Annotated in this window: 104 protein-coding genes, 1 tRNA gene and 3 pseudogenes (2 of these 108 running past the window's edge); 38 read left to right on the plus strand and 70 right to left on the minus strand. The window is 35.9% G+C overall.

All coding sequences use genetic code 11. The annotated features are described in order from the left end of the window. Positions 1–165, minus strand: the 5' portion of a protein-coding gene (locus F935_RS09400) for a mechanosensitive ion channel family protein (RefSeq protein WP_016138712.1). 1,083 nt of this gene lie to the left of the window's left edge; only the first 165 of its 1,248 coding nucleotides appear in the window; the start codon lies at positions 163–165; its stop codon lies off the left edge, out of view. Between the two features lie 245 nt (positions 166–410). On the opposite strand from F935_RS09400, the gene F935_RS09405 reads away from it, so the two are divergent. Beyond that, positions 411–773 (plus strand): DUF3592 domain-containing protein, encoded by a 363-nt coding sequence (locus tag F935_RS09405; protein ID WP_051110041.1) that lies wholly within the window; start codon positions 411–413, stop codon positions 771–773. 4 nt (positions 774–777) lie between these two features. On the opposite strand, the gene F935_RS09410 is transcribed toward F935_RS09405, so the two are convergent. The 4 genes from F935_RS09410 to F935_RS09425 are packed head-to-tail and all read right to left on the minus strand — an operon-like array spanning position 778 to position 3,788. Continuing rightward, positions 778–1,422 carry a glycosyltransferase family 2 protein gene (locus tag F935_RS09410; protein ID WP_016138713.1) on the minus strand — a complete coding sequence of 215 codons (645 nt, stop codon included), beginning with the start codon at positions 1,420–1,422 and terminating at the stop codon, positions 778–780. After that, complete coding sequence (locus tag F935_RS09415) at positions 1,419–2,018, minus strand: class I SAM-dependent methyltransferase (protein ID WP_016138714.1); 600 nt, start codon at positions 2,016–2,018, stop codon at positions 1,419–1,421. The genes F935_RS09410 and F935_RS09415 overlap by 4 nt, the downstream gene beginning before the upstream one ends. Then, a complete protein-coding gene (locus F935_RS09420) occupies positions 1,993–2,787 on the minus strand; it encodes a PIG-L deacetylase family protein (RefSeq protein ID WP_016138715.1) in 795 nt (264 codons plus the stop codon). Before F935_RS09420 ends, F935_RS09415 begins: the two co-directional genes overlap by 26 nt. Next, positions 2,775–3,788, minus strand: coding sequence for a hypothetical protein (locus tag F935_RS09425; protein WP_016138716.1), 1,014 nt, complete (start codon positions 3,786–3,788; stop codon positions 2,775–2,777). Before F935_RS09425 ends, F935_RS09420 begins: the two co-directional genes overlap by 13 nt. A 249-nt stretch (positions 3,789–4,037) precedes the next feature. Between F935_RS09425 and F935_RS09430 the strand changes: the two genes are divergently transcribed. Both F935_RS09430 and F935_RS09435 read left to right on the plus strand, forming a co-directional pair. Next, positions 4,038–4,271: a DUF2171 domain-containing protein gene (locus tag F935_RS09430; protein ID WP_004793546.1), complete on the plus strand. Its 234-nt coding sequence runs from the start codon at positions 4,038–4,040 to the stop codon at positions 4,269–4,271. Positions 4,272–4,553: 282 nt separating this feature from the next. Continuing rightward, positions 4,554–5,498 (plus strand): metal-dependent hydrolase, encoded by a 945-nt coding sequence (locus tag F935_RS09435; RefSeq protein WP_016138717.1) that lies wholly within the window; start codon positions 4,554–4,556, stop codon positions 5,496–5,498. 68 nt (positions 5,499–5,566) lie between these two features. On the opposite strand, the gene F935_RS09440 is transcribed toward F935_RS09435, so the two are convergent. The 3 genes from F935_RS09440 to F935_RS09450 form a co-directional block, all read right to left on the minus strand. Next, entirely contained in the window at positions 5,567–6,121 is a 555-nt protein-coding gene (locus F935_RS09440; protein ID WP_016138718.1) for a TetR/AcrR family transcriptional regulator, read from the minus strand. Between the two features lie 854 nt (positions 6,122–6,975). Further along, positions 6,976–7,314 (minus strand): hypothetical protein, encoded by a 339-nt coding sequence (locus tag F935_RS09445; RefSeq protein WP_016138719.1) that lies wholly within the window; start codon positions 7,312–7,314, stop codon positions 6,976–6,978. Between the two features lie 282 nt (positions 7,315–7,596). Beyond that, on the minus strand, positions 7,597–8,364 hold the full coding sequence (locus F935_RS09450) for a class I SAM-dependent methyltransferase (protein WP_013198447.1): 768 nt from the start codon (positions 8,362–8,364) through the stop codon (positions 7,597–7,599). Between the two features lie 364 nt (positions 8,365–8,728). Here F935_RS09450 and F935_RS09455 point away from each other — a divergent pair, with 364 nt between their 5' ends. Beyond that, positions 8,729–9,214, plus strand: coding sequence for an Lrp/AsnC family transcriptional regulator (locus tag F935_RS09455; RefSeq protein ID WP_034677787.1), 486 nt, complete (start codon positions 8,729–8,731; stop codon positions 9,212–9,214). A gap of 178 nt (positions 9,215–9,392) precedes the next feature. Next, complete coding sequence (locus F935_RS18430) at positions 9,393–9,509, plus strand: hypothetical protein (RefSeq protein WP_016138721.1); 117 nt, start codon at positions 9,393–9,395, stop codon at positions 9,507–9,509. Between the two features lie 15 nt (positions 9,510–9,524). On the opposite strand, the gene F935_RS09460 is transcribed toward F935_RS18430, so the two are convergent. The 4 genes from F935_RS09460 to F935_RS09475 all read right to left on the minus strand — a co-directional run bounded on the left by F935_RS09460 (position 9,525) and on the right by F935_RS09475 (position 12,654). Continuing rightward, entirely contained in the window at positions 9,525–10,334 is an 810-nt protein-coding gene (locus tag F935_RS09460) for a pyrroline-5-carboxylate reductase family protein (RefSeq protein WP_016138722.1), read from the minus strand. A 398-nt stretch (positions 10,335–10,732) separates the two neighbouring features. Beyond that, positions 10,733–10,957 carry a hypothetical protein gene (locus tag F935_RS09465; protein ID WP_016138723.1) on the minus strand — a complete coding sequence of 75 codons (225 nt, stop codon included), beginning with the start codon at positions 10,955–10,957 and terminating at the stop codon, positions 10,733–10,735. A gap of 209 nt (positions 10,958–11,166) precedes the next feature. Then, positions 11,167–11,379: a cold-shock protein gene (locus F935_RS09470; RefSeq protein ID WP_016138724.1), complete on the minus strand. Its 213-nt coding sequence runs from the start codon at positions 11,377–11,379 to the stop codon at positions 11,167–11,169. Positions 11,380–11,721: 342 nt separating this feature from the next. Then, positions 11,722–12,654: an LpxL/LpxP family acyltransferase gene (locus F935_RS09475; protein ID WP_035366199.1), complete on the minus strand. Its 933-nt coding sequence runs from the start codon at positions 12,652–12,654 to the stop codon at positions 11,722–11,724. 240 nt (positions 12,655–12,894) lie between these two features. On the opposite strand from F935_RS09475, the gene F935_RS09480 reads away from it, so the two are divergent. Continuing rightward, the gene (locus tag F935_RS09480; protein ID WP_016138726.1) at positions 12,895–13,512 is read left to right on the plus strand and encodes a LysE family translocator; all 618 of its coding nucleotides are present in this window, start codon (positions 12,895–12,897) and stop codon (positions 13,510–13,512) included. Positions 13,513–13,610: 98 nt separating this feature from the next. Here F935_RS09480 and F935_RS09485 read toward each other — a convergent pair whose 3' ends face one another. From F935_RS09485 to F935_RS09495, 3 genes are all read right to left on the minus strand, one after another. Further along, complete coding sequence (locus tag F935_RS09485) at positions 13,611–14,156, minus strand: glycoside hydrolase family 108 protein (protein ID WP_016138727.1); 546 nt, start codon at positions 14,154–14,156, stop codon at positions 13,611–13,613. A 28-nt stretch (positions 14,157–14,184) separates the two neighbouring features. Beyond that, entirely contained in the window at positions 14,185–14,574 is a 390-nt protein-coding gene (locus F935_RS09490) for a hypothetical protein (RefSeq protein ID WP_016138728.1), read from the minus strand. Between the two features lie 210 nt (positions 14,575–14,784). Further along, entirely contained in the window at positions 14,785–15,039 is a 255-nt protein-coding gene (locus F935_RS09495) for a hypothetical protein (RefSeq protein ID WP_016138729.1), read from the minus strand. A gap of 669 nt (positions 15,040–15,708) precedes the next feature. On the opposite strand from F935_RS09495, the gene F935_RS09500 reads away from it, so the two are divergent. Next, positions 15,709–16,380, plus strand: coding sequence for an XRE family transcriptional regulator (locus F935_RS09500; protein WP_016138730.1), 672 nt, complete (start codon positions 15,709–15,711; stop codon positions 16,378–16,380). Positions 16,381–16,530: 150 nt separating this feature from the next. Here the strand turns inward: F935_RS09500 and F935_RS09505 are convergent, their stop codons facing one another. Together F935_RS09505 and F935_RS09510 are read right to left on the minus strand one after the other, a co-directional pair. Further along, positions 16,531–16,764 carry a hypothetical protein gene (locus tag F935_RS09505; protein ID WP_016138731.1) on the minus strand — a complete coding sequence of 78 codons (234 nt, stop codon included), beginning with the start codon at positions 16,762–16,764 and terminating at the stop codon, positions 16,531–16,533. Between the two features lie 173 nt (positions 16,765–16,937). After that, positions 16,938–17,014, minus strand: a tRNA-Met gene (locus F935_RS09510). 255 nt (positions 17,015–17,269) lie between these two features. Here F935_RS09510 and xseA point away from each other — a divergent pair. Beyond that, the gene (gene xseA / locus F935_RS09515; RefSeq protein WP_016138732.1) at positions 17,270–18,535 is read left to right on the plus strand and encodes an exodeoxyribonuclease VII large subunit; all 1,266 of its coding nucleotides are present in this window, start codon (positions 17,270–17,272) and stop codon (positions 18,533–18,535) included. Further along, complete coding sequence (gene xseB / locus F935_RS09520; RefSeq protein WP_016138733.1) at positions 18,525–18,719, plus strand: exodeoxyribonuclease VII small subunit; 195 nt, start codon at positions 18,525–18,527, stop codon at positions 18,717–18,719. Before xseA ends, xseB begins: the two co-directional genes overlap by 11 nt. A gap of 265 nt (positions 18,720–18,984) precedes the next feature. On the opposite strand, the gene F935_RS09525 is transcribed toward xseB, so the two are convergent. From F935_RS09525 to F935_RS09590, 15 genes and pseudogenes are all read right to left on the minus strand, one after another. Then, positions 18,985–19,203, minus strand: coding sequence for a hypothetical protein (locus tag F935_RS09525; RefSeq protein WP_004793583.1), 219 nt, complete (start codon positions 19,201–19,203; stop codon positions 18,985–18,987). A 48-nt stretch (positions 19,204–19,251) separates the two neighbouring features. Further along, positions 19,252–19,326: pseudogene (locus F935_RS18750) on the minus strand (LysE family translocator); the annotation flags it as partial. A gap of 73 nt (positions 19,327–19,399) precedes the next feature. After that, the gene (locus tag F935_RS19230; RefSeq protein ID WP_080645579.1) at positions 19,400–19,780 is read right to left on the minus strand and encodes a 4'-phosphopantetheinyl transferase family protein; all 381 of its coding nucleotides are present in this window, start codon (positions 19,778–19,780) and stop codon (positions 19,400–19,402) included. Continuing rightward, positions 19,729–20,043, minus strand: a complete 315-nt coding sequence (locus tag F935_RS19235; protein ID WP_016138734.1) for a hypothetical protein — start codon at positions 20,041–20,043, stop codon at positions 19,729–19,731. Before F935_RS19235 ends, F935_RS19230 begins: the two co-directional genes overlap by 52 nt. 23 nt (positions 20,044–20,066) lie before the next feature. Further along, a complete protein-coding gene (locus F935_RS09540) occupies positions 20,067–20,714 on the minus strand; it encodes a DUF2306 domain-containing protein (protein WP_016138735.1) in 648 nt (215 codons plus the stop codon). 12 nt (positions 20,715–20,726) lie between these two features. Continuing rightward, complete coding sequence (locus tag F935_RS09545; RefSeq protein ID WP_016138736.1) at positions 20,727–21,722, minus strand: 3-oxoacyl-[acyl-carrier-protein] synthase III C-terminal domain-containing protein; 996 nt, start codon at positions 21,720–21,722, stop codon at positions 20,727–20,729. A 15-nt stretch (positions 21,723–21,737) separates the two neighbouring features. Further along, the gene (locus F935_RS09550; protein ID WP_016138737.1) at positions 21,738–22,799 is read right to left on the minus strand and encodes a thioesterase domain-containing protein; all 1,062 of its coding nucleotides are present in this window, start codon (positions 22,797–22,799) and stop codon (positions 21,738–21,740) included. 19 nt (positions 22,800–22,818) lie between these two features. Then, a complete protein-coding gene (locus F935_RS09555) occupies positions 22,819–23,562 on the minus strand; it encodes a thioesterase II family protein (RefSeq protein WP_016138738.1) in 744 nt (247 codons plus the stop codon). Between the two features lie 11 nt (positions 23,563–23,573). Then, the gene (locus F935_RS09560) at positions 23,574–27,962 is read right to left on the minus strand and encodes an AMP-binding protein (protein WP_016138739.1); all 4,389 of its coding nucleotides are present in this window, start codon (positions 27,960–27,962) and stop codon (positions 23,574–23,576) included. Continuing rightward, on the minus strand, positions 27,962–33,010 hold the full coding sequence (locus tag F935_RS09565) for a type I polyketide synthase (RefSeq protein WP_016138740.1): 5,049 nt from the start codon (positions 33,008–33,010) through the stop codon (positions 27,962–27,964). Before F935_RS09565 ends, F935_RS09560 begins: the two co-directional genes overlap by 1 nt. Before the next feature lie 15 nt (positions 33,011–33,025). Then, positions 33,026–33,772: a diacylglycerol/polyprenol kinase family protein gene (locus F935_RS09570; protein ID WP_016138741.1), complete on the minus strand. Its 747-nt coding sequence runs from the start codon at positions 33,770–33,772 to the stop codon at positions 33,026–33,028. A 14-nt stretch (positions 33,773–33,786) separates the two neighbouring features. Continuing rightward, a complete protein-coding gene (locus tag F935_RS09575; RefSeq protein WP_016138742.1) occupies positions 33,787–34,440 on the minus strand; it encodes an HAD family hydrolase in 654 nt (217 codons plus the stop codon). 8 nt (positions 34,441–34,448) lie between these two features. Continuing rightward, the gene (locus F935_RS09580) at positions 34,449–37,973 is read right to left on the minus strand and encodes an AMP-binding protein (protein ID WP_016138743.1); all 3,525 of its coding nucleotides are present in this window, start codon (positions 37,971–37,973) and stop codon (positions 34,449–34,451) included. 878 nt (positions 37,974–38,851) lie between these two features. Beyond that, entirely contained in the window at positions 38,852–39,070 is a 219-nt protein-coding gene (locus F935_RS09585) for a hypothetical protein (RefSeq protein WP_016138744.1), read from the minus strand. Between the two features lie 48 nt (positions 39,071–39,118). Further along, positions 39,119–39,712, minus strand: coding sequence for a LysE family translocator (locus F935_RS09590; protein ID WP_004793584.1), 594 nt, complete (start codon positions 39,710–39,712; stop codon positions 39,119–39,121). 442 nt (positions 39,713–40,154) lie between these two features. Here F935_RS09590 and F935_RS09595 point away from each other — a divergent pair, with 442 nt between their 5' ends. Continuing rightward, positions 40,155–40,484: a hypothetical protein gene (locus F935_RS09595; RefSeq protein WP_016138745.1), complete on the plus strand. Its 330-nt coding sequence runs from the start codon at positions 40,155–40,157 to the stop codon at positions 40,482–40,484. A gap of 477 nt (positions 40,485–40,961) precedes the next feature. After that, complete coding sequence (locus tag F935_RS09600) at positions 40,962–41,312, plus strand: four-helix bundle copper-binding protein (protein ID WP_016138746.1); 351 nt, start codon at positions 40,962–40,964, stop codon at positions 41,310–41,312. A gap of 665 nt (positions 41,313–41,977) precedes the next feature. Here F935_RS09600 and F935_RS09605 read toward each other — a convergent pair. The 3 genes from F935_RS09605 to F935_RS09615 all read right to left on the minus strand — a co-directional run bounded on the left by F935_RS09605 (position 41,978) and on the right by F935_RS09615 (position 45,363). Beyond that, complete coding sequence (locus tag F935_RS09605; RefSeq protein WP_016138747.1) at positions 41,978–42,385, minus strand: GFA family protein; 408 nt, start codon at positions 42,383–42,385, stop codon at positions 41,978–41,980. 29 nt (positions 42,386–42,414) lie between these two features. Further along, positions 42,415–42,816, minus strand: a complete 402-nt coding sequence (cueR, locus tag F935_RS09610; RefSeq protein WP_016138748.1) for a Cu(I)-responsive transcriptional regulator — start codon at positions 42,814–42,816, stop codon at positions 42,415–42,417. A 75-nt stretch (positions 42,817–42,891) separates the two neighbouring features. Continuing rightward, the gene (locus tag F935_RS09615; protein WP_016138749.1) at positions 42,892–45,363 is read right to left on the minus strand and encodes a heavy metal translocating P-type ATPase; all 2,472 of its coding nucleotides are present in this window, start codon (positions 45,361–45,363) and stop codon (positions 42,892–42,894) included. Between the two features lie 166 nt (positions 45,364–45,529). On the opposite strand from F935_RS09615, the gene F935_RS09620 reads away from it, so the two are divergent. Next, entirely contained in the window at positions 45,530–45,730 is a 201-nt protein-coding gene (locus F935_RS09620) for a heavy-metal-associated domain-containing protein (protein WP_080645582.1), read from the plus strand. A 51-nt stretch (positions 45,731–45,781) separates the two neighbouring features. Here the strand turns inward: F935_RS09620 and F935_RS09625 are convergent, their stop codons facing one another. Together F935_RS09625 and F935_RS18435 are read right to left on the minus strand one after the other, a co-directional pair. Then, entirely contained in the window at positions 45,782–46,741 is a 960-nt protein-coding gene (locus F935_RS09625; RefSeq protein WP_003652630.1) for a LysR family transcriptional regulator, read from the minus strand. Positions 46,742–46,785: 44 nt separating this feature from the next. After that, positions 46,786–46,915 (minus strand): annotated as a pseudogene (locus F935_RS18435) (hypothetical protein). 106 nt (positions 46,916–47,021) lie between these two features. Here F935_RS18435 and benA point away from each other — a divergent pair. The 7 genes from benA to F935_RS09660 all read left to right on the plus strand — a co-directional run bounded on the left by benA (position 47,022) and on the right by F935_RS09660 (position 55,185). Next, a complete protein-coding gene (benA, locus tag F935_RS09630; protein ID WP_016138751.1) occupies positions 47,022–48,404 on the plus strand; it encodes a benzoate 1,2-dioxygenase large subunit in 1,383 nt (460 codons plus the stop codon). After that, complete coding sequence (gene benB, locus F935_RS09635; protein WP_004702723.1) at positions 48,401–48,901, plus strand: benzoate 1,2-dioxygenase small subunit; 501 nt, start codon at positions 48,401–48,403, stop codon at positions 48,899–48,901. The genes benA and benB overlap by 4 nt, the downstream gene beginning before the upstream one ends. A 72-nt stretch (positions 48,902–48,973) precedes the next feature. Continuing rightward, positions 48,974–49,990 (plus strand): benzoate 1,2-dioxygenase electron transfer component BenC, encoded by a 1,017-nt coding sequence (benC, locus tag F935_RS09640; RefSeq protein ID WP_016138752.1) that lies wholly within the window; start codon positions 48,974–48,976, stop codon positions 49,988–49,990. 21 nt (positions 49,991–50,011) lie between these two features. After that, positions 50,012–50,797: a 1,6-dihydroxycyclohexa-2,4-diene-1-carboxylate dehydrogenase gene (locus F935_RS09645; protein ID WP_016138753.1), complete on the plus strand. Its 786-nt coding sequence runs from the start codon at positions 50,012–50,014 to the stop codon at positions 50,795–50,797. 57 nt (positions 50,798–50,854) lie between these two features. After that, the gene (gene benE / locus F935_RS09650) at positions 50,855–52,048 is read left to right on the plus strand and encodes a benzoate/H(+) symporter BenE (RefSeq protein ID WP_016138754.1); all 1,194 of its coding nucleotides are present in this window, start codon (positions 50,855–50,857) and stop codon (positions 52,046–52,048) included. Positions 52,049–52,525: 477 nt separating this feature from the next. Then, on the plus strand, positions 52,526–53,884 hold the full coding sequence (locus tag F935_RS09655) for an aromatic acid/H+ symport family MFS transporter (protein ID WP_016138755.1): 1,359 nt from the start codon (positions 52,526–52,528) through the stop codon (positions 53,882–53,884). A 44-nt stretch (positions 53,885–53,928) separates the two neighbouring features. Next, positions 53,929–55,185, plus strand: coding sequence for an OprD family outer membrane porin (locus F935_RS09660; protein WP_016138756.1), 1,257 nt, complete (start codon positions 53,929–53,931; stop codon positions 55,183–55,185). Positions 55,186–55,286: 101 nt separating this feature from the next. On the opposite strand, the gene F935_RS09665 is transcribed toward F935_RS09660, so the two are convergent. Together F935_RS09665 and hrpA are read right to left on the minus strand one after the other, a co-directional pair. After that, positions 55,287–56,393: a beta-ketoacyl-ACP synthase III gene (locus tag F935_RS09665; RefSeq protein ID WP_016138757.1), complete on the minus strand. Its 1,107-nt coding sequence runs from the start codon at positions 56,391–56,393 to the stop codon at positions 55,287–55,289. 95 nt (positions 56,394–56,488) lie between these two features. Beyond that, positions 56,489–60,346 carry an ATP-dependent RNA helicase HrpA gene (gene hrpA / locus F935_RS09670; protein WP_016138758.1) on the minus strand — a complete coding sequence of 1,286 codons (3,858 nt, stop codon included), beginning with the start codon at positions 60,344–60,346 and terminating at the stop codon, positions 56,489–56,491. Between the two features lie 353 nt (positions 60,347–60,699). Here hrpA and ahpC point away from each other — a divergent pair, with 353 nt between their 5' ends. Beyond that, positions 60,700–61,263 (plus strand): alkyl hydroperoxide reductase subunit C, encoded by a 564-nt coding sequence (gene ahpC / locus F935_RS09675; protein ID WP_016138759.1) that lies wholly within the window; start codon positions 60,700–60,702, stop codon positions 61,261–61,263. A gap of 193 nt (positions 61,264–61,456) precedes the next feature. Next, positions 61,457–61,672 (plus strand): KTSC domain-containing protein, encoded by a 216-nt coding sequence (locus F935_RS09680; RefSeq protein WP_016138760.1) that lies wholly within the window; start codon positions 61,457–61,459, stop codon positions 61,670–61,672. 64 nt (positions 61,673–61,736) lie between these two features. On the opposite strand, the gene F935_RS09685 is transcribed toward F935_RS09680, so the two are convergent. Beyond that, positions 61,737–62,324 carry an O-methyltransferase gene (locus F935_RS09685; RefSeq protein ID WP_016138761.1) on the minus strand — a complete coding sequence of 196 codons (588 nt, stop codon included), beginning with the start codon at positions 62,322–62,324 and terminating at the stop codon, positions 61,737–61,739. Positions 62,325–62,369: 45 nt separating this feature from the next. After that, on the minus strand, positions 62,370–62,588 hold the full coding sequence (locus F935_RS09690) for a DUF1653 domain-containing protein (RefSeq protein WP_016138762.1): 219 nt from the start codon (positions 62,586–62,588) through the stop codon (positions 62,370–62,372). A gap of 267 nt (positions 62,589–62,855) precedes the next feature. Here F935_RS09690 and ahpF point away from each other — a divergent pair, with 267 nt between their 5' ends. Further along, positions 62,856–64,421, plus strand: a complete 1,566-nt coding sequence (gene ahpF, locus F935_RS09695) for an alkyl hydroperoxide reductase subunit F (RefSeq protein ID WP_016138763.1) — start codon at positions 62,856–62,858, stop codon at positions 64,419–64,421. Between the two features lie 174 nt (positions 64,422–64,595). Then, the gene (locus tag F935_RS09700; RefSeq protein ID WP_016138764.1) at positions 64,596–64,940 is read left to right on the plus strand and encodes a hypothetical protein; all 345 of its coding nucleotides are present in this window, start codon (positions 64,596–64,598) and stop codon (positions 64,938–64,940) included. Positions 64,941–64,997: 57 nt separating this feature from the next. Here F935_RS09700 and F935_RS09705 read toward each other — a convergent pair whose 3' ends face one another. Then, positions 64,998–65,609 (minus strand): glutathione binding-like protein, encoded by a 612-nt coding sequence (locus F935_RS09705; protein WP_016138765.1) that lies wholly within the window; start codon positions 65,607–65,609, stop codon positions 64,998–65,000. A gap of 207 nt (positions 65,610–65,816) precedes the next feature. Continuing rightward, positions 65,817–68,255 (minus strand): ExeM/NucH family extracellular endonuclease, encoded by a 2,439-nt coding sequence (locus tag F935_RS09710; RefSeq protein ID WP_016138766.1) that lies wholly within the window; start codon positions 68,253–68,255, stop codon positions 65,817–65,819. Between the two features lie 145 nt (positions 68,256–68,400). Between F935_RS09710 and trmB the strand changes: the two genes are divergently transcribed. After that, positions 68,401–69,117, plus strand: a complete 717-nt coding sequence (trmB, locus tag F935_RS09715) for a tRNA (guanosine(46)-N7)-methyltransferase TrmB (protein WP_004642023.1) — start codon at positions 68,401–68,403, stop codon at positions 69,115–69,117. A 139-nt stretch (positions 69,118–69,256) separates the two neighbouring features. Here the strand turns inward: trmB and F935_RS09720 are convergent, their stop codons facing one another. From F935_RS09720 to F935_RS09730, 4 genes are all read right to left on the minus strand, one after another. After that, on the minus strand, positions 69,257–70,012 hold the full coding sequence (locus F935_RS09720; RefSeq protein ID WP_035366202.1) for a hypothetical protein: 756 nt from the start codon (positions 70,010–70,012) through the stop codon (positions 69,257–69,259). A gap of 123 nt (positions 70,013–70,135) precedes the next feature. Next, the gene (locus tag F935_RS19065) at positions 70,136–70,399 is read right to left on the minus strand and encodes a hypothetical protein (protein WP_016138768.1); all 264 of its coding nucleotides are present in this window, start codon (positions 70,397–70,399) and stop codon (positions 70,136–70,138) included. Positions 70,400–70,401: 2 nt separating this feature from the next. Further along, positions 70,402–71,112, minus strand: coding sequence for a hypothetical protein (locus tag F935_RS09725; RefSeq protein ID WP_228253326.1), 711 nt, complete (start codon positions 71,110–71,112; stop codon positions 70,402–70,404). Positions 71,113–71,319: 207 nt separating this feature from the next. Then, complete coding sequence (locus F935_RS09730; RefSeq protein ID WP_016138770.1) at positions 71,320–72,237, minus strand: hypothetical protein; 918 nt, start codon at positions 72,235–72,237, stop codon at positions 71,320–71,322. 360 nt (positions 72,238–72,597) lie between these two features. Between F935_RS09730 and F935_RS09735 the strand changes: the two genes are divergently transcribed. Beyond that, positions 72,598–73,224 (plus strand): glutathione S-transferase family protein, encoded by a 627-nt coding sequence (locus F935_RS09735; protein ID WP_016138771.1) that lies wholly within the window; start codon positions 72,598–72,600, stop codon positions 73,222–73,224. Positions 73,225–73,238: 14 nt separating this feature from the next. Here F935_RS09735 and F935_RS09740 read toward each other — a convergent pair whose 3' ends face one another. The 5 genes from F935_RS09740 to F935_RS09760 form a co-directional block, all read right to left on the minus strand. After that, positions 73,239–74,018: a Rossmann-like and DUF2520 domain-containing protein gene (locus F935_RS09740; protein ID WP_016138772.1), complete on the minus strand. Its 780-nt coding sequence runs from the start codon at positions 74,016–74,018 to the stop codon at positions 73,239–73,241. Between the two features lie 93 nt (positions 74,019–74,111). After that, complete coding sequence (locus F935_RS09745; protein WP_016138773.1) at positions 74,112–75,527, minus strand: OmpA family protein; 1,416 nt, start codon at positions 75,525–75,527, stop codon at positions 74,112–74,114. 213 nt (positions 75,528–75,740) lie between these two features. Beyond that, positions 75,741–76,976 carry a dihydroorotase gene (locus F935_RS09750; protein ID WP_016138774.1) on the minus strand — a complete coding sequence of 412 codons (1,236 nt, stop codon included), beginning with the start codon at positions 76,974–76,976 and terminating at the stop codon, positions 75,741–75,743. A 12-nt stretch (positions 76,977–76,988) separates the two neighbouring features. Then, entirely contained in the window at positions 76,989–78,005 is a 1,017-nt protein-coding gene (locus F935_RS09755; protein ID WP_016138775.1) for an aspartate carbamoyltransferase catalytic subunit, read from the minus strand. A 123-nt stretch (positions 78,006–78,128) separates the two neighbouring features. After that, positions 78,129–78,473 carry a hypothetical protein gene (locus F935_RS09760; protein WP_016138776.1) on the minus strand — a complete coding sequence of 115 codons (345 nt, stop codon included), beginning with the start codon at positions 78,471–78,473 and terminating at the stop codon, positions 78,129–78,131. Between the two features lie 239 nt (positions 78,474–78,712). On the opposite strand from F935_RS09760, the gene rlmKL reads away from it, so the two are divergent. Beyond that, the gene (rlmKL, locus tag F935_RS09765) at positions 78,713–80,923 is read left to right on the plus strand and encodes a bifunctional 23S rRNA (guanine(2069)-N(7))-methyltransferase RlmK/23S rRNA (guanine(2445)-N(2))-methyltransferase RlmL (RefSeq protein WP_016138777.1); all 2,211 of its coding nucleotides are present in this window, start codon (positions 78,713–78,715) and stop codon (positions 80,921–80,923) included. Positions 80,924–80,973: 50 nt separating this feature from the next. On the opposite strand, the gene F935_RS09770 is transcribed toward rlmKL, so the two are convergent. Continuing rightward, entirely contained in the window at positions 80,974–81,390 is a 417-nt protein-coding gene (locus F935_RS09770) for a hypothetical protein (RefSeq protein ID WP_016138778.1), read from the minus strand. A 269-nt stretch (positions 81,391–81,659) separates the two neighbouring features. Here F935_RS09770 and F935_RS09775 point away from each other — a divergent pair, with 269 nt between their 5' ends. Then, the gene (locus F935_RS09775; protein WP_016138779.1) at positions 81,660–82,154 is read left to right on the plus strand and encodes a CinA family protein; all 495 of its coding nucleotides are present in this window, start codon (positions 81,660–81,662) and stop codon (positions 82,152–82,154) included. A 50-nt stretch (positions 82,155–82,204) separates the two neighbouring features. On the opposite strand, the gene clpB is transcribed toward F935_RS09775, so the two are convergent. Both clpB and F935_RS09785 read right to left on the minus strand, forming a co-directional pair. Continuing rightward, positions 82,205–84,784: an ATP-dependent chaperone ClpB gene (gene clpB, locus F935_RS09780; protein WP_016138780.1), complete on the minus strand. Its 2,580-nt coding sequence runs from the start codon at positions 84,782–84,784 to the stop codon at positions 82,205–82,207. Between the two features lie 324 nt (positions 84,785–85,108). Beyond that, positions 85,109–89,020, minus strand: coding sequence for a Dyp-type peroxidase (locus F935_RS09785; protein WP_016138781.1), 3,912 nt, complete (start codon positions 89,018–89,020; stop codon positions 85,109–85,111). A gap of 338 nt (positions 89,021–89,358) precedes the next feature. On the opposite strand from F935_RS09785, the gene F935_RS09790 reads away from it, so the two are divergent. Further along, positions 89,359–90,168 (plus strand): M23 family metallopeptidase, encoded by an 810-nt coding sequence (locus F935_RS09790; RefSeq protein ID WP_016138782.1) that lies wholly within the window; start codon positions 89,359–89,361, stop codon positions 90,166–90,168. On the opposite strand, the gene F935_RS09795 is transcribed toward F935_RS09790, so the two are convergent. The 3 genes and pseudogenes from F935_RS09795 to F935_RS19240 all read right to left on the minus strand — a co-directional run bounded on the left by F935_RS09795 (position 90,165) and on the right by F935_RS19240 (position 91,279). After that, complete coding sequence (locus F935_RS09795; RefSeq protein ID WP_080645733.1) at positions 90,165–90,590, minus strand: GNAT family N-acetyltransferase; 426 nt, start codon at positions 90,588–90,590, stop codon at positions 90,165–90,167. The genes F935_RS09790 and F935_RS09795 overlap by 4 nt on opposite strands. A 92-nt stretch (positions 90,591–90,682) precedes the next feature. Beyond that, complete coding sequence (locus F935_RS09800) at positions 90,683–91,105, minus strand: OsmC family protein (RefSeq protein WP_016138784.1); 423 nt, start codon at positions 91,103–91,105, stop codon at positions 90,683–90,685. Between the two features lie 78 nt (positions 91,106–91,183). After that, a pseudogene (locus F935_RS19240) lies at positions 91,184–91,279 on the minus strand (hypothetical protein). A 257-nt stretch (positions 91,280–91,536) separates the two neighbouring features. Between F935_RS19240 and crp the strand changes: the two are divergent. Both crp and F935_RS09810 read left to right on the plus strand, forming a co-directional pair. Next, positions 91,537–92,244, plus strand: coding sequence for a cAMP-activated global transcriptional regulator CRP (gene crp, locus F935_RS09805; protein WP_016138785.1), 708 nt, complete (start codon positions 91,537–91,539; stop codon positions 92,242–92,244). A 159-nt stretch (positions 92,245–92,403) separates the two neighbouring features. Continuing rightward, positions 92,404–93,453, plus strand: a complete 1,050-nt coding sequence (locus F935_RS09810) for an NADP(H)-dependent aldo-keto reductase (protein ID WP_016138786.1) — start codon at positions 92,404–92,406, stop codon at positions 93,451–93,453. A gap of 54 nt (positions 93,454–93,507) precedes the next feature. Here the strand turns inward: F935_RS09810 and F935_RS09815 are convergent, their stop codons facing one another. From F935_RS09815 to F935_RS09840, 6 genes are all read right to left on the minus strand, one after another. Then, a complete protein-coding gene (locus F935_RS09815; protein WP_016138787.1) occupies positions 93,508–94,290 on the minus strand; it encodes a M48 family metallopeptidase in 783 nt (260 codons plus the stop codon). Positions 94,291–94,405: 115 nt separating this feature from the next. Continuing rightward, positions 94,406–94,723: a hypothetical protein gene (locus tag F935_RS09820; RefSeq protein ID WP_016138788.1), complete on the minus strand. Its 318-nt coding sequence runs from the start codon at positions 94,721–94,723 to the stop codon at positions 94,406–94,408. Positions 94,724–94,844: 121 nt separating this feature from the next. Next, complete coding sequence (locus tag F935_RS09825; protein WP_016138789.1) at positions 94,845–96,164, minus strand: adenylosuccinate synthase; 1,320 nt, start codon at positions 96,162–96,164, stop codon at positions 94,845–94,847. 62 nt (positions 96,165–96,226) lie between these two features. After that, the gene (locus tag F935_RS09830; protein ID WP_016138790.1) at positions 96,227–97,393 is read right to left on the minus strand and encodes an ATP phosphoribosyltransferase regulatory subunit; all 1,167 of its coding nucleotides are present in this window, start codon (positions 97,391–97,393) and stop codon (positions 96,227–96,229) included. Positions 97,394–97,576: 183 nt separating this feature from the next. Next, positions 97,577–98,665, minus strand: a complete 1,089-nt coding sequence (locus F935_RS09835) for a hypothetical protein (protein ID WP_016138791.1) — start codon at positions 98,663–98,665, stop codon at positions 97,577–97,579. Between the two features lie 165 nt (positions 98,666–98,830). Beyond that, a complete protein-coding gene (locus F935_RS09840; protein WP_016138792.1) occupies positions 98,831–99,850 on the minus strand; it encodes a type I glyceraldehyde-3-phosphate dehydrogenase in 1,020 nt (339 codons plus the stop codon). 273 nt (positions 99,851–100,123) lie between these two features. Here F935_RS09840 and alaS point away from each other — a divergent pair, with 273 nt between their 5' ends. The 3 genes from alaS (at position 100,124) to csrA (ending at position 104,606) form a co-directional block, all read left to right on the plus strand. Then, entirely contained in the window at positions 100,124–102,760 is a 2,637-nt protein-coding gene (gene alaS, locus F935_RS09845; RefSeq protein ID WP_016138793.1) for an alanine--tRNA ligase, read from the plus strand. A gap of 65 nt (positions 102,761–102,825) precedes the next feature. Continuing rightward, the gene (locus tag F935_RS09850) at positions 102,826–104,106 is read left to right on the plus strand and encodes an aspartate kinase (protein WP_016138794.1); all 1,281 of its coding nucleotides are present in this window, start codon (positions 102,826–102,828) and stop codon (positions 104,104–104,106) included. A gap of 245 nt (positions 104,107–104,351) precedes the next feature. After that, a complete protein-coding gene (gene csrA / locus F935_RS09855) occupies positions 104,352–104,606 on the plus strand; it encodes a carbon storage regulator CsrA (RefSeq protein WP_016138795.1) in 255 nt (84 codons plus the stop codon). A gap of 67 nt (positions 104,607–104,673) precedes the next feature. Here the strand turns inward: csrA and rnhB are convergent, their stop codons facing one another. Then, positions 104,674–105,240: a ribonuclease HII gene (rnhB, locus tag F935_RS09860; protein WP_004793774.1), complete on the minus strand. Its 567-nt coding sequence runs from the start codon at positions 105,238–105,240 to the stop codon at positions 104,674–104,676. A 70-nt stretch (positions 105,241–105,310) separates the two neighbouring features. Continuing rightward, on the minus strand, positions 105,311–105,700 hold the full coding sequence (locus F935_RS09865; protein ID WP_016138796.1) for a hypothetical protein: 390 nt from the start codon (positions 105,698–105,700) through the stop codon (positions 105,311–105,313). 238 nt (positions 105,701–105,938) lie between these two features. Between F935_RS09865 and F935_RS09870 the strand changes: the two genes are divergently transcribed. Beyond that, the gene (locus F935_RS09870) at positions 105,939–106,496 is read left to right on the plus strand and encodes a cytochrome b (RefSeq protein WP_016138797.1); all 558 of its coding nucleotides are present in this window, start codon (positions 105,939–105,941) and stop codon (positions 106,494–106,496) included. A gap of 43 nt (positions 106,497–106,539) precedes the next feature. Here F935_RS09870 and F935_RS09875 read toward each other — a convergent pair whose 3' ends face one another. The 3 genes from F935_RS09875 to F935_RS09885 form a co-directional block, all read right to left on the minus strand. After that, the gene (locus F935_RS09875) at positions 106,540–107,538 is read right to left on the minus strand and encodes an adenosine deaminase (RefSeq protein ID WP_016138798.1); all 999 of its coding nucleotides are present in this window, start codon (positions 107,536–107,538) and stop codon (positions 106,540–106,542) included. A gap of 117 nt (positions 107,539–107,655) precedes the next feature. Further along, the gene (locus F935_RS09880; RefSeq protein ID WP_016138799.1) at positions 107,656–108,975 is read right to left on the minus strand and encodes an NCS2 family permease; all 1,320 of its coding nucleotides are present in this window, start codon (positions 108,973–108,975) and stop codon (positions 107,656–107,658) included. Between the two features lie 320 nt (positions 108,976–109,295). Further along, a complete protein-coding gene (locus F935_RS09885; protein WP_016138800.1) occupies positions 109,296–109,523 on the minus strand; it encodes a hypothetical protein in 228 nt (75 codons plus the stop codon). A 572-nt stretch (positions 109,524–110,095) separates the two neighbouring features. On the opposite strand from F935_RS09885, the gene F935_RS09890 reads away from it, so the two are divergent. Further along, on the plus strand, positions 110,096–110,818 hold the full coding sequence (locus tag F935_RS09890) for a pirin family protein (protein ID WP_016138801.1): 723 nt from the start codon (positions 110,096–110,098) through the stop codon (positions 110,816–110,818). A gap of 79 nt (positions 110,819–110,897) precedes the next feature. On the opposite strand, the gene F935_RS09895 is transcribed toward F935_RS09890, so the two are convergent. Further along, positions 110,898–111,518: a TetR/AcrR family transcriptional regulator gene (locus F935_RS09895; RefSeq protein ID WP_016138803.1), complete on the minus strand. Its 621-nt coding sequence runs from the start codon at positions 111,516–111,518 to the stop codon at positions 110,898–110,900. A gap of 521 nt (positions 111,519–112,039) precedes the next feature. On the opposite strand from F935_RS09895, the gene F935_RS09900 reads away from it, so the two are divergent. The 3 genes from F935_RS09900 to F935_RS09910 all read left to right on the plus strand — a co-directional run. Next, entirely contained in the window at positions 112,040–112,999 is a 960-nt protein-coding gene (locus F935_RS09900; RefSeq protein ID WP_016138804.1) for a metal-dependent hydrolase, read from the plus strand. A 65-nt stretch (positions 113,000–113,064) separates the two neighbouring features. Next, positions 113,065–113,898 carry an SDR family NAD(P)-dependent oxidoreductase gene (locus F935_RS09905; RefSeq protein WP_016138805.1) on the plus strand — a complete coding sequence of 278 codons (834 nt, stop codon included), beginning with the start codon at positions 113,065–113,067 and terminating at the stop codon, positions 113,896–113,898. A gap of 22 nt (positions 113,899–113,920) precedes the next feature. Next, positions 113,921–115,343, plus strand: partial view of a flavin-containing monooxygenase gene (locus F935_RS09910; RefSeq protein WP_016138806.1) — the 5' portion only. 101 nt of this gene lie beyond the right edge of the window; 1,423 of the gene's 1,524 nt are visible here — the first part of the coding sequence; its start codon is at positions 113,921–113,923; the stop codon falls past the right edge of the window.

Consider the following 115,343-nt stretch of genomic DNA (forward strand, 5'->3'; position numbering starts at 1 on the left):
TAGCTTGGTCACTAAGTGACGAACGCCCCGCACAATAATGCGTTTAGCAATAAAAGTTGCCAATGCTGCAAATAGAATCAAAATCGTGAGTGAAACAAACATCTCTAGCCAAGGATAATGGCTTAAATGAGCCTGAATATCGCGAAAAAAACTTAAAAAATCCAAAAATTTACCCCTTAAAAATTTATTTTGTAGAATTTTAAGGGCTAAAGCACTTGATAATAAGACTTGTTTACATATGTAGTCATAAATACAACAACTAAGTTATATACCCTGCTATTTATCTCATTATTTTGATGCTTAACGCTCAGTTCTTATCTACTTATGTTTTAGATCACGCACATAAACTAGATCGAATGAATCGACTCATTTAAAATAATACGTTAAACGAATAATTCTGGTTTTAGTGAGTGAAATTTTCTGACTTTTTGACTTTTATTGGCGTGGTCTGGTTTAGCTTATTCTTTATCTATATTGCTTGGACCTTTTTTCTTAAAAGTCTATTCAATAAATTTTTAATTTATAAACGAGGAATCCTTACTTCTGCCGAGGTCGTATATTTTCAGGACTCATTAGCTAAGGTGCAATATCGCCCGTTATGTTATATAAAATTGAAATTTCAAACGGAGCAAGGCCAAATCATGACTGAAAACCTAAAGGTGCTTATTGCTAAACAAAATCATGATCAATATAAAGTCGGAAGCATCATCAAAATTAAATATGACCCTAAGAATTTAAAGAATATTTCGATATTGGGCGAGGTAATGGTTTAAGACATTAGAGATTATTTAAAAAGTACGATAAACCCTGAGGTGCGCGTCCGTTTAAGCGACTACTTGTTGTCACTCGCACCAGATTACTCCAAGTAATATTGCAACAATGCTTGATCAGTTTTTTGATTAAAGATACATCTTCATGGCATGAAATAGGCTCAAAGCCACCTACCAAAAGATAAACCTCTGCACTAAAACTTAAATTTGCCCCGTGAATATGCGCGTGATCCATCTGATCTTTATAATGCGCTAAATATTTTTGCTGTTTCGTTATAGAGAGATGACTAAAATCATCTAGTGTTACCGTGCCGCAAATCGCATCTGTGGGTTGGTGCTGAATTTGATAGCGCAGCCAATCAGGACTAACCACCGTGTCTGCATCCGTACATGCAATCCACGTCACTCCACGCCCAATTAAATGACGAATTCCTAAATCTCGTGCTCGCCCAACACATGCGTAGTTGCATTCAATCCAATTGATCTGATGGCTTTGTACAATCAACCGCGACTGATCTGTACAGTTATCAAGTACCACAATCACTTCTACGTCATAACCGCTAATGTTCTCTATAGCGACCTGAATAGAGTGCAAACAAGCCGATAGATAGTGCTCTTCGTTATGTGCCGGAATGACGATACCTATTTTCATCTTAGTTTTTCCTGCTGTGCTAAAGAGGAAGTGTTCGCCGTCCATAGATCAATCATAAAATCTGGATCGTTTAAGCTGAGATAGTGATGAAATGAGAAATGTTGCTGAAAGCCTTGATGGACTTGTTCTGCATTTAATTCAAAATCTTGAATTTCATGACGCCAATGACAACAAAGAATCTCGCCATCATCATTTAAACTATGTTTTAACTTTTCAATAAACTCCTGCAATTCATCAGCCGATAAGTAATAGGCCATCTCACTAATTAAAATGAGATCGAATTTTTGAATTGAGTAGTCTTCAGGTATTTTTCTATTTTCAACAACCACATGCTCAAATTCTTTTAAACGCTCGGACGCTAAGCGAACAGCACTCTCAGAGACATCTATACACAGCAATTGTTCGGCTCTTTGCGCCAAATGAAAACTTAAATGTCCATTTGAACACCCCACTTCTAACACTTTTGAGTAACGAGGTCTTGTCAGCAGCGCGAGACAAATTTGTCTTTTACGAGCTTCATACCAATGAGAGTCATAGCCCCACGGATCACTGTTATGACGATATAAATCTTCAAAGTACATGCGAGAATGAATCACTCAAATAAACCTCATAAGGCATTAAAAGACGTTTAATTGCACTTGAAGAAAGAACCGCGGCATTGCCCGTGGTTTCATCTGCTTCAAGTTGGGTTTTAAACTGCAAAATTGCTTGATGTTTTTTAGTTAGCTGTTCTTCGGTTAAGTGGTAGGCTTTTGCTCGGTACCAATCAATTCGTGAGTCTAAAGGCTTTGCCCAATGCCAAGCCCAAATTAATACGTGCAAACATAGAAGTTGCTTAGCGGTTGCATAAGCTTGTACGGTTTTACCTACTGCTTCATGGTCTGGGTGACCATCAAAGGCATAGCTACAAATTAGAATGTCATCGGCTTGAACGATCTGCTCTAAACTCTGCCACAGTTCATCAGTTTGCAAATGAATCTGACCATCTAACAAATTAAGCTTCACATACTCGGTTAACTCGGCTACCCCTAAACAATTTAAGGCTTCCAAGCTTTCTTGTGGGCGAAGAATATTGAGCTGATCTGGAGGATATTTTGTAGAGTTAGGATGGCTTTGTGTGCCGTTACTTACCGCTAAAATGAGGATCTTACAATTCAGCGCAATAAGTTGCTGCATTAAACCACCGCAACCAAGTACTTCATCATCAGGATGTGGAGCGACAATCACCACCCTTTTAGAGCGAAATAACTCAAGATTTAAAGGCGCTAAAGGTTGTTGTTGAAATGCATTTAACCATTGCTCTTTGGACGTACCTTCACCAAAAATAACGCGGTCTTCAACCAAAGGATGTTTTAAAGTTCCCATAGGCTTTGGTCCGATAAACAAAGTTCTGTAATTTGTTGGTAATCAAAAGCAGCATGACTTTGTCTGATAAACACAGGCAAATCAGCCATGAGCTGTGCAAAAGTTGCATCTTCACAAAAAGGACGAGCGCCTAATGCTTTCCCTACTCGCTCAACCACACTCAGACAGCATTGTTCTGTTTGGGCACGTAGTATTCGTATTTCCCGCTCATGATTTAGCATGGGTTTGCTGTCAATCAGTTCAGCAACATATTTAAAATATTGCTTAGTGATTTCTAATTGATGCGCGACCTCGCCTAAATACAATTTTTTAAAAGGATTTGGACTGACCTGGCAACTTTCTTGTAAAAAACCAGCTAAACCAACGGCGGCACCATACCAACAAGCGGCAACACCTGCTGCACCATGCCAAAAACCTGAGCGCTTTAAATAACTATTTGGGTGACCAATCAATTTAACAGGCGTATTTTCAAAACTTACTCTTGCAGTCTGTGTCGCATCCATCCCGACTGCATGCCAGTGGCTTAAGTCCGTGCTAATAGAGGAATGACTTAAGTCAACAATACAAAGCTGAGCCTGCCCTTGTTGATTTTTAAAACTCATTAAAGCTTTTTGAATAAACTCTGCACCAGAACACCAAGGCTTTATGCCCTTACACAGGTTATCTTTTACCTGCAATGGAGCTGGTCCACCGTCTGCTGCCCAAACAGCCCAAAGCTGGTCACCTATTTCTTGCTGATAACCCAACTCATATAAAATGCTTACAGCATCGCAATGTGACTCAAAGAGCTTTGCCAAACTTAAATCGACTCCAGCAATCTGAGCAAAAAGTTGCCAGCGCTGATAGGTCTGACCCGAAGCTGGATGAGGTAAATTTTTGGCTAAACTTACCAATTGAGAGAGTAAATCTATACGAAGCTTACTTTTATCTTCAGCTAAGGCAGATTCAAATTCACTCAAGATACTTAATATCGTCACATTTATAGGTATTTTAATATTCATTGCAAATAATTATTTATAAGACTTGGTTTAACCTTATCTAAATACTTCTGTTTAAATAAACATGTAAATTGTAATAAAAAGATAAATATTATTGGTTTTATATCTAATTATTTCATTGTTACTCAAATATATTTATTAAGTGAACTTATAAACCCATCCTGTAAGGTTTATTAAAAACCCCTGATTTATCCAATTATTTAAAGTAATTTAAGTCTTACCGTTTTTCTATTTCTAAAGAAGAGGTCTAAAATGAGTACTTTAAATATTAATGATATTAAAAAACACGCAGACGTTATTGCTTCTTGTGGTACTAAAGTAGGAACAGTCGACCATCTAGATGGTGAAAACCAATTAAAGCTGACTCGAGATGAAAGCGGTCAACATCACCTTATTCCTACTGGATGGATTGGGGAAGTAAAAGAAAACCAAGTCATTCTGAATAAAAATTCAGAAGAAGTTAAAGATCAGTGGCAAGCGATCTAGACTTTTAAGCACGATACGTGACTTAACCTGAACTTTATAATAAATCGTTTCAGCTTAGAAAAATGAATAGGCTTAAAAACTTTACAGCCTAACTCCCCGAACTGAAGGCTCCTTTTCATAAGGAGCCTTTTTTATTTATTAAATCTCTGACTTAGGCCGTTTTTATCTCTATAAGCCTTTTGTTAGATGTTTTTGTCCTTTACTCACATGGTGATCAATTTTACTTAATGCTAAAAATTGTCCATTCGCATTAAATGAACAATTATGAATAGGGTGACGTATATGATCACAGGGAATCATCAACTTAAAGCAAGGAAAGTACATTTTGATTTTGCCGAGTCGTCTGTCTGTTGGATGCCGAATGATCCGCTCTGCTCACACGTAGCAAATGGTATTAATATGCTCTTGCCGGCTGGTGAATTTTGGTTTTGCCGCGTGTTTAATAAAACTCTTCCCTTAATTACCGATGAAACCTTAAAACAAGAAGTGATTGGCTTTGTTCGTCAAGAAGCAGCTCATGCACGTGCCCATGAAAAAGCTCAAGACTTCTTACGTGAAAATGGCTACGACATTCAAGAAACACTCAACCGCGCCCATTTTGTGTTTAACATTTTATTGGGTGACAAACCTTTAGGTATGCCCTTTTTAAAAGGCGAAAAGCTTGATGAATATTGGTTACTTTTTCGAGTAGGTGTGATTGCTGCAATTGAGCACTTTACCGGCACCATTGGTCAATGGACACTCGACAGTAAGTCTTGGGACCAGGCTGACCCTGCTATGGCAGATTTGTTCCGTTGGCATTTGGCTGAAGAAGTTGAGCATCGCTGTGTTGCCTACGACTTATTTGAGCACCTATTAACAAACAAGTTTGGGTTTTATGTGTCACGCCAAGTGATTATGGCAGCTGTTTTCCCACTGTTTATTTATTTCCTTGCTGACTTTGCCCGTAGTTTAGGCCAACAAGATTTAGAACACGAAGATATTCAAAAATTGATGCGTCGTGGCTACTTCAAAATTATTCGTGAATTTGAAAAAACTGCGACTCGCTCAGACAACCTACCGACCATTAAATATTTGTGGAAAGCGACATTAAGATGGGTTTCTCCAAAATTTAACCCACTTCATGAAGGTGACACCGAGCAAGCTTTAGCTTATATGGCTCGCTCGCCTGCCGTTCAATATTTTGAAGGAATGGCACAGGCTGCAAAACCTGCGGCATTAAGCTAAGCAGCTATCTTTATTTAAAATGAAAAGCCTCCTTTTTTGGAGGCTTTTTCTTAGGTAAGTTTTATAGCTTAAGCAAAATTTAAAAAGAAATACTCCAACAACCGATCTCTTTCATCTACTGCATTTTTATCTAAAAGTTGGACCATTGCGCCATCAATCATAAATAAAAACATGTAAGCATCTTGGATGGAGGCCGTAGCTTTTAAGGTTAAAAGCAACTTATAGATTTCGTTAACGAACCAGTTTCTATAATCAACCACAACTTTATAGGCAACTGGATAGAGCTTTTCAATTTCAAAAATTGCTTTAAAGGGTAAATGATAAAAGCCATTTAAGTCGGCATGTAAAAGATAAATCTGCTTAAGTTTATCGAGCACCATTTCTTCACGGTAAGAATTAACAATGGAAAACACTTTTACTGTGAGCGCGTCTTTTTGAAAAGTGAGACACATCTCGATGAGTCGTGCTTTTGAGTGAAAGTCGTTGTAAAAAGTAGCTTTGGCAACTTTGGCTTCTGCAATAATTTGGTCGACCCCGACCTTATGAAACCCATATTGATTAAATAAGTCTTTTGCGGTGTGAAGCACTCTGAGTGCTCTAAATGAAGATTCTAAATTTGGCATAGGTATACCGTTTAAATAATTTTTTGTTGTATCTAAAAGAGATAGAAATGCCGTTACTCTTAAAATGAGTGCTAAAAACAGGCATGCAAAAGCAGCACAAAAATGTGCCTAAGCTATCTCAGGTTTTATTGTTGCTATGATTTTTTAGTCGTAACGAGCTAAGGTTGTAGAAACCTAGAGTCGGTTAAACCGTTTTAAAGACCAGTTGGGAGGTATGGCTAGAGAGAATTTGGCAAAGACCAAAAATTGAGAAGAAATAGTACGCATAGCGGACTCCTTGTGTGTAAAGAAGTTCTACCAGATCACTGTCAAATGATTATGGTGGTAGAACGAGAGAAGGTTGACAGACTGACACACAAGAATCAGCACGCACAAGGCGTCCCTCCCTCGCCCTACCGCTACGAAGGGGGACGAACGAGTTCGCCACCAAAAAGAGAACTTTTTGATGTCTTGTGTGTTAAATCGATCTGTCAAAATCGACTGGCAATGTGACCAGCAGGCAAAGCATAATCGGAGGGGTTTAGAGTGTCAATGTGATATTGGCTAGAAAATAATTGAATAAATATTATTTTTCATTGGATTAGAATATTTAATTCTTTCATTAGAAATTTATTATTTAGTAAAAATAATAATAGAACAAAAGAGGGTTAGCAGACTGGGCATATAGAACCAGCACGCACAAGGCGTCCCCCTCCCGTTCCGCCGCAGAGAATAATAAGAGAGATTTTAAGTGTCAATGTGATATTCGGCGAATTCTTAAAGTTTATTTTAAATTATATGCTGTGATACACCGATAAAATGAATAATTAAATCCATTTTATCGGCTTGCTAGAAGAGGTTTTTAAAACCTTATTTTATTTTTTAATATAGTTCGGAAACTCTTTTAAAACCGTACTACATAATTGGCCTTTCATATCTCCTCTCTTGCGTGCTTCAAATTGGTCCATACCTAATCTCATAACTTCTTTACCGTATTTTTCACCTAGCTCATGTTTAGTACATTTGTCAGATTCATGAACTAATTCTTGTGAAGTATAGTGATAATTACAATCAAGTTGAGCACGGCTTAAAAAACCATGTAGTTGTACTGTTCTCTCGCAAGTTGATCGCTGTATATAAGTTTTGGGCTCTTGTTCAGCATAAACTGATGTTCCTACCAATAAAGTGAAAACTGTTACTAAAATATTACGCATTATTTCCCCGACAAAGTTATTAAAAGTATTAGTGATAATGTTGCGGGCATATTAAATAATAATTACTTATAAGTGTCTATTAATAATAAGAAAATTAGATAATTCCTCTTCTCTTTTGAGTACTTAATCACCTTAAAAAAATTGTGTGATTAAGTTTTATCAAATAAATGATATTAGAATTGTTTTATTGCTATCTTTAATATAATCCAAGCGATTCAAGTAAAGAGTTCTAGTGATATTTAATTCATTTCTTATCGACTAAAACCCTTACTCATTAGCACTTTAAAACCCTAACTTCTTAAAGACAAAATAACCCACATGGCTTTCGAAGCTACCGTCATTTTGAATTTTGAAATACTTCTTAACGAGGTCAGACGAACCTTCTTGCAAATAGCGTAAAGTTTTAATTTGATCTTCAGGAGTTTTCATACGCTTTACCCAACTATCAAAGTCTAAAGAAAGCGTTTGTTTGTCTAAACCCACTAAGTCAAAGCCCGCATCTTCAATAAAATAGACCCACTCTTTCACACTATAGTTTCTTACGTGACTAGGGTCTCGAATAGTTTCGATTGTCTGTAAAAACGTATCTAATATAGGCGAGCTAGAACTGATAATATCTACAAAAATAACAATACCATCTGGCTTAAGAACGCGGTTTACTTCTTTCATGGCCGTCGGAACATGCTGCCAGTGATGAGCTGAATATCGGCTAATCACGACATCAAACTGCTGATCACTAAAAGGCATGTCTTCAGCAATGCCCTGCTGCACAAAGATGTTTTTTAATTTTCGCTGGCTAGCAGCCTTAGACACTGTATCTAACATTTCATGAGATAAATCGTAGGCAAAGACGAGATCAGCATGTGGAGCAACATTATAAGAAACATGACCACCACCACAGCCTAAATCTAGAACGACAGCCTTTTCATATTTCTGAATTTCATGAATAAATTTATTAAATTCAATTCCTTCAGAATGAGCTTGGCTATTCAAATAGTCTAAAGATTTATTTTGATATTGTTTTTGGTTTATATCGTGCTGGGTGATCATAACCTTGCTTCCTACTTTGCAATGGAATCACCATAAAGGAAAAGTTAGATAAAAAATAATGATTAGTTTTTCTTCAATTGATAAATAAAAGTTATTATTTAATTTGTTTTAATACATTACGACAATTAATAAAAATAGATTTAAGAACTTATAAGAAATCCGCAAAGAGCACTGTTTAGTCACCCTTACTGAAACAGTGCTCTTTGCTCCATCACAACCCTTATCCAGAAGGTTCGATGCATAGAACTAGTGTATGTACCTTTAACTCAAAATGTTTCCTGAATTTTTTAATATTTTTAAATATTCGCAGCATAAAAATGAAGTATATTTACTTTTATCAGAAGATTCTTCTTTGGTTTATATTTTGAACAGAACAGAATACACACTAGATCGCATAGATCGGAAAATTTTATCTGCATTGCGTGGCAATGGCCGTTTAACCGTTGCTCAATTAGCAGAAGAAGTCGGTCTTTCATCCTCTCCATGCTGGACACGGCTAAAGCGTCTAGAAACTTTAAAAATTATTGAAGGCTATACGGTAAACGTAAATCCAAAAGCGATTGGTATTCATGAAGTGTTCTTTATAGAAATTACTTTAGAGCGCCATGACGATGAAATGCTGGAAAATTTCAGCGAAGCATTAGCCGATATACCTGAAGTTGTAGAAGCTCATCTGGTGACAGGTGATTATGATTATTTGGTTAAAGTAGCTGTAAAAGATGCTGAGCATTACGAGCGTTTTTTACGGAAAAAACTCTATTCGATTAAAGGGATTCGACACACTCGTTCGACTTTTGCCCTACGTCCCCTTAAATCTGCCAATACCGCCGATTTAATGTTGATTGAATAACAGGTGTAGCATCTATAAGTCATCGAGTTAAGATATTGATTCTAGAATTCTTATTCAGTTAAGCGGCTTAGACCATAACAAATTTAGACTCTGTTATATTTTTTTTAAAAAATTCTGTATCTATGATTACAGCCTCCTCATCTCCATAATAAAATTAATCTGAATTGGAGGCATCGCCATGAACATTTTAAAGAAAAAAAATAAGGCCAGTTTTGTATTCTTTATTATTACTCTCTACTCTTTTATTGGGTTTGGCTTAGGTTATATTATTTGGGAATACTTTTTAAAGACCTAACTTGTTAAAGAAGATTTAGCTAGCCTCAGAAATAATTTCTGAAGTAATTTCTTTGCTACGATGATATGCGGCCTTCATAGCTAAACGTATATCATCTGACACATTGCCTAACTCAAACATTCGTAAAGCAGATTCGGTAATCCCGTTTGCTAAAGTGACCTTTCCACATAATTCTGCTGGTGGAACATTACTTTTACGAATCATTTCAACAGCCCCAGTCGCTGCTTGAAGCGCAAGATCTAAGGCAAATTGCTTATCTAGCCCTAGTGAAACGCCAGTCTTAATCATGCTATCTAAAATATAGAAAAAGTAAGCTGGCCCTGAACCTGATAATGCAATAATGGCATCACTTTGTGTTTCCGAAGCAGCCCAAAAAGTCTGCCCTGTTGGAGAATACAACGTTTCAATTAAGTCTTTATCAAGCTGATCCATTTGCTCTGAAGCAATAAGCACGTGAGTGCCCGTATGCGTAAGCACAGGCGGATTTGAAATCACACGAACGATTTTCTTTGAACCCGTAAAACGAGATAAGTTTGCAATATCAATCCCTGCCATCATAGAAACAATAATCTTATTTGCTAACCATTTTTTAAACGGCGCAAGTGTCTCTTTTAATTGCTTGGGATCTAATAACAACACAATAATGTCAGCTTTTTTTAAACCATTTTCTTTTTGCTTCAATGCATTTGTATCATTAATTTTTTTCTCTTCGATTAAGTGTATTTTTTCTTTTTTAAATCCTTTTAAAACCATTCCTCCGATTAAAGCCAAAGCTAAATTACTACTGCCAATAAAGCAAATATTCGGTTGTACTTCACTTAACATTTAAAATGTTTTCCTTTCTAAGGGAGGCTATAACAATAAATATTATCTATAGTTTAATTATGAATATTGAATTAAAGATGTTTATCTGACCAAAGTATCCACTCAAATAAATTATATTAAAATGGATTTTGTTTTATTTGCGCAATAAATAAAACAACTTTAACTTAAGCCTAATGTATAACTATATTTAGCAAATTCCATATGCAATTTGTAAAAGTCTGTAACTACCTCTAATATAGTGTAAACACTATCTAAGACTATAAAATAAAAACATTTACTTTCAAAAGCTAAAATTTACTTATAAGTCTATTTCATTTAAATTACTAATAAAATATCTCATATTAAATAAGAAAAACTTAAAATTAACAGACCGTAGTAAATGTATTGTGATTTATGAGCTAAAGATTTTCTTTTTTATTCTTTAAAATTCTCTCGGCTTTTCTTATCGCTTGGCTTAAATCAACATCTTCACATACCCAGAAGGTAAAAATTTTTCCAAATAAATGAAAGTGTTGTTTAATATATTTAGAACTATGATCTGAATAATGCTCTTCTATCTTAAAGAAATCATTATTGTTTTCTATTTTTTGACCGTCAAAAATACCGCCAATACAAATATCCATTTTAATACTACATACCTAATTGTTTATATTATAACATAAAATATAGAAGCATTTTTTAAACTATTATTTTCACTTCTTCTTATTTTAAATATAATTTTGTTGAAATTTATAAAAAACCCACAAAGATAAAGTGGGTTTTTTAAACTCTTCTAAAATGCGATGCTTTAAATAAAATTTATTTAAAAATATTCATGCATTTTATTTAATTATCAATTTTTAAGAATCACAATATTTGAAGCTTGTGGGCCTTTTTTACCTTGTACTACGGTAAACTCAACACGTTGACCTTCCAATAGAACTTTAAAACCTTGTGTTTGAATATCAGTAAAATGAGCAAAAATATCTTTACCATCTTCAGTCACGATAAAACCAAAACCTTTAGTTTCATTGAACCATTTTACTGTACCAGTAGTAGTAGACATATGTTAATCCTGAATCTTAAAATATTATAACTTATTATTGGTGAAACCAATTTAACTAAAAAATAGACGTCAAAACTTAAATATCTAGAAGAACCCAAGGATTATAAATAAAACTGCGCAAATAGAAATTTATGATGACAAGAATATTTTGTTAGTTATTCTCGATAATACACGCTTCAGAAGCATTTGCAATCGATATTCAAAATAATTCAAAACTGAAAACTTTGATGCTCTTACACTTCCCTATTTAATATTGATTTCATTAATATTTCTTCCATTTAAAAATCAAATTTTGTTTCATTTTAATTGAAAGCAGTCAATTTTCTACTGCCCTTAAGACCATCAATAAAACTTCTGTTCACCAGCAGGACGTGTCTTAAAACGTCGATGGAACCACATGTATTGTGTAGGGGCAATCCGAATTTGATTCTCAATAATTTTATTGACTCTTTCCGCATCACTCACTTCACATCCACTCGGAAAATTTTCTAATTTAGGTTCCACGAGAACATGATATTGAGGGTTTCTGATATTGCCACTTCTGTAAAAGTACAAAGGTACAGCTGCTGCTTTTGAAATGTCCATCAGTCTGCGGTGAGCGGTCACAGTAGCCGCCTGTATTCCAAAGAAAGAGGCCATTACACCTTGTTTTAAACCAAAGTCCTGATCTGGGCTATACCATATTGCATGACCATGTTTAAGGTTTTGAATAAGCCCTCTCATGTTGTCTCGAGCAATCTGGTTTTTATAGACTCTTGCACGGCTACGATGAATCAGAAAATCTAAAAAGGGATTGTTTTGAGGTCGGTAAACCACGTCCATATTAAAAAATAAGGTACAAGCGGCTCCACCAGCATCTAAAAGCGTGCTATGCGTACCTAATAGAAGTACACCATTTTCCTGATTATTGGTTAAGTTCTCTAATCCATCTATATGAACGCGGCTTTTAAACCAGTTTGGGCTATACCAAGCATTTAAAGCTTCAAATACACCCGTTATAGTATCAACAAAAACCTGTTTAGCTTTGTCTTCAATTTGCATAGGTGTTTTTTCAGGAAAGCATGCTTCTAAATTACGTAGTGTTGTTTTTCTTCTTGAACCCAAAGATTTCCATGCCACTTTCGAAAGAAGATCGGCGAGACGCCATTGAATAACCCAAGGTAACATCGCCAATAACATGAAAATAAAAGCTACAAACCATAGACCCCAATATTTAAACGATAAAAAGGAAAATCGAAATTCGCCAGATTTAAACTGCCGTTCTTTTTTCGTCATACTGTACATTTCTTGAGGTATAGGCTTAGCATACTAACAGCCCCTGTAGTGGGGGTTGTATGTTTATGTTGCTTTGCGTATTAAGCTCTTTATATACCCGACCTATTTATATAAATGTACATGGTAAATATTTAATCTATTTAAGTCTTAAATATACATAACAGTCTGTATACATAACCTATTTTCTCATTTAAAGTAATCCCACAATCTTGCCTCAATTGATAAATAGGATATATCAGCGTGAGCGGTCTTTTAGTCTTTATAACAATTGCATTTCTTACCCTATTAAGCCCCGGCCCAGGTGTTTTATTTACTGTCACAAATTCAATCAATTATGGTGTTAAAACCGCTTTATTCGGTATTAGCGGCTTAATTATTGGTATGTTTGTAATTGCTGTAATTTCCGCTAGTGGTGTAGGTCTTATTATTACGAGTAACCCTACTATTTTTACGGTTTTAAAATTTATTGGTGCATTTTATTTAATGTATCTAGGATATAAAAACTTCAGTAAAAAAACGCCATCGCAAGATTTAATCACTAATCAGCAAAGCGATAAGGATGTAAGTAAATCTAAACTCTTTTATCAAGGCCTCCTCGCATCATTGCTTAACCCAAAAACCATCGTGTTTTTTATCGCTTTATTCCCACAATTCATTGATATAAAGAAAGAAATTTTAACTCAGTTTTTAGTTCTATCTTTAACCTTTTGTTTTATTGGTTTCTTAATTCATTTGGTCTATGCAAATTTCTCTTCAATTTTTAAAGAAAAGATGTTGGCTGGGAATAATTTTTCTATACTCAATAAAGTCAGTGGAGCTGTTTTCTTTTTACTTGCAATTTTACTCATCGCACAATAAATCATTATTTTTCAGAAGTATGCTTTAAAAGCCTTAACTCATGATTAGACTTTTAAAGCATTTTTATTATTCAGCATCTTTTCATCTAATTACAATTTTTACAACGACACTCTGTTTAAAACCCATCCATAAAAGAAGTCTTCATAGTTTGGGTTCTTCTCCGTAATTTCGATATAATGCTGCCCTTGCATAATATTTAAAACGCGTAGTAATACCGTTTCTCCATCTTTATTACGCCTATTCAAATATGTACTCAATGCTTGAAACGTCAGAGGCCCATATTGTCCATCTAAAGCAAGATTTGGCCAGCCCTCTTCACCCTGCTTATTTAGCAGATTTAAAGCACGTTGCAACAAAGGCTTGGTAAAGCTGACTCCGCAATTTATAGCCGTATCAAATAACTCTTCTGCAATAGCTGGGCTAATTTCATTGATCTGGTCAAATTGGGGCTCAAACCAATATTGTTTCTTATAAATAGATTTGGCCACAGCTAATGGTAAATCGTGCATATCACCCTCATAGCCTTGTGATCGAGCGACTGCCTCTGTAATGCCAAATTTGGTAGCATGCCCATGGTCTGATGGATGATTAATATATCCACCTTCTCTGTTTATGATTGCTTCTAAGTACTGGTCAATATTCATTTTATTTTACCTATATCATTGAAACCGTTTAGCTATTTTGCAGATCATCTTTCGCTTTTTTTAAGTCTTTCATGACTTCCACAATCGTTTTACCTTCTTGTTTATTGATGAAGTTAAATACCCATCTCACAATCGCCCAACCCGGTAAACCGCAAATAAAGAAGAATCCACATAGTGTGATCATTCCCCAAATGTCCGATACCCATTCATGTAAATTCCATTTCATGATAATAAATGAGCCACCTGTTAAGCTTGAAACCACTGTACATATCAGTCCCACAATCCATTCTTGCGGTGAGCGAGGGAAACGCATCATCAACACAACTGCGACAACTAAACTGACTGCCAAAGCCACCATAATTGCGATGCTATAAAAATTTAAAAATGTGGTTAATCCACTCGTTGGAACTGCTTTCATAATCTTGTCCTGCTTTAAAGGGTAAAACTTGAAAACTCGCCACTCTTACCAGCTTGCTGTTTTTCAGGTTTTATCAATACCCTTAGTTTTCTTTATTACAGTCAATAAAAAACACTAACGCTTTTTTAACCGCGCTAAATCGCAAGACGAACTTATCCTTGACCCCATATTTCAGGGGTCCAAGAAAGAATGTTTGTATGCTAAAGCCTGTTAGTGTGCACTGTTTAAGGCTTGTTCAATCAACTCAATCACGGTGATTGCACCTATCGCTTTTTGCATAGAGACTTGATCATCGAATTCGAATGCATCATCTTCAAGCTCACTTGCAATTTGCCTTGCCTCTTCAAGTGCCCTTTTTATTTTTTGTACCTTGTATTTGTTTACGTCTTTTGCAATTGTTGGGGCATATCCTCCACGTTTTGCATTTTTAAGTTGTTTAGCTCTGTTCTGCATTGCTGTAGTCATTCACTATCTCCAACTCACACGTTTAGTCAGGTATCTTTATCGTTTGTTATTCTTGAAGTTTTGATCCATTCTTTGAGCAATATAGCTAAGCTATGACTACAAATGTGTGTTCAAAACGTTTCATCTGATGCAACAAACATAAATAACTAAACGGTATGCATTTAAAGCATTAATTTAAAAATAAATATTTCCTTTTCTAAAATTGTAAAAAAGTATGAAAGTACTTAAATTTAAGCTTTTTTCGCACTTTAATTTTTTGACCAAAAAGTTCAAATAAGGCTTTGCCGTATATCGGAAACTTTTGTTAGGACTCACAATCTTTGCTAAATTCTTCATGTTCTTGATACCCTTTATCGACGAACATTAAGCCTGATCCACGGAATCGGGCTTTTTTTTATTCCAATTTTTGTTTTGATAGCCTACTTGTAAATAATAATTGAGCTATCTCCGTTTTATTTTGCCTCTTATAGAAACAAAATAAATTTAGCTTCCATCTCAATACGTTGATAAGCCTATAAATAGAGTCTCAAACTCTACTTAAACTTTATCTATTCATTTGAAGATATAACTGATATTATAACTATAGTTATTATTAGTCAATAACTATAGTTGTTTTACTAGATATAACTTTAGTTATATATTTGTTATAAGTTTGCTGGTGTAACCATTATGGCTCTTAAAGATCGTTTAAAAGATTCCAGAATTAAAGCGAAGAAAACTCAGGCTGAAGTAGCAGAAGCAGTCAAAATGTCTCAGCCTGCCTACCAAGCTTTAGAGTCTGGGAAAAATTTAAAATCTGCGTTTCTTCCACTCATTGCCCAATTTTTAGGTGTAGATGGTTATTGGTTAACGACTGGAAATACAGAAGACTCTTTTAAAGAAAGTGATGTATTTAGTCCTACTGTTGTGAGTGCTGAATCCTCCGATCAATATGCCTGGATTGAAGTAGTAGAAGCTAGTTTTTCTTGTGGTACAGGTGAGTCGATCGAGTTCCACTTCGATGCAATTAATGGAAAAATTCCTTTTCCTGCTTCATTCTTTAAAGAAAAAAGAGTTGCTCAAGAGTGCATGCGCATTATTAAGGCTAAAGGCGATAGCATGACAGACTACATTAAAGATGGAGATTTAGTCGGTATTGATATATCTCAAACCGAAGTGATTGATGGCGAGATTTATGCGGTTTACTTTGCAGGCGAAGGGATGATCAAGCAAATTTTTAAAGAAGCAGATGGTTCTTTAATTTTGCATAGTTTAAATGAAAAATTTAGAGACCGACGTGTAACCGAAGAAAATGGAAAGAACTTTAAGGTCATGGGTCGTCAATTCTGGCGAGCGGGTTAATTTAGTTATAAATATAATTAAAATAATAATTCTATAGATTTGGTATGTTTTTGCTTTTTATAACTTTAATTGTTTTTATCTATGTAGATATAAAAAAACCTATCTCCTTTACAAGAGATAGGTTTTTAGCTTTAAGGCTAAACATTTTTATCAACAATACGCAGTTAAACGATAAAGCTGATTAAATCCAGCGTAGAAGCTTTTACCATCTTGGTTTAATTCGATTTCTTCACCAGATTGTAGTTGAATTTTCTTACCAACTTCGACCCAACGATAACCATCTTGAGAGTTTTGCTTACGCACATGAGGAACAATCCTCACATTAATCTCATTACCATTTACGGATGTGGCAATTAGCCACTCATTTACTATATTCACAATCATTCACTCATCACTGAGCTCATGTGATTTGACGGTATTTAATTAGAACACTAGATTTAAGGTATGGACAGTCAGTCTAGAATTTAATATTTAGCTTGATATAGGGTTATTTATAAGCTAATGCTTTTCATAATTTTCGCATCATGAAAAGTGGTACATCACAGAGCATAATATTTTGGTTGCGGGGGTTGGATTTGAACCAACGACCTTCGGGTTATGAGCCCGACGAGCTACCAGACTGCTCCACCCCGCACTAGGAAGTAAGCTTTATACGCCTATATATTTCATAAAGCAAACTCTATTTTTCAATCCATTGTAATTCATCAGATTTATATTTTTTAATTAAGATTATCTTTTTAACTAGCTAGTGATTAATAAGCTCAATTTAAAATTAAACTTTTGAATTGTTGTATTTATTTTAAACAGAACCCTAAATTCACAGACAACAATTGCCTTGGGTGGGCTGCTTTTTATACTATCTAGGTTAGTCTTTTAATGTTTAGTTCGTATGTCTGAACCTCAGTTTTCCCTTAGTGAATATCTCGGCACAGTTCAGGAAGTCATACGTTTGGCTTTTGATGAGCCAGTCTGGGTAAAAGTAGAGATTCGAAATTTAAATATTAAAGGCGGCCATTACTATTTAGAGCTTGCAGAAAAAGATGCAGAGACTGATAAAGTCATTGCCAGTTGTAAGGCCACCATCTGGAAATTTTCGGCAAGTAAAATCGTTTTAAAGTTTGAACGCGAAACAGGTATTGAGATTTCAAGCGACCTAAATGTTCTCATTAAAATTAGAGCACGCTTTGATCCTCAATATGGATTTTCAGTCAATATAGAAGAGATCGACTCAAGCTTTACCTTAGGTGAAATTGCTAAACGTTATCAGCAAATTATTGAGCGACTCACACAAGAAGGTTTAATTCATAAAAATAAACTTCTCCCTACTCCTTTTGATATTCAAAATGTTTTAGTCATTGCTCCTCAAAATGCTGCGGGCCTAGGTGACTTTAAAAAAGATGCCGATGCTCTAGAGAGAAATGGTGTTTGCCATTTTGTGTATCACACCGCTACTTTTCAAGGGAACACCGCTGCAACTAGCTTGATTGAATCTTTAGGTTCGGGTTTAAGACAATGGGCCAGCACATTTAAATTTCCACCAGACTTGATTGTAATTATTCGTGGTGGCGGGTCTGTCAATGATTTGGCTTATTTAAATGATTATGAACTTGCGGCCCTACTCTGCAAACGCACTGTACCCATTTGGGTCGGTATTGGTCATGAAAAAGACCGTACCATTCTTGATGAAATTGCCCATCGTTCATTCGACACGCCAAGTAAAGTAATTGCGGGTATTCGCAACCATATTGTTGAACGTGTACAAGAAGCCGTCGATAGTCTGCAAACCATTAAGCTCCTTTCGCAGCATCAAATTACGACTTATCAAAGCAAAAATGACCAGCTACTTCATCAAATTAAATCTTCGGCCCAAGGTCAACTTAACTCGGCACATCGCCTGCTTGACCAAATAAAAGAACGTATTCAGTTTAGTTCACAGCAACAAGTTAAATTTTCATTAGCTCAAATTGAATCTTTAATGAAAGAAGTCCTTTTACAAAATCCGAAACAGGTTCAAGCCAAAGGCTATGCAATTGTTAGATCAGAAGGAAAGGCAATTCGCTCTATACATCAAATTTCAAACCCAGCCATTGCGATTGAAATGCAAGATGGTGTGATTGAAGCCAATATTACACAGGTAATTCCAAATGAAGAATGAAGAGTTAACGTTTAAAGACGGCCATGACATTTTGAAAAAAAATGCCGAATTACTTGAGTCTCAAGAAAGCCCCGATATTGATAATTTAATGAAGATTGTTGAAGAATCTATAACTGCTTATAAAGCGTGTAAAACACGTATTGAAGCCGTTCAGCAAGCTTTAGATGAAACATTTAAAGAATAAAATGCAAAGAAAAAGCCCATTCCTACTTCTCATTGAAGGAATGGGCTTAGTGAAAACCACTTAGTCCTGAAATGCAAAAATGTGGATTAGGTCACACTTTTGCAAAAAGCATAGTCCCACAACTTATTTGGATCTTCAATATTTTAATTGTGTCTATTACGTAGTTTGGCTCTATTTTCAGCACACTTCTAACTAAAAGTTCGCCGATGAAAATCACACTCAATACATATTCTACTTTTAGTTATTTTCAAATATGTTTTAAAAGCTATTCCTCGCTGAATGCTCCAATCAATTGATAAATTTTACCGTCTTTAGGGTTTTCATAGAGCAAATCCATGTTAGGCAAAATAATGTCATCATCAATTTCAATATGTTCAACACTTTTATGAAGTTCAAGGGCGTGGTCATTCATAGGTCGAACTTTTGCCAAAGCAATCGTTTCTTGGTTAAACTGGTCCTTAATAATTACTTTTAATCTTTTCATAAAAATCTCCTGAAAATTAAAATTTTTAATATAAATATTGGTTTAAGTTTAAAATGAGCTAATCGCTGAATAGCTGATTGGCATAGCAAAAAAAGTTAAAATAAATGCAGCCGTACGTTGTAAATATTAAATAATAAACTATAAGAATATTATACTATCAAAATAAAATGCATCCCCAAATAAACCAATAAAATAATTATTTTAAATAAAATCTTACTGGAAAGTCACTATCACCTTCATAGCTAAGTGAACACACTATACCGATTTTTTTTAAATCATATGAAATAATTTTCCAAAACTTTTTAAACATAAAAACATTATACAAATTAGTATTAATAAGATAAAGGTCATCAATCAAACCTACTCCTGATGCTTTTAATATTGCTTCTTTTCTTGTCCAAAAGAAAAATTTTTCCTTATTCTTGTTAAAACTTACATTAATAGAACTTATTTCACTATCATGAAAAACATATTTCAATATTCTATCAGAAAAAATACGATTATATACGTTTTCAACATCAACACCTATTTGAAATGGAGCAATTGCGATCGCAATCGCTCCTTCAGTATGAGAAATATTAAAAAAAAATCTTTATTCGGCCATTTTAAATATGGTTTACCTTCAGCTGTAAAATCAATAACAATATCTTTAATTTCAATATTAAAATTTTCACAAATGATCTTTTTTAATAAAATTTTAGACATTGCATATAAATATTTATCTTTAGAAAAGACAATTTTATTAAATCTTACTAGTTCAAAATTAGATAAATATTTATACACACAATTTAAATCAATAAAAGTATTTTTATAAATATGCAAATGAATTTCAACACACACAACAACACCTTATCAAAGTAATTTCATCTAATTTTATTTAATTTTTCGACAAAAATAAATTCATTTAAAAAATAAAGTGTACCTGATCCCAACCAAAAAACTTGAGCCATAGCTTCACGTTCAGGAACATCAAAAACATTTATAAAAAAAATTAAAAATAATCGTGATAATACTATACCTAAAGAAATTGCAATAATTCTACTAACAGCAATCTGATGTTTTATAAATAAACGTTTTTTAGCAGTTGTAATAGCAGCTAAACTATAAAAAACTATAAGAAAGGCAAAAAATAAGTTTGGAACAACAGCTATTACTCCAGCAAAAGGATAAAGAAGGGACACAATAACACCAGTTAGAGCTAATAAATTTGCTGACAACAAAAATAAATAGCCTGATACTTTATGAATTTTCGCATTTCTCTCTCTAATATTCCTAGATAATTGTATTAACATTAAAAAAATAAATAACAATCCAAGTATTACATGCAATAAAATAGGTTTTGGGTTAGAGGAAAAAGCATTAAGTTGATTAATAGCATAATCAGGACCAATGATTTTATATAACAAAGGTCTACGTAGTTCAACAGGAAAGAATAAAAAATCAATACTTATTGCTAGTGCTAAAAAGATTAAAATTTTATTTAAAAAATTATTTAATTTAAGTTGATACATATCACAATGCCTTTAATTCATTTCTAAAAGAGCCATGGTCCAAGTAACGCCTGCTCCTAAACTCAGTATCAAGACCCTATCCTTAGCCACAGTTTCCTTATTATCAATAATATTTTTTAGTCTAATAAAACAATCACTTGAGCCAACATGTCCTAATGTTAATCCCCAATCTATTGAGTTTGTTTTTTTAGGTTTGGGTAAATGAGGAAGATAGTCATTATGTAAAGTTTTATGACCAAAATTAGGTAGAATAAGATGGTCTACCTCAATTTTATCAGTTAGGTTTAAACTAACTTTAATTTTATTAAGTAATGAATGAATTGCATTAGCTGAAATCTTCTGAATTTCGTCAATACTTTTTTTATCTCTAATAAAGCTACGTTTTGTTGATCTCATATCATGAGGATCAAAAGTATGCTCCAAGTCAGAGACATCTAATCTAACTAAACCTTCTAACTCTGGGGTAGTGAAATGTTCTACTGCTAATATATTAGCCAATGATGTCTGAGCTTCATCATTACTAATAATTACCGAGCATGCGCCATCAGCATAAATAACGTTATAATCGACAGACCATCTTGAAAAATTACTAATATTAAATCTTTCAGAAAAAGTACATAAAATTGATTTATTTTTTTCATTGCGTAAAATATTGCAAGCCATGAAAACTGACATAAGCCCATTACATCCATGATTAACATTCAGACCAATTGTTTCTGGAATATTTAATTTGTTTTGCAACCAACAGGTTGGTGAATGATAATAGCTATAACCATTATAATGAAAAGAATTATGAATTAAAAAACTTAGATCATTTAGAACACTATTATTTTTTAATGATAAAAATGACTCATATGCCATTTCAAGTGGGTAAAGTTCATTTTCTATTGCAATAGCTATATATTTATTAAATTCTAACTCTAAAGAACTATATCTTCCTTCTTTACTTTCTGTAATAACACAAGCTCTTTCTTTAGGTAGATAAACACCAATATCTATAATTTTCATTTCATCACCAAATCGTTATTTATTATCTAATGCATTATTTAATGCTGCTGCAAGACCAACTACATAAGGATACTTGTGTAAATTAAGATGATCACCTTGAATTTTATATACATCTAACTGACCATTAACTATTTTATCCCATCCTAACTCAGGAGTTAGAATATTTGTAAATTCTGGATCTGCAGTATGTATAAGTGTCACATGACCAGTATAAGGTTTTAAAATATATTTTTTTGCAGCATTGCTATTTGTTAGCCCTATTTTACACATAGGAATTAAAATTTTTAAGAAAAACAATAAAAAACTTTTTGGTTTTTTTAATATAGAAAATAAGAGATTACTATTTTTAAAGGACGGATCAAAACTAATCAAGGCCTCATTAGTAATTTCTAAAAATCTTTTTACGAGAATATGTTTAGGCACTTTTTGAAAAAATTTTTCTAATGAATCAGTAGCTAAATCAATTAGAATGAGACGATCCACAAAATCACCATTTTCACGTAATTGTCTCGCCATTTCATAAGCAACGATAGCACCAAACGACCACCCGCCGATTAAATATGGGCCTATAGGTTGTACTTTTTTCATATCTAAGATATATGATGCAGCCAGCTTCTCAATACTTTCTATTGGAGCAGTATCAGAATTATATCCTTTAGATTGAAAGGCGTAAAATGGACGTGAAGTTCCCATTTCTTTAGCCAAATTCACATAAGGATAAATTAAACCAAATAATGGATGTATTCCGAAGAATGGACTGTTTAAACCCTGTGTTTGCAATGGAACAATTTGTGTCTGAATATCCGCTGTATTTGTACCATTGATTACTTTAGCCATCATTTTTATAGATGGGTTTGCAGTAATTGATGTGATAGTAAACTGATAATTAAAATTCTTTTTTATAGCTTCAATTAGTTCAATCGTTAATATAGAATCACCTCCAAGCTCAAAAAAACTTGCTTCAATATTAAAATTACAATTGCCCAATATACTTTTCCAGATATCCATTAATTTGTTTTCAATATCAACCACATTAAAACTGTTTTTTTCCAAACTACTAATATTCTGATTTTTCATAATATGTATTTTCAATTACCTATATAGTACAAGAAGTCCATTCATTAAGAATTAAATGAATAACCTCTTCCTTATGTTGATTAATAAAAAAATGATTGCCAGAAAAAATATAACTAACAATATTCTTAAATGTATATAACGACCAATTCCCCACATCATTAATATTTACTTCTGGATCAGAATCACCATTAAAAAGAATAAAAGGAATTTTTAATTTATTCTTATCAGTTAAGTACCATGTTTCTATTAGTCTTATATCATTACGTATTGCAGGTAAAAACTGCTCTAAAAGTAAATTGTTACTAATAAGTTCATTAGGCATGCCATTTAAGGATATAAGTTTATTAACAAGATCCACATCATTCATAGTATGAATATATGTTTTTCTTCTATTTTCTGGGGCAGATCGTCCTGAAAGAAATAAATATTGTGGAATAATATTAAAATTATTTTGCATCTTTTTACTTAATTCATAAGCTACGATAGCACCCATACTATGACCAAAAAAAGAAAAAGGCAGGTCTAGTAAATGAGAAATCTTATTATAAATAAAATTTACAAGCTCATCAATACTATGAATATTTTGATCATTATTACCAAATCGACCAGGATATTGTATAGCAACTATCTCTAAATCATCAGGAACAAAATTTTCAAAGGCAAAATAATAATTAGCTAATCCACCCGCAAATGGAAAACAGAATAACCGACGCTTTATGTTATTCTTAATTTTAGGAATATAATAAAATTTTTCACTATTCATAATAAAACAACTTAAGCAGAATGAAATTTACATATTTGAGTATAATGTTTCATTATTAATTCATTTGTGAAAATGACATCAATATCATTATTCAAATTTACATCAATGATTGGATGATAATTCTTAAATACCTCTCTTAAACTATTAGCCATACCTATAAGAAATGGATAAATTTCTTTGAAAGGATATAAACTAGAATGCTCATGTGATAACTTATAAACAAGTTCAACCCAATCAGAATAAGGTATTTTTTTAAATTCTTTTTCAGCTGAAACTTCTAAAAGCTTAATAATATTATCCCAAGCTGTCCATTTCTTTCCACATAAGTGAATAATACTATTGCTATTTTTTTGATTAATTGATTCCTCTACAATAACTGAGGAAACTTTATTTACGTCTACAAAGTTATCAACTCCAGTTTCAATTGGCGCATACCCAGAAACAATTGCACCCGCTAATACTACAGAGTAAAAATCTTTCAGATTTAAATCATTTGAATCAACATCACTGATTATTCTAGAAGGTCTAAATATTTTACATGGCAGTCCCATTAACTTAGCCTTTAATAAAAGCTGTTCACATACCCATTTACTTTCAGCGTAACCGAAGTTAATAAATTCATGTTTTTCCGTAAAAAAGGTTTCTGAAATTTTATTTAATTTTGGATTAAGTACACTATAAGTAGAAATAAAATTAAGATATTTTAGTTTTGATAAACAACAAAATTCAATTATCTGCTTTGTAGATACAATATTTTCACGCATTACGGAATAAGGTAACGTAAAATTTACTAATGCAGCACAGTGTATAACAGAATCAATTTTTTGTGATAAAGTAATATATTCATCAAATTTCATTCCAAAATTTGAAGCTCCAAGAAATCCATTAATAAAGTATACATTTTTTAATTTTGAAAGATCATACTTATCACCAAGTGCCTTTAAAACTCTATGTTTTGCTTGGTCACAATCAGCAGATCGTACTAAACAATGAATAACAATATTAGGTTTATTAATTAATTCTTTTAAAACACGACTTCCTAAATATCCTGTTGCACCTGTTAAAAGAACGTTTTCAATTTTTTCAGGCGCATTCAGAGGAATAACAATATTGGGCAAATCCATGTCACTTTCAAAAGAATAATGATTTTCATAAGAAATTTTATTTATTTTGCTATCTATTAAATTTGACAAATCATTAATAGTTGAGAAATTGTAAATTTCTTCCATTGATAAATTTACACAAAACTCATTCAAAATATCCATTTTAAGTGTAACCGATTGAAGTGAATCTAACCCCAGACTAAACAAATTAGAATACTTATCATCTATAACTCTACCCATAATCTTAGAGATAATACAAATTAAATTATCTTCAATTTTTTCATTATTTTTATAATTAACAATTAATTCAACCTCTCCAACTTCAAAATAACTCATTATAGCCTTTTTATCAACTTTTCCATTATTATTAACCGGTAAACTTGGAATAATCCGTATTTCAGTCGGGAGCATGTATAAAGGAAGTTTTGATGCTAAATATTTTTTTAAAATTTCAATTTCAATTTCGTGACCAACTACTACAGCTAGTATTTTAGGATTGATGACTTCAGTATATATTACAGAGCAATTCTCAATACTTGGATGAGATCTAATAATAGCTTCAATCTCCCCTAACTCAACCCTATAGCCTTTAATTTTAACTTGATTATCGAGTCTACCAATAATATCAATATAATTATCTAGATTATATCTAGCTAAATCACCAGTTTTGTAAACTTTAATTTCCTTTCCACTATGCTCTAAAGTGATACGTAAAAAACTTTTATTATTGCTATTTAAATATCCACTAGATAATTGAGATCCTGTTATGCATAACTCACCAACACCACCAATTGATGAAATTGGCATATTATTGTGATCTAAAATATATAAATTACTACTATCGAATATATTTTTAATTGGAATGAAATCTGATGAATTTTGTACCTCATCTAAAGGATCAAATTTATCAGCTGTAACATATACTGTTGCTTCCGTAGGTCCATATAAATTCCATAAATTATTAACGCTTTTTATTAATTTCTGTGCCAATTTTGTTGGTAGAGCTTCTCCCATAGAATATGCATCAAGATTCCATGTATTTTTAGGATATCTAATTAATAGGCTATTCCAAGTCGTAGGAGTAGCTTGTAACGCATTAATATCATTTTCTTGTATTAATTGATTAATTTTTTCTGGATTTTTTGCATGATGACTATTACTCAAAATAAGTTTTGCACCTGAAAACAGAGGTAAAAATATTTCTGCAATTGATGCATCAAAAGATATACTACTAATACTTAGAAAATTTGTTTCTCTATTAAGACAAATTTTTGAATTTAAATTATTTAAAAAAATATTCAATGCTTCAAATGTAATAGGAACCCCTTTTGGAATACCAGTACTACCAGATGTATAAATAATATAAGAAACAGTGTTTTCTAAATTATTTTTTATATATTTTATAGATTCACAATCTTCAAATGAATTAGTACTCTTTTTAGAAATATTAAAAAAATTAAAATCCTCCTCATCTGATATTACCAATTTAGGTTTTGCCTCATCACAAATAGTTTTTATTCTATCTGCTGGCAAGTTCAAATCAAGTGGTACATATGTCGCTCCTGATAAAATTACACCCAATATAAATGGTACTAAATTTATATTTTTATCCAGGTGGACAACTACCTTATCGCCAAAACCTACTCCTCCAAAATTTAATATTCCTGATATTTTCTTAGCTTTAGAGAGCAAATCTTCATAACTAATCTCATTATTATTTGCTTTTATTGCTATCTTAGACTCATCTTCAATTAAATAAGATTCTAGTTTATCAAAAAAATCATAAGATTTTTTTTCATTAATCTTTTCATTAAAATTGAGCTCATTATTATTTACCTCCGTAATTTTTTTCTCTAAATCTAAAGTGACATCACCTATACAGTCCAAAATTTTTTGTTTTAAGGACAATAACATTATTTTAGTTACTTTATTATCATTTCCACATAACTTAAAATCAATGACCCCATTAATATCTCTTGCAGTAAGCATTAAATCACCAGAAGAACCTATTTGCCTAGATTCGCTATATGTATTTCCTAACTTTAATATATTTTTTATTTGACCACTATGCCATGCAAAAGTAAGTGGTGTTAATGGTGATCTAAAATCTACGTTAGAAAGACCCATTTTTTCAATTAATAAAGAAAATGGAATATTTCTATAATTCTCCGATAAAAGTATTTTATTAAAAACTTTTTCAAAAATTAATTTATAACTATCATTATCGTCCACATCAATAATAAAGGGTACTAAATTTGAAAAATTTCCTACTACAAAATTATTATTTCTATTAGTAACTGTTGTAGCCAAATTAATCAATATTCGTTTGTTGTTACTTAACTTTGCAATACTAATAGCATAAATAGAAAAAATTATTGAAAAAATAGTAACACCAGTTTTTTCTGAAATTTTTCTCAAATAAGTAGATGTTTTTGAATCTAACTCCCAAGATAAATTCATATACGAATTCGATTTTGATAAGCTATGCTTCCAACCTAAGTCCGGTATTTCCGGGAGTTTTGAAAGATTTTCTAATTGGAATTTTATTGAATCCGAATATATTACTTCATTTTCAAATATATCAATTGTTTCAAAATAATTATTTTCAACAGAATACAAATCCTTACCAAAATAACATTCTGTAATTTCTTTTTGTAATATTTGTAATGAATTAAAATCAGCGACAATATGATGCACACAAAATACAAAATAGTATCTATCCACTCCACTAACGTTTCTTTGGATTATTTTGCAATTTACAACTGGCCCTTCTTTCAAATCAAATCTTTTCTTAGCTATCTCTTCGAGTTTATCTTTAAATAAGCTATCATCAATTTCACTTATATATTCAATATCATTAATCATTTCTAAAAAAATATCGTTAGATATAATTTTCTGCCATAAGCAACCAAACTGCATGAAATAAACTGTTTTTAATATATCGTGTCTTGATAATATTTTCAATATACTAGTTTTCAACTTTATTAAATCAATAGTTGGATCAATCTCAATAGCAGTAAAAATATTATAAGCTGGGCCTATTTTATCAATTGTATCTAAAAACCATAATGACCGCTGTTCATATGACGTTGGATAAGCAACTTCAAAACAATTTTCACTTATTAGAAAACTAATAATTTGCTCCTTATTCTCCTTTAATTTGTTTAAAATCATTTCATTATTATATATGCAATTTTTAGCTACCAGATATTTCAACTTATCATTTTCTACCCAAAGTCTAATTCCCTGTTTAGCATAATCAAAAACAATTTTTTCAGAATTTATATTACTATTCATTAAACTTCTCCTGCTAACCATTGATTTTTTTTGACTTCTATAGGTTTATGAATTTTAGAGTGAATTTCATATCCGATTGATTTAAGATTATTACTACCTAATAATTTCTCCATAGAAATTGATAAAAGAAAATTACTTTGTATCCAACTTGATATCTCTACAGCTAATAAAGAATCTGCTCCTAAATCCATTAATGACAATTCAGGGTCTAATTCAGTATGTTTAATACTTAATAAAGTTGAAATATAACTCAACAATTTTGCTGTAACTTCTGCTTCTGAAATATTTTCTAGATTAACTGCATTTTTCTCTTTATTTGCAAATTTTTCTGATTTGACAGCATATGCAACTATTGGAAATTTATTTCTAATAGAAATAGTTAATAATTCTTTTATTTTTTCTATTGGAATAAAATCTATTCCTAATCTATGTAAGCGCTGTACATGTATAGAATCTAACTCATCTGCCATTCCAGCTTTAACAGGTCCCAATGCAATACTCTTAGCTGGTACGCCTTCTCCTATTTTTTTTATTACCCAACTATTTACTGCACTATTTGCAGCTGTGTAATTTGACTGCATTGCTGATGAATAATATATTCCAATAGAAGTATAGGTAATAAAAAATTTTAAATCATCTAGCTTCCAAAATTTTTCAATATTTAGACATCCCTGTAACTTTGGTTCAATTACTTTTCTTAAACTATACTCATCCATTTTTAAGAATGATTGATCTAATAGACTGCCCGCTGTATGAATTATCCCTATAATTTTCTTATTATTTTTATAAATTAATTCAAATAAATTTCTTACATCTTCAACATTTAAGATATCACCTTTTATAAATTGTATTTTCGCATTTTTTTTATTTTCTAATTTTATATCAATATGAGATCGACTAAAAATTACAATATCTTTTGAACCAGATTCTAACAACCAATCTAATGTAGGATGTAATAATCCACCTGCACCTATAACAATAGTAACACCTTGAGATAAATCATTATCATTATGAGTATTACAATTTTCTTTTAATAGTGGAACGATCTCCATTCTTTTTAGCACATCATCTTCAAATAGATAATCACCAGCATCTATATTATTTAAAAATACTATTTTATCAAGTAAAGTATTTGGTTTGTTAAACCTACTATCTACAAAGACAATTGATAAATTTTCAATTTCGGAAGCCAAGCTTTTTAAAAAACCAAAAATACCACTATTATTAACATTTATATTGCTATCTAACATTACATTTTTTATAAAAGCATAAATTTTTACTTTCTCTCCATTATTTACAACTGGTATTATAGTATTAAAAACATAATTTTTTATATATATACAATCTTCAACAATAACATCGACACTATTCTCTTTTATTGGATATTCATTAATTATTAATTTAATTATTTTACTTCCATCAGGAGAATCTAAAAAATCTGAAAAAGTAATGTGATTGGGTAATAAATTTTCTTCTATAGCAACTAAGTTGTCATCTTCTATTATTTTACTAGCTGTATAATTTATATAATTTTTTTTACCAACAAAAATATTCAATTCTTCAGTATTAGATAGTAAAAGTTTTTTTGAAACTCTATCAAATTTAATGGATTCCACCTCAATTATTGTACCAGCTGAAGATGAAACTAAATTGAATCCTCCGCATAATTTCGGAAGTTTTTTTCCTTCATCATTAACTGTTGTTGCATATACATCGTATTCTTCTTCACCAAATGTATTACCTAGATATACCAATGACGTCACTTCAGAAGGAATAACAATTTCATCCCCATTAATTGCTTTCAAATCTTTACTAATTAGTGAATACAATGCATGAAAACATGAATCCAACAATCCAGGATATATTGAATATGAATTTAAATCTGGTATTAGAATAGGTTGCTTAAGTTTTCTTAATGCTTCTCTATCTTTATCTAATCCACTAGATATCCATTGAAACGATCTTCCAAGTGTATATCCTTGTCTATCAAATTTATAGTAAAAATCTTTATAGTTTTCAAAATCCTCATATTTCCAATTTTCCATTTTTTTAATTTTAATATTTTTAAAATCATGTCTTCCTACAACACCTTCACAAAATAAAATAGTTTCATCTTCTGAATAAAATTTAAATTCAAAATTATTTAATCCTTTTTTTTCAAACACTAATTTTATATTAGTTTTATATGCACTTTTATCTAGAAATAAAGGTTTCAAAAATTTTAAATTATTGATACATATTGGACGATTACCTAAAATTTTCTGTCCAGCTTGTAAAGCTAATGCAATCCAACTTGCTCCTGCAAAAATCATAATATCAAATATATTATGTTCTAATATATGAGGCTGCTCAATTTTATTTAAATTTACTAAAAAAATCACTTTATCATTTGTATGACCAACTGTTTTTATATTAAAACCTTTATTAGAAAGATTACCCACTTCCCTATTTTCTAGATTCAATGGAAGCCAATATTCAGACTTTAAAAATGAATATAATGGCAATTCTTTATTTATTGCCCCATAAGAAACTTCATTCCAATTAACATCAAGCCCCATTAAATATAATTTTGCTAAATTTTTTGTAATATCTTCTTTTAAAATTCCATTTTTTTTCAAGCTATATGCAATTTCAGCTTCTGGCTTAATGGCTAAAATATTACTTCCTAATACTGGATTAGCTCCTATTTCTAAAAATTTACTATACCCTCTTTCAACTAGCTCTCTAATTGCTTTTTCAAAATAAACAGGTGATGTAATCTGATTAACAAAATATTCATGCAGATTAGGTGCATCATCTCCTGTCTGCACCCAAGTAATAATTTTTTCTCTATTTCTTACAATATTTTTCGTTTCATTGTAAAAAATATTTGATGCTTCTAATAATAACTTTGAGTGAAAAGGGTAACTCACCGTTAACTCAAAATATTTGACACCTAATTCTTTAATAATATTTAAACATTTTTCCTTTTCAGCTATAGATAATGAAAGTGTAATATTGATAGGTGAGTTATATGCTGCTACGGCAATTTCATTTGGTAGCTTTTCAATCAAACTTTCTATTTTTTGTATCTCACCTGATACTGAAAGCATTATTCCTTTTTCATTACTATTAGCGATACTTTCACCTCTTAAAACCACTAATTCCATTGCTTCTTCTATAGTTAAGCATCCCGCTGTCACTGCTGCAGCATATTCTCCAATACTGTGACCAACAACAGCTGTAGGAACTATCCCTAAATTTTCCCAAAACTTGGACAGAGCAATTTCTATTGCTACAATAGCTGGTTGTACATTTTCAGTCTGATTCAACAAACAATCTTCTTTATTATTAATTATGTCTATTAAATTTTTACCAGTTATTTTATTAAAAGTCTGAGCACATCTATCTAAATAAATCTTAAAAATAGAGGAATTATTATATAATTCTTTTCCCATAGTTGCATAATGTGTGCCTTGACCTGCAAATACAAATACTATTTCTTCTCTATTATTACTATCATGTTTTTTTTGATAATTTAGATCTATTAATGAATCTGAATGATCGATAAAAAAAGCTGATCTATATTGTTTAAAATGATTTCTATTCTTCTGCGTAGAAATACTTAACTGATCTATTTCCTCAAATTTTTTTTTCGATTTAGAAATCATGGCTTTTAAGTTTGTTATATTTTTTGACAATGATTCATCATTTTTTGCAGAACTTAAAAATAAAGGGAAAGTGTATAAAGAATGTGGTAATAGAGATTTTTCATCTTTCTTTAAATATTCGCCAATAATTATATGAGCATTTGTTCCACTCATACCAAATCCACTTACTCCAATTTTAAGTTGTTTATTTTGAGATAGTTGTCTACTTCTTGAATCAATATTTAGATTCAAGTTTTCCCAATTTATTTTTGTACTCTTTTGATTTAAATTAACTTGCCCTGGGATTTTACGTTTTTTAATTAATAACATTGTTTTAGCTAAAGATGCGATACCAGCAGCAGCTTCTAAGTGGCCAATATTAGCTTTCACAGAACCGATTTCTAAAATTTTATTTTTCTTTGAAAAAATAGCACCTAAGGCATTAGCCTCCATTAAATCACCTAACTTTGTACCAGTACCATGAGTTTCAACATAGTCAATATCATCTATTTCTAATTTTGCATTTTTAATCGCTTCTTTTATTACAGCTATTTGCGAATTAGGGTTAGGTGCTGTTAGTCCATTAGTTTTACCATCATGATTTATTGCAGAGCCTAAAATAATTGCATGGATATTGTTACCATCTTTCTCTGCATCTTTTAATCTTTTTAATACAAACACTCCTCCACCTTCACCACGTATATATCCGTCAGCTGTGTCATCAAATGCAGATAATTTTCCAGATTTTGATAATGCTTTCATTTCGCAAAAACCAATTGTAGTTTCTGGGCTTAATATTGCATTTACTCCTGCGACTAATGCTAAATCACAGCTCTTTTTTCTCAACTCTTGCAATGCTAAATGAATGCAAACTAAACTAGATGAACAAGTAGTATCTAATTGAATTACGGGACCTTTAAAATCATAAAAATATGCTAATCTACCTGCTGCAATACTTTTAGCAGATCCTATACCTGTATAAGAATTTATCAATAAACCAGATTGAGAATGTAGACGTGCATAATCATCTGTTGTTACTCCAACGAATACCCCCGTATTTGATCCTCTTAATTTATGTGGATTTATATTCGCATGTTCTAATGCATGCCAAGATGTTTCTAAGAGTATTCTTTGTTGTGGATCTAAATAATTTGCCTCAATAGCAGGAATATCAAAAAAATTACTATCAAATTGCTTGATATTTTCTAATAAACCAGCATTTGCAACATAGGCTTTGCCTGGACTAGGCATATTAGAAGAATCATGAAATTCGTCGCTCCATCTCCCAGATTTACATACATCACTATAAACATGATTATTTGAATTCAGAACCTCCCATAAATTTTCCTCATTAGAAACATTGCCTGGTAATTTATAACTGTATCCAACTATTGCTATAACATCATCATAAGTATTCATTTTATTTCCAACTCGTTATACAAAAAAATTATCTAAAAATATTAAAAATAATGGAGAAAAAATAAAAATATTCATATTATCCATTCCTCTAGGTGAAATAGCTTCTACTATAAATATTAATACTCCATATATTAAGGAAAGTATTAAAATAGATATAGAAAATTCTTTTAAATAAAGAAAAAACAAAAAACAAATCAAAAAACTAAATAAGAATACTATAAAAGATCCTGCTGCAGATTTTTTATTTTCACCTCCCCAAATATAATCTTTTACTTTATATTTGTTATTAGCACCAAACTTCAAACCTACAGGCTCTGCAAAACCATCAGCAAAAGCAACCGTAAAAAAAGCGATTCTTACATAGTCCAATGGATAATTTAAAACACAAAAAATTAATGCTATATTTCCAGTAATTAAAGGGAAAAAAAAGAAAAAACGCTTTCTAGGGTTATCTCTTTCTCTTAAACTACCTTCAACTATCCCATATATATATCTTTTCTTAGAAATACTACTCAACCCATATATCAAAATAACTAGGATAGATCCAACAAATACTGTTGGTATTAGAATATTTACTGGTAAAAATGCTAGTAATGGGGTTGAAATAACCATATGACCAAAATGATTTAATTTCCTACTATATCCATCATGCCACAATATCTTTCTTTTTAAGTATGTTGATAAGTTACCTAAAAAAAAAGTACTTATTACCAAATATATAAGCAATCTAATCCATGAAATATTACTTAAATCAAGACTCATAATTAACCTTTTATTTAAATCCACTTAAGTTTTATAACATTAGTTAGTTTATTATCTATTTTTTTACTATCACTATTTATCAAGTAAGGGTTTTTACTATTTATAAGAATAGGATAATCATCTTCTATATCATCACTATATGTAGCAAACCATGGTCCTTTTATACCTTGGAGTTCTAATCGTCTAACTTTTTCTTTATGTCTACAGTGTTCCCCACCAATCCATCCTCCAATTTTCTTTTTTAAAGGTGTTCCAATAATATTTACATTCATACCTATAGATTTAACCAATACTGTGGCTAATATTTCTGGTGCAGCTGTTACAATAATAACTTTTTTTCCATTTTCAATATGTTTATGCATTTCTTGGATACCATCCATGAACCAATATAAATCATCGTACGATTTAGCTTTAATTTTTTCCGAAAACTTTATAAAACTTTCATGTAATTCTGTATCGCTTAAACCAACGGTAGCCAACCATAAAAATAATGAAGCTCCTATTGATTTATATTTTTTAATTTTCATTAAAGGTATCGCTAATGGCATAATTAATATAGCACCTGATAATCTAAAAATATTATCTTTTAAAGCCTCTTTAATCCATTGCTTTGTCGAATCATTTGAAAGTAATGTGCCATCCATATCAAATACAACAATTTCAGCCATATATACCTCTACATCTTATTTACAAGATAATTACTAAGTTTATTAATAGTCGGAAACTCCCACAATACAGTAGGGTCAATTTTTACTTTATATTCATCTTCAAAACTATATGCAAGCTCTGCGGCATCTAATGAATCCAGCCCCACCTCAAAAAAACTCTTATCACAATCAATATTTATTGAATTATTTTTTCTTTTTTTAATCCAATTTAAAATCCATTTTCTTATGTGATACGTATCCACTTTATTATCGCTCTTTTCTTTAATAAAAACTTTGATATTATCTATATTTTCTTTTTCATCCATCTTAATAATTTCAACATCATTAAAATCAATATTAGGATAATTTTTTATTTTTGTTTTTATAGTTGTCCAATTTGGTAAATCATTATTTTCATGGCATATTCCTTCAATTATTTCAAAATTCATAAAGTGTTTATTTTGTCTTTTTTTGACAAAAAAATCACGTAATATTGTGTCTTTTGAATATTTAAACCACTCAGCAGCCTCATTCTTTAAATCATGTGAATTATTAGTTTTATTATAACTTTCTTGCAATAATAAATAAGAAAATGATAACCCTAATGTATAGTTTGACAATCTCACTAAAGATGATTTTTCACTTTCCCCAAATTGCAATATTTCATTTTTAATATTTTTAAGATTTTCTTCTAAAGAGTCAAAACCATAATTATCTCTTAAAAAGGTTATTACTTTAGGTTGTTCATCAATTAAACACTGACCTACGAATTCAAATAATGCTTCAGAACTACCCTCAAATATTCTTAAGAGTCTTGCATCTCTTAGCATTTGTGGAATTGAGTTTGCTTCATCATAACCTCGACCACCAAAAATTTGAAGCAAACTATCAATACTATTCCAGCATAACTCACTCGCAATTGCTTTAATTAATGATAAAAGTTCATTAGGTACAGAAATAGATGAATCTAATGTATTTGCAATTTTATCTACTATATATTTTATAGATTGTGTATAAATACTAATTTCAAATATTTTTGAGGAGACTAGTGGATGATCTATCAATAACCCACCTACAATTTCTCTTTTTTGTGTATAATCAGCTATTAATTTTAATGATCTTTGCATACTACCTAGAGCCATATAAGCTACCCCTAGTCGGCCAAAATTAATTGTTGACTCTATTACATCAAAACCTCTTCCAATTTCACCTAAAATATAGCTACTATCTACTTTTACATCATTTAGAATTATTGAATTTTGTATTATTCCTCTCATTCCCATAGTTAAAGTTTCATCTGATTGGCCAAATCCTTTTAAATTTGTTGGTAGTAAAAATGCTGTTACACCTAAATAATTGTTAAATGAATCATAACTTTGAGCAAAAAATAAAGTTACCTCAGACCAACCTGCTGAACCGATCCATATTTTTTCTCCACTTATACTCCATATATTATTTTCGTTTAGATAAGCCTTGGATTTTATAGACCTTGGATTGGATCCGGATGAACTCTCAGTTAAAGCAAAAGATCCAAATATTCGTCCACTTCTTAAAAAATCTAGCCATTGTTTTTTTTGTAAATCAGAACCAAATTTTTCTAGGGGTGATAGTACTAAGCCATTATGAATACCTATTAATGCAGCACAAGTAAGATCTATAGAGGAAATCTTACGGATAAAATTCATGGTATGAAATATTGAAATTTTTTTATTTTTTTGTTGATAATCTGATGCAGTCATGCCAAAAAAACCTTTATTTCCTAATGCTAGGACTAAATTGGGCGTAATGCATCTTCTTTCGTCAAATAATTTGAAATCAAATTTTGTAAATTCTTCATCAATCCATAAAGACATTTCATTTATTTTGTCTTGATTATTATTTAAACAATAAAGATATTTATCGGAAGTATAGAATTCATTAAGAAATCTTTCTTTAGTTTTATTTCTTGCTATTTTTCCGCTTGTCGTTTTAGGTAATTTTCCTTTAGGGATAAAAATTATATTCTCAATATTTACCCTTAAATTCTGTGCTACATTTTCTTTAATTAATTTTGTTAAAACTTCACCATCTTCATTAGGATTAAAATCTTTAAAAACCTCATGGATTAAAATTATTTCTTGCTCATTCTGAGTTTCTATAGCAAATGCCGCACCTCCATGTCTAATTAATTTATTACTAACTGTCTGTGCCACTCCTTCAATATCTTCAGGATAAATATTTTTCCCTCTTAGAATAATTACTTCTTTTTTTCTGCCCGTGATATAAAGTTCATTATTTCTGATAAACCCCAAATCTCCTGTTCGTATTGGATTAATCAATTCTATTTCTAATTTCAGAGTTGATGCTACTTCTTTATTATTAAAATACCTTGGACTACAATTATCTCCAGATACAATTATTTCTCCAACTTCACTTTCATTACAACATCTATTTTCTTCATCATTCCAAATTATTGTTTTAGAGTTTTTCCCCCAATCAACGCCTAATGCAACAACTTTTTTAGAAAAACTACTATTTGGTTTTTTTTCTATAACATTAGAATTTTTCAATGCCTCTAAATCTAAATCTAAAATATTAATATTATTTTTCGAAGTCCGACTCGTTACAAATAAAGTAGCCTCTGCCAAGCCATAAACTGGATAAAAATTTTCATATTTAAATCCATTTTTTGAAAATTTCTCAGAAAATCTCTCAATAGTTTTTAATGATACTGGCTCACTACCATTTAATGCTGACTTCCAACTAGATAAATCCAAGTCATCATGATCATTAATTCTATCAACACAATAATCATATGCAAAGTTTGGTGCAGCTGAAAGTTCCACTTTATATTTACTAATGATATTTAACCATTGCTTGGGATTTCTTAAAAAACTTTCTGGTCTAATAGCATGTACCGTACTTCCATCAAAAATAGGGTGTAAAATTTTACCAATCAAGCCCATATCATGGAAAATAGGAAGCCATGTCCCATAAATTGTATTACTAGTTGTTTGAAAAGATTCTTTAATTTGTAAATGATTAGAATAAAGATTTTTATGTGTTATGACCACACCTTTAGGATCGGATGTTGAACCAGATGTATATTGTAAAAATGCTGTTTCATTTATTGAAATTTCACTGATATTCAAATATTTATCCGATAGAAGTAAATCCTCTATATTAATATACGAATTCAAAATATCTTTATGAGTAAAAGACTTGTCAACGATACTTGTGATAGGATTACAATTATTGAGCACTACTTTCAATCTTTCAGCCTTCTTATCTTGTTTTGTCGGAGCTGTTAAAGAAACCGGTATTGCACCAATACTTTGCACACCAAGAAAAGCTATAATATATTCGATTGAATTAGCAAGTGTTAATGATACTCTATCCCCATAAGTGACATATTCTTTTAACTTATAGCCAACTTTAGTGACTAGATTATATAGTTCATTATATGTGACACTAGATATATTCCTCTCATCTAATACATCATGATAACAGAAAGCGATTTTATCTGGTTGATTTTGTGAATGTTCAAACAATGTATTAATAATATTTTTCTTCATAAGCCTTCATTTAATTTGCGGATTAATTTAAAAAATTTAACAAAAACAATAGAATAATATTTTATAAAATATCATTTAAATTAATTTAATAAAAACAAAAATACAAACAGACAGATCTGTATACAATTTAATTCAAAGAATGATATACATATTTTTCTTCTTGTCAATACTCCAGAATTAATCACTTAATTACAACAATAAATAATATTTAATTAAACTAAAACATTAGGATATATATTTTAGATCAATTAAATATTATTTAAATACATTTATTTTCTTAATTAAAAAATTACAATAAATTATAAGATCTCTGCAAAATACTGGATCTCAAAAGTAGAATATTAAATTATTTAAATTTAAGGAAAACTTTATGGCTGCTTTTTAATTTTTATCATAGCTTAATTATGAATTTCCTAAAACAAGTTAATTCCAAGTACTAAAACTCTATTGTGAGTAGATTTAAGAGAAATAATTTAATAAACAAGTTTTTGAATTTTGATATTTTATTATAAAATCTACAATCTTTTTGCTTCAACCAAGTTTATACTTTATATAGTGTATAAATCACGTATTGAAGCCGTTCAGCAAGCTTTAGATGAAACATTTAAAGAATAAAATGCAAAGAAAAAGCCCATTCCTACTTCTCATTGAAGGAATGGGCTTAGTGAAAACCACTTAGTCCTGAAATGCAAAAATGTGGATTAGGTCACACTTTTGCAAAAAGCATAGTCCCACAACTTATTTGGATCTTCAATATTTTAATTGTGTCTATTACGTAGTTTGGCTCTATTTTCAGCAATTCTAACTAAAAGTTCGCCAATGAAAATCACACTCAATACATATTCTACTTTTAGTTATTTTCAAATATGTTTTAAAAGCTATTCCTCGCTGAATGCTCCAATCAATTGATAAATTTTGCCGTCTTTAGGGTTTTCATAGAGCAAATCCATGTTCGGTAAAATAATATCGTCATCAATTTCAATATGTTCAACGCTTTTATGAAGTTCAAGGGCGTGGTCATTCATAGGTCGAACTTTTGCCAAAGCAATCGTTTCTTGGTTAAACTGGTCCTTAATAATTACTTTTAATTTTTTCATAAAAATCTCCTGAAAATTAAATTTTTTAATATAAATAACGAGTTAAGTTTAAAATGAGCTAATCGCTGAATAGCCGATTGGCATAGCAAAAAAAGTTAAAATAAATGCAGCTGTACGTTGTAAATTACGTTGGTTTAACCAAGTTACTTTGTTTGAAATTAATACGGTTCCAAAAGCAATCCATAAAAAAGCAATGGGTGTAATTAATGATAAAAAAACAGCAATATGAATAAAATATACGTGAAACACTTCCCATGCTGCATGTGGAAAAATAGCAGAAGCAAAGAGTAAAGCTTTAGGATTTAAAAGTGTCGCGACAAATAAAGCCTTAGGCGTAATCAGTGGATTGTCTAATTTGATGTCGTTTGTCGATGTTGTCCAAAGTTTAAATGCAAGGTAAAGAATAAAAGTTGCACTTATTAACTTTAATACGGGTGGAAGCCACGGAATAAAATGTGAAACGGACTCAAGTAAAATACCCCATGAAGTAATTGCAATGAGATAACCCATCACTTCAGCAGGAATAAGTTTAAGAGACTGCTTCACTCCTGCCTGTATTCCAGCAGAGGCTAACAATGTATTTGTTGGGCCTGGAGTCAACAAAATGGTGACCACAAGTCCAATGAACATAAATGACACCATAGGCAACGAACTCTTTAATTATGCTAGGCGAAATATGTCAAAAAGGTACATCTATTGTCGACAAAATGGTTGTAACAAGAAATATTAAAAATTAATTAATTATTTTAAAACAAATAATTAACTAAAACTGACCTTAAATTCACTTACGATTTCATCAATTTTAAATATGCAAAATCGATCACACAAATACAGAATAGTGAGCTATTTTTTCTTGCCAACAAGGAATGAACTTGAAAATTTATTACTCAAAAAATAAGCTTTATTTTTAATATTTTTGAGCTTACATAACTCAGTAAATGACAGTTTTCCCCCTCACTTGAAATTTTAAAATTGAACAATATATAAACAACTAGAAATCGTGATTTTACTGAATATGATGTCCCACTCCCCATCAATTCATTGATTGTCGCTTTCATCAAATAAATCAAATGATGGAGGATGCATGATGAATGCTTATGTTCGCCCTCATCCCGATGGTTTTAAATCTTATTTAGGTAAAAATCAGAAAACCGGACTCTATGCTGTGCGGCTTGGTTGGACGGTTTATGAAACGAATGGCAATGGCTCTGTTCTATACATTGTCAAAAATGAAGAGAAAATTCCATTGGATGTAGATAAGTTTAAAACTGATCGTCCCAAAATTTATGCTGCTCTTCTTAACGAAGTTCAGTTTCAACGCAAAAAACAACTGGCGATCGATCTCCAGCAATCAAATATCCCTTCTTATGACCGTAAAGCCTACAAAAAACGTCGTGGCTTTATGCACTCTTAAACGTATCTATTTATAGTAGACATATAGAAAAAGCACCCTCGGGTGCTTTTTCTTTTAACGACCAGTTGTAATTAATACGAACATACTCAGTATTAATGTGCTTAATGATCGTTTGCAATGGATGTGGACTTCATGCTCAGCTCCGTGAGCGTATTGATTAACGTTTTCCATTTCGTGTCCTTCAAAGTTCACATTCCTAATTTGCCTAATATTCACACAATAAGAAATTAGCCAAAAGTATTATATGCAATTAAATTTAACACAATCCTTAAATTTTATTGCCCCCTTCTATTCTCAAGAAATAAGCGCTTTTAAGCTAAAAACTGAATGTAACATTCTACTACGAGGTTAATTATGTATTGGGTATTTGTACCCCTTTCATCTCAAATACCCATTGTTTAAAAAATGATCTATAAAATGGAAAAACATAACAATATTCCATTTTTTAATAAAGACTTTTGGAATAGGAGAATTCATATGCAAACCAATCAAGAAGCAAATAATTCATTATTTTGCCAAGCCTCTAGCTCAATTCAAGCCTGTGTAGAATGTATGATTGCTTGTAAGACCTGTGCAGCCGCCTGTTTGCAAGAAGAACATATGATGCGTGAATGTATTAAGCACTGTCTGACTTGTGTAGAAACCTGTCAGTTATGTACTTCTTTAGAGTTAAGGCATTCTGAGTTAGCTGAACAAGCGATGCCATTATGTGCCCATGCATGTCAACTTTGTGCAGCAGAATGCGGCAAACACGAGCATGAACACTGCCAAATTTGTGCTAAAGCTTGTTTAGCTTGTGCTCAAGCATGTCAAGCCTATCGTGCATAGTCGCGTAACGCATAAGGAAGTTTGTATAGCTGATTTATAGTCAGGCTATATATGGTAAGAAAATTTCTAAAAAACTTAATGACTTAAGATATTAAAAACTAATAATTTATCTTTTTTATTTAAGTGAGGTTAATAATAACTTTTCTTTAGGCATAAAAAAAACCCGCATCTTGGGGAAGAATGCAGGCTCTTAGATCTCCCACAACGACCATGAGTCCATTATTAAACTTGAACTTTAAACCGTTAAGTAAATGTACCTATAAATAAATTAAATTGCAATACAGAATAGTCTGTATGTTTAAAATATTTTATTATTTCTTCAGAGTTTTATTTGCTGAAGAAGAAACAGACAAAAGTAGATTCATAAAAACTTTATTTATGGTCTGGTCATCCAATAGATAGCTTTTTACAGGCATTAAAAAAGCCCGTTTCACGGGCTTTTCTGCAACGGTGAGCAATCTAAGATTTGTGTCTATCCATCTCTTACATGCTCTTTGCTAGCTATATGTAAGGTCTTATCGTATCTTTTGTCCTGTCCCAAGTTTCCCTGTGGATCGAGGAGATATTACGATTACCTTAAATACAGTTATAGCACATTATTTATTCATGGCTAGTCTTGTTCACGTTTTTTTACAAATGAATAAAATACGATCCAACCTTAATATTTAAGGGCTTTCTACCCCATTTTGATATTGGCGAGCACTATCGCAAATTGGATACCACTCCACTTTTGAAGACACAAAAGCATGAGAAATGACAGATGTCGATATTTCTTCATTAATGAGCCCCACCCTTAAACGCACTACATCGGGTTTATCTAAACGTTCACTCCAGACAGGAGAGCCACAAGTTTTACAGAACACTCTCTTTTTATTAGGAGACGTAAAATAAGCCTGTAACAGGTTTTCTCCCTGCACAATATTCAAATCACGTTTCTGTACTTGCGTAATGGCAGCAAAAGCAGCGCCTTGTGCTTTTTGGCATTGCGTACAATGACAGACCATGATGGGTTCTAATTCGGCATTAATTTGAAGTTGAATACCATTACAAAGACAAGAAGCTGTATAAGCCATGATTTTTTCCTTTTTTATTTTAATGAAACTTAGCTTACACCCACACCTTTTTCAATGTGATCTAAAATGGCACAAGAAGCCTGTTGGTTACCACAGCAATCATCGGCTGATGCCTGCAAAATATTAACCATTTCTTGTAAATGCGCAATTTTCTGTTTTAATTCGGCAATATGTTTTACGGTTAAAGCTTTCACCTCTGCACTATGCCGATCGGTATTTTTCCAAAGCGAAATCAGCTCTTTCATTTGTTCGGATGAAAAACCTAACTCTCTGGCATGTTTTAAGAAGTTTAAAGTCTTTAGGTCAATTTCTGAGTAAATACGATAGCCCGAAGCAGAGCGCTGAGCGGCTTCAAGTAAACCGATTTCTTCATAGTAACGAATCATTTTTGCTGAAATACCAGACTGTTTAGATGCCTGACCGATATTCATCTCACACCTCAAATATTAAATTTGGTTTAAGACCTTCTGTCATGATCTTAAACCAAAAGATGAGTTTCAGCACGCTCACTGTACTGGCGCATGAAAACGTTTTAAGCGTAATGCATTTCCTAAAACAAAAACTGAAGAAAGTGCCATCGCTCCTGCTGCAAACATAGGTGAAAGTAGCACGCCAAATGCTGGATATAACGCGCCTGCCGCAATTGGGATAAGTGCAACGTTATATACAAATGCCCAGAACAAGTTTTGGCGAATGTTTCGCATGGTCGCTTTACTTAATGCAATTGCATTCGGTACACCTTTTAAACTACCCGACATCAACACAACATCGGCAGCTTCGATGGCAACATCTGTTCCTGTACCAATGGCTAAGCCGACATCTGCTTGCGCCAAGGCTGGTGCATCGTTAATGCCATCACCTACAAAAGCCAAACGCCCATATTGTTTTTGCAGTTGGCGAACGGTGTCCACTTTGCCTTCAGGTAAGACCTCTGCTACAACCTCATCAATATTGAGTTTTTTCGCAATCGCTTGCGCTGTATGGCGGTTGTCCCCTGTAATCATGGCAACTTTTAGACCTAACTGATGTAAGGCCTCAATCGCAGCATAGGTTGTTTCTTTAATTGGATCCGCCACGGCAATAATTGCAGCAAGTTTCTGATCAATAGCGACATATAACGGTGTTTTACCTTCTTCACCCAGTTGAGCAGCAATTGCTTGAAATGAGTCAGTGTCTAAACCAAGTTGGTGCATATAACGGTCTGCGCCAATTTGTACTTTTTGACCTGACACTTCAGCTTCAATACCTGAACCTGTAATCGAGTTAAATGCTGTTACTGGTAATAAAGTTATTCCCTCGCCCTCAGCAGCCTGAACAATAGCGAGTGCAATTGGGTGTTCAGATTTGGCTTCAACCGAGGCAACCAAAGTAAGTACTTGTTCACGCTCAAACCCCTGTTGAACATTAAAATCTGTCAGTGTCGGTTTACCTTCAGTGAGCGTTCCAGTTTTATCAACAGCAACCACCTGTGCTTCTTGTAAAAGCTGCAAAGCTTCGCCTTTACGGAACAAGACACCGAGCTCAGCACCACGTCCAGTACCGACCATAATAGAAGTTGGTGTTGCAAGTCCCATCGCACAAGGGCAAGCAATAATTAGTACTGCAACGGCGTTGACCAAACCAAAAGTGAGCGCAGGCTCTGGCCCAAAGATAAACCAGACCAAGAAAGTAATTGCAGCAATGAGCATTACCGCTGGCACAAACCACATGGTGACTTTATCGACCAAACCCTGAATCGGAAGTTTAGAACCTTGGGCTTGCTCAACCATGCGAATAATTTGTGAAAGTACAGACGAAGCTCCCACTGCGGTCGCCCGAATGTTGAGAGTACCGTTCTGGTTGACCGTACCACCAACCACTTGCTGCCCTACTATTTTTTCAACTGGAACAGGCTCACCCGTAATCATAGATTCATCAATGTAGCTGTGTCCTTCGACTACTTCACCATCGACTGGCACACGCTCACCCGGACGAATTTCTACAATAGTTCCACTGACCACTTCAGCAACTGCAACTTCCACTACTTGACCATCACGCTGAATGCGAGCTGTTTTAGGCTGCATTCCTACCAAATGCTGAATAGCTTGCGAAGTACGTCCTTTGGCTTTTGCTTCAAAATATCGTCCGAGCAAAATTAAACTGACAATCACAGCAGCCGCTTCAAAGTAAACATTGACCGTGCCTTGTGGTAACACATGCGGCATGAAGGTTGCTACGACAGAGAAACTGTAGGCGGCCAAGGTTCCAACAGCCACCAGCGAGTTCATATCTGGTGCTAAACGCCATAAGGCTGGAATACCTTTTTGGTAAAAACGGCGACCGGGAAAAACCAAGACCAGTGTGGTCAAAACAAACTGTAAAAGCCAGCTATTGTATTGACCAATGGTGTGCATGACCCACATGTGAAAAGCTGGAATTAGATGAGAACCCATTTCCAAAATAAACACTGGTAAGGCCAAAACAATCGAAATGATCAAATCTTTTTTAAGCTGATCTAACTCTGAAGCTTTTTTATCGAGCTGCTCATCTTGATTTTTTTCAGAGGCTTTTGCGTCGTAACCTGCTTTTTTAACAGCGCGAATCAGATCTTCAACATTGACTGAATTATCTGCCTGAACCCAAGCCTGCTCTGTGGCTAAGTTAACTGTCGCATCTTGAACGCCGTCTACTTTTTTAAGGGCTTTTTCAACACGCGCAACACAAGATGCACAGGTCATGCCGTCGATAGACAGCTCCACTGGCGCCTCTTTGGGAACATCATAACCCGCTCGTTCAACTGCTTTTACAAGCGCTTCACGCTGAATTGGTTGGTTTGAATAAACAACAGCTTTTTCTGTGGCCAAATTAACGTTGGCAATTTCTATATTTTCAACTTTCTTAAGCGCCTTTTCGACACGTCCAACACAAGAGGCACAGGTCATGCCTTCGATTGGAAGTGTTTCACTATATGTTGGCAATTTTGTGTTTTTTGAGTCCATCAAACGCCTCTGCAAATCTGCAAAATTTTATCAATTACATTGAGCATACAGATTCCCATCATGGGAAGGTCAAGCATATTTTTTAAAAAAATTGGTCTTGACCTTACAATCATGACAAGGTTTAGACTTAGGGTTATCTAAACAAATATCTCGTTCTTGATGGAGTATGAATATGAAACTACTTATTGAAAATATGACTTGTGGTGGCTGTGCTCGTGGTGTGACAGCAACCATTCAAGACGTCGACCCAAATGCAAAAGTAGATGTAGATTTAGCGACAAAAATCGTAATTGTAGAAACCAGTGAAAGCCTCGATAAAATTACCGAAGCGCTGGACGAAGATGGTTTCCCAGCTCAAGTGCAATAAGAATTTGCATAACGCATAGCTTCAGACTTTGAGGCTATGCATTCATCTTATTTAAAAATCGATACCATTTGAATCATCTATTGGGTTCTGATCGAGTGTAAAAACAGTCCGTTGATAAGGTATCCCTTCTAAATCGTAGACCTGATAAATACAATCAAATAAGAGTTGTAAGTCCTCACTTCTGTCCATTGCGCGTGCGGTAATAAAAATCGGACTGACTGCGCCATTGTCGAGAATTGGTATGTAATTTAAGTGAGGAAAACGAATGGTATCGGCACTGGCAGGAATAATACATAAACCTTCTCCCGCTGCGACCAAGCCCAAAGCCAACTGAATTTCCCGTATCTCATGCATATTTTTTGGAACTAAACTATGCTCGGCAAAAATATTCAAAAGCTGGGTCGAAAAATTGGGTTTCGGCGAAGTGGGATACATAAACATCTTTTCATCAATAAGATCGGCCAGATATACCCCTTCGGTACGCTGTGCAATGGGATGGCTGGTATGTGCAGCAACCACCAGTCGTTCTTTACGCAGCAGAATACGTCTCACGGCAGGATCACTAATTCTTAAACGTCCAAATCCAACATCAATACGTCCTTCTTTTAATGCCTGTAGTTGCTCGGTCGTACTTAACTCCATCAGTTGAATATTCAAATGCGGTTGCTGTTGCCGAAATAAATAAATAATTCGAGGCAGTAAACCATAGAGCAAAGACCCAACAAAGCCAATCGTCACGCTACGTTCAATCAGACCAATCCGCTTGGTCATACTTTTTATTTCTTCAGCATTCGACAAAAGTTTAAGGGCGTGTTGATAAAAGAAATGTCCTGCTGGGGTTGTCTGTAAAGGACGGCTTCCGCGCTCAAACAGTTGAATTCCAAGCTCACTTTCCAAATTTTGAATCTGTCGACTCAAAGGTGGTTGAGCAATAAATAGTTTTTCCGCCGCTTTTGTAAAGCTCTGCTCTTCAACAACAGCCACAAAATACCGTAAATGTCTTAGTTCCATAAGGCTTCCATACCTTTAAGATATAAAAAAATGCAAATTCAGTCTTAGACACAGTTTAACCATTCTTTTAAGGTATATACAAGCAACAAACCGATGAAGTGATGAATTGCTTTGTGAAAAAGCCTTCTTGCCAATCTTCCAGTGATTCATCTTCATCAATTCACGGTTAAACACCCAGCGCGCTCATGCGCTTCATTGACAATATTAGGATATCAAGACCTTTTAGATCGTAGCTAAGGCCTTGGTGACTTCCACACTTTTGGAAAGTCGGAGAACGGACATGCCACGTATTCCTGTAATCAATACTAGCCATCTTGACCGTATTGATGAATTGCTTGTCGATAACATCGATACAGGTGAATTTAAACTTCACCGCTCAGTTTTTACTGACGAAGCCCTATTTGACCTTGAAATGAAATACATCTTCGAAGGCAATTGGGTTTACTTAGCACACGAAAGCCAAATTCCAAATAATAATGACTACTACACCACTCACATTGGTCGTCAGCCAGTCATTATTGCCCGCAACCGTAACGGCGAATTCAATGCCATGATCAATGCGTGTTCACACCGCGGAGCACAACTTTGCCGTCACAAGCGTGGTAACAAAGCAACATATACCTGCCCTTTCCACGGCTGGACGTTTAACAACTCAGGCAAACTTCTAAAAGTTAAAGACCCAAGCGAAGCTGGTTACTCTGACTGTTTTAATCAAGACGGCTCGCACGACCTTAAAAAAGTGGCTCGCTTTGAGAACTACAAAGGCTTCTTGTTTGGCAGCTTAAATCCCGACGTTCCTTCACTTGAAGAATTCTTGGGTGAAACCACGAAAATCATCGACATGATTGTTGACCAGTCTGAACATGGTTTAGAAGTTTTACGTGGTTCATCAACCTACACTTACGAAGGTAACTGGAAACTCACTGCTGAAAATGGTGCCGATGGTTACCACGTTTCTGCTGTTCACTGGAACTATGCGGCAACAACTCAACACCGTAAAGAAACTCAAGCTGCCGATAACATCCGTGCGATGAGTGCAGGTTCTTGGGGTAAACAAGGCGGTGGCTCATATGGCTTTGAAAATGGCCACATGTTGCTTTGGACACAGTGGGCAAACCCGGAAGACCGTCCAAACTTCCCGAAAGCAGACGAATACACCGAAAAATACGGTGAAGCGATGTCGAAATGGATGATTGAGCGTTCACGTAACTTGTGTCTCTATCCAAACGTTTATTTGATGGATCAGTTCGGTTCGCAAATTCGTGTACTTCGCCCACTTTCTGTCAATAGAACCGAAGTCACCATTTACTGTATCGCACCTAAAGGCGAAGCACCTGAAGCTCGTGCACGTCGTATTCGTCAATATGAAGATTTCTTTAATGCCTCAGGTATGGCAACACCAGACGATTTAGAAGAATTCCGTGCTTGTCAGGCAGGCTACGCAGGTATTGCACTTGAGTGGAATGACATGTGCCGTGGTTCAAAACACTGGATTTATGGACCAGACGATGCAGCAAATGAAATTGGTTTAAAACCAATGTTAAGTGGGATTAAAACTGAAGATGAGGGACTTTATCTTGCCCAACATCAATATTGGTTACACACCATGAAACATGCGATTGCATCAGAGAAAGAAATTGCTGATCAGGGAGAAACAGCATGAGTGCTCAAGACAAAGCAACTTTAGAAAATATTGCTCAGTTTCTCTATCGTGAAGCTCGTTTTTTAGATGATGAACAATGGGAAGATTGGATTGAATGCTATGCACCCGAAGCTTCTTTCTGGATGCCCGCTTGGGACGACGACGATAGATTAACTGAAGATCCGCAATCTGAAATTTCACTTATTTATTATCCAGACCGTCAAGGTTTAGAAGATCGCGTGTTCCGTATCAAAACTGAGCGCTCATCTGCAACCATGCCGGACACACGCACAAGCCACAATATTGCCAACGTTGAAGTCGTAGAGCGCGACGGAGACAAAGTTACTGTTCGCTTTAACTGGAATACCTTAAGTTTCCGTTACAAGACAAATTACAGCTATTTCGGTATGTCACGTTATGTGATCGATTTTTCAGGTGATCAACCAAAAATCTTGAGCAAGTATGTCGTTTTGAAAAATGACTACATCAATCAAGTGATTGATATCTACCACCTTTAAGACATACCCCCCTCAGTTAAACGGACTGTTGGCTGAGGGTAAAAGTTTCAAATATTTTGTAGGATACATGCCATGTCAAACCACAATGTTGCACTTCAATTTGAAGATGGTGTTACACGTTTCATTAACGTAGCTCAAGGCGAAACCCTATCTGACGCAGCCTATCGCCAAAAAATTAATATTCCTTTGGATTGCCGTGATGGTGCATGTGGAACTTGCCGCGCATTTTGCGAGTCCGGCAGTTATGACATGCCAGAAGAAACCTATATTGAAGATGCATTAACCCCTGAAGAAGCTGAACAAGGCTATATTCTTGCTTGCCAATGTCGCCCAACTTCAGACGCTGTATTTCAAATTCAAGCATCATCAGATGTTTGCAAAACAGCAATTCATAGCTTCCAAGGCACATTAGCCCGCGTTGAAAATTTATCAGACTCAACCATCACATTTGATATTCAACTTGATGAAGGTCAACCAGATATTCATTTTCTTGCAGGTCAATACGTCAACGTTGCTATTCCTGAAACTGGTGAAACACGTTCATATTCATTTAGCTCAAAACCGGGTAATCGCTTAACGGGCTTTGTGGTCCGTAACGTACCAAACGGAAAAATGAGTGAATTCTTAAGCAAAAATGCCCAAGCTGGCGACAAAATGACTTTTACTGGTCCATTCGGTAGCTTCTATTTACGTAATGTAGCGCGTCCAGTGCTGATGCTCGCAGGCGGTACTGGTATTGCTCCATTTATGTCGATGCTACAAGTACTCGAAGAGAAAGGTTCAGAACAGCCAGTTCGTTTAGTCTTTGGTGTCACCAATGACTTTGATTTAGTTGCTCTAGAAAAACTCAATGAGTTGCAAGCAAAATTCCCATGGTTTGAATATCGAACTGTGGTGGCAAGCCCTGAGAGCAATCATGAACGCAAAGGCTATGTCACTGGTCATATTGAAAATGAATGGCTAAACGGTGGCGACGTCGATGTTTATCTATGTGGCCCAGTACCAATGGTAGAAGCTGTACGTGGCTGGTTAGAAACTGAAAATATCAAACCTGCTAGTTTCTTGTTTGAAAAATTCTCTGCAAACTAACTCAAGGTGGAGAAGTTATCTATGTCAAACCGTCAAAGATTTACCGATAAAGTCGTGATTGTCACAGGTAGTGCCCAAGGTATTGGTCGTGGTGTGGCACTGCAAGTTGCAGCTGAGGGTGGACAAGTCGTCATGGCTGACCGCTCTGAATATGTTGAAGAAGTTCTCAAAGAAATTCAGAGTGCAAATGGCAATGCCGTCACGATTAATGCTGACCTTGAAACCTATGCAGGTGCGCAAGCGGTGGTTGCAAAAGCCATTGAACACTATGGTCGGGTAGATATCCTGATTAATAACGTAGGCGGCGCGATCTGGATGAAACCTTTTGAAGAGTTTTCCGAAGAAGAGATCATTAAGGAAGTCAATCGCTCATTGTTTCCAACGTTATGGTGTTGCCGCGCTGTGCTCCCCGCCATGATTAAGCAACAATCGGGGGTTATTGTAAATGTATCTTCAATTGCAACCCGTGGTATTAACCGTATTCCTTACTCTGCATCTAAGGGCGGTGTAAATGCTCTAACAGCATCGCTTGCTTTTGAACATGCGAAAGATGGGATTCGAGTCAATGCCGTTGCGACAGGTGGAACCGAAGCACCGCCTCGCAAAGTACCACGCAATGCCAATCCGTTAAGTCAAAATGAAAAAGACTGGATGCAGCAAGTGGTTGATCAAACCATAGATCGAACATTTATGGGTCGTTATGGCACAATTCAAGAACAAGTAAATGCAATTTTATTTCTTGCATCAGACGATGCATCTTATATGACCGGATCGGTTATTTCGGTCGGAGGTGGAGATCAGGGTTAACCCTGATCTTTTTGCATGATTGGGTAAATAACATGATTTGCATGGAGGCAATCACACATGGCAACCCTGTTAAAGACATTAAAAAATGACTGGTCTATATCAGCAACAGTTGCTGGCTTTCTTGCGGTTTTAATTTCTTACTCAGGCCCACTGATTATTTTTTTCCAAGCTGCTCAGCGTGCCCATGTGTCCACCGATATGATGGTGTCATGGATTTGGGGGATTTCAATTGGTGCCGCCGTTTCAGGTATTTATCTTTCAATTAAATATAAAACGCCTGTTATAACCGCATGGTCAGCACCGGGCACTGCCCTATTAGTTACCCTATTTCCAAACGTCTCGTTGAATGAAGCGGTAGCCGCCTATATTACTTCTGCTATCGTTATTTTTTTAATTGGCGTTACAGGTTACTTCGACAAGTTACTGAAGTGGATTCCGCAAGACGTTGCTGCTGGCATGATGGCCGGTATTCTTTTTCAATTTGGTATTGGTCTATTTACTGCGTCGGATAGCATGCCTTTTATTGTTTTTAGCATGCTTATTGTCTTTTTAATTGCTAAACGTTTAATGCCTCGCTACACCATGATTTGGGTGTTAGCTGCTGGAGTTTTATTAAGCCTCATTTTAGGCAAAATGAACCCGGTTGATGTGAGTTTTAGTTTAGCGATCCCGCAGTGGATTAGCCCAGAATGGACATGGAACTCAACACTCAACCTCGCTGTTCCTCTTATTTTAGTCAGCCTAACCGGCCAATTTTTACCGGGTATGGCGATTATGAAACTCAGCGGTTACGACACACCAGCCAAACCCATTATTACTGTCACCAGTATTGCCTCTTTAGCTGTTGCCTGTGTCGGCGGTATTACAATTGTACTTGCCTCAATTACCGCAGCTTTATGTATGGGCAAAGATGCACATGAACTGAAAGAAAAACGCTATATCGCAGGAATTGCCAACGGGATTTTTTATATTTTAGGAGGCTTATTTGCTGGCAGCATTGTCATGCTATTTAGCTTACTTCCTAAAGAGTTGGTTGCAGCACTGGCAGGTTTAGCCTTGCTTGGAGCAATTGCCACCAATATTTCTGTTGCCATGAAAAATGACAGTCAACGTGATGCTGCACTTATTACCTTTTTAGCGACAGCATCAGGCATGCATTTCCTTGGATTAAGCTCAGTTTTTTGGGGTATTTGTATTGGTGTAATCGCCCATTTCATTCTCACACCACGCTCAACGCCAGCCACAAATTAAGTTTTTTCTCTAAACAGCCAAACTAAAATAAAGCCTCAATCGCCAAATCAGAATGCAAATAATTTGCTACCCCTGATTTGGCGATTTTTATTTAATATAAATTAAATTTCATTTTTAAGATAAAACTCTAAAATAATTAAATAATAGACTTTAGTATTTTGTTTTTATATTTTCACTTCAACTCATAATATAAATTGAGCTATATTTTTAGCTGTGATTCTCATCAATAAAATCTACAAAAAAATAGCTACAAAAACCTTAAAATTCTCACTATACAATATTTAACTCCATTTTAAAGACACAACACAGCCAGCTCAAACAATAAAAATAAATACATATTTTTCAAACAATTAAATCAATAAAAACACAATACCTTAAAGACATAAAGATATATCAATTAGGTTTTTGACTCTAATCCAATAACAAAATAGTTTATTAAAAAATAACGCGATACTTCACAAATTGGAGGTGAAGAAAATGGATACGAGCAAGGTTAATATTAATGAGCTAATTGATAAAGCACGTTTCACATCTTTCCATTGGAAAGTTTTAATCTGGTGTTTACTTATTATTATCTTTGATGGATATGATTTAGTTATTTATGGGGTTGCTCTTCCTCTGTTAATGCAGCAATGGTCATTAACTGCGGTAGAAGCTGGTTTACTCGCCAGTGCTGCTCTATTCGGGATGATGTTTGGTGCCATGATTTTCGGCACGCTTTCAGACAAATTAGGCCGTAAAAAAACCATTCTGATTTGTGTCACTTTATTTAGCGGATTTACCTTTATAGGTGCCTTTGCCAAAGGACCAACCGAGTTTGCAATTCTGCGCTTTATGGCAGGCCTTGGTATTGGTGGGGTCATGCCAAACGTTGTGGCACTTATGACCGAATATGCACCCAAAAAAATCCGCAGTACATTGGTCGCAATCATGTTTAGTGGCTATGCAATTGGCGGCATGACATCTGCTCTACTCGGTGCATGGCTCGTGAAAGACATGGGCTGGCAAATCATGTTTTTAATTGCGGGTGTTCCCCTATTATTACTCCCGCTGATCTGGAAATTTTTGCCTGAATCTCTCACCTTTTTAGTGAAATCGAACCATAGCGAACAGGCAAAAAGTATTGTCAGCAAAATTGCACCTCAAACTCAGTTAAACGCCAATACACAACTGGTGTTAAACGAAAGCACCACAACAGATGCACCTGTCCGTGCACTTTTCCAACAAGGGCGTACCTTCAGCACATTTATGTTCTGGATTGCTTTCTTTATGTGTTTACTCATGGTGTATGCCTTAGGAAGCTGGTTACCTAAACTCATGCTGCAAGCGGGCTATTCGTTAGGTGCGAGCATGTTGTTCCTGTTTGCACTCAATATTGGCGGCATGGTCGGTGCAATTGGTGGCGGTGCTTTAGCAGACAGATTCCATTTAAAACCTGTTATTACGATCATGTTTATTGTGGGGTCAGCAGCTTTAATTTTACTTGGCATTAATAGTCCACAATTTATTTTATATAGCCTGATTGCGATTGCTGGCGCTGCCACAATTGGTTCGCAAATCTTACTCTACACCTTCGTTGCACAGTTCTATCCGACAGCACTTCGCTCAACTGGCATGGGCTGGGCATCTGGAATTGGTCGTATCGGCGCGATTATTGGACCAGTTTTAACTGGAGCCCTACTCACACTTGAGCTTCCTCACCAAATGAATTTCTTAGCGATTGCAATTCCGGGTGTGATTGCTGCACTTGCAATATTTATGGTCAATCTAAAAGCCTCTGTTGCTGCACAGACTCCATCAACTTTTAACCCTCAAAACACGCTTACCCAGCAGTAAACATACATGCGCCGAGGACTGGCGCATCTTTTTGGAAATGGATTATGAAACTATTACATCGCTTTCAGCCACATGCTTTAACCTTCGCAACCTTAGTATTGATGTGTGGCAATTCATTCGCTGCAAATCCAAATCAGCAGTCTGAAGATGAATGGAAATTCACTTTAAAAAACGCCTATATCAACCGTAATTTTGATAATGATGCACTCAAAGACACCGGGAGCTGGTCTCAGGCTGCATCTTTATTTTATAAATCGAAAATGCATGACACCCCGTTAGTGATAGCAGACAAGCCTATTACGATCGGGGCCGATGCTTCTGTTCAATACGCCGTTCGCTTAAGTTCAGACAAACATGTTGCGGACACAGTTTTGCCTTTTAATAAAGAAACTCAGTCACAAGCATCCGACTTTTTAAAATACGGCGCGACCTTAAAACTGGGTTATGACAAAACACTTTTAAGTGTCGGTGAACTCTGGTTAGACCTGCCTGTAACAGCTGTCGATGCCAGCCGACAATTGCTTGCTTCTTATTGGGGAACCAATCTTAAGTCGCAACTTTCAGATCAGCTTTATGCTGAAATTGGACGAGTGGAAAAAGTCTCTCCACGCAATGAAGAAGACTTTAAAAAGTTTTCATTCACGGCAAAGGGAATTACCAAAGAATCTGATGGTTTGAATTATATTGACCTGCGCTATCAATTTACGCCGTCTTTAAAGGGCGAATATTACTTTGGTAATTTAGAAGATCTCTACAACAAACACTATGTAGGGCTTGAGCATAATTGGAAACAACCTAATTTTGCTCTTACCTCTAAGTTTAAATATTTCAATGCAAAAGATGATGGCAATACTTTTGATATTGATGCGCAAAACATTGGGGTGCTAGAGACTCTTAAAGTAAAAAATCATACCTTTGGTTTAGGTTACCAGCAAATTATGGGTGAATCGGCTTATCCATTACCAGATGGCTTTTTGCCAGAGACCTATTTTATTAACTGGAATACCACTGGATTCTTTAAAGAAGACGAAAAGTCTTACCATGTGATGTATGGCTACGACTTTAAAGACTATGTACCGGGCCTAAATGCGATGGTGAAATATGTTTACGGCCATGACTTTAAAGCAGCCAATGGTGAGAAAAACCATGAAACCGAGTCGAATGTGATTTTAAACTATGCGTTTCAACAGCCATTCTTAAAAGGCGTTGCCCTGCAATATATTCGTATTGATTACAACGTTAAACATGGTAATGACTTTGGTGAAGACCGTTTGTTTGTAAACTACACCAAAAAGTTTTAATAACTTTTGATTTAATCTAAGCGGGCCAATTTTGGCCCGTTTTTTATATTATTTCGCTCATAAAAAACGCTCTTACGAGCGTTTTTAATTAACCTTGCAACTTAAGCAACATGCTTTTGTACAACAATCGAACCTACTGAATAACCAGCGCCGAAAGATGAAATCACGCCATATTCGCCATTATCTACTTCATGGCCTGTACGGTGTAAAGCAATGATTACACCTGCTGAAGAGGTATTTGCAAACTCATCTAAAATAATTGGTGCACGGCTTAAATCAGCTTCTTTACCAGCCACATATTTCAAGATTAGCTCATTCATATTGGCATTGGCTTGGTGTAACCAGAAGCGCTTAATATCGTTTGCAGTTAACTGCATTTTTTCCAACTGCGCATTAATGATTTTTGCCACTAACGGACAAACATCTTTAAATACTTTACGACCATCTTGACGGAATAACTTGTCATCAACCACTGCATCTTCGCTACGGTTTAAGAAACCAAAGTTATTACGAATGTTGTTTGAAAATTGAGTAAATAAATGAATATCTAAAATTTCAAAACCTGTTTTAGTCGTTGTTTCTTCAATAATAGAAGCCGTCGCAACATCACCAAAAATGAAGTGGCAATCACGGTTACGATAGTCTAGGTGACCAGAGGTAATCTCAACATTCACCAATAAAACACGGCGAGCACCTGAACGAATTGCATCTGCCGCTTGTTTCAGACCAAAAGTGGCAGCTGAACATGCAACGTTCATGTCATAGGCATAACCTTGAATACCAAGTGCCGACTGGATTTCAATCGCAACTGCTGGATAAGCACGCTGCATGTTTGAACATGCCAAAATCACAACATCGATATCTTCAGCAGTGACGCCTGCATTTTCCATTGCTTGTTTCGCAGCAATAACGCCCCACTCTGCTTGAAGTGAAAGTTCATCATTTGAACGTTCAGACAAACGAGGACGCAAACGATTTGGATCAAGAATACCTGATTTCTCAATCACGTAACGACTTTTAATACCAGAAGCTTTTTCAATAAATTCAGCGCTTGAACCACGTAATTCTTCGAGCTCACCCGCTGCAATTTTCTCTGCATTCTCTTGGTTATATTGTTCCACATAAGCATTTAAACTGACGGCCAGTTCTTCATTAGAAATGGTTTCTGTTGGGTGAAATAGCCCAGTACCTGTAATACGAATGCCCATGTAAAACTCCTAAAAAAATGAATAGGGTCTGTTAATCTTTCATTTATAAATTGCGTTGTAAGCTAAACAACAACATAAACAGACCCCGATCTATCTTAACTGATTCCCAAACGATCCCATAACTTTTGCAGTCGAGTTGGCGAAATAGGCATCTTGGTTTTCATCGGTTGAGAAAATAAAGAAATGCGAAATTCTTCCAACATCAAATACAATTCTTTGATTTTTGGATCGTTTTTGAATTTAAATACCTTGTCCATCCATGGATCGACATCATCAATAGCGGCATGATCTCGCTGTAGATTATTTGGCAATCGGTCTAAACGCAATAGCAGCGCTTTTAAATATCGTGGATATTCCTGCCAAAGATCGACTGGTTGGCAATAAACAAAATTACCAAGTGACATTAAATCTAGTTGATCTTCAATATCATCAACACTACGGCCAAATATGTCTCGGTCAAGCACTAAAAGCTGACGGCGAATTTGCTGCCATTGAATATAAATATCACTTAATTGCTCAAGTGCTTGCTGACCATGACTCAAAAATTGCTTTTTGACTTGCTCGAGCAGTTTGTTAAATTCATCGGCATTAATTGGCAAAGTTGTAATTGCCATTTGCAACGTTGCATAGACCAGCATCTGCTCAAGCTTAGCTTTATCACCCAAAGGTGAATATGCCAAAGCAAGCGGTTTTGAAATCTGCTTTTTCAACTGGCGAACTAAGTCACCAAGCTGCATGTGAACTAGACGGATAATCCCTTCACGATGCTGCTTAATGGCTTCGGCCTGATCATTAAAAGTCTGAATAACAACACCTGAGTCATCTTTAGCTTCAATTTCAGCAAAAGCTTTTGTAGGGACCAAAGCCTGATATTGTTTTACAACAACACCCGTAACTTTATGTGAAGCCTCAAAAGTAAAATTCTCAGGGAAGTTTTTAAACTCACCTTTTTGCTGTTTCACTGGACGATGCGTTTCTACACGGCAACGCGCTTTTAATTCAGGTAAATCTCGGCCTTTTGCAATCAACTTACCTTTTTCATCAATTACTTTAATGAAAGGTACCAAATATGGATCAATACGTTCAAACGAGAAATCTTTGTCAGTAATTTGCTCACCACGTAAGGCAAAAGCTAAATAACTAAAGATGTGTTCACGTAAATGTACTGCATCAATGCCTTGCATGAGCTTACGAGCAGTATCAGGAATAGGCACCACATTACGACGCTTATCTTTAGGTAAAGCTTTGAGTAAGGCCTCAATTAAATCTTGGCGCCAACCCGGAATTCCCCATGACCAGATATTTTCATCGACCTGAGGCAATGCCTGTACAGGAATCTGAACAGTCGCACCATCTTCGTCATGGCTTGGGTCAAAATGATATGTCGTTGCTAAACGTAGCTGACCATTATGTAGATGATCTGGGAATTGCTGCGTTGTTGGTCGGTCATTCAGCCAAAGTGCATCATCTTCAACAAACAAATAACGCGGATGATTTGCTTCTACCGTCGCGCGCCAATCTTCAAAGCTACGACGGCTTGCGATTTCTTCAGGAATTTTAGAGGCATAAAACTGATAAATCGTTTCTTCATCGACCACTAAATCACGGCGACGCAATTTATCTTCAACTCGCTCCACTTCTTCAAGTTTAAGCAAGTTGTGTTTTAAAAATGGTGGAATTGTGCCCAAGTTACCAGTAGTTAATGCATCACGTAAGAAAATCTCATGCGCAGCAGGCTGGTCAACTTTCTCAAAATTAATTAACCGCTTTGGTTCAATAATTAAACCAAACAGAGAAATTTGCGCATACGCATTTACGATCCCAGCTTTCTTAGACCAATGCGGCTCGAAATAGTGATATTTCAATAAATCACGTGCAGCAAGCAAAATCCATTCAGGGTCAATTTTGGCTAAAGTACGTAAGTACACTTGAGAGGTTTCGACCATCTCAAAAGCCATCACCCAAGAAGTATTGGTTTTGTGCAACGTACTTGCTGGAAAAACTTTAGCCTTTTGCTGACGCACTGCCATAAAGGTGTTGCGTTCATCAGTTTTATTGGCAATAAAAGATAATAAACCTGTCAGCAATGCACGATGCAAGTTTTCATAGTTTGCATCTTTTTCATTAAAGCTGAGTTTTAAACCTTCTGCTAATTCAACTAATTGATGATGCGTCTGTTTCCATTCACGTAAACGCAACCAACTTAAAAAATTCTGCTTAGCAAACTGACGTCGTTTATTTTCAGACATCCCTGCTTCACCTTTAGGATTTAAAGTATCCCAAAGTTTCAAATAAAACAGAAAATCTGAATCGGCTTCTTTGAACAAAGCATGCTTTTGGTCAGCCTGCATTTGTTTGTCTGCCGGACGCTCACGCGGATCTTGAACTGCTAATGCACTCACCACAATCAAGATTTCTTTGAGCACGCCAAAATGAGCACCGCCAATGATCATACGAGCGAGTCGTGGGTCAATTGGCATACGTGCCATCATTTGCCCGACTTTAGTCAGCTCATTTTTCTTCTCGTTAAGTGCCCCTAACTCAATGAGTAACTTACGACCATCATTTACAAGACGGAAATCTGGTGGCTCAATAAAATCAAAGTTTTCTAGCTCACCCAAACCTAAACTGTGCATTTGTAAAATAACAGACGCTAAGTTAGTCCGTTTAATTTCAGGTTCGGTAAATTCGGGACGGCTTACGAAATCTTCTTCGCTATATAAACGAATACACACACCCGCAGCAATACGACCACAACGCCCTTTACGCTGGTTGGCAGCAGCCTGAGAAATTGCTTCAATCGGTAAACGCTGCACGCGTGAACGGTAGTTATAGCGAGAAATACGAGCAAAACCACTATCAATTACATAACGAATATTTGGAACTGTAAGTGCGGTTTCGGCCACGTTGGTCGCAATAATAATACGGCGACCCTTTCCACCTGGACTAAAAATCTTTTGTTGCTCAGAAACAGCTAAGCGCGCATACAAAGGTAAAATTTCGGTATGTCTTGGTCCGTACTTTTGCAAGGTTTCCTGCAACTCACGAATTTCTTGCTCGGTGCTTGAGAAAATTAAAATATCGGCATGTTCAGGATGACCTTTTGCTTCTGCATCAGCAAAGCATTCTTCAACTGCCTGTACAACTGCTCGAGGTAAGTTTTCTTCGAAATCATCAAACTCATCGTCATCACTTCCGCCAATATTCATCTCTGAAATTGGGCGATAAAGCACTTCGACCGGATAACTACGCCCTTCCACTTCAAAAATAGGCGCATCATTAAAGTAATTACTAAAACGATTTACATCTAAAGTTGCCGAAGTCACGATAACTTTTAGGTCTGGGCGTTTTGGCAGTAATTGCTTTAAATAACCCATAATAAAATCGATATTGAGTGAGCGTTCATGCGCTTCATCAATAATGATCGTGTCATATTTAGACAAGAAACGGTCATTGCCTAACTCGGCAAGTAAAATACCATCCGTCATTAACCGTACAATTGAGTCTTGCGAACCTTGTTCATTAAAACGGATTTTAAAACCAATCGATTCGCCAAGCTTTTCGCCGACTTCTTCGGCAATACGCTGAGAAACAGTACGTGCAGCTAAACGACGTGGCTGTGTATGACCAATCATACCTGTTAAGCCACGACCTGCTAACATTGCAATTTGAGGAAGCTGAGTGGTTTTACCTGAGCCAGTTTCGCCTGCCACAATAATGACCTGATGCTTTTGAATCGCATCAATTAAACGGTCAGAATATTGCGAAACAGGTAGTTCCTGATTCAGTTTAATTTTAGGGAGACGTTCAAATCGCTGCCTTACTTTGGCATTCGATTGTTCAAATAATTTTTCAATCTCTGCTGTATTGGCTTTTTTATCTTTACGCAAACGATTTAAACGGTAACGATCTCTTGCCATTACCCACTGATCAATATTTAAATCATTCTGCACAGACAAATTTTCCTGAAAATACAACAATCCTCTATTTTACGCTCTAATGCCCTTCAGGTAAAACACTTGGTTTTTTATATATTTTTAATTTTTTAAAATTTTACCCTTGAATTTTGACTAAGTAGACTTCATGTTGTTATGCAAGTTTCTTTTACTATAACTGTCATTTGATTTACATGTTTTTGCATGTCAAATCGAATACAGTGTTTGGGGACTTAAAAATCGTAAATTTATCACTTATTCAATTTTCCGATTTTAGTCATGTAAAAATACTATTTCCCCAATAAAGAATTTTTATTTATTCTACATCTCGTAAACAAGTTTAAATATAAACCTCAATCATGGAGACAATGATGAGCTTGATTAATACTGAAGTTAAACCATTCCAAGCAACTGCTTACCACAACGGCCAATTTGTTGAAGTTAACGAAACTAACCTTAAAGGTAAGTGGTCTGTTGTATTCTTCTATCCAGCTGACTTCACTTTTGTTTGCCCAACTGAACTTGGTGACTTAGCAGACAACTATGCTGAATTCCAAAAACTTGGTGTTGAAATTTATGCTGTATCTACTGATACACACTTCACACACAAAGCTTGGCACGACACTTCTGAAGAAATCAAAAAAATCCAATATCCATTAGTTGGCGACCCAACTTGGACTCTTTCTAAAAACTTCGACGTTCTTATCGAATCTGAAGGTTTAGCTGACCGTGGTACTTTCGTTATTGATCCAGAAGGTAAAATCCAAATCGTTGAACTTAACGCTGGTGGTATCGGCCGTGACGCGTCTGAACTTCTTCGTAAAGTAAAAGCTGCTCAATATGTACACTCTCACCCAGGTGAAGTTTGCCCAGCTAAATGGAAAGAAGGCGAAGCCACTCTTGCTCCATCTATCGACCTAGTTGGTAAAATCTAATCTCTCTTAGATTTTAAAAACTTAAAGAACCATCCCTCATCGGATGGTTCTTTTATTTTGAATAAGCACATCACATTTTCTACTGATACTTTTACAATTATGCCCTTCCCCATTACATGAAGTTTGAGTAATGTCGAATATATACCTGATGTTTTTTTGAGCTTTAGTAATATGAAATAAAAGGGGAAAATTTATGGCGAAAACACAGATTGTCACTTCATGGAAATACAGCGCGACTTCTCGTCATTTAAAAATATTTTATAGCGACGGTTCAGGCGAACTTTATCATCCTGTACCAGAATTTATTTATAACAACTTATTACGCTCAACAGACAAAGCTGCTTTTGTACATAAATATTTAGAATTCGACTTACACTTTACGCGTTTATCTTTAGTGAATGCTTCATAACATATTAACTAAGGCCTGCTTTGAACAGGCCTTTATCAACGTATAACTTCTATTTTCAAATAGCTTATCTTGCTACGACAATACATAAACCAGCGCCTACCGGCAAAATACTGCTCATAAAATTTTCATCTTTTTTAATTAAAGCTAAGAATGAACTTACTTCAGCCGCATGTGAAATGACGTTATCAATAATGAGAACACCACCATTGGGCTTCATCAGACGCTTTAAATCGGGCCAATAATTTTCGTAAGCATTGCGCTCAGCATCTAGTAAAATAAAATCAAATGTTTCCTGAGCTTCTTTTAAATAATCGGCGGCGTCCCCGATCCAAAAATCAACGACTTCATCTAATGCCAGCTCAGTAACATGGCGCTTCGCCTCGGCACTACGATTGGCATCAATTTCAAGCGTCGTTACTTTTCCCTGAGTCACTTGTGCAGCTTCAGCAAGCCATAAAGTAGAATAACCTGTTGAAGTACCGATTTCTAAAATGGACTTGGCTTGCTGCATTCGAATAAATTGCGACAGAAGTTTTGCAGACTCAGCCTCAATATTTCGATAACGCAGCAAGCGATTTGACTGCTGGGCATCGTGCCGCTTAAAGGTGTCATATAAATCTTCAACTCTTTGTAAGAAAAAAGTATTTGGCATATTCTCACCTTTTAAAATCGTTATTTTATATGACAGCCGTTTGAGTTAAGTGCTTTGAATTAACTTAAACCGCGGCACGATATTTCCATCAGCCATTTGAACTGTTTCAGTAAACATATCAAGCGGACGTACCCATGTTGAATAGTCACCATAAAGACACTGGTAAACGACTAGCTCCTCTTCGGTCTCACTGTGTTTTGCCACAGAAAAAACTTGATAGAGATTACCTTTATAATGCTGATAAATGCCGCGTTGCAATGACATGAAAGTACCTTTTAATGTTATGACATAAAATCTTTACAGCCATATAACATATATAAATTTTTAAACACTTTCACTTTAAAAGATAAAAAAGAGTAATAAAGAGTGCTTAAAGACAAACTGCGCTTTAAATTATTGATATTGTTTATAAGTGCCGAGTAATATTCAAAAAACCGATTAAATCTATAAAAACATACTGTTTCACCTATTTTGTGTTTTAACGTACTATGCATCTATTGAAAGAATTTGGATGCATTGGAGTAAAAACAGATGTTAGATCAAAACATTAAAACTCAATTAAAAGCTTACTTAGAACGTTTAGAAAGTCCAATCGAATTAGTTGCTGCTTTAGATGAATCAGATAAAGCTGCTCAAATTAAAGAATTAGTGACAGAAATCGCTGAGCTTTCTGACAAAGTAACTGCCCGTTTTGACGGCAACAATACACGTCGTCCAAGCTTTGGTGTGGCTAAAGCAGGTGAACAACCTCGTGTGTTCTTTGCGGGCTTACCTATGGGCCATGAGTTTACATCTTTGATCTTGGCACTGTTACAGGTGTCTGGCTATGCACCTAAAGTGTCAAATGAAGTGCTCAACCAGATTAAAGGCTTAAACCTCAAAGCCAACTTTGATGTGTTTGTATCGTTAAGCTGTCATAACTGTCCGGATGTGGTACAGGCGCTTAACCTGATCGCGATTTATAATCCGAACACAACAGCAACCATGATTGATGGTTCATTCTTCCAAGACGAAGTGGAACAACGCAAAATCATGGCTGTACCAATCGTGTTCCAAGACAATGAGCACATTGGCCAAGGTCGTATGACGCTTGAAGAGATTGTGGCGAAACTCGACACCAACTCAGCTGAAAAAGATGCAGCAGCACTCAATGCTAAAGATGCTTTTGATGTATTGGTGATTGGTGGTGGTCCTGCGGGTGCAACAGCAGCAATCTATGCTGCACGTAAAGGTATTAACACCGGTATCGTGGCTGAACGCTTCGGCGGTCAGGTGATGGATACCATGGACATTGAAAACTTCACATCTGTACAAAAGACTCAAGGTCCTAAGTTTGCTGCCGAGATGGAAGCGCATGTTCGTGAATACGATGTCGATATTATGAACCTGCAACGTGTCAGCAAAATCACAGGTGCAAACCAAACAATAAATGGTCTGGTTGAAGTTGAACTTGAAAACGGTGCGAAACTTGAATCGAAAACTGTGATCCTTTCAACAGGTGCACGTTGGAGAGAAATGAATGTACCGGGTGAGCAAGAATACCGTACCCGTGGTGTAGCATACTGCCCACACTGTGATGGTCCATTGTTCAAAGGCAAACGTGTTGCCGTGATTGGTGGTGGTAACTCAGGTGTTGAAGCTGCAATTGATCTTGCAGGAATTGTTGAGCATGTGACTCTGGTTGAGTTCGATACAAAACTTCGTGCTGACCAAGTTTTGCAAAACAAACTGCATAGCTTGCCAAATACAACTGTGATTATGAATGCCTTAAGTACAGAAGTGTTGGGTGACGGATCACAAGTGACTGGTCTTAAATATAAAGACCGGGCCACTGATGAAGAGCATGTAGTAGAGCTTGCAGGGATCTTTGTACAGATTGGTTTATTACCAAACACTGACTTCTTAAAAGACAGTGAAGTTGAATTAACCAACCGTGGCGAAATCATTGTGAATGACCGCAACGAAACCAATGTGAAAGGTGTATTTGCTGCGGGTGACTGTACAACTGTGCCTTACAAGCAAATTATTATTGCCACAGGTGAAGGCGCTAAAGCATCACTCTCTGCGTTTGATTACATCATCCGTTCTGGGCAGTAAAATTTAGTCAAATCATGCTTATTTAATACAAGCCTAGCATTACAAAATGCTAGGCTTTTTTAATATTGGAGTTACAACTCTTTAACAATTTTCGATCTTTATTAATCAGTTAGTTTATGTTTATATTTTAGACATCCATAATTTTGGATGCCATGAATTAGAAGGAAAAACACAATGAATAAATTACTTGTTGCTTTAGGTCTTGCTGCGACCGTTGCTCTTGTTGGATGTAATAAAGATAAAGCTCCAGAAACAGGTGCGACAACGGGTGAACACTTAGAAAATGCTGCTCAACAAGCAACTGCTGATATCAAATCTGCTGGTGACAAAGCTGCAAGCGATATTGCCACTGCAACTGATAATGCTACTGCAAAAATCGATGCTGCAACTGATCATGCTGCTGATGCTACCGCTGAAGCTGCTGCAAAAACTGAAGCAACTGCTCGTAAGGCAACTGCCGATACAGCTCAAGCTGTTGAAAAGACCGCTGCTGAAGTTAAAAAAGATGCTCAACACTAATCTCTAGAAATAAAAAAGCCCCTGTCCATACAGGGGCTTTTTTTAAGTCTAAACCGATTAAGAAATTAGACCTTCATCACGCATCGCAATTTGTACAGATTGACGTTCTGCTACTTTATTACGCAGTGCAATAATGTGCTTGTATGGTGTTAGATCATGTTCAATTGAGTTTGACCAGTTTGTTAAAACAAATAGATAAGCATCTGCTGGGCCAAAATTATCATTTACTAAATAATCATAATCAGATTCAGACAAATAGTTATCGATATATTTTAAAAGGCGATCAATTTCTGCATAAGCTTTAGTTTTTTCATCAGTTGTTAATGACGCCCCAAAGAAGACTGCATATGCATCATGTAATTCAGAGTTCAAATATCCCAACCATTCCAATACTTTCGCACGGCCCATCCCTGATGGAGGAATTAAATCCTGCTTAGGATCATGCTGAGCAAGAAACGGTAAAATCGCAACGTTTTCAGTTAACATTAAACCCGGATTAATTTCTAAAGCTGGTACATATCCTTTTGGATTAATCTCGTAATAATCTGCGCCTTTTTCTGTTTTATGAGTTTTTAAATTTACCCGTTCTAAGTCAAAATCAACATTAATTTCATTTAAAATAATATGTGCAGCTAAAGAACATGCGCCTGGCGAATAATATAATTTCATATCTGATCCTTGTTATCTCATATTAACGTTTTAAATTGCTTCTAGAAAACCTGCAAGGTTTGCCCAATTCTTTAATTGTAAAAAAGCGTAAACTTATAAAATACTTACACCATCTAATATTCTTCAAAAAGTCATTCCTTGCAAGTTGTCTTGCGTGACGATTGTTTAAAATATGATAAAACACATTTGCGTCACGCAATTTTTCCGTTAATTACGCTTAAAAAGCTGGCTAAGCCAATTCACTAATTCAGTTAAGAAATCAAAAATCCCATTTTTCTTATCATCGTCAGGATGACTTGAGTCTTTTCCATTTAAATCTAGATCGACAATTACAGGATCATGATCCGAAGAACGATAAGCATCTTCCCCATAAAACAATGCCTTTTGCTCATCGGTTTTATATTCTTCGTTATAATCTAAAAGCGTTGGTTCATCTGCATTAATATGCCATGCAAAGGTTCTGACCACTTTTGGATATAAAGCCGCATCAGCAATTGCATGGTCTAAGTTACCTGCTCCACCATTGCCGTTGGCATCACTCGCAACACCATACACATAGCTATATGCCTGAGTACCCTGACCGACCTTAGTATCATTAAGTAAAACTTTATAATTTGCTTTCTCAAATGACAAAATAGGTTCTTCTTTTGCGTAACTGTTCATATCCCCTACAAGTAAAGCATTTTGCTTAGGCACTTGAGTTGGATTTTTCGCTAACCATTGCACAATTTGATCAACGGCTTTCACACGAGTTGGGTTCCAGCAGCCTTGACCATCTTTTTGGTCTGCGTCAGTAGAGCTAGTATCAACCCCACTACAGCTTTTCGATTTCAAGTGGTTTGGAATAACAGTAAAGGTTTTATTGCCACGAACTGCTTGGAAACTTTGCGCCAAAGTTGTTCGGTTCTTGTCGCCTAAATCAAGCACAACAGGCTTATTCAAAGGTTTAACACGTTTACTGTTATAAATAATAGCAACTGCGATTGCATCACCACCTAAACGGTCTAAGTTTTCAGGAACCACATATTTCCAATCGCTACCTAAAGCTTTGGTCAAATTAGCAATTGCACTGTTAGGCCCATAACCATTGTTTGCAATTTCCATTAAACCGTAAACATCGGCATCAATCGCTTTTAATGCACTCACAATTTTACGATGCTGTTTATCAAACTCAGCTTGTGTTGTCGCACCACGCTCTGTCGGAAAACCAGTTGCGCCATTGTCATAATTCAAAACGTTAAATGAAGCTACACGAATGTGATTAGCATTTTTAGTAAGGACGCTTTGACGCGGGCTTGTTTGAGTAATAACTTCAGGCTGATTACGTCCAAGCACAGGTTGTACACGCCAACCATTAAAACGGTATTCTAAAATACCTTCAGCATTTTTAAGTTGATAACCCGAGCGTAACGTATTGGCAGCACTAAAATTGCTTGGTAACCAAGGTGTACGGTTTTGATTGTTATAGCCATCATCAAAAATAATTTTCGATAATAAATTTTTCTGAGCTAGAGCTTTAGCTTCTGGCGACAAGGCTGGATATAAATTGGTTGGAATATATAAACGACCTAGACTCAGCGATAACTCACCATAACGACCGTAATTGTAGTTCTCGCTCACCGTTAAAGTCTGAGGTAGTTTGACCAACATACCTTGATAACGCCGCGGCGAATGAACTGAACCACCCGTTAAACTAGCAAACGGAAGTTCAAGGCTAATCGGCTGAACCTGATTTGCCATATTGCTATTACAGGTTTGAATATCTTGTTGTAATTGATCTATCTGTAGCTGATTTTGATAAGACGTTAAACGGCCACGTAAAATAACCTCATCGCCAACTTGTCCACCTTTTACCGCACTGCTATTTGGAATATAAACAAAAATAGCATTACTGACATTTGCACGAGCTTTTGTGTCTGGTGTCTGGATATAAAAACCAGAGAAACCATTGGCATAACGATAGTCAGCTGTAATCACACCACGCACAGTATAAGTCTGGTCTTGAATTGCTGCAGCCAAGTCAGCAATAGCTGTATCTGAGCTTGAACAACTTACTGTTTCAACAGGTGGCTGAGTTGTGGAACCTGATAGATTTGAAAAGTCATTTCGGTTTGTCCAAGCCGACCATGAATGATCCAAATCAAATGCTGCTGTTGCATCAACACTTAAAGCTGGGTTTTCTGTTTCAATACGCTTAAAACTATTTCCCAAGCTTGAAACTGCCGTCCCCCATCCCGCTGCTGGGCGTTCACCAATACGACCAAAACGGTCTACAGGCGTACCTTTATAAACGAGTACAACCGCATCATCTCCATTAAAAGATAAAGCAGCGACCTGATTTACTTTACTTCCAAGCTCAGTTTGCAACTCTGAGCGCCCCACTAAAAACTTCTGCTTACTCGCGAGTGTGCCTTGTAAACGAAAAGCCACAGTCTTTGCTGTACCACCATTATTAAATTGTTGAATCTCATAATCGGCTAAATTAACCGTAGCGCCATCTGGATTATAAATTTCCAAGCCTTTTTTATTGCTGCTGCCGTCAACATATTGGCTAAACATGAGCTGCGCTTGAGCAACTGAGCTATATGAAAATGCACCTAATGCACTTAAAAAGACCGAAAGTGTTCTTAATTGAAAAGTTTTCATGAGTAAAAGTGTTCATATGAGTTTTAATTAGTCTCATAGAGTAAATATTGATCATGACATCTACATGAAGAAAAACACCGAAACATTTGACTTGATCCCATGAAGACTTAAAATACCGCATTTGAATTTCAATATTGCCAAGGTTATGTCGATCGATCAGTTAGAAACGCAAATTGCAGACTTAGACAATTTGCCTGAACACCGTGAAATTGTGACGTTTATGCGTCGTTCAGCACCACTTAATACGTCTCAACGCACGGCATTAGAACAACATCGCGATTTAATTTTGGAATATCCTGTTGGCGACTTACGTCAACACTTCGAACACCCAGAGCGTCCTTTAACTGTTGAAATCGGTTTTGGTATGGGTCGTTCGTTAGTACTTATGGCAAAAGCAAACCCTGAACGCAACTATGTGGGTATTGAAGTCCATGTACCTGGTATTGCTCAATGCCTATATGAAGCAGGTATAGCAGAAGTTAAAAACTTACGTGTACTTGATGCAGATGCAATTCAGGTTTTACGTGAAATGCCAGACAACAGCATTAACTGTGTACAACTTTACTTCCCAGATCCTTGGCAAAAGAAACGTCATTTCAAACGCCGTTTTGTTGCTCATGAGCGTATGCCATTGGTTGAACAAAAGCTTGAGCTTGGCGGTACGTTCCATGCTGCAACAGATTGGGAACCGTATGCTGAATGGATGCTAGATGTATTAGACAATCGTCCAGACCTTGAAAACTTGGCAGGTAAAGGCAATAGCTACCCACGTCCAGACTGGCGCCCAGTGACTAAGTTTGAACGTCGTGGTATTGAGTCAGGACATAAAATTAATGACTTTATCTTTAAAAAGATTAAGTAAAATTTGACTACCAGATAGCGAAAAAATGAGGGCATTAAATACCAATATTTAATGCCTTTTTAAATTAGCGTAAATCATATACCTCAATATATTTTTAAATTACATATATATTAATAATTTAAGTTAATTATTAACATATTCATTTTCTAGTATTTTTTGACTTAACTTCTAAAGGAGCCACGTTCCAGACATCCAATAAGCGCCAAATTGCATTATCAATCTCTTGCCACTCTTCCCAATTATTTAAATTTGTTTCCCATTTAACCCATACTCCCCCATATTTATTAGGCTCATAACTATTTCCATAAATTTGAATAAAATGATTGTCACTAGTGTTTTCTGATGCGAATACATCTAAAAAAACTCCAGTAACATCTTTATTTTTCGAATATCCATAACAAAAAAAAGCTTTATCAGATATATTTCTTTTATAACAATCCAAACCATTTTTTTTAAACTTTGATTTAAGATCTACATATTTAGAATTAAAGTTATTTAGCATTATTTTATTAGTATCTAATTTCTGCTCTCGCATATCTATAGTTAGACCTTCAATCTTAACTCGCACTTGATCTTTATGATCCGGTATATACCCATCTGTAGCCTGAAAACTTGATTTTCTTAAAACTAAATTAAATTGTAATTGCCGATTTGAATCAGGCATTGGTAAACTATCTATCTCTTTTTGAGTAATTGAACCAAATTTTTCAGGTATATAATTTATTGGAAACTGTCCTAAATAATGCTCTCTTTCTGGGCGATAAAATTCTGAATCAAATTGATCAGGAATATGTATTCTACGCTCCCCTAATTTTGCTTTAACAATTAAATTATTATTTTGTTTCCATATAACAATATCCCCTTCTTGAGGTATATTAGATTTTTCTTTATTCATACATCCCCCTAAAAATAAAAAGTACATAAACAATAAATTTTTCTTTAGATATGACATTAGTTAATCTCTAAAATTATCAAAACTTCTAAATAGTATTAAAATTATAAAATAGAAAAAATCTAATTAATATAGTTTATTTCTTTTTCTTAATGAAACATCTTCGCCACTTTGAGTTTCACTAGAGTTAAATACTTGCTCTTCTTCTGAAATAGTGCCACATGCAGTTATCAATATTCTCCTAACAAATGGATATATATCTTTTCTTAAAGAAGCCACACTCATACGTATCCCATATCTTTGGATTTGTTCTGGCTCATTAAGTGCTAAATTTTCATATAACTTCATAATATAAATATTATCAATATTTTGACCATCAATTTGATCCAAATTTAAATTAGGTTCTTTGGTGCTATATTTTTTTCACCTTCTTTCATTCTTTTCATATTCCCTATCATTTTTAAATCGATTGTTTTAATCGATTTAAGGATTTCTTTATTATCACAACAAAGCTTATCAATAGAGTATTCTTCTATACTATAATTACTGTTACTTATTTTCTTCAAACTTGAAAGTGGATAAATTGTTCGCCCATAAGTTATTACAGAATAATTTATGGGCAAGCTTTTCAAATAATCAATATCCACACGATTATATTTTGTCCATAAACTTTTTAAATTATTCTTATTTTCGCTTAAATCTTTGCATCTTCTTTTATCTTTCTTACAATCTTTATTATCATAATATTCCTGCATTGTTGCCACTGCCACAATACCCATATTATCTTCTAATGTTTTATCTAATTTTGCAGTACTTATCACTTTAATAACTTCCCCCTTATTATTAAAATTAGAAATATACATTGCATTATCATACACATTAAATCCTTCACGACCGGCTCTAATCCAATGTTCCATTTGTATAGCCAAAAAATCTGCTTTTAAATTTATTAACTTTTCTTCATCCGTAAGATATTTATTCTCACTTGTACAAAAGACTTTTTCTTCATTTTTATTAATTACATATTCGTGATATTTATTATTAATAAAATCAAATATCAAGAAAAACACCAATGTAGCAAAAAATATTTTATATTTCTTCATTTTAATCCCCATTCAAACTCAAGTAGATAGTTTGAATTTTAAATGATCCAAAAAGCTAATTAACACATTATACAAAATCATATAATTCAAACCCAAACAACCTTCATCTTTCACAATTAATCAAAACTTTAAAACCAATATAAAGATAATAATTCATAATTTTTAATATAAACCATATCACATATTATTATTTAGCCTAATCCAACTTCAATTAACACTTAATCTTTCTACAGAAAGGTAAACATTAAAATAAATCCTTCCACATTCATCAATAGGATATGCCTGAGATTCAATATAAACTTCTTTAAGTGGTATATATTTCATATCCTTAATAAATGTATTAATTTTATATCTATAATAAGAAACAATTAAATAATAGTTAGTTATTTTTTGCTTAGAAAGATGCTTAACCTCCTTATTATTAATTAAATTATCATAATTAATAATACTACAGCAGTTATATGGATAAAAGTTGTGCAGATTGGCATCACCACCTGACGAAAGTGTTAATAAAAAGCTATTTTTATTATTAAGTTGCTGATAAAGATTTTTATTATTTACATCAATATTGTCTCGTATTTTTGAAAATCCTGTTAAAACTACAACACTACCATGAGAAATACCATCTAACACCAAATCCTCATCAAGTATTTTATTTCCTATTTTTTCTACAGAAATTTTTGAATTAAGTGTATTATATGGATTTTCAATTTGATTTTTAAAAGCATTTTTTAGATCATCAAAATTACGAATATTTTCTTTTAAAACAAATAGATTATAAGTAGCATTATCACTTTTTTCATTATCATCTACTTTATCTTTCGATTTTTTAAAAATAATATCATCTTTATAACTCTGAAAATAACTTGCCATCGCTCTTTCATATAATTGATCTGTATTAAAATTTTTAGCCTGCAAACAAAAATTTTTCTCTATTTTTCTTTGTTCATAATTTTCTAGAATAAGACAACCACCCCCAATTAAAAGTAAAATTAAGGATAATCCTAAAAAAATATACTTTGCATAGATATTCTTAACAACAAGAATAATAAATTTAAAAATTAACCATAAGATTAAAAAAAATCCAAAAAAAATTGAAAGCCCCATTAATAATAAATTAAACATATAAAATATTTTTCTCTATCTAATACTATTTTAAATTCTCATACAAAACAGTGTAATTTAAGTTGGAGAAAACGACTCGCCGACTTGGATTACGTCTTCCCCTATGATCTTGTTTTGATCATCAATTGTAAAATCAAGATACATTCAGAATTTATATTTTCATTTTCAATACATTATTTTAACACTCACTATACAAAACTGTCTGTATATTTTCACCACAAAAGAATAATAAATATCAAAAAAATTATGCTCTTATAGCTAGTATTTGTTCTGGTATCTTTTTTATTATTAAATCTTAAATAACTAAAGAATTTGTATTACATTCAATTTACTTAAACTCACGAAAAGTCAGAAAACAATATGTTAAAAATTTTAGGGCGCGATAACTCCATTAATGTTCGCAAAGTCTTATGGCTGTGTGAAGAATTAAATCTTGAATATGAAAGAGAAGACTGGGGACGAGGCTTTCGCTCTGCTCAATCACCGGAATATTTACAATTAAACCCAAATGGTCAAATTCCTGTTGTTGTAGATGGTGATTTAACCCTTTGGCAGTCCAACAGTATTATCCGTTATTTAGCAAATGCTTATGATAAAGAGCAGCAACTTTACCCTACTCAAGCGAAAGAAAGATTTTTTGTTGACCAGTGGATTGATTGGCAAGCGATTGAGCTGAATAACAGCTGGACTTATACGATTATGTCTCTCTTGAGACATTCTCCAGATCATCAAGATCCAAAATTATTACAACAAGGTATTGATGACTGGAATCATCATATGCAGATTCTTGATCAACAACTCGCAAAAACTCAGGCCTATGTTGCAGGCACTGAGTTCACTCTAGCGGATATTCCAATTGGTCTATCTGTACAGCGCTGGAAAGCTACTCCTTTTGACCATCCAACACTTAAACATGTCGACCAATATTTTGAACGTTTAAATCAACGTGCTGGTTTCTTAAAATGGGGCAATAACGGCGAACCTTAATTTTTAAATAAGCTTTAAGCCGAGTGATGGCGTTTTAGGATGCCATCACTTAAAAGTTGATACACCTGTTTTAAATCATCTTGATTTGCTTGAGCCAATAAGTCTTGATGCATTGCCAAGATATTCTGATCTCCCCTTACCGCAGGCCCAGTTTGCATTTGCTTTGGATCATTTTCAGTCGCTTTTTTAGCTGTTTCCAAAATTAAAGGATAGAGTAAGCTAAAGTCCACCTGCTCTATATCCACAATCTGCTTTGCCATATCGAAACAGTAGTTACTAAAATTACAAGCGAACACAGCCGCTAAGTGTAAAGTTAAACGTTGTTTTGAGGTGTATTGATATACTCGATTGCTTAGGCTATTTGCTAAATCTGAAAGTAGTTTCTGATCGACATTTGTTACTGCTTCAACAAACAAAGGCGTTGCAGACCAATCAATATCTCTTTCTAAGCTAAATGTTTGTAATGGATAAAACACCCCTGCTTTTTCATGTACATGACTGATGACTTCAATATCAGTACTACCCGAAGTGTGGACAATAAGTGTGTCAGGAAAGAATTCATGAACTTGTTTTACAAGCTCTGCAATTGCACTATCTGAAACCGCTAAAATGATAAGATCGGTCGACTGGAATTGTTGAAGAGACTGGCAGGCTTTTGCTTGAATTTTCTCTGCAAATTTTTGGGTTTTATCAAAATCACGCGCATAGACTTGTACGATGTTATGACCTTCGCCCAATAAAGCCTTTGCCAAATGAAAGGCAACTCGCCCACTTCCCACCAAACTGATTTTCATATCAATCCAACATTATTTATCTCAACAAAAAAGCTTCTCAAAATGAGAAGCTTTTTTCAAATTAAAATAACTAATTTTTCATAAATTAGTTGATTATTGGGCTACTGAAAACTCAATACGACGGTTTTTAAAACGACCTTCTTCTGTCGTGTTTTCTGCAACTGGCTGATCAGAACCATGGCCTTCTGCAACTAATTTAGAAGCATCTACACCTTTAGATTTTAAATAATCTACCACTGCTTGAGCACGGCGTTGAGACAAAGCTTTATTTGCAGCAGCGTTACCTGTTGAGTCGGTATGACCACCCACATTTAATTTGACGCTAGTCACTTTATTTAAAAGTGTTGCAGCTTGGTCAAGAATGGCTTTGTTATCGGCAGGAATGTTACTTGAACCACTCGCAAAATTAATAATTTGCAAGTTAAGTGCTTTCACCAAAGCATTTACATCGACATTGTTCGGGTCAATTGAGCCTAGAGCAGTTTGCGAAGCAGTTAAGCTATTGCTTACAGATTGCTCAGCTGTTGCTGGTGCTGTACCGACAACCTCAGTATGTGGTACCAATGCTTTTACTTTTGCAGTTAAAGCGTCTAATGCTGCCGCATCACCCGCTTTCAAAGTGATTTTATCACCCACCCATTCTAAAGATGCATTTGGCACACCTTTTAATGCCCCTAACACACCTGCAAGCGCATCTTTATCTGTAAATGAAGCTGCATAAGTTTGGCTTGTATCCACCTTACAATCTTGAGTTGTCGAAAAAACCTTTTTAACATTGGTTTGTAACGTTGCCAAGAAGCCTTGATCACCAATTCCAGCCTGACACTGGCTCACTGCACCTTTGTCATCTGTACTTAAAGTTAAGCTAGCGGGTGCAGCAGCAGCTTCAACACCACTTGCAGCCGTCGGTTCTGGTGCTGGTACAGCTTCTTTATGCTGACAAGAACGCCATAACCAAGCAATGATCAGCCCCAGAATAATGAGGGCAATAATCGGTAAGAACCCACGAGACTTACCCGTATTTTCAGTTGCTGCTGCAAGCGGAGGTGCAGTTGATGGTGTGACAGAAGATAAGCCTGCACCAAGTCCTAGCGGTGCTAATAGACCCACTGCCCACGCTGGTAAATATGAACGAATAGTATCTGCATGCTGGCGCAAGTAATTCACAATACTTTGTTGATCATTTCCAGCAACATCTGAAATTGCATTCAGGCTGGGTTTAATTGCACTGTTGAGTGTGCTTTCAATTTCATTATTTGGTGCCGTACCGCTTAAATGGGTAAGCACAGTATTCTTGATTTGGTCATTATGAGAAAAAAGGTCTGATAATGAAGGAGCCAAACTATTTTTCAATTGTCCGATAAGATCAGGTTTAGCAGCTAATAATGAAAGTAAAATTGGATAAAACTTAGATAAAGCATTCGATTTTTCGCCGAGGTATCCATCCTGTTCATCTAATAATATTGAAGATACTTTTTCTTTAAGCAATTCTATAGGGTTTATCGACATTGGTTATTCTCCCGAATTTATACGTCGTAACCAGCAACTTTTGATTATTCAAATAGTTCTTCTTTGCTGATAGTTTTTTATTCTAATCTGCCTAGAATCTTTTATTGTTTTTTATATAATTTATATACAATTTTCCATCTAGTATTTACAAAACAGGTAGATCTTATTGATCTACCTGTTTATATTTTAAATTTACTTTAACTAAGTACTTTATCAGTTAGCAAAAGTTTGCAGTACTTTACCTGTCAAGGTTTGGCCCAACAATGGGGTATTTTTCCCTTGCGATAAAATTGTGTCTTTGCTTACTGTCCAGCTTAAAGCAGGATCTACCAATACCCATCCAGCTTCATCTTCCCAACGCGCGGTCATATTCGCAACCTGCGCTGGCACGCTGGTTACTTTAGCAACCCATTCTAGAGGTTCAAATAAACCTTCATTAATGAGTTGAATCCCTAACGATACATAGGTATCAAAAGCTGTAATGCCCGGCTGAGTTTCAGCAAATGGCGCCATTTTTGCCGAACTGCTTAAAGGCTCATGGTGCGTACAAATTGCATCAATTACGCCTTCTTTTAAGCCTTGACGTAAAATTTCTTTATCTTGCTCAGAACGCAATGGCGGGCGAACGTGTGCAAGTGAATTGAAACCGTCGATTAAGTGTTCAGTTAAATGTAACTGATGCATTGCAACGTCAGCAGTCACAGGCAAGCCTTTTGCTTTTGCCGCACGAATTAATTCAACCGATGCACCACAAGATAACAAACCAAAGTGAGCTTTTACGCCAGTTGCTTCAATCATAAGCAAATATTTTGCAATCGCTACAGTTTCAGCAAGCGCCGGAATCATTGGCAGACCTTGACGAGAAGCAATAAAGCCTTCGTGTGTACATCCATCTTTAGCAATTTGTGGTTCTTCGGCATAGAACACAACCGTTAAACCAAGACCCGCTGCATATTCCAAAGTACGAATAACCACATCATCATTTTCAAAAGCAGCGTTGGCATTTGAAACAGCAGTACAACCACCCTTTTTAAGACCGGCCATATTTGCAGGTTGTTTACCATTTAGACCTTGGGTTTGAGCACCGATAATATGCATATGAATGCCACCATCAAGCCATGCCTTTTCAATCAGGCCATGAATAAGCGCACCATTGTCTTGCACAATTGGCTTTGAATCTGGCGGAGTAATCACATGCAAAATACCATTAGCACGTGCTGCCTTCCCTTCAGATTTCAACGTACCGTGTTGCTGTTGACCAGGTTCACGTAAACGCGCACACAAATCAACCATGGTTGGCATTAACCATTTGCCTTGACCATCAATGGTTTGTTCAACTTGCTCGGCTTGAGCAACCAACTTGCCATTTTGAATATATACAGTTTGTACGTTATCTGTTTTTTGGATTGGGTCTAACACACGTACATTTTCAATTTTTACAATACTCATGTGATCCATTCCTTACAACGTAATCGCTTCAATTAAACCTTGCTCTTGGAGTTGGCCTTGCATTGACAGTGCCAACACAGCCATACGAACGGCAATACCGTTGGTTACTTGTTTCAAAATAACCGACTGATCTCCATCTGCAACACTTGAGTCAATTTCTACGCCACGATTCATTGGTCCCGGATGCATCACGATACAGTCTGGTTTAGCTAAACCAAGACGCTCTTTGTTTAAGCCATACATTCGGTAAAATTCAGACTGTGAAGATAATGCTGGAGAGTCAATCCGCTCATTTTGAATACGCAGAGCAATAATTACATCACAATCTGTCACGCCTTCGTCCATATTATTGAACAAGCGAACATGCTCGCCATATTCTGAAAAGCCCACTGGCAATAACGTATTCGGTGCAATCACGCGAATATCTTTACATCTGAGTGTTTGTAATGCAGCTACATCCGAACGTGCTACGCGAGAGTGTTTGATGTCTCCAATAATGGCAACGCTCAACTCTTCAAACGGTTTCTTTGTTTCACGGCGAATGGTAAGCATATCAAGCATCGCTTGCGTTGGATGAGCATGACGTCCATCACCAGCATTAATAATCGCGACCTTTGGACATACATCTTTAGCAATGAAATGTGCAGCACCTGAAGATGAATGGCGAACAACAAAAATATCAGCAGCCATTGCCTCAAGGTTCCAGAGCGTATCTCGCAGCGTTTCACCTTTTGATGTACTTGAACGTGCAATATCAATATTCAATACATTGGCAGACAAGCGTTTTGCTGCTGCTTCAAAAGTAGTACGGGTACGGGTGGAGTTTTCAAAGAAAAGATTCATAACCGTCAATCCCTCTAAGAGCGGACGGTTAATTAAATTATTATTATCATCTAAAAAGCTTTGTGCGGTATCTAAAATCTTCGTGAGGTTTTCTTTTGAAAGTCCCTCAATCGTTAAAAAATGTTTTAAATTTCCGTCTTGATTGAGCTGAACCTGGCTCGGCTGATGCAACGCTGCAATATGCATAATGGATTCCTATGGGTCGAATCGCGAAAACGTGCATAGTGTAGCTGAATTCCGCTCTTTTCGCAGAAGAACTTTACAGAATAAGACCCTAAATTGACCAAAAATTTAGGGTCTTATTCGAGATTACCTTAATGCACCAATATAATGGTGTGGAACTTGTGCCCGATAAATGTCTTCGGCTGTTATTTCTGGCTCTTCATCGACCTTCACAACAGCAAGCGTTTCTTTTTGAGAAGGCTCTGGCAGAGTGTCAACTAACGATCTTAATCTCTCAACACATCGCTTTAATTCGTCATCGTCTGTTTCTAACGCCACCGTAATTACATATTTGGCATAATCTTTATTTTGAATAACGTACATTGCATCTATTACCCGCCCTGTCACCCTACGCATACGCACATATATTTGTGTGGCCACTGAGAAAGCATCTGCATTAGCAATAAAACCATTCCCCAACATGTCTTTCATTTATAGCATCCCCATCCATTAAAATTATAAAAATGGTTAAAAACTGACTTTGTCTATTAAATAAATAACCATCAATAATCCTGATCTAGCAAAATACATACCAATTTCAAGGTATTACTCTTTAAAAATCAGTTTTTTGGTTGCTAAATGATAGGTTGCAATAATTTAAAAACCTTTAGACATCAAAATACGTTAAACTTTGCATCGTTAATATTTATATGTTTTGGTCAATCGAGTTTATGAATACCTCTTTACGTTTAAACCACTATTGGATTACTTGTGCTGATGGTTTAGAACCCCTCTTACAAGAAGAAATAGAACAACTTGGCACCAAAGTGACAGAACGTAAAGCAGGACGTTTAATCATTGAAGGGACGCTTGAAGAAGCTTACCGCATTTGTATGTGGTCGCGTCTCGCTTCTCGTGTTTTACTTCCTATTCATACTTATGAACTTGATTTTACGCATGATGCACGTGATGTCGCAGAAGAACTCTACGAAGGTGCAATGAGCTTTGACTGGTCACTTGTTTTTGCACCACAAAGTACTTTCGCAATCCGCTTACATGCTGAACGTGAAATCATGGTCAATTCGCAATTTGCTACACTGCGCGTAAAAGATGGCGTTGTTGATTCCTTTATGGAAGCTGTAGGCCGCCGTCCAAGCATTGACACCAAACAACCAGAAATTACGATCTATGCTTTGGCAGGTAAAACTGAACATACTTATTGTCTAGATTTATCAGGTGATTCGCTCCATAAACGTGGTTACCGCCGTTACATGACGGATGCACCAATTAAAGAAAACCTTGCTGCGGCAATTTTACAAAAAGCTCAGCTCAAACAGCGTAATCCAGAGATTGTGCTTGACCCAATGTGCGGTTCAGGCACATTTATCATTGAAGCATTAATGATTTTAACTGACCGCGCACCAGGACTTGTTCGCCGTTTTGGATTTAATGGCTGGCATGGTCATGACCGCGACCTTTGGCTTTCACTTAAAGCAGAAGCAGCAGAACGTCACGAAAAAGCGCTTGAATTACCTCTACCTAAATTTTATGCCTACGATGCAGACTGGGAAGCGATTAAAGCAACCCGTGAAAATATTATTGCGGCAGGCTTTGAAAATGTATTAGGTCAGATTCAAATCGAAGAGCGTACTTTAGCTGACTGGCCAGATTTTGCTGCTGAAGGCAAAACTGCATTTATTGTCACTAACCCACCTTATGGTGAACGTTTAGGTGAAAAAGCTTCAAACCGTTCTCTATACCTAGGTTTATCAGCGCTTTTACAAAAACATTTCCCAAATCAATATGCAGCAATTATTGCAGCTCAAATTGAACAATCTGATGTTTTAGCATTTGAAGCACCTGAAACTTTACGTTTAATGAATGGTAAATTACCAATTTATATTCGTTTCGGTGTAATCAAACCTGAAAAAGTGAATCAACCATTTTTAGTAAATTGGCAAGCTCAACCTATTGAAATGGAAGAAGCAAAAGACTTCGCTAATCGTTTGCAAAAAAATATGATTGCCTTGAAAAAATGGGCAACTAAAGAAAATGTTTATTGCTTACGCTTGTATGATGCAGACTTACCTGACTTTAATGTCGCTGTTGACTTATATGGTGACCGTTTACACGTTCAGGAATATGCACCACCAAAAACAATCGATCCAGAAAAAGCTAAAAAACGTTTTAATTTAGCGCTTGCTGCGATTCGTGCTGTTACTGGTTTAAACCGTGATGCTATCTTTATTAAGACACGTGCACGCCAAACTGGTACAACTCAATATACGAAACAAAGTACAGCTTCAAAACGTTTTATCGTTCAAGAAGGTAAAGCTAAAATTTTAGTTAACCTGACTGATTACCTAGACACAGGTTTATTCCTTGACCACCGTCAAATGCGTTTACGTATTGCTCAAGAAGCACGTGGTAAACACTTCTTGAACTTATATAGTTACACGTCTACTGCAAGCTTACATGCTGCGCTGGGCGGTGCTGCTAGTACAACAAGTGTGGATTTATCTAACACTTACTTAAACTGGTCAAAAGAAAACTTTGTTCTAAATGGTTTAACTGTAGATCATCCAGATGAACAACACATGTTCTTTGCCAGCGACTGTTTTGAGTGGTTAAAAGAAGGTCATGAACAATACGACCTTATTTTTATTGACCCACCGACATTCTCAAACTCTAAAAAGTTCTATGGTACATTCGATGTACAACGTGACCATGTTTCACTTATTAAACGCGCAATGAACCGTTTGCACAGTGAAGGTACACTTTACTTTTCGAATAACTATCGCGGTTTTGAAATGGACGAAGAAATTGAAGCTATTTTTCAGATTGAAGAAATCACTTCTGAAACAATTGGCCTTGATTTTAAACGTAATCAAAAAATCCACCGTGCGTGGAAAATTCAGCACCCTGCTCTAGATCAGTATTAATAATACTAGAGGTTATTATTACCGTGAAGTAATAATACTAGAGGTTATTATTACTTCACGGTAATAATAACCTCGCCATGAACATTTTTTGATTCAAAATCATAACGCGTAAATCGATCTGCTCTTTCTGGCAAAGCAATCATTTCTAGCTTCTTCTTTTCTTTACTATCAATAACATGATTTTGTTTTTGTTCTTGATAAGGAGAAAGCACACCAGTTCTAAGTGCATCCCACCGAACTTGCTGTAAATAGTTATCTCCTAACACCTGACGCACTTGTTGTTGTTCTATCGCAGGCTTTTTGGCATCGTCCTGAGCTTTCGCAATAATGACGGGTAAAGACGCAGTTATCGCTCCTGTTTGAGTTGCAAGCGCACTTTCCGACATTGGTTGTGCTGCCCATGTGTTTGATAATAATACAGATACACCGCTCAAAATTCCCAGCATATATCCTTGTTTATTGTTCATTTCCATCATCCTAAAATTGTTATTGTTTGTTATATCGAACAAAACTAACAACTTTTTAAGCATGTCGCAATGTTATAAACAAACTTCCCGACAATTAACATTGATCATTTTAAAACCTGAATTTTTTCACAGGCATTTTGTGAATATTCAACTAGTTTTATAGATTTTTATCTCAGACTTGAACGGCCCCCTTAAATCACTTACTGTAATTTTATAATTTATCTGTAAATTGATTTTATTTATAAATAAACGCCATTCGAGGTAAAATAATGCTTCAGCACTGCTGCCAACTATTAGAAAATCTTCAACTCAAAATTGCCTTTATTGAAAGTGCGAGTTCCGGTTATTTAACCAGTCAATTTTCCATTCATAAAAATAGTGGTGCAGACATTCTACTCGGTGGTTTAGTGAGTTATGACCCCAGCATTAAAGTTAGTATTTTAAAAGTTGACTCAAAGTTAATAGAGACTTACACGGCAGAGTCACCACAAGTCACAGAGGAAATGTGCAAGCTTGGACAAACTTTATTTCAAGAAGCCGATATTATTGTAAGTTGTACTGGGCTATTAAAATCTGGAGGAAGTGAAACCTCAGAAAAACCTGTAGGTACCTTTTTTATCTGCATTTCTTATCAAGAACGTATTTATCATTACCATTATTTTTTATCTGGTCATCCCGAACAAAAATTAAAAACATTAACTCAGAAAGTTTCAGACATCTTAATTGCTTTACTCACATCAAAAACACAAATAGCCTCACCATAAAAAAAAGAGAATATGTTTCCATATTCTCTTTTCGGTTTTAGCAGAAAAACTTAGCTGAGTTTCATTTTATCGAAGACTAAGTGACCATTTTCGCCTTTAACTAAAATGGTATCACCTGCGACAAAATCACCCGACAAGATTTTTTGAGCTAATGTGTTTTCAATCTGTTGTTGAATCGCACGTTTTAATGGACGCGCGCCATAAACAGGGTCGAAACCAGCATCAATCAATAAATCAAAAGCAGTGTCATCTACAGTTAAACTCATATCACGATCAACAAGACGCGAACGTAAGCGATCCAACTGAATATCGGCAATGCCTCGAATCTGTGCTTTTTTGAGCGAATGGAAAATCACAAGCTCATCAATCCGGTTAATAAATTCCGGACGGAAATGCTGACTTACTGCATTCATTACAATGGTACGCACTTCATCGTCTGTTGCACCCTCACCTAGCTCACGTACATCTTGTGAACCTAAGTTCGAGGTCATCACAATCACAGTGTTTTTAAAGTCCACTACTCGACCTTGTGAGTCGGTTAAGCGACCGTCATCCAACACTTGTAGCAAGATATTGAATACATCTGGATGCGCTTTTTCAACCTCATCAAACAACACCACACTATATGGTTTACGGCGAACAGCTTCGGTTAAAACACCGCCTTCTTCATAACCCACATATCCTGGAGGAGCACCAACCAAACGGCTAACCGAATGTTTCTCCATGAATTCACTCATATCGATACGAATCATGGCATCATCACTGTCAAACAAGAAGTTAGCCAGCGCTTTGGTCAACTCAGTTTTACCAACACCTGTTGGCCCTAAGAACAAGAATGAACCACTTGGACGATTCGGATCAGACAAGCCCGCACGCGAACGACGAACAGCATTGGAAACAGCAACAACAGCTTCATCCTGCCCTACAACGCGGTCATGTAAAAAACCTTCCATATTGAGTAGTTTTTCACGCTCGCCTTGCAGCATCTTAGTGACCGGAATTCCTGTTGCAGCACTAACGACCTCAGCAATTTCATTTTCAGTCACTTTAGTACGAATAAGTTTTGGCTCTTCGTTCTCTTCTGCAACTTCATCTTGCTCAAGTTGTTTTTGTAGCTCTGGAATTACACCGTACTGTAAGCGTGCTGCCTCAGCTAAATCACCCTCACGCTGAGCTTTCTCAAAAGCAATACGTGCTTTATCAAGTTCAACTTGAGCTTGTTTAGTGCCTTCTACAAGAGTCTTCTCAGATTTCCAAATCTCTTCCAGATCGTTGTATTCTTTCTGAACTTCAGCAATCTGTTTTTCAAGATGAGTGACTTCGGCTTTACTACCGACATCTTCATCTTTTTTCACAGCTTCCAATTGCATTTTCAACTGGATTAAACGGCGATCAAGCTTATCAAGTACTTCGGGTTTAGAGTCAATCTCCATTTTGATACGAGAAGCTGCTTCATCAATCAAGTCAATTGCCTTGTCTGGTAATTGACGGTCTGTAATATAACGATGAGACATTTTCGCCGCAGCAATAATCGCTGAGTCTAAAATTTGTACACCATGATGAGTAGCATATTTCTCTTTTAAACCACGTAAAATCGCAATGGTATCTTCTACACTTGGTTCATCAACCAGTACTTTTTGGAAACGACGCTCTAAAGCTGCATCTTTTTCAATGTATTGACGGTATTCGTCTAAAGTAGTCGCACCCACACAGCGTAATTCACCACGAGCCAATGCAGGTTTCAACATATTACCTGCATCCATTGCGCCGTCGCCTTTACCAGCGCCTACAAGCGTATGCAGCTCATCAATAAACAGGATGATTTCGCCTTCGTGTTTTGCCACATCTTTTAAAACTGCTTTTAAGCGTTCTTCAAACTCACCACGATACTTAGCACCAGCAAGTAATGAACCTAAGTCGAGGGATAAAACACGTTTATTTTTTAAGCCCTCAGGTACTTCACCCTTCACAATACGCTGTGCTAAACCTTCAACAATAGCAGTTTTACCCACACCCGGCTCACCGATGAGTACAGGGTTGTTTTTTGTACGACGTGATAAGACTTGAATGGTACGGCGGATTTCGTCATCACGTCCAATTACAGGATCAAGTTTCCCTGCTAAAGCACGCTCATTTAAATCAATCGTATATTTATTAAGTGAGTCACGTTGATCTTCGTGATTATTACTCATGACTTTGTCACTACCTCGAATATGTTCAATTACTTTGCGTAGGCTGTCGGGAGTTACACCTACAGCACTTAAAATATTTTTAGTTTCGCCTGTTTCTGCTAAGCCTAATAGCACCCAGTCAGTTGACAAAAATTCATCACCCGCTTTTTGCGCATATCGATCTGCCAGATTAAGCGCTTTAACGGCTTCAGGGTTTAAATTGACATCCCCAGTCGGATTCGCAATGGTCGGAGCATCTTTTACAGCTTGCTCAAGCTTTTGTTTAAGTTCAGGTAACCGTGCACCCGCTTGTTGCAACAAACTAATATTTGATGGCTCTTCTAATAGAGTAGACAAAATATGAATACCCGCGATCGCGGTATGGTCCTTACCCATCGCTAAAGATTGAGCATCTGAAAGAGCTTGCTGCAAGCGGTTTGTAAATTTTTCAAAACGCATTCTTGTTATTCCTCACAACAAATTTGTACTTGTCTAATAGATGGGAACTTTTTCTCGGATTTCAAATAAAATTTTATATATTTTTCATAATGTTATTAAAATAACAATGAGTAAAACTCCATTATAATATGGGTTTATGAATGATCTATTTCAAGTATATTTTGTATAATTTTTAAGAGAAAACAAAAAGGCCAAGTTTTTATCTGAATTTTGGCAACAAATGGCAATTTTAAAGCTGTGAAATTTTGAATAGTTATAACTGTTAAATTTAAAAATAATTGAAGACAGCCCTTCACTTGAAAGACTGCCTTATAAAACAACTAATCAACTATGCCATTGGTGGAACGGGCATTTAGCTTGCTCTGTTTTTTCTACTGGAAGATCTGGCGTAGAGATTGGACGACGCTGATGTTGATCCTGAATGATAGGGAATACAGATGTAAAGAAGTTTGACCAACCGCCAGTACGTACTCGCAACAGATTATATTGCTCAGGTGATGTTACAGCTTGAGCAAATGTTTCTGGGTCAGCGACCGTTATTGTTAAAATATTGGATGATCCGCCTTGGCTAAATTGCTTTAAAATAGCTACAAGTTCTTTAACACCAAAGTCTTCACCAATATTAAAATCTGTAGGTGCGCCATCAGCCATTAAATCTGTTCCGACACCAGAAAAACCTTGTAAAGCACGGCTGAATTCAACTGTTTGATGATCAATTGCTAAATCTGCTGGACTTGGTGATGGACTTAAATCAGATGCGACAGTTGTACCAAGACGGCGACCATCAGCACTTGCACCATTCCACGCCCCCATCTCTACATGATTTTCAAAAGTTCCTACGCCAGGTTGAATTTGAATACCAAAAGGATGCTCCTCTGAACCATAACGCTCAGCCAAACTTTTAAGGCTTTGTGCAAATTGGGGCCATGGATTGGTAAATGTTTTAACGGATATTTCAGCAATCATTTGAACAATTTGATCGCCTAGTTTATCTACTTCAGAATTCCCTCGCCCATAACGTGGTTGTGCCAAAGCAATCTCACGTAAGCGCTTATAACGATCAGCTTGTGCAGCAATACGAGCGTGACCAGCTAAATTACTAATAAATGGCTCGGTCATTTTATATCCCCAGTCACAACACAAGCATTCTAACAACTCAGGCAATGTAGTAACTGCGGTTAATGGATCAAATACCATTGCCTTAATAGCATAAAGTGAATTGATGGTATTACTCAGCGAGATATAGCACGGTCCATAAATATTATATTTAGCCCCACCACTATAAAAATCCTGTCCTTTAGCCAAACAGTCATCCATCAATACATTTAAAATTGGAGATGGGCAAATATCTGTATTGGCGCCATAACCTAGAATTTGACCATTGAAAGCTTTGCGATTGAGTAATTCAAAATGTTGCTCATAGAGCTCTAACAGTTCTTCAAAACTATCAATCTGATCGGCAGGTCTGCTATTTAATGAAACAGTTTGTCCAAACAGATAGCTTTGCCCAGCACTTGAAATTGTTCTACCTTGATTTAATGCACATTCCAACGGCTGTAATGTCGAGAACCCACCTAAAGAAAACCAGTTTTCACCTGGAAATTGTGGTTCATAACAACCATCACAAGCGTAATTTTGTGCTGAACGAATATCGACTTTAGAGTTCCAAGTTGGCAAATTAGTGAGTGTATCTCCCCCTACACCATTTCCACTCTGATGAAGACTAGGAATAAGCTTTTCATCATTTAATAAAATCGGGTGAGCGCCACCAGATAAAATCGCATGTGCAGCTTCTTCTAAAATCTCTTCAGGAATATCTTTGCGAGTGCGTAGAGACAAACACGGTGCATTTAACGGTAAACGGCCTGATGCACGAATGAATAATCGTGTGACATCATTGTAGGCAGGTTTGGTTTTAGAAAAGTCTTCTTCACCATCCGCGACTGTACCACCAACTGTAATCTGTTGAATCCATTGTCCTAAAGATGCACCTTGAGGATAAGGGCCTGAACTGCCACCCATCGCAAGATTACCAAAAGGCTGATGGTCTTCCATAAACATACGGTTTTGTTGTACTTTTTCGTCTAGCTTAATATAGAAGGCATCGATAATTTCTTGGGCTTCTTCAGGCGGAATCGCATCTTTTTCAAGGAAAGGTTGCAACAGCTGATCCATACGTCCAAATGCTGTTGGCTCACCATTTAAATGCAAACAACTATGCAGTGTGAAAATAAATTGAACTGCTTCAATAAATGTGTCCGGTTTATCTTTCGACAACTTTTCCATTCGTCGACCAATAGCAGTTAAGTTCTCTTTTTCGAATTGCTGCTCTTCTTGCATCTGGGCTGCAATTTTAAATGCAAGTTTTGAGTAGTTTAAGAAATATTCAGAAATACCAATCAATGCCAATACAGAGGCTTCATAGAAATCTTTCTTTTCTTGAGTCTGTGCATTATTTGCATGTTTAGCAATTTCTTGTTGTAGACCAGCCAAACCTAAATCTAATGCTTTTTTATAATTCGGAATAACATGCCCCACACCCGATGCTTCACTTAAGTTACGCAGGAAACCTTGAAGGCGCTCTTCTTCAGATAAATATTTCATGACATAGCGACCTTCACCCAAGGTCAAGTTTGGCATGGCTCCTACAATAATTTCATCAGGCATGATGCGATAAGTGTCCGATCCATAAATGACCTTACCTTGACATTCAAGTCTGCTCGAATATGGAACCATTTCACCCGTTTCTTTTAATAATATTTTCCGTCCACGGAAACCATAATTTTCTGATGAGAATAATTGTAGACTTAATCGAATAGCCCAACCTTTACGTAACATAATTGATAAACCCATAATATTTTCAGGCTTATCATGGATATCGAACTGGTTGATGTAATAATCTATCCCGTTCTCAATCTCTTCTTGTTTACGGTTGAAGTACCAGTTGTCTTGCCATAAAGAAAATGTATTCTCAAGTAGACTTAAAATACGGTTTGATGGTGGTTTAAAAAATTCACTATGAGGATTTAGACCTGTCGCCATATTAAAAAGATAATTACTGTGGTTGTAATACATCAAACCATTATCAGAACTGTTCGTATAATGGCGATCAAATCGAGTCCAATCCATCCCTGGGAAAAAATTCCAGTTATCGTTATCTAGTCGACTAAAATCATTTAAATATTCTGGAGCATCATCTAATTCTAAATCTTTTAAACTCGGAACATAGAATATACCGCCTAAGTCTGAGTGAAGATTATTGAATAGACGATCATTCATGAAACCTTCTATTGCTCCAATCTGACTTGCCATCACTTCTTCTAAAATGGCAGCAGTTTTTGCAAAACCAGCAAAATAAATCCCTGCTTCATCTGCTTTAGTCACCGATTTTGGCACTCTAAAACTTGAGTTTGATTCAGCACGGCCGAACGGTAAGCCCAGACGCAGAACAGGTGTAGTATTTCCATTTTCATCTTGCACACGAGAAGCTTTAATATGTGAACGGCTATCACGGTCTGGAATAATCGTGTCGTCAGTTTTACGTCCAATCAAATCTTCAATCTGATCTTCTGACATCATATTTATCTGGTCCCAGTTAATCAGAAACCGTTGGGATAAAACATATGATCCACCAAAGTGCTCAATATCTTCTGCACCAATCAAAGTATGTTTTGCCAGTGAAATAGGATCAGATGGGTTATTTAAATTTTCAGAAAAACGACACCCTAAAACCTTACCATTACGACCAGTTTTAGATTGTGAAGCAGTAACTTGACTAAATATTTCCTTGATATCTGAAACTAAAAAATCCTCAATATATTTCTGTAATACTGTACAAGCATCAGCATCATCACTTTTCACATGCAACCAAATGTCACCATCTGAGTTTTTAAAACTCCCATTAGACTCAGAGAAAACTTCTGAGACATTTGGATTTTTTTCTTCTGGATAATGTAATTGCATTCCTTTTGGTCGTGATAAACCATCTTTTTTACAAATCAGATCCCAATTATCAAAAGATACACCGATAGCCAACGTCGTATTTTTACTAGAAAGTGCAGGATTTTTATTAATCTCTTGACGCACAGCGATCATTAATTGACGAATTTTTTCACGTGTAATTTCTGTATTAAGCCAAACCGTACTAAAAATTGCATGGGGGGCTGGATAAACCACCCCTCGTTGCATGTATTTCCATATTTCAGTAAAACGATTTTCATAAGATATATTTAACATTATATTAAGTCCTTTAAAATTTTTATATAATAATTAAAGTTATGATTATAAATTTAATTATAAAATCATTATTCATAATAAAATTAAAATAACAATAGATTTTAAATCCAAACAAAATAGTAGGAATTAACACCTAAAATAAATCTCAAATAAAATTTAGAAAAATTAAAACAAGAAATAATCAAACCCAATAAAATAAAGAGAAATATATGATTACAACAATCAACTATTAAAATAAAATAACAAATAAAACTATTTCATTAAAAAATTAAAATAACTTTTAATTAAAACTTATTGATATAATCTTCATTATTCTTTGAATAAAAATTAAGGTTGCCATGTTTATAAAAAAGCTCATCTCCACTTTACTTTTTACATCCATACCTTTTTATTGCTTTGCCGAGCTTCCACAAGACTCCAGAAGAGCTGGTGGGATTGCAGTTATTCCCTTAACGAGTGATATTACTCAGGTCACCTTCCAGCAAAAGCCAGTTTTAATTAGTCAGGAAGGTCAGCAGCGTTATGCTGTTGTGGGTATTCCCTTATCTACCCCACTTGGCAATGTACAACTCGACACGAATAAAACCCCTATTCAAATAGAAGTTAAGTCCTATCCCTATGCGGAACAACGGATTAAAGTCACTAACCAAGATTATGTGAACCCTAACCAAAGCCAGTTAGACCGATACGCTCAAGAAGCTAAAGAACAAAATGATGTGTATAGCTCATTTACAAAGAGTTCATGGCAAACCCTACCAGCATTTATACGTCCAACTTCAGGGAAATTTACAAACTCTTTTGGGAGAAAACGTTTCTTCAACGGTGAAGAACGCGCGCCCCACTCAGGTTTAGATATTCCTGCACCAGTAGGACAAAAGGTAGTTGCACCCGCAGATGGTGTCGTTATCCAAACAGGATCTTATTTTTTTAATGGTCAAACTGTATTGATTGATCATGGGCAAGGCTTAATCAGCATGTTCTGCCATTTAAGCGCAATTAAAGTAGAGAAAGGCCAACATATCCGCCAAGGAGAAATACTAGGTTTAGTGGGCAAAACTGGACGTGTGACAGGCCCTCACCTGCATTGGGGCATGAGCCTTAATAATGCTCGGGTAGATCCGCAGCTTTTTCTAAATACAGCTCGTTAATTTAAAGCTTTACGAAAATACTTTGGTGCTTCGATATAGCCTTCTCTTAGGTAAAATTGATGTGCCAAAGGTCTTTGCACTCCAGAATGAAGTTCCATTCGATCACACCCACGGCGCTTGGCTTGTTGCTCAGCTTCTTGTACAAGTAAGTGCCCTACACCTTTGCTACGCATATTCTCATCAACACATAGATAGCATATTTTGGCAAAGTCACCTTGTAAGGCAATTTGCGGAATAAAATAAAGAGATAAAAAGCCACAAATCTTGCCCTTCTCTTCAGCAACCAAAATTTGTGAGTTAGGGTCATTATTTAGTATTTCAAATTTTTCTTGGATAAGAGTGAGTGGCTGGGGATAGCCCATCTGTTTAAGTAAATCGCATATGGCCTGACTATCTTCCAATTTAGCAGCACGAATATTCACTTTCATTCCCTCTCTTATTTTTTAGTTATTTTTGACAATAAAAAAGCCAACTCTAATGTCAGCTTCTTCTTTCTATCTAACAAAAAAGTGCTTTATTCCGCTTCAATAATTTCGAAGTCATGGGTAATTTCTACTCCACCATCGGAAAGCATTTTACTCGCTGAACAATATTTTTCGGCAGATAATTCAACTGCTTTTGCAACCTGTTTTTCTTTCACAGCGTTACCTGTTACCACAAAGTGTAAGTGGATTTTAGTAAAAACAGCTGGAATTGTGTCAGCACGCTCAGCTTTTAAATTACATACAACATTCGTCACATTTTGGCGCGATTTCTTTAAAATGGTCACAATATCAAACGAAGCACACCCACCAAGTCCCATTAACAGCAACTCCATAGGACGTGGACCACGGTTTTCACCACCATACTCAGGTGAGCCGTCCATGATGACACTATGCCCACTATCTGATTTCGCTTCAAAAGCAACATTCTCTAGCCAATGTACACTTGTTTGCATTGCAACTACCTAAAAAAAATTATAAATTTAAGCAGGGTCTGTTGACATTTCATCTATGGATTGCGTTAGAGCTAAAAATTAATCCAAATAACACGCAAAACCCAGACAATGGCGATCCTTTGTCCAGTTTTGTTACATAGTTTGTGAAATTTCAGCCATAATCTGAGTTGCCATTTAAGCAGCGCAAGACCATGTTATTTTGTACGTTCCGTTGTTAAGATCTATTTATTTAGAATGGTTAAATTTCATAGCTCTTGCTTGGTAACGTCTAAAAGAATTGTCTTATGTCGCAACCATCTGTGAAATGTCAACAGACCCTTGTTTTGTACACTAACATAAAATGAGTTGATAAGGAATTTCATCTCTTCTGTGTAATAATAGCTCATCTCGGGCTTGTGTGAATTGTTTACCCTATTCGGAACATATTAAGCATGACTTCAAATTTTTCACAACTCAGCACAGATGCTTTATCTCCGGGGCAACTACCTGAATCCGTTAAAGCATTGTTAAAACGTGCTCACATCAACAGATATCCAAAACGAACCACAATTGTTGATGCCGGAACAGAGTCGAAATCTTTATATTTAATTTTAAAAGGCTCAGTTTCAATTATTTTACGTGAAGATGACGAGCGTGAAATTGTTGTTGCATATTTGAATCCGGGCGACTTCTTTGGGGAAATGGGGCTTTTCGAACCGAATCCACAACGTACAGCTGAAGTTCGTACTCGTGATGTCTGTGAAATTGCAGAAATTTCTTATGACAACTTCCACGAACTTAGCAAACAATATCCAGACTTAAGCTATGCTGTTTTTGCACAACTTGTTCGTCGTCTAAAAAATACGACTCGTAAAATGACAGATCTTGCATTTATTGATGTGTCTGGGCGTATTGCACGTTGTTTAATCGACTTATCTTCACAACCAGAAGCAATGATTTTGCCAAATGGTCGTCAAATTCGCATCACTCGTCAAGAAATTGGCCGTATTGTGGGATGTTCACGTGAGATGGTTGGCCGTGTACTCAAAACCTTAGAAGATCAAGGCATGATCCAGACAGATGGTAAAGCTATTCTTATTTTTGATGTTTCATTAGATGAAGCGCCTGCTCCTGATGAAGACTATGATGATGAAGAATAATATTTTTTAAATTTTTAATAAAAAGCAAACTTCGGTTTGCTTTTTTTATATGCAACAATGAGTTAATACACAAAACTTACAAACTATTCTAATTTTATGATTTAAGTTGAATACATATTCTCCGTTAGGCTAACTCAAAATTTCCAAGGATTCCGCTGTATGCAATTTAACCCACTTAGTCGCACAGGCCTCAAGCTTCCAGAAATTTGTTTAGGCACCATGACATTTGGTGAGCAAAACTCCCAACAAGAAGCATTTGAACAACTCAATTATGCTTTGGCACACGGTTTATATTTTTGGGATACGGCAGAGATGTATTCAGTTCCGCCAAAACCTGAAACTTATGGTGCTACTGAAACCATTATTGGCAATTGGTTTGCCCAAAATGGTCAGCGTGATAAAGTCTTTCTTGCCTCTAAAATTGCCGGACCTGGCTTTGGAGGAACACACATCAGAGAAGGCCATACGCGCTTTAACAACGATCATATTGCTAAAGCCCTAGATGGCTCCCTAAAACGCCTTCAAACCGAATATATCGACCTTTACCAGCTCCATTGGCCTGAACGTCATACCAACTTTTTCGGTACGCTAGCTTATGGTAACCAGCAAGCCCAAAATGATTACGATACAACCCCTCTAGAAGAAACATTACTTGCTCTACAAGAAGAGATTAACCGAGGACGCATTCGTTATATTGGTTTATCGAATGAGACACCATGGGGCACTATGAAGTTTTTACATTTGGCTGAAAAGTTAGGTGTCAGCAAATTTGTAAGCGTTCAAAATCCATATAGCCTACTCAACCGTACTTATGAAATAGGTATGTCTGAAATTGCTAAATATGAAGATGTTGGCTTACTTGCCTACTCTCCTCTTGCATTTGGCTATCTATCTGGCAAGTTTAGAAATGGTGCTCGTCCTGCTAATGCTCGTGTCACATTATTTCCACGTTTTAGCCGCTACAGTAACCCTCAAAGCGAATGGGCAACTGAACAATATGCACAGCTAGCTGAGAAACATGGGCTAAGCTTAACTCAAATGGCTTTAGCATTTATCAAACAACAATTTTTTGTGACCAGCACAATTATTGGTGCGACTAATCTAGACCAACTTAAAGAAAATATTCAGGCATTTGAAATTGAACTGCCTGCTGAAGTCTTACAAGGCATTGAAGCCATTCATATCCAACAGCCCAACCCTGCCCCTTAAATAAAAAACGGATGCTTAGGCATCCGTTTTCTTTATCTATAAAAAATTTATATCTTATTTACGGCCGTTATAAACAGCCATTGCCGCAGGCAAGTTTTGACGCATATCGTTAATACGCTGAGAGTTAGATGGGTGAGTAGACAAGAATGATGAACCACCGCCACCTTCAAGCTTATTCATTTTTTCCCACAATGTAATCGCTGCATTTGGATTATAACCTGCACGCGCCATTAGCATTAAGCCGCCTTGGTCCGCACGACTTTCCAAGCTACGCGAATATGGTAAGCCTACACCGACTTGTGAACCTAACTGAGCCGCAGCCGACCCTAGTTGACCCACATTACCACCATTAATCTGACTTAAGCCAATATTTAATGCTAAATCAGTTAAAGCTTGAGCACCAATTTTACTTTTCGCATGCTCTTCTAAAGCATGTGTCATTTCATGCCCCATAACAGCTGCAATTTCAGCATCTGTCAGGTTCAATTTATTTACAATGCCTGTATAGAACACCACTTTACCACCTGGTGCTACATAAGCATTAATGGTGTCTGATTTCAGTACTGCCAACTGCCAACTAAAAGGCTGACCAGTTTGGTTCATCTGGTTTGCATACGGTTTTAAACGGTTAAAAACAGCATTAATACGGTTATAGGTACTTGAACTTGTGTCCAGCGTTCCTTTGCCACGCGCTTCCTGCACCATTTTACTAAAACCTTGAGCAGACTGAGCATTTAAGGTTGCAGTATCTGCACCTGCCATGTCCGCTACTGTTGCACAGCCAGAAATGGTCATCACACTTGCTGCACACAAGCTTAAAAAGAGTTTTTTATTCATAACATGGATCACCTAAATCGATAAAAAGCTGTTTATTCTTTTGCACTTATTATAAGAAATCCAGCTTACTCTTTGAATGTCTCATTTCTCCATGATCATTGTATTTATGTAACGATCAAGTCGATAAAGTCATCAAATAAATCCAGAAAATCAAACATATTACATTTAAGCCAAGATAGAGATGACTTAATACTTTAACTTTCTCTTCAAGATTAGGACTTTCTCTCTTCCAGAGTAAATAACTATTTTGTATGAACACCACAGGAATTAACACACAAGCGAACAATACTGACAAACTCATAAAAGCAGTCATAAAGAAATCTTCATGGTATGTCTGACCATAAATAACCAACATCGCTAGTGTTGGAGAACCACCAATAGCAAATAAAAAAGAATAAAAAATTGTTTTTGAAATAGTTGGTTGCAGCTTCATCCTGAGCCCATCATTCCTTATCTATATCTAACGTTTTAATCTGAATCGAATAAAACAAAAACTGCACTTTAGTCGGGTATAAAAAAGCCCCCTTGCAGGAGGCCTTTTTAATCTTTGCTAATTAAGCAGAGAATGGATGACGTAAAACAATTGTTTCTGCACGGTCTGGACCAGTTGAAACGATATCAATCGGACATTCGATTAATTGTTCAATACGCTTCACATAAGCCAAAGCATTTGCTGGTAATTGTTCGATGCTAGTTAAACCAACAGTCGACTCGCTCCAACCAGGCATAGTTTCATAAATTGGTTTCAAGCATTCAAAAGAAACCGCATCAGAAGAACCTACACAGCCTGAATCTGTATTTTCATAGCCCACACAGATTTTTACTTCTTCTAAACCATCTAAAACGTCAAGTTTAGTTAAGCAAATACCAGAAAGTGAGTTTACATCTACGGAACGGCGAAGGATTTCAGCATCAAACCAACCACAACGACGTTGACGACCAGTAGAAGCACCAAATTCATGACCAACTGTACCAAGGTGTTTACCCACTGGATCACCAGCATCAGCTGCTGCATCGTAAACCAATTCAGTTGGGAATGGACCAGCACCTACACGTGTTGTATAAGCTTTGGTAATACCTAATACGTAATCAAGATGTAAAGGCCCCATACCTGAACCAGAGCTTACGCCACCGGCAGTTGTATTTGAACTTGTAACATATGGATAAGTACCGTGGTCAATATCTAGAAGTGAGCCTTGAGCTCCTTCAAACATTACAGCCTTACCTTCTTTGCGATAGTCATGCAACACTTTAGTAACATCAACTACTAATGGAGCAAGAACTTCACGCCATTGGTTGCAAAGAGCCAATACATCTTCAAATTTAACAGCTTCTACACCGTAGAACTGAGTTAATTGGAAGTTATGTAACTCAAGCATTTCTTGGAGTTTTTCTTCTAATGCCGCGCCACCACGAACAAGGTCAGCAACACGCACTGCACGGCGAGCTACTTTATCTTCGTAAGCAGGACCAATACCACGACCTGTAGTACCGATTTTAGCATTACCACGTTTCTTTTCACGTGCCTGATCAAGTGCAATGTGGTTAGGCAAAATGAGTGGACAGTTTGGAGAAATACGTAGACGTTCTTTAACAGGAACTCCTTCTGCTTCCAAAATTCCCATTTCTTCAATTAACGCGGCTGGTGAAAGTACTACACCATTACCAATTAAGCACAATACGTTTTCACGTAAAATACCTGATGGAATGAGGTGCAATACAGTTTTTTTACCACCTACGACAAGAGTATGACCTGCGTTATGTCCGCCTTGATAACGTACTACCGCAGCCGCCTGATCTGTGAGCAGGTCGACGATCTTACCTTTACCTTCGTCGCCCCATTGGGTACCAAGTACCACAACATTTTTGCCCATAATAGCCTCATTACATCATGCTGTTAAAATTGGAAACCACCAGTAAAAATTACCGTTGGCATTTAAATCTTTTCAATATTCCATTGACCATTTTGCGCCACGAGTTGATGGGTCGCGTATGGAATAGAACTTAAATCATCATTACCTAACAATTGAACGACACGTAAACCTTGAGCACGTGCATTCGAAATTGCTGAGAGTAAATCCTGTTCTGAGCCTTTTGGAGCAACAACAGTTTCGATCTCTGCGAACTGATTTGCACCTAAGGCATATAAATCACAACTGAAGCCAGTGGCAGGACGTGCGCGACCAAAGTGCTCACCAATACCATCGTAACGACCACCCTGTGCTAACGGCGCAGCACGGTTCGGTGCATAGACCGCATACATTAAGCCAGTGTGATAGTGATAACTACGTAGCTCTACAACATCGATACCGATATTGAGATTTGGCCAACGACCTTTAATTTGCGCAAGCGTTGTTTTAAGTGCATCTAATGCTGACTTGAACTCCGCATCTTGCAAGATATTGGCACTTAAATTTGTCTGTAATGCTTCTAGATCACTAGAATAACGGCCAAGCGCATAGAAATCAGAACCCATATTTAGGTTTTGAGTGAATTCTGCTAACTCTGGTAACGCTTTTCTTTGATAAAGATCAGAAAGTTCATGTTCTTCATTTTTTGACAGTCCAGCATACTTTACTAGACTACGAAACAACCCTACATGGCCCAAATCTAAATGAGCACCTTGTAAAGTGTAGATGTTCTCAATCAATCCCAACATGACATCGACCATTTCGACATCAGCTTCGATGCTGTCGTGGCCATATAACTCTGCACCTAATTGCAAAGGTGCACGTGTGGCATTGAAATTTTGTGGTTTAGTATGTAATACAGTCCCTGAATAACAGTAACGTGCAATGCCTTCAACTGGTCTTACATGTGCATCGATACGAGCAACTTGTGGCGTCATATCAGCACGAACACCGAGTAAACGGCCTGAGAGCTGATCAATAACCTTAAAAGTTACTAAATCTAAGTCTTGATTTGATTCTGATAATGAAGACAACGATTCGATGTATTCGATAAATGGTGTATATACCAATTGATAACCTCGCACCGCGAGGAAATCTAAAGCTTCACGGCGAAGTTTTTCAATGACTTGTGCCTGTTCCGGCAATACATCTGCTACCCCGTCAGGCAGCAACCATGTCTCTGAAATGGTCATATTTCAAGCCTAAAATCTGATCAACGTGGAACGACCCCACATAAAAAAATCGGGAACACACCCGATTTCTCTTAGTGTAGCATGATACTTTCTGCCATGCACCTGACAATTTGCATAAATCTTTCTTAATAAACTCTAAAGTCAAAAAAAAGATTTAAACAATTAATAATAATATTCAATATCTTACTCTGCTTCGTTTATATCATAGATAAAAGTTCTTCGACCAAAGAAAGGGCCAATAACTGAACTATCACCTTGTTTCCAGTTAACCAAATTTAGCTTTTGAATAGCTTGAACTGCTTGAGTATTAAAAGCAAAGCAACCTTTTTCAAGATTTGCGATTTTTAACTTTTGTCTTAAAGCAATTAATGAATGCGTATTATTAAGCGGGTTATCTTCTATAGAATAAAGGTGAGACTTCTCATACGCCAAACTTCTATCAGCATCCCATAAACTGCTTGATACAAATTCCATAGAAGCAAACTGATCATTATTATTACCCAGTGCGCTTTCAATATCACCAGTTTCTAAGTTTTCTAAAACAGTTAAGTTATACCAATACCACTGCGAGTTTAGAAGCCTAAAATACTTTTTATCTGGACCTAAGTTATTATATCTTTCGATAATTTTCTGCTTTTTTTCGCTAAACGAGGGATTGGCATTAAAACTAGATATATATGAAATATAAGATTGATTCCATTGAGTCTCTTTTAAACGATAACAATAACTATTTTTAGGAAATATCGCACTATTATAATTTTGATAGAATTTAATTAAATTTTGATTAGGGTAACCATTCAGATCGACATTAAAATTTATATTCTCTCGATATCCTGGTAATACAAGATCAAAGATCTTTTCCCCATCCAACTTAACAAGTTCAAAGTTTAAATTTTGTTTTAGTTCAGAAGTTAGCTCATAAGTCCAACTACTAGGCGTTAACCTTTTTACAATATTTGTTTGTAGTGTGCCTTTATTTAGAATCTTTTCTTCGGTAAAAATTTCTTTTTCTAAAGGTTGGTTGTGAGATTTTGAAAAAAATATTTCATTATTCTTAATTGAATATTGAGTAATTTCAAAAAAATCACTATAGACCTCTGAAGAAAAATTCGCAGGCTGATAATAAACTTGGTAAATTTTGTCTTCTTTTTCTAAATTAACTGGAGCTTGGTCATTGGTATTTTGATCTGAACTCCCACCTCCACAAGCAGTTAAAATAATAGTAGATGTAAAAACTAAAAAACCACTTATTTTTTTTGAGTTAAATTTCATATGAACTCTATAATTAAAATTTTAATGTTTGTGAATCATACAAATAGATATAATTTTACACAACACTAATATTTAGAATTTTCATTATTTTTAACTTTTTATACTTCAAATTAATAATTATAAAAAGGATGTTTATTCAACATCCTTTATTACTTAAATACACTTTCAGAAAGAATCGCACAAATCTAATAATCGATTTGCATAGCCCCATTCATTATCATACCAAGCAAATACTTTAGCTTGATGCCCAACAACCATTGTCTGAGTTAAATCAACAATAAGAGAATAAGGAGAATGATTAAAATCACTGGAAACTAATGGCTCATCAGTAACAGCCATAATTTCTGCATAGTCTGTTTGAGATGCTTTAATCAGCAATTCATTAATATGATGAACAGTAATCGGAGATTGAGCGATAAAAGTTAAGTCAATTGCAGCTACATTAATAGTAGGTACGCGAATTGAATAACCATCGATACGGTCTTCCATTTTAGGCATAACACGTTTTAATGCACCGAGCGCGCTAGACGTGGTTGGGATAATATTTTGCCCAGATGCTCTAGCACGACGTAAATCACGATGCGCATGATCCAGTACAGATTGATCTGCCGTTACTGCATGAATTTCGGTCATAAGCGCAGTTTCAATACCAAAAGCATCATCAATGATTTTCACCAATGGAACTAAAGCCTGTGTAGTACATGAAACGCTTGATATGATCTGATCTGTTACTTTGACTTCATTATGGTTCACACCATAAACAATGGCTGCATCAACATGGTCAAAAGGCGCTGCCCCAATAATGACCCGCTTCGCCCCTGCTTGTAGATGACGCGTTGCATCAGCATGAGAACGAAACAGTCCTGTACACTCAAGCACCACATCAATATCTAAACTAGACCATGGTAAAAGTTCGGGTTGTTCCTGCTTTAAAACCTCAACTTTTAGCGTTCGTTGATTTGACTGAATATTCAAAAAAACTTTTTCATTTTCAATAAATATTTCCACATTTCCATTGAAACGGCCATGTGTTGAGTCATATTTAAATAAATGCACTAATGTTTGTACATCTGCTATATCGTTAATCGCCACGATTTCAAATTGAAATTGTTTTGGGCTCTCAAACCAGGCACGTAAAACATTACGTCCAATTCGACCAAACCCATTAATGGCGATACGTTGCATGACCTATCCTTATCTACAAAACTACAGGCTAAAGAAGGCATATAGTAAAGCACGTCACGCCTAGTTGAATATAGATTTTTAGCCAAATCACAGTTTTGTAAGATATTCCTTTTAAAATCGTTGGTTCGGTGGGGTTTTTCCGCTACAATTTAGCGTTTTTAAAAAATAAGCCCCGTATCACATGCTAAGGTTTGGCATAAAACAAACGAGCATTGATGATACATTTAGCCAAATTCGAAAATATGGAGTGACTTGGTTGTGAGTACTCGTTTAATGACATCTGCTGAAATTCGTGAAGCATTTTTGCGCTACTTTGAGACGCAAGGGCATACACGTGTCGCGTCGAGTTCTCTTGTTCCTGCCAACGACCCAACTTTATTATTTACAAATGCTGGGATGAACCAGTTTAAAGACTGCTTCTTAGGTCTTGAAAAACGTGACTATATACGTGCAACTTCATCACAAAAATGTGTACGTGCTGGTGGTAAACACAATGATTTAGACAACGTTGGTTATACTGCTCGTCACCATACATTCTTTGAAATGTTAGGTAATTTCTCATTTGGTGATTATTTCAAACGTGATGCACTTAAATTCGCTTGGGAATTTTTGACTAGCGATGAATGGCTAGCTCTCCCTAAAGACCGTTTATATGCGACCGTTTATCACACCGATGATGAAGCTTACGACATTTGGAATAAAGAAATTGGTTTAGCGCCTGAACGTATTATCCGTATTGGTGATAATAAAGGCGAAAAATACGCATCTGATAACTTCTGGGCAATGGGTGACACAGGTCCATGTGGTCCATGTTCTGAAATTTTCTTTGACCATGGCGATCACATTTGGGGTGGTTTACCAGGCTCTCCTGAAGAAGATGGCGACCGTTTCATTGAAATCTGGAATAACGTTTTCATGCAGTTTAACCGGACGAACGATGGCGTGCTTCACCCACTCCCTGCTCCATCTGTTGATACAGGTATGGGCTTAGAGCGTATCTCTGCTGTATTGCAACATGTTAATTCAAACTATGACATTGACTTGTTCCAACACTTATTAAAAGCTGCTGCAAACATTATTGGTATTGAAGACGAAGGTCAGCCTTCTTTACGTGTTGTTGCTGACCATGCGCGTTCATGCTGTTTCCTAATTGCTGATGGTGTTAACCCAAGTAATGAAGGTCGTGGTTATGTACTACGCCGTATTATCCGCCGTGCTGTGCGTCATGGTAATAAGCTTGGTGCAACTGGTACATTCTTCTACAAAATGTTGCAACCTTTAATCGAAGTTATGGGTGAGGCTTATCCTGAACTCGCAGCTCGTAAAGATGTAATTGAAGCAACTTTAGTTCGTGAAGAAGAACAGTTTGCTAAAACACTTGAGCAAGGTTTAAAACTACTCGAAGGCGAACTTGCTCAATTAAAAGACAAGACTATTCCTGGTGCGACTGTATTTAAGCTTTACGACACTTATGGCTTCCCAACAGACTTAACTGCTGATATTGCACGTGAACGTGACTTTATTATTGATGAAGCTGGTTTTGAAGTGGAAATGGCTGCTCAGCGTCAACGTGCTCGTGATGCTGGTAAATTCGCTATTGACTATAACAGCATTGTACAAGTTGAAGGCGAAACCCAGTTTGACGGTTACATCAACACCACTGGTCAAGGCCAAATTGTAGCGATCTACAAAGATGGCGTACAAGTTGATGAAGTTTCTGAAGGCGACGAAGCACTTATCGTTTTAAACCAAACTCCTTTCTATGCAGAAAGTGGTGGTCAGATTGGTGACACAGGTATCTTCAAAAACGAAACTGGTATTTTTGAAGTTCAAGATACCAAAAAGTCAGGCGGTGCCTTTGTTCATCAAGGTATTGTGACCGTTGGTAATCTTAAAGCCGATCAAAATGTTGAAGCGATTGTTAAAGCGGATATTCGTGATGCAACAGCTCGTAACCACTCAGCAACTCACCTATTACATGCTGCTCTACGTCAAATCTTAGGTTCACACGTACAACAAAAAGGCTCTTTAGTTGCAAGTGATATCTTACGTTTTGACTTTGCTAACGACCAACCTGTAACTTTTGAACAGTTACAACAGGTTGAGCGTTTGGTGAATGCAGAAATTATTGCAAATACCGCAGTAACAACTGAACTCCTCGACATCGAAGCGGCAAAAGCTAAAGGTGCCATGATGTTGTTCGGTGAAAAATATGGTAACGAAGTTCGTGTTCTCGCTATGGGTTCAGTGATTGATGAGAAAAACTTCTCGATTGAACTTTGTGGTGGTATTCACGTTAAGCGTACAGGTGATATTGGTTTATTTAAAATCACTTCTGAAGGCGGGGTAGCTGCTGGTGTACGTCGTATTGAAGCCGTTACAGGTACTAAAGCTTTAGATGTAGTTCAAAAAACCGATTCAGATATCCAGCACATTAATGGCTTATTAAAAGCACAGAAAGACCAAACTGTTGAGCGTGTACAGGCTAATGTAGAACTTGTTTCTGCATTACAAAAGCAGATTGAACAGCTCAATCAGAAATTGGCAAACTTCCAAGCGTCAGAATTGATTGATCAGGTACAAACGATTTCTGGTCGTCAAACGCTTATTACCACTGTTCAAGGTGTAGACGCGAAATCACTTCGCAACTTGCACGACAGTGTTAAATCAAAATTAGAGAATGCAGTTATTGTGTTAGCTGGCGTAGAGGGTGACAAAGTTAGCCTACTTGCTTCAGTTGCATCACAATACACTGCAAATCTAAAAGCAGGTGACATCATCAAGCATCTAGCAACTGAGTTAGGTGGTAAAGGTGGTGGTAAACCTGACTTAGCACAAGGTGGCGCGCCACTTAACGAGAAGTTTGGACAAGTTATTGCTGCATTACCTGCATGGCTTGAACAAAAATAAGACTTCACTTTTTGTGTAACTGACCCTGAAAAGCCTCTCAGGGTCATGGCTTATATGGAAAAACTATGGCATTAATCGTTCAAAAATATGGCGGTACTTCTATGGGTACCCCCGAGCGCATTTTAAATGTTGCTCGTCGTGTTAAGCGTTGGCATGATCACGGTCACAAGGTTGTTGTGGTCGTATCTGCAATGAGTGGTGAAACAAACCGCTTACTTGCTCTCGCTAAAGCCATTACCGAAACACCTGACCCACGCGAGTTAGACCAAATGGTTTCAACCGGTGAACAGGTGACGATTTCCATGTTAGCTATGGCACTTAATTCGATTGGTGTGGAAGCTAAATCCTATACCGGACGTCAAGTCGGTATTAAAACTGACAGTGCATTTACCAAGGCGCGTATTGAGTCTATTGATACAGATGTCATGACCAATGACCTAGATGCAGGCCGTGTTATTGTTGTTGCAGGTTTCCAAGGCTTTGATGCCAATGGAAATATCACAACGCTAGGCCGCGGTGGTTCAGATACTTCTGGTGTTGCTCTTGCTGCTGCACTAAAAGCAGATGAATGTCAAATTTACACTGATGTAGATGGCGTTTACACCACTGACCCACGTGTTGCTCCTAAAGCCAAAAAAATCGACCGTATTTCTTTTGAAGAAATGCTAGAAATGGCTTCATTAGGTTCAAAAGTTTTACAAATTCGCTCAGTAGAATTTGCCGGAAAATATCAAGTTCCTTTACGTGTATTATCAAGTTTTGATAATGATAACGACGGCGTGTTTGACGAAGAATTTAAAGAAAATGTAGGTACACTCATTACGACTGAGGCGGAAGATACTATGGAACAGCCAATTATTGCAGGTATTGCTTTTAACCGTGACGAAGCAAAATTAACGATTTTAGGTGTACCTGATGAACCAGGTATTGCTTCTAAAATTTTATCACCAGTAAGTGATGCCAATATCGAAGTCGACATGATAGTGCAAAATGTTGAAGAAGATGGCACAACAGATTTCACTTTCACTGTAAACCGTGTTGATTTAGCGAAAGCTGAAAAAATCTTAAATGAAACTGCCAAAAATATTGGCGCACGTGAAGTTTCAACACGTGATGACATCGTTAAAGTGTCTATCGTAGGTGTAGGTATGCGTTCACATGCAGGGGTCGCGAGCAAGATGTTCACTGCCCTAGCTGACGAAGGCATCAACATTCTTATGATTTCAACTTCTGAAATTAAAGTTTCTGTCATTATTGATGAGAAATATCTTGAACTTGCTGTTCGTTGTCTACATACCGCTTTTGGTTTAGATCGTGAACATGGTGAAAGCAGCGCCCGCGCTTAATTTTACCAAACGGTCAATAATTCATTAAAAAATGTTTACTTGTCCGACAATAATCAAATAAAACACAGAGCCGCTATAGTTTTTTTTATAGCGGCTCTGTTATATTAAACGGAAAGTTTTTTGGCAGAGATTATCAAAATATGACTTTGTTCTCATATTTCTGTTAGAATCTGACTGAAAACTGAGGTTGAGCTTTTATTTGGGTACCAATATTGCAGTTTTAAGCGTTTAGCAAGGAGATAAACATGCTGATTCTGACCCGCCGTGTCGGGGAAACATTAATGATTGGGGATCAAGTCAGTGTTACTGTGCTTGGCGTCAAGGGAAACCAAGTTCGTATTGGTGTGAATGCACCAAAAGAGGTTTCTGTTCATCGCGAAGAAATTTATCAACGTATTCAACATGAACGTGCAATGCACGAACACCTTCAAAATCTTGATCAAGATTATCAAGTTTCTTTTGAAGATGAAAATTATGCACAGAAAAACTTCAATCGTTGATATGAAGTTATTCTCTCCCTAATTAAAGCGACTTTCTAGTCGCTTTAAATTTTTTAGGACTTTGTATTTATAGGCCTAGAGCACGTTTAACCGGAGCATAGCTGCGGCGGTGCTGATCGATTACCCCATGCGCTGCAATCGCTTCAAAATGCGCTTTAGTTGGATATCCTTTATGTTTGGCAAAACCAAATAATGGATATTGCTGATCTAATTCCGCCATTTGTCGGTCACGTGTAACCTTTGCCAGAATACTCGCTGCACTGATCTCTGGATGACTTGCATCTCCCCCAACAATCGCTTCACAAGGAATAATGATTCCTTTTGGAATTTGATTACCATCTACAATCACTTTTTGTGGTTGAGCTTTTAAACCATCAACTGCGCGCTGCATAGCTAAAAAAGTCGCTTGTAAAATATTTAATTCATCAATCTCAGCGTGCGTTGCTTCTGCAATTGACCAAGCTAAGGCTTTTTCTTGTATTTCAATAAACAACTTTTCACGTTTCTTTTCAGTTAATTTTTTAGAATCATTTAATCCCTCAATTGGATTATTCGGATCTAAAATAACAGCCGCTGCCACAACGGAACCTACTAATGGCCCACGTCCCGCCTCATCTACACCAGCAATAAACATTTACTCTTCACCTTTAAACAAAAGAGGCTGATCAATAGTAATCAGCCTTCTTTAATACAAAAATCATTACTTACTTTTGTAAAGCTTCTGCCACACACTCATTTACAGTTTTTGAAACCACTTGATTTACAATTGTAGCACGTGCATTTACATCAAATGCAGCCGCAGCCAATTCTACTGCTGTCACACTATTTGGTGCCTTTTCGCTCACACAACCACAAACATTCGTTTGAATGCTATCACGTTGCTCAGCAGTCATAAGCTTCGTTGCTGTCTTCCAAGCCGAAACATTATTAATCTCTGTAATACATTTCGCATTTACAGCAACTTTTAATGCAGCAACACCCAACTGTTGAGTTGTCGTTTGTGCAGAATTAGCGCCTGTACCCGTACCTGTAGTCGTTGCACACGCTGTTAAAGCTAAAACAACTGGCGCTAGAGCGAGCATCAATTTTTTCATCATTTTTTCCTTTGATTGAACGTTGGCAGCGCGTATTGTGCCTAAACTCGACTTTAGAAGAAACAAATAATTTGATGCATTTATGCAATCTATTTTCCCTTGTAAAACTCAGCTCATCAAATGCATTTTTCCTTAACCGTTCTGTTTTTAGCACGCTCTGTTACATTTAAAACATTTCTCAAAATCAGTGCTTTCCCATAAAATTGAAAATCAAAACGACAAAAAAATAGGGTCTTTTATGCCTGCTGTTTCATCTCAGTATTACACCCGTACCGCACAAATTCTGCATTGGGTGATGGCAATCATTTTCATCGCAGCATGGGCGATTGGGTTCTATAGTGGAAATTTTTTAAATTATGACGTTGATGGTAGCTTTAAAGGCGATGTGATTACGTTGCACAAAAATATTGCGACCACCATTATCTTTTTGGTGATTATCCGGATTTTATGGCGCTATACACATCCAGCTCCAAAATTACCAGATACGATGTCTCCAACGATGAAAACTTTGGCACATATTGGTCATCTATTGCTTTATGTGATTTTGGTGGCTTTACCTGTCACTGGTTGTTTATTTAGCTGGAGCGCTGGTCACCCTGCCCCTGTTTTATATTTATTTGAAATTCCGCGTTTAGTACAAGATAACCCAGAGCTTTTAGCTGTTGTTAAACCTTTGCATGTTTATATTTCTTGGTTTGCTGGCTTACTCATTGTTGGACATGTACTTGCTGCTTTAAAACATCATTTTGTTGATAAAGACAATATTTTAAATAGCATGACCAAACAACCTAAGTAATTATACATATAAAAAAACCGCCTAAGATAGGCGGTTTTTTTATTTAGATTTTCTGGATTTCTGCAATCCACTTTTGTTTCTCTTCCTCTGAAATGAAGGAAGCTTCAAAAGAGTTAATTGCGAGTTGCTTCAATTCATCATTGTTTAAGTCTAAAGCTTGTTGGATGGCAAAGAAATTATCATTCATATATCCACCGAAATATGAAGGGTCATCTGAGTTAACAGTCACGTTTACGCCTTTTTGCAATAGACGACGGATATTATGATCTTTCATATCCTGAACAACACATAGCTTTAAGTTACTTAAAGGACAAACGGTTAAAGGCATTTTTTCGTTAATTAAACGCGCCATTAATTGTTCGTCTTCTTCAGAACGCACACCATGGTCAATACGGTTCACTTTTAGTAGATCTAAAGCTTCCCACACATATTCAGGTGGACCTTCTTCACCAGCGTGAGCAACGATCAAGAAGCCCTCTTCACGTGCCTTAGCAAAAACACGTTCAAATTTAGCTGGCGGATGACCTACTTCACTTGAATCGAGCCCTACAGCAATAATATCTTGCTTAAACGGCAAAGCCTGCTCAAGTGTTTCAAATGCAGCTTCTTCACTTAAATGACGTAAGAAACACATAATCAGTTGAGAGCTGATACCAAACTTAGCTTTAGCATCTGCACACGCACGCTTTAAACCGCTAATCACTGTTGAGAACGCAACACCACGGTCAGTATGGGTTTGCGGGTCGAAGAACATTTCTGTATGAACGACATGATCTTCGGCACATTTCTCAAAATAAGCCCACGCTAAATCATAAAAGTCTTGTTCATGTACAAGAACATTCGCACCAGCATAGTAAATATCTAAGAATGATTGAAGATTATGAAAGTTATAAGCTTGCTTTACTTCTTCAACAGATTTGTAAGGAATCTGAATCTGATTGCGCTGGGCAATTGCAAACATTAATTCAGGTTCAAAAGTCCCTTCAATATGCACATGCAATTCGGCTTTTGGTAAGGCGCGAATCAGCTCGACTTGATTCATATTAACTCCACATCTAAAGAAAAAAGGGTGTGGTCAAAATCACACCCTTCTATTAATTTTCTTCTTATTAGAAACTATGACTAAGATAGCTTAAGAAGAAAACTATAAAAAATCATATTAACCGCCAAATGCGATAAATTTAAATACCCAAAGTGCAGCAATAATCCATACCATATACGGTACAGTTTTTGCCTTACCTGTGAATAATTTAACTAATGCATAGCTAATAAAACCCATTGCAATACCATCAGCAATTGAATAGGTAAATGGCATAAATACAATAGTTAAAAATGCTGGAACAGCTTCTGTAATATCATCCCAATCAATGTGAGTGATACCTTGAATCATCAACACACCAATGAACAATAAAGCTGGCGCCGTTGCAAAACCTGGTACAGATTGAGCAAGAGGTGCTAAAAATAAACAGCAGATAAATAGGACAGCAACCACAACAGCAGTTAAACCAGTACGTCCACCCGCTGCTACACCTGAAGCTGATTCAATATATGGCGTAGTCGAAGATGTACCTAATGCAGCACCGGCAACAATTGCTGTAGAGTCTGCAAATAATGCTTTCTTCAAGCGAGGCAATTTACCGTCTTGTAAAAGACCCGCACGGTGTGAAACACCAACCAAAGTACCTGTACTGTCAAATAAATCGACAATAAAGAATACGAAGATGACACCGACCATACTTGCAGTAAATAGGCCTTTAAAGTCCATTTGCATGAATGTTGGTGCAATTGAAGGGATTTGACCCACTACACCTTTAAATTCGTTTAGACCTAAAGCAGTAGCAATGCCTGTAACGACTAAAATACTAATAATGATTGCACCGCGAACCTTTAATTGATGTAGAACTACAATCATTAAAAATCCGAATAGCGCTAACAATACTGTAGGCTGTTTGATATCACCCAAACCGACTAATGTCGCTTGATTGGCAACAATAATACCTGAGTTTTTTAAAGCAATAAGCGCGAGGAATAAACCAATCCCCCCACCAATCGCAAACTTAAGCGACATCGGAATCGCATTGACAATCGCTTCACGAATTTTAAAGAAGCTAATTGCAAGAAAAACAAGGCCTGAAACAAAAACAGCCGCTAAAGCTGTTTGCCATGGCACGCCCATCCCCATACAAACCGAGTAGGTAAAGTAAGCGTTTAAACCCATACCAGGGGCCAGTGCGATTGGATAATTTGCAATGATCCCCATTACTAAACATCCGATTGCTGCTGCCAAACAGGTCGCAACGAATACGGCACCATGATCCATGCCGGTTTCAGATAAAATGAGTGGATTGACAATAATGATGTAACACATCGTTAGGAATGTAGTTACACCAGCAAGAACTTCAGTTCGGAAAGTGGTTTTATTGTCGCTTAACTTAAATAAACGCTCTAACCAGCCTACCGAAGAATTGGGCGCCGCCATAAGTAGCCTCTATGCAAAATCTGAACTGTGGAATATTTACGTCTATGTAGATAACTGAACAATATTGTTTTTCTGTTCAGACCTATAAACAAGAATCTCAAATAAAAGAAGCAACAAATATGCCACTCATTTGGTTTCTAGTTCGTACATAGGAAATAGCCACAGCCCCTCTTGAAACACAAAAAAGCTGCATAACCCCTATGCAGCTTTTTTACTATACGTTCAATAAGTTTAACAGATTCAACAGAAACATGATCAAAATTTATGAAAAGATATGACCAATGACAAAGGAAAATTTAGAAATTTATCATTCAATATTTTTAGAAAATAATTTTTTTCTCACCGATATATTCTTGCATATTATAGGAAGCTAAATTGCTGTGATGAGCATGATTTGGATTGCGTTCGATACTTTGCAGGTTTCTTTCTGCTTCTTGAATGATCTGCATTAGCTCTTGATGTCTTTTATTTTGAGTATCTAAATAAGCCCAGTACCCTAATACAAAGACGATACTCACACACAACATTATTAATACTTTATTGATCATTATTATTATCTCTATGTTTTTAATGTTAACGATCTTAACAAAAAATTATAGCTTTGTGAATATTTTCACATTTATTTACAATAATACACTCTTACTCAAATTATTGATAAAAAAGGTGATTTTAAATTTATCACTAAAATCATTGATAAATACAAAACATTTCCATTGAAAAGTAACTTTATTTCAAAACAGTTCATGTTTAGTTATTTTTAATATTAGCTTTTTATTCATTTTCATTATTAAGTTCATTTAAAGACAGGGTGTAGACTAATGTGTATATTGCTTGAAATATCTCTCAATTTTTACCTATTAAATAGGCTAAAAAGATCCATTTTTCTTTCAACTGTTTTATTTAACCGTGTTTGACTATCTAGCCATTTCTTATCTTTCTTCTTTAGCCTTAAAAAGTAAAATTTCAGTTTTAACTAAAAAAGTCTTTTTCCTTAGTTAATAAATAGTATTCACCTCATCGTTCTATAAATCGTACCAAGCCTTCTATTTTCGGTGCTTTATTGCGACAAACGCTACGATAAACTGCACTCAGAGAAAAAATTAAATCAGGAGAATACATCATGTTTGATATGCGTTTATCTCACGAGCGTGGTGCAGCACATCATGGTTGGTTACAATCAAAACATAGCTTTTCATTTGCTAATTATTGGGATCCTAAACAAGTCGGCTTTTCGGATCTGCTTGTAATTAATGATGATAACGTTGCCCCATCTAAAGGCTTTGGTACCCACCCTCACAACAATATGGAAATTATTTCCTATGTACTTGAAGGTGCATTAGAGCATAAAGACTCAATGGGTACAGGTTCTGTGATTGTACCGGGTGACATTCAGCTGATGAGTGCAGGTCGTGGTGTTGCCCACAGTGAATTTAACCATTCAGCTCAAGAAGGCGTGCATTTCTTGCAAATTTGGGTTGTTCCAAATGAAGTGAATACAGATCCGGGCTATCAACAAGTTCATATTGATGAAGCAGACAAACGCGGTAAATTGCATTTGATCATCTCACCAAAAGGTGGCGAGAAAACTTTATCTATCAAACAAGACATTAATATTTACTCAGGTCTGTTTGATGGTGAAGAAACTGCTGAATTTGCGATTCCTGATGGTCGATATGTTTACCTACACGTTGCCAAAGGTCGTGTTGATGTAAATGGTAAAACCTTTAACACTGGTGATGCTGCACGTATTCGTGATGGCGGAAGCTTATCGTTTACCAATGGTGATAATGCCGAAATTTTGATTTTCGATATGCGTCCAGAAGAAATTCCAACCATGCCATAATGCAAACTAAGCCCTCACATAAAACTTTATGTGAGGGCTTTTTTATTGTTGATTGGACTTATAAAAATTCTATCTCAGTTCAATGTTCTTCTGAGCGTGCTATCTCTGTATTGATATAACTCATAATCATGGTCGTTAACCCCTGCACCATTTCATCAAAACTAATATAAGGGTTTGGCAAGATAAGATGTCGCGCGACATTAAAAATTCCACTATTAATACAAATGTAGGTAATTACAGCCAAATTATTGATTTTTAGGTATTTAGGATTGTGCATCATATATTTCATGATCACTTCCATTAAAGCCTGTTCAATTTTTGGAATGTATTTGTCGTACTGTAACTCGCCTGCATAACGCAAAACAGTCAAATAGCGGTCGTTATTTTTCTTTAATAAATCACTAAAAGTATAAAAAATCATTTCGATAACAGGTTCTAACTCCAACTGCAAAATAGTTGGCGTAAGCTCTGTAATCATGTCCAGAATTTCCCGAACAAAGTAGTGATTCATCGCATCATAAATTTCTTCTTTATTTTTAAAATATTCATATAAAGACCCGACACTCACTCCGGCAATTTCTGCAATGTGGCGTGTCGTAGTTCCACTAGGCCCATGCAGCGCCACCCCAATAAAACCAGCTTCAATAATAGTATCAACGGTAACTTTGGCTCGAGTTTGACGAGGTTTACGCGTGGTCATACGATCTAATCAATAATCCGAACATAAAGTCAGATTAGCATGTAATCTGACTAAGAAGAAATATAAAAACAAAATCCGAATAGTTGTCAAACTTAGTGAAAAAAAACGAGATCAACACAGCTTAACTTATAGATCTCAACAGTCTTTTAACAATTAAACACCCATTCAATATTTTAATTTAATTATTATTTTTCATATAGATAAACTTGGTTAATTCAAAATAATAATGTCATATTTTATTTATAAAATAGTTTTATATTTTTAAGAATTTACCCGAATTGAATCCGAACATAAAGTCAGATTAATATGAAAAAATTAAAGAAGAGTCACTAATAGCTTTGTCTATCTTTACTCTTCTTTCCGTTATTCAGCCAAATAATCAAACAAATAACGGAGCAACAACACCGTAGTCAATGCAGAGAATATTCTGCTTTTGAAAATGGAATTTACAGTGCTTTGTTGATCATTAATTTTATTGATTTTCATCAAAATGCACCACTACTTTGTCTCAGGGTATCGCCATGATCTCGACCACAGTAAAAAAATCATTAAACAAACTTAAATTTCACCGTGAAATCGAGTTACCGGACTTTGCTAGCAAAAGCTCAATTCCAATCCGACATTTAAATATTGGTTTTGATGGTAAGGAAATTGATGTCAGATTCTATATGGACAATCAGTTTGCTACTTTGTTTTTTGCCACACTTTCGGTGTTTTTAACCTATGGTGAAGATCTGGTTATTGAAACCGCACGTCACCACCGCGAATTTATTAAAGATCCAATCTTAAAACAGCGAATAACTTCACTGATTGGCCAAGAAGCAATCCACTCAAAATTGCACAACGAATATAACGACGCGCTGCAAGAAGCTGAATATCCGGTTGCCTTATACCGTTTTGTTGGCTCGAACTTCTTTAAATATGTATTTTTGAAATTTCCACAACCACTGAAATTGTCAATGATGGCGGGTATTGAGCATTTTACTGCGGTACTTGCTGAATACATGATGAAGCATGAAAAGAATTTCTATTATTCAAATGATGAAAAGAGCCGTGCATTGTGGATGTGGCATATGCTTGAAGAGTCTGAGCATAAAGACATTGCCTATGATGTCTATCAAATCTTAAATGGCAGCTATCCACTGCGCGCGTCTGGTTTCTTCCTCGCTTTATTTACGATTTTAGGTCTTATCCCTGCGACTACTTTGGTTGTACCTGTATTAAGAAAGCCGCAAGAGATGCTGACCTTAAAATTCTGGAAAGATGCTCGCCGTGGCGTTGGTTTAATCTTTGGCCCGAAAGATGGCGTTTTTGGCAGTACGATAGGTCAAATTCTTGACTACTTACGTCCAGACTTTCATCCAAATGATCATGATACGACTGAATATCTTGAGTATTACAAAAAGAAATTACTGAACGAAGGCGGCGCGATTGCTCCTTTCTTTGTTAAAGAATTTACCCCACCTGTACGCGTGTCTTAATCGTCCTTTATAACCAGCTATTGAGTTAATAGCTGGTTCCTCTTCAAGCTATTTATGGATGAATCATGATTTTATTTGGCAAAAAGAAAGTTAAACCAAGCCAAAAAGCTTATGCCGTAGTGACGGGTGCAGGCAGTGGGATTGGTCGAAGTTTTGCACTTGAACTTGCAAAACGTGGTGGCAGCGTAGTGTGTGCAGATATTAATCTGGAAGCTGCTGAAGAAACCGTAAAACTTCTTGAACAAGAAGGTGCCAAAGCTTTTGCTATACGTTGTGATGTGAGCAATCCAGAACATGTAGCAAATCTCGCTGAAACTGCTGAAATTTTAATGCAACACCCTGTAACTCTGCTCATTAATAATGCAGGTGTAGGTTTAGGCGGTAAGTTTGACGAGCTAAGCCTAGAAGACTGGAACTGGGTCATGAATATTAACCTTTGGGGTGTTATTCATGGATGCCATGCATTTGTTCCCAAGTTTAAAAAGTTAGGTTACGGCGCGATTATTAATGTTGCTTCTGCGGCATCATATACAGCTGCACCAGAAATGACAGCCTACAACGTGACTAAAGCGGGTGTGCGTGCGCTTTCAGAAACGCTTTCTGCCGAACTACGTAAATTTGATATTAAAGTTAATGTGCTCTGCCCGACGCTGGTTCCAACCAATATCATTAAAAATGGTCGAATTCCAGGACGCTACTCCAAGCTTGCAGACCATGCACTCATGAACTATGCCCTAACGACAAGTGATGATGTCGCAAGACTAACACTTAATCGCCTTGATCAGAATGAGCTTTATACCATTCCTCAAATTGACGCGAAGTTATTCTGGCTTATGAAACGTGCATCTCCAAGCTTGTATAACAAGTTCCTTGGCACATCGTACAAATTATTTAAATAAGAAATTTATAGGTAGTACACATATGACTGCTCAAATGAAAACAAATGCTTCAGCAAAAAAAGCTATCAAATCATCAAGCCATATTTTCGATACTTTTATTGTAGGTGCTGGCATTTCAGGTATTGCTGCTGCCATTCGCCTAGATCAAGTTGGTTATACCAATTATAAAATTATTGAAAAAGCTGGTCGTGTTGGTGGGACATGGCGTGAAAACACCTATCCAGGTTGTGGTTGCGATGTGCCGTCTGCTCTTTATTCTTACTCGTTTGCACCAAGTGCAAAATGGAGCCATTTATTTGCGCGCCAACCAGAAATCTTAAGTTATCTGGAAGATGTAAGTAACGAGTTTAATGTCGCATCTAAAATTGAGTTTAATAGCGAACTGCTCAATGCTGCATGGGATGACTCACGCCATGTGTGGGTACTTGATACGACTACTGGCCAGTATTTGTCTAAAACCGTTATTTTTGCCACAGGTCCAATTACTGAAGCTCAAATTCCACGTCTTGAAGGCTTAGACACATTTAAAGGCGAGATGTTCCATTCAGCTAAATGGAACCATGATTATGATTTAACGGGTAAACGCATTGCCGTGATTGGTACTGGTGCATCTGCCATTCAATTTGTGCCACAAATTCAACCAAAAGCGAAAGAACTTTTTGTATTCCAACGTACAGCACCTTGGGTACTACCAAAACCAGATACAGATTTGGGCGAATTTAGTAAATCAGTGATTGCTAAATATCCGTCTATTCAGGCGAGCTGGCGTAAAAGTGTAGCGTTAACGCTGAATGCGATTAACTTTGGTTTACGTAATCCACTTGCCCTAAAACCAGTAAATGTATTGGGTAAGCAATTACTTAAATTACAAATTAATGACCCAGTGCTACGTAAAAATGTAACGCCAAACTTTGATATTGGTTGTAAACGTATTTTGTTTGCTAACAATTACTACCCTGCACTACAAGCATCAAATACGTCTCTTATTCCCCATGGTTTAGTAAAGGTTGAAGGCAATACAGTGGTTGCTGCGAATGGTGAACGCCATGAAGTTGATGTGATTATTTGGGGTACTGGTTTTGAAGTATCTCACCCGCCAATTGGTAAACGTGTACAAAATGAAAAAGGTCAATGTTTACAAGACATATGGAAAAGTAGTTCACCAGAGGCTTACTTAGGCACCAACATTGAAAATGTGCCAAATGCATTTTTAGTTTTAGGGCCTAATGTACTGGTCTATGACTCTTTCATTGGTTTAGCAGAAGCACAGCTCGACTATATCGTAGATGGCTTGTTGAAAATTAAAAATAAAGGAATTAGCAAATTAAATGTTAAATCTGATGTGATTAAAAAGCACAATGACTTGGTACAAAAGCACTTACAAACGACTGTATTTAATAGTGGTGGGTGTAAGAGTTACTACCTTGATGCAAACGGTCGTAATT

It is taken from the genome of Acinetobacter calcoaceticus ANC 3811, assembly GCF_000399665.1.
In the GTDB taxonomy this organism is placed as follows: Bacteria; Pseudomonadota; Gammaproteobacteria; order Pseudomonadales; family Moraxellaceae; genus Acinetobacter; species Acinetobacter calcoaceticus_B.

Coding starts and splice junctions, on each gene's coding strand:
- F935_RS09865 (WP_016138796.1), bottom strand. CDS start 105,700: ATGAAAAAATTGATGCTCGCTCTAGCGCCAGTTGTTTTAGCTTTAACA.
- F935_RS09545 (WP_016138736.1), bottom strand. CDS start 21,722: ATGAAAATTATAGATATTGGTGTTTATCTACCTAAAGAAAGAGCTTGT.
- F935_RS09500 (WP_016138730.1), top strand. CDS start 15,709: ATGGCTCTTAAAGATCGTTTAAAAGATTCCAGAATTAAAGCGAAGAAA.
- F935_RS09600 (WP_016138746.1), top strand. CDS start 40,962: ATGCAAACCAATCAAGAAGCAAATAATTCATTATTTTGCCAAGCCTCT.
- F935_RS09435 (WP_016138717.1), top strand. CDS start 4,554: ATGATCACAGGGAATCATCAACTTAAAGCAAGGAAAGTACATTTTGAT.
- crp (WP_016138785.1), top strand. CDS start 91,537: ATGACTTCAAATTTTTCACAACTCAGCACAGATGCTTTATCTCCGGGG.
- F935_RS09575 (WP_016138742.1), bottom strand. CDS start 34,440: ATGGCTGAAATTGTTGTATTTGATATGGATGGCACATTACTTTCAAAT.
- F935_RS09605 (WP_016138747.1), bottom strand. CDS start 42,385: ATGGCTTATACAGCTTCTTGTCTTTGTAATGGTATTCAACTTCAAATT.
- rlmKL (WP_016138777.1), top strand. CDS start 78,713: ATGAATACCTCTTTACGTTTAAACCACTATTGGATTACTTGTGCTGAT.
- xseB (WP_016138733.1), top strand. CDS start 18,525: ATGAAGAATGAAGAGTTAACGTTTAAAGACGGCCATGACATTTTGAAA.
- F935_RS09655 (WP_016138755.1), top strand. CDS start 52,526: ATGGATACGAGCAAGGTTAATATTAATGAGCTAATTGATAAAGCACGT.
- F935_RS09770 (WP_016138778.1), bottom strand. CDS start 81,390: ATGAACAATAAACAAGGATATATGCTGGGAATTTTGAGCGGTGTATCT.
- F935_RS09585 (WP_016138744.1), bottom strand. CDS start 39,070: ATGAAAAAATTAAAAGTAATTATTAAGGACCAGTTTAACCAAGAAACG.
- F935_RS09595 (WP_016138745.1), top strand. CDS start 40,155: ATGATGAATGCTTATGTTCGCCCTCATCCCGATGGTTTTAAATCTTAT.
- F935_RS09830 (WP_016138790.1), bottom strand. CDS start 97,393: ATGACCATTTCAGAGACATGGTTGCTGCCTGACGGGGTAGCAGATGTA.
- F935_RS09475 (WP_035366199.1), bottom strand. CDS start 12,654: ATGACGAAAAAAGAACGGCAGTTTAAATCTGGCGAATTTCGATTTTCC.
- F935_RS09820 (WP_016138788.1), bottom strand. CDS start 94,723: ATGAAGCTGCAACCAACTATTTCAAAAACAATTTTTTATTCTTTTTTA.
- trmB (WP_004642023.1), top strand. CDS start 68,401: ATGTCGATCGATCAGTTAGAAACGCAAATTGCAGACTTAGACAATTTG.
- F935_RS09800 (WP_016138784.1), bottom strand. CDS start 91,105: ATGCAAACAAGTGTACATTGGCTAGAGAATGTTGCTTTTGAAGCGAAA.
- F935_RS09430 (WP_004793546.1), top strand. CDS start 4,038: ATGAGTACTTTAAATATTAATGATATTAAAAAACACGCAGACGTTATT.
- F935_RS09900 (WP_016138804.1), top strand. CDS start 112,040: ATGATCTCGACCACAGTAAAAAAATCATTAAACAAACTTAAATTTCAC.
- F935_RS09705 (WP_016138765.1), bottom strand. CDS start 65,609: ATGAAATTATATTATTCGCCAGGCGCATGTTCTTTAGCTGCACATATT.
- F935_RS09485 (WP_016138727.1), bottom strand. CDS start 14,156: ATGAATATTGACCAGTACTTAGAAGCAATCATAAACAGAGAAGGTGGA.
- F935_RS09555 (WP_016138738.1), bottom strand. CDS start 23,562: ATGAATAGTGAAAAATTTTATTATATTCCTAAAATTAAGAATAACATA.
- F935_RS09870 (WP_016138797.1), top strand. CDS start 105,939: ATGCCTGCTGTTTCATCTCAGTATTACACCCGTACCGCACAAATTCTG.
- F935_RS09525 (WP_004793583.1), bottom strand. CDS start 19,203: ATGAAAAGATTAAAAGTAATTATTAAGGACCAGTTTAACCAAGAAACG.
- cueR (WP_016138748.1), bottom strand. CDS start 42,816: ATGAATATCGGTCAGGCATCTAAACAGTCTGGTATTTCAGCAAAAATG.
- F935_RS09810 (WP_016138786.1), top strand. CDS start 92,404: ATGCAATTTAACCCACTTAGTCGCACAGGCCTCAAGCTTCCAGAAATT.
- csrA (WP_016138795.1), top strand. CDS start 104,352: ATGCTGATTCTGACCCGCCGTGTCGGGGAAACATTAATGATTGGGGAT.
- F935_RS09775 (WP_016138779.1), top strand. CDS start 81,660: ATGCTTCAGCACTGCTGCCAACTATTAGAAAATCTTCAACTCAAAATT.
- F935_RS09505 (WP_016138731.1), bottom strand. CDS start 16,764: ATGATTGTGAATATAGTAAATGAGTGGCTAATTGCCACATCCGTAAAT.
- F935_RS09730 (WP_016138770.1), bottom strand. CDS start 72,237: ATGTTTAATTTATTATTAATGGGGCTTTCAATTTTTTTTGGATTTTTT.
- F935_RS18430 (WP_016138721.1), top strand. CDS start 9,393: ATGAACATTTTAAAGAAAAAAAATAAGGCCAGTTTTGTATTCTTTATT.
- F935_RS09890 (WP_016138801.1), top strand. CDS start 110,096: ATGTTTGATATGCGTTTATCTCACGAGCGTGGTGCAGCACATCATGGT.
- F935_RS09580 (WP_016138743.1), bottom strand. CDS start 37,973: ATGAAGAAAAATATTATTAATACATTGTTTGAACATTCACAAAATCAA.
- F935_RS09410 (WP_016138713.1), bottom strand. CDS start 1,422: ATGAAAATAGGTATCGTCATTCCGGCACATAACGAAGAGCACTATCTA.
- F935_RS09660 (WP_016138756.1), top strand. CDS start 53,929: ATGAAACTATTACATCGCTTTCAGCCACATGCTTTAACCTTCGCAACC.
- benA (WP_016138751.1), top strand. CDS start 47,022: ATGCCACGTATTCCTGTAATCAATACTAGCCATCTTGACCGTATTGAT.
- F935_RS09550 (WP_016138737.1), bottom strand. CDS start 22,799: ATGAAAAATCAGAATATTAGTAGTTTGGAAAAAAACAGTTTTAATGTG.
- F935_RS09885 (WP_016138800.1), bottom strand. CDS start 109,523: ATGATCAATAAAGTATTAATAATGTTGTGTGTGAGTATCGTCTTTGTA.
- xseA (WP_016138732.1), top strand. CDS start 17,270: ATGTCTGAACCTCAGTTTTCCCTTAGTGAATATCTCGGCACAGTTCAG.
- benC (WP_016138752.1), top strand. CDS start 48,974: ATGTCAAACCACAATGTTGCACTTCAATTTGAAGATGGTGTTACACGT.
- F935_RS09710 (WP_016138766.1), bottom strand. CDS start 68,255: ATGAAAACTTTTCAATTAAGAACACTTTCGGTCTTTTTAAGTGCATTA.
- F935_RS09690 (WP_016138762.1), bottom strand. CDS start 62,588: ATGTCATTGCAACGCGGCATTTATCAGCATTATAAAGGTAATCTCTAT.
- rnhB (WP_004793774.1), bottom strand. CDS start 105,240: ATGTTTATTGCTGGTGTAGATGAGGCGGGACGTGGGCCATTAGTAGGT.
- F935_RS09450 (WP_013198447.1), bottom strand. CDS start 8,364: ATGATCACCCAGCACGATATAAACCAAAAACAATATCAAAATAAATCT.
- F935_RS09850 (WP_016138794.1), top strand. CDS start 102,826: ATGGCATTAATCGTTCAAAAATATGGCGGTACTTCTATGGGTACCCCC.
- F935_RS09620 (WP_080645582.1), top strand. CDS start 45,530: ATGAATATGAAACTACTTATTGAAAATATGACTTGTGGTGGCTGTGCT.
- F935_RS09560 (WP_016138739.1), bottom strand. CDS start 27,962: ATGAATAGTAATATAAATTCTGAAAAAATTGTTTTTGATTATGCTAAA.
- F935_RS09590 (WP_004793584.1), bottom strand. CDS start 39,712: ATGGTGTCATTTATGTTCATTGGACTTGTGGTCACCATTTTGTTGACT.
- F935_RS09720 (WP_035366202.1), bottom strand. CDS start 70,012: ATGAATAAAGAAAAATCTAATATACCTCAAGAAGGGGATATTGTTATA.
- F935_RS09470 (WP_016138724.1), bottom strand. CDS start 11,379: ATGTCTACTACTACTGGTACAGTAAAATGGTTCAATGAAACTAAAGGT.
- F935_RS09420 (WP_016138715.1), bottom strand. CDS start 2,787: ATGGGAACTTTAAAACATCCTTTGGTTGAAGACCGCGTTATTTTTGGT.
- F935_RS09425 (WP_016138716.1), bottom strand. CDS start 3,788: ATGAATATTAAAATACCTATAAATGTGACGATATTAAGTATCTTGAGT.
- F935_RS09565 (WP_016138740.1), bottom strand. CDS start 33,010: ATGAATACTTATGATGATGTTATAGCAATAGTTGGATACAGTTATAAA.
- alaS (WP_016138793.1), top strand. CDS start 100,124: ATGACATCTGCTGAAATTCGTGAAGCATTTTTGCGCTACTTTGAGACG.
- F935_RS09875 (WP_016138798.1), bottom strand. CDS start 107,538: ATGAATCAAGTCGAGCTGATTCGCGCCTTACCAAAAGCCGAATTGCAT.
- benB (WP_004702723.1), top strand. CDS start 48,401: ATGAGTGCTCAAGACAAAGCAACTTTAGAAAATATTGCTCAGTTTCTC.
- F935_RS09700 (WP_016138764.1), top strand. CDS start 64,596: ATGAATAAATTACTTGTTGCTTTAGGTCTTGCTGCGACCGTTGCTCTT.
- F935_RS09755 (WP_016138775.1), bottom strand. CDS start 78,005: ATGCATATTGCAGCGTTGCATCAGCCGAGCCAGGTTCAGCTCAATCAA.
- F935_RS09495 (WP_016138729.1), bottom strand. CDS start 15,039: ATGACTACAGCAATGCAGAACAGAGCTAAACAACTTAAAAATGCAAAA.
- F935_RS09835 (WP_016138791.1), bottom strand. CDS start 98,665: ATGAAATTTAACTCAAAAAAAATAAGTGGTTTTTTAGTTTTTACATCT.
- F935_RS09460 (WP_016138722.1), bottom strand. CDS start 10,334: ATGTTAAGTGAAGTACAACCGAATATTTGCTTTATTGGCAGTAGTAAT.
- F935_RS09750 (WP_016138774.1), bottom strand. CDS start 76,976: ATGAGTATTGTAAAAATTGAAAATGTACGTGTGTTAGACCCAATCCAA.
- F935_RS09685 (WP_016138761.1), bottom strand. CDS start 62,324: ATGCCAAATACTTTTTTCTTACAAAGAGTTGAAGATTTATATGACACC.
- ahpF (WP_016138763.1), top strand. CDS start 62,856: ATGTTAGATCAAAACATTAAAACTCAATTAAAAGCTTACTTAGAACGT.
- ahpC (WP_016138759.1), top strand. CDS start 60,700: ATGAGCTTGATTAATACTGAAGTTAAACCATTCCAAGCAACTGCTTAC.
- F935_RS09570 (WP_016138741.1), bottom strand. CDS start 33,772: ATGAGTCTTGATTTAAGTAATATTTCATGGATTAGATTGCTTATATAT.
- F935_RS09840 (WP_016138792.1), bottom strand. CDS start 99,850: ATGCAACGTATCGCCATTAATGGGTTTGGTCGAATTGGACGTAATGTT.
- F935_RS09725 (WP_228253326.1), bottom strand. CDS start 71,112: ATGAAGAAATATAAAATATTTTTTGCTACATTGGTGTTTTTCTTGATA.
- F935_RS09540 (WP_016138735.1), bottom strand. CDS start 20,714: ATGTATCAACTTAAATTAAATAATTTTTTAAATAAAATTTTAATCTTT.
- F935_RS09465 (WP_016138723.1), bottom strand. CDS start 10,957: ATGGATATTTGTATTGGCGGTATTTTTGACGGTCAAAAAATAGAAAAC.
- F935_RS09665 (WP_016138757.1), bottom strand. CDS start 56,393: ATGGGCATTCGTATTACAGGTACTGGGCTATTTCACCCAACAGAAACC.
- F935_RS09760 (WP_016138776.1), bottom strand. CDS start 78,473: ATGAAAGACATGTTGGGGAATGGTTTTATTGCTAATGCAGATGCTTTC.
- F935_RS09745 (WP_016138773.1), bottom strand. CDS start 75,527: ATGTCGATAAACCCTATAGAATTGCTTAAAGAAAAAGTATCTTCAATA.
- F935_RS09790 (WP_016138782.1), top strand. CDS start 89,359: ATGTTTATAAAAAAGCTCATCTCCACTTTACTTTTTACATCCATACCT.
- F935_RS09880 (WP_016138799.1), bottom strand. CDS start 108,975: ATGGCGGCGCCCAATTCTTCGGTAGGCTGGTTAGAGCGTTTATTTAAG.
- F935_RS09735 (WP_016138771.1), top strand. CDS start 72,598: ATGTTAAAAATTTTAGGGCGCGATAACTCCATTAATGTTCGCAAAGTC.
- F935_RS09615 (WP_016138749.1), bottom strand. CDS start 45,363: ATGGACTCAAAAAACACAAAATTGCCAACATATAGTGAAACACTTCCA.
- F935_RS09815 (WP_016138787.1), bottom strand. CDS start 94,290: ATGAATAAAAAACTCTTTTTAAGCTTGTGTGCAGCAAGTGTGATGACC.
- F935_RS09825 (WP_016138789.1), bottom strand. CDS start 96,164: ATGGGCAAAAATGTTGTGGTACTTGGTACCCAATGGGGCGACGAAGGT.
- F935_RS09680 (WP_016138760.1), top strand. CDS start 61,457: ATGGCGAAAACACAGATTGTCACTTCATGGAAATACAGCGCGACTTCT.
- F935_RS09740 (WP_016138772.1), bottom strand. CDS start 74,018: ATGAAAATCAGTTTGGTGGGAAGTGGGCGAGTTGCCTTTCATTTGGCA.
- F935_RS09645 (WP_016138753.1), top strand. CDS start 50,012: ATGTCAAACCGTCAAAGATTTACCGATAAAGTCGTGATTGTCACAGGT.
- F935_RS09895 (WP_016138803.1), bottom strand. CDS start 111,518: ATGACCACGCGTAAACCTCGTCAAACTCGAGCCAAAGTTACCGTTGAT.
- F935_RS09490 (WP_016138728.1), bottom strand. CDS start 14,574: ATGAAAGCAGTTCCAACGAGTGGATTAACCACATTTTTAAATTTTTAT.
- F935_RS09440 (WP_016138718.1), bottom strand. CDS start 6,121: ATGCCAAATTTAGAATCTTCATTTAGAGCACTCAGAGTGCTTCACACC.
- benE (WP_016138754.1), top strand. CDS start 50,855: ATGGCAACCCTGTTAAAGACATTAAAAAATGACTGGTCTATATCAGCA.
- clpB (WP_016138780.1), bottom strand. CDS start 84,784: ATGCGTTTTGAAAAATTTACAAACCGCTTGCAGCAAGCTCTTTCAGAT.
- F935_RS09785 (WP_016138781.1), bottom strand. CDS start 89,020: ATGTTAAATATATCTTATGAAAATCGTTTTACTGAAATATGGAAATAC.
- F935_RS09625 (WP_003652630.1), bottom strand. CDS start 46,741: ATGGAACTAAGACATTTACGGTATTTTGTGGCTGTTGTTGAAGAGCAG.
- F935_RS09445 (WP_016138719.1), bottom strand. CDS start 7,314: ATGCGTAATATTTTAGTAACAGTTTTCACTTTATTGGTAGGAACATCA.
- F935_RS09905 (WP_016138805.1), top strand. CDS start 113,065: ATGATTTTATTTGGCAAAAAGAAAGTTAAACCAAGCCAAAAAGCTTAT.